This window comes from Enterobacter cloacae complex sp. IR5418 (assembly GCF_049238105.1).
Taxonomy (GTDB): domain Bacteria; phylum Pseudomonadota; class Gammaproteobacteria; order Enterobacterales; family Enterobacteriaceae; genus Enterobacter; species Enterobacter hormaechei.
In genome coordinates, this window is the sequence record NZ_JBMKHS010000004.1 from 114,011 (window position 1) to 218,665 (window position 104,655).

Below are 104,655 nucleotides of genomic sequence, written 5' to 3' on the forward strand. Positions count from 1 at the left end.
AAACCGAGTTTCTGCAACAGAATTGCCAGCAGCGGCGTGAGGTTTGCCTGCTTACGCGCGCCATTGTAGGTCGGGATCACAATCGGCATCGGCTTCGTGACGGGCGGGGTTAAACGCATCGTCTGCGCCTGCATGGCCTCGTAAAAACCACGCATCTCCGCCTCGCCTTCCCCTTTGATGCGCAGCGCAATCAGAATGCCGCCCATTTCCAGCTCCGGCACGTCGCCATTCAGCATATGCGTGTACAACGCACGGGCCGTCTCCTGGTCCAGATCCCGGGCATGGTTTTTCCCACGCCCTACCTCTTTGATAATTTTGCGGTAATCCACGACATTTCTCCTGACAGCATCATCTTGTTAACAATATAGCCCGATGAACACGCCCCCGATAGTGTTTTGTGATCAATATCAACCCGCTGTTTTCAGCTAAAAAAAATAAACTCAAGTACTTTTTGCATTATTTGTGATTGGGACAAAAGATTCGTGCTCGCCTTTTTTTTGATTAAATAAACATCTGAAAGTCATTAAAGGCCAACGGTGAAAACGTCAAGGCAACGTTTTTGCCAGAAACAAATCAGGATTTACTATGAACAAGGTTGCATTAGGGTTATTTATTGCCGCAACGGTGGGATGTTCTGCATCCGCATTTGCGGCAACCAACGGCGAAGGCCAGATCAATTTTACCGGCGAAATTATCGATTCTGCCTGTCAGGTCGTGAATGGATTAAGTAATCCATTAAACGTTGAGTTGGGTAAAGTGTCAAAAACGGTCTTTACGGGTGCCGGTTCGACCAGCACATTAACGAAGTTTAATATTGAGTTAACGAATTGCCCGGAAACGGTGACCTCCGCAGCGATTAACTTTGGCGGTACGCCGGATGTTAATAACAACACTGCGCTGGCAATCACGCCAGATACAGATGCTGCGACCGGTGTGGCCATCCAACTGGTTGACGCTTCCGGACAACCTGTCAGCCTGTATACGCCTTCGAAGGAATATCCGTTAACCTCCGGTACGGCGGTTAACGATCTGGAGTTCGGCGCGCGTTATATTCAGACCCAGGCAGCCATTACCGCAGGTCCTGCCAACTCGGTATCGACCTTCACCGTTATTTATAACTGATCTTATCAATCCCGGGATATTAATGCTTTTGCGGGCATTAATATCTCGTCTATTTATTGAGAAATCTTTATGCGCCACGGTTATTTACTAAGCACTCTTTTACTGGTAGCAGCCTCGGCACATGCGGGGGTCATTATTAATGGTACCCGTCTGGTCTATCAGGGAGATAAAAAGGAATCATCTCTTGGTCTTTCAAACCCAGATACGACGGATTATCTGGTACAGTCCTGGGTCGATTCTGGCAGTAAAAATCCGGCCAAAGCCCCGTTCCTGATCACTCCGCCGCTTTTCCGTCTGGATGCGAAAGAGGATAACGTCCTGCGCGTGGTGCGTACGGGTGGAAATTTACCGGAAGACAGGGAATCCCTGTACTGGTTGAATATTAAAGCGATCCCGTCTTCAAAGCACGTTGAAGGCATGAATACGCTGCAAATTGCCATTAATACCCGCATTAAATTGCTGTATCGCCCGTCTGCGGTAAAAGGCAAACCGGACGATGTGGCCGATCAACTTGAATGGCGTCGTGAAGGTAACGACTTAGTGGTGAATAACCCCACGCCTTTCTATATGAATTTCCAGACCGTCACGCTGAATGGTCAGAAAGTCACAAAAGCGACCTGGGCCGTACCAAAAACCGAAACGCATTTTGCTTTACCGGGCAACGTCGGAGGCTCGACCGTCGCGTATTCCATTATTACTGATTACGGCAGCGTCAGCCATACCTGGTCGAAGTCCGTTCATTAATAATATATCCCTGTCATAAGATGATCATGTACAGCCATAAAAAGCCGTTCACTTGCCGATTTTCGTCATTACTGGTCATTCTTTGTGGCCTGGTAATGGCGATCTTTGCGCAGCAGGTTTTGGCGGATGATTATTTTAACCCTGCCCTGCTGGATATTGATAATCCGCAGCAGGGCATGACCGACCTGTCTGTCTATGAAAAAGGACCGGGCCAGGCGCCGGGTAAATATCAGGTCGCGGTGTTTATCAATAACGCGAAAATTGATACCCGCGACGTTACCTTTTCATTAGTGAAAGATGCCGAGGGCACCAGCACGCTTCAGCCCTGCTTTAGCCTGGAAGATTTAAAAAGCCTCGGTATCAAAACCCAGAAATACCCGCAGCTGATGGCAAAAGGCCAGTGTGCCGATTTAAGCGCTATTCCTGCGGCTTCCGCGACCTTTCGCGTGCGCAATCAGCAGCTACTACTGAGCATTCCTCAATCGGCGCTGGGCCAGGTGCCTCGCGGTTACATCGACCCGAAAGAGTTTGACGAAGGGATCAACGCAGGCCTGCTTAACTACAGCGCAAATGCCAGCCAAAGCCATGCACGCCAGCAGGGGGAGCAGGATAACAGCAGCCAGTACGTCAACCTGCGTCCTGGTTTGAACATTGGAGCCTGGCGGGTACGTAACTATTCCACCTGGAATCGCAGCACTACGGGTAACGAGGAGGAGCACAAATTCACCTCCGTTTATACCTATGCGCAACGCGATATTGTGGCGATGAAAAGCGACCTCACCGTTGGCCAAAGCACCTCGCCTTCCGACGTTTTTGACAGCGTGCCCTACACCGGCATAGAGCTGAAATCCGATAACGACATGCTGCCGGACAGTCAGAAAGGCTATGCCCCCATTATTCGCGGCACCGCCCACAGCAACGCGCTGGTAATGGTCCGCCAGAACGGTTACGTCATTTATCAGAACACGGTTGCACCGGGCGCGTTCGAAATTAACGACCTCTACCCTACCGGCAGCAGCGGCGATCTCCAGGTCACGGTGAAAGAAACCGACGGCAGCGAAAGCCATTTCGTCGTGCCCTATGCCTCCGTGCCGGTGTTGCAGCGTGAAAAAAATCTGCGCTACAGCGTTACCGCCGGGCGGTATCGCGCTTATGACAAAGATGTTGAAAAGACGCCGTTTGCCCAAGGGAGCGCCATCTATGGTTTACCCTACGGCTTCACCGCGTATGGTGGCCTTCAGCAGAGTAGCCATTACCAGTCGCAGGCAATAGGTGCCGGGAAAAACATGGGCGATCTGGGAGCGTTCTCCATCGACGTGACCCGCGCCAAAGCCCTGCTGAAAAAACAGCAGGCGAGTACAGGGCAATCGTGGCGCGTACGCTACAGCAAAGATTTCGCCGGTTCGGGCACCAACTTTACGCTTGCGGGCTATCGCTATAACAGCAAGGGGTTTTACACCCTGGACGACACTATGGAGTCGTATACCCATTCCGACGACTGGTCTGCGCCCCAGCAGCGCCGCGCCCGTACCGAAGCAACTATCGACCAGACGCTGCCGGAAGGCTGGGGGTCCGTCACGCTGAGCATGGTGAAGGAAACCTACTGGAGCCAGAACCAGGACATGACGTCCATGAGCGTCAGCTACAACAACAGCTGGCACGGCGTAAGCTACAGCCTCAGCTACAGCATGAACAAAAACACCCAGGACAGCGATGAAGACGGTAATGAGGTCACGAACGACAACCAGTTCTCGCTGAGCGTTTCGGTACCGCTGGATCGCTGGATGCATAACACCTGGGCCACGTACAACCTGAACAACACCAAAGACGGCACCACCCAGAACATCGGCCTGAACGGTACGGCCCTGAAAGAAGACAACCTTAACTGGAATATTCAGGAAGGGCTAAGCACCACGGGGAGTGGTAATTCAACCAGCCTGAGCGCCGACTACAAATCGACCTATGGCGAAGTGAACGCAGGAGTCAGTCAGGATCAGCATCAGCAAACCCTGAACGTGGGTGTGCAGGGCGGCGTGATTGCCCATGCGAATGGCATCACGCTGAGCCAGCCGCTGGGTGAGACGATCGCGCTGGTGAAAGCCCCGGGAACGCACGGGACGCACATCGCGAACCAGACGGGCGTCGAAACTGACTTCCGCGGCTATACCGCCGTGCCGTACGTGACCGCCTATCGTCATAACACCATTGCGCTGGATACCGAAACGCTGCCGGACGACGCCGACGTCACCCACGCCGCGCAGATCGTGACCCCAACCCGCGGCGCCGTGGTACGCGCCAGCTTTAATACCCGCGTGGGCAATCGCGTACTGATGACGCTCACGCAAAACGGAAAACCGCTGCCCTTCGGCGCAACGGTTACCACGGACGATAAGGACAGCGAATTTATTGTCGGGAATGACGGCCAGACCTACCTCTTGGGTCTGCCACAGCAAGGGCATCTCAATGTCTCCTGGGGACAGGAGGCAAGCGAGCACTGCGTCGCTGACTATGCCCTCACGGATGAGAAAGCGAAATCCAGCATCATTAACGCTGCCGCGCAGTGTCACTGATTACCGAGCAGGCAAAACATTATGCAAATGATTAAACAGTGCTTTTTCTTACTGATCCTGGGGACCGCGGCGTTATTTATGCCGCATGCGAAGGCGACCTGCACGACGCCGGATCTCCCCAAAATGATCAACGTGGCATCCATTTCTGTCCCGACGACGCTGGCCGTTGGCGCAACCATCCCCGGTACAGAGCAGAGCGTTCACGTTGCCGGGCATTGCGATCAGAGTAACGACAGCGGTCTGGAAATCGTTTCCTGCTACTACGGCACCGGCTCGGAAATTCCCGGGCTCAGGGGCGTATACGATTCCGGCGTACCGGGCATTGGAGTCGCGCTGATGAACGATCAGGGTCAGCGTATCAGCGGCGCAGGCGGCATAGAGTGCGATTCCCGCGGCACCCCCGTTGGCTACGTCTCTACCGATGGTACCCAGTCTTTTAATTTTGAGGTCACGCTTGAACTGGTGAAAACAAGTGACACCGTGACATCCGGCACGCTGGTGCAGTCTCAGACCGAATTCGGCATTGGCGTTTTCGGCCATGAAGGGATTGGTAACCCTAACCACATCGCCTATTCAGGTAACGTCATTCTGCATCAGGTTACCTGCTCCGTTTCGCCGAAAAACCTCACCGTTAATTTGGGCGATTTTCCCGTCAGTGATTTTATGAGTGTGGGTTATCTCTCCAGCCCCGCTCAAAATTTTAATGTCAGCGTTAACTGCGATACAACCGTACAGCCTGAGTTAAAAATCACCAGTGCTAACGGGTATGAAACCGCATTTGATGGGGTGCTTAAGCTCACGAAGCAGACAGGGATGGCAACCGGCGTCGGGGTGAGAATGTTGTTTGATGACCATATTGCCACCTTTGACACCTACGTCACTACCCAACGACAGGCCGTGGCCAATGAAACGCTGGAAATCCCCTTTCAGGTTCGATACGAGCAGAGCGGTGATGTCGTGACGCCCGGCCCCGCCAACACCGTTGCAACCATTACTCTCGCCTATAAGTGACCAACATGAAAAAGACAATCGCATTGCTGGCGCTGGGCTTAATGACCCAGGCCCATGCAGAGGACATTCAGATCCAGATGACGGGAAATATTTACGCCAATACCTGCATCATCGACACCGCCAGCAGAAATTTGACGGTGGATCTGGGTCGGGCAGTTTTAAAGACGTGGGCGATACCGGCGAGTGGAAAGATTTCTCGCTGTCGGTATCACATTGTCCGGCGACGCTCGCGCTCGCCACCGCATTTTTCTACGGTCAGCCAGACAACACTCATCCGACAAAATTTGCCAATACCGGCACCGCAAAGGGGCTGGCGCTGGAGCTGGCAGATCGTCAGGACAAAATATTAATCGCCCCGCAGGCGGCATTTAACGCCGCCATTAATCCGAGTGACCATACCGCCACGTTTCCGTTGTCCGCACGCTATTACGCCACCGCCATGCCCGTCACGGCTGGCACCTTCAGCAGCGTTGTGCAGGTGACATTCACTTACCAGTAGGAGCGCGCCTCTTAGCATGGATGCTTTTTCGACGCCCGGCAGACCGTTTAGCCGGGCGTTTTTTTACCTCCGGCACGTCCGGCTGCTCAATCGGGAACACCGGCAGCGCATTCAGCAGCCGTTGACCATAGTTTTTGGTGAGCAGACGTTTATCGTAAATCACCACCTCGCCCCAGCAGCCGTGGCTACGAATCAGTCGTCCCACCTGCTGGATCAGGTTAAACGACGCCGCAGGCAGGCTTTGCACCTCAAACGGATAGCGGTTAAGGCTTTTCAGCCACTCGCCTTCGGTGATCACCACCGGGCTGTCGATGGGCGGGAAGGCGATTTTATGGATGTGCACCTGCGTCAGGTAGTCACCTTTCAGATCCAGACCTTCCGCAAAAGACTGTAACCCCACCAGCACGCTGCGTTCGCCGTTATCAATGCGCTTACGGTGGGTTTCCACCAGGCGGTAGCGCGGCTGATCGCCCTGTACCAGCAGGAGCAGTCGCAGATCGGTCACGTGCTCAAGAAAGCGCTGCATCGCGCGCCCGCTGGCAAACAGTACCAGCATGCCGGGGTATTTTTTGCTCTCGACCTGTTCGCGGAAGTAGGCCGCCATTTCCGCAATATGCTGCTCTTCGTTGTCGATAAGCGGCTCATAGTGCATGCGCGGAATGACCAGCTTGCCCTGTTCGCAGTGGTTAAACGGCGAGTCGAGGGCCACAAAACGGTCCCCCGCTTTCTCTTTCAGGCCGCTCATCTCCTGCAACCTTGAGAAGCTGTTCAGGGAACGCAGGGTCGCTGACGTCACCACCACGTGCGGCACGCTGCGCCAGATCAGCTTTTCCAGCTGATCGGCCACGCGGATGCCTACGCAGTGGAAGAACAGGTGTACCTGTCCGTCCCGCACTTCGCGGGTGGCCCACTTCGTTACCGGCGCACCGGACGCCTGCGCCATCGAGGCCAGCCGCCAGAGCTTGCTCTGCGCCTCAAACATGCCCAGCGCACGGTTCATTTGCAGCAGAATGCGGTGCAAACGCACCACGTCATGGCTACCGGTTTTCTCGCTGAGATCGTTCAAGAACATCTCCGCCAGCCCGCGCAGCTTTTCGAGGTGCTTCGCCAGCTGCTGGCAAATCTCCATCACCTCTTCCGGAAGCTCCCCCATCGCAAAGCGGTGTTCCGCTTCCTGGGTCGCGGGAAGATACAAATTCAGAATATTATTCAGCGAGGAGATAAGGCCGTACACCTCTTCGCAGTGCTCGCTCAACCGCTCCGGGACCGCCAGCGGCGGCGTGGTTTTCGGGCGGAACTGCTCCATGCAGGTTGCCACCAGCTTGCAGAACAGATCCAGTTGCAGGCGAAACCACGGGGCGGTAATTTCCGCGCTCATCTCCAGCGCATCCCGCGCCACGTCCGGCAGATGGTGGCCTTCATCGAGCACCAGCAGCAGGTTTTTTGGCTCCGGTAGCACCGCTTCGCTCTCCAGCGCGGCCATCACCAGCGCGTGGTTTGCCACCACCACTTCCGCCTCCTGAATTTCACGCCGGGCGACAAAGAACGGGCATTCGCGGTAGTAGTGACAGTTGCGGTTCAGGCAGCTCGCTTTATCGGTGCTGAGCCTGCGCCACAGGTCGTCGCCAATCGCCTGGCTGGTGTGATCCCGCAGGCCGTCCCACCTGTAGCCGTCGAGATCGGCCTTCAGCTTTGCGCACTGCTCCTGCTCCGCCTTGTTATTTGGCGTCAGTTCGTCATCCAGAAACGCGAGCAGATCCTGCTGCGAAGGTTCACTACTGCCCAGCGCCGCCAGATTGCGCGGGCAGACGTAGCGCCCGCGACCAAAGGCGGCGGTGAACCGCAGGTCGGGGATAATTTTGCGTAAAAGGGGTAAATCTTTACTGAAGATCTGATCCTGCAAGGCGACGTTCGCGGTGCTGACCACCAGCGTTTTGTCCTCCTCCCGCGCAATGGCAATGCCGGGAATGAGGTACGACAGGGTTTTCCCGACGCCGGTTGGGGCTTCAATCGCCAGATGTCGCCCGTCGTCCCCGGCGAGCGTTTTTGCCACGTCGGCAATCATCTGCCGCTGCGGCGCTCGGGGGATAAAATCGGGGATCTGCTGTTGTAGCGCCTTATACCATGCGCCAATTTGCGCCTTGAGCGCAGCGGTTAAAGCCATTGGAAAACCTGAAATACTGTATAAACAGCCACTATTGTGGCACTTTCTTTTCGCTGCCGCAAAAAGAAAAGCCCGGCTTTACGACCGGGCTTCCAGATTACTGCGGGTTAGCAGGTTTACGCGGGCGGCGTCGGCGCTGCCCTTCCCCTGCCGGCTTCCCTTCGCCGCTGCGCCATGGGTTTTCACCGGCCGGTTTGCTGTCGTTATTACGACGCGGCGGTTTGCCCGAAGATTTCGGCGCGCCGCCTTCGGCACGACGCGGCTGCTGGCCACGACCACCACCGCCCTGACCGCGACCGCCACCCTGACGACCGTTCTGAATCGGCTCGGCTTTGATCGACGGATCCACTTCATACCCCGGGGTTTCAATACGCGGGATCTCTTTCTTCAGCAGGCGTTCAATGTCGCGCAGCAGCTTGTGCTCGTCCACGCAGACCAGAGAGAGCGCTTCGCCGGTTGCCGCCGCACGACCGGTACGGCCGATACGGTGAACGTAGTCTTCCGGCACGTTTGGCAGCTCGTAGTTCACCACATGCGGCAGCTCTTCAATATCCAGACCACGGGCGGCGATGTCGGTCGCCACCAGCACACGGATGTCGCCGGATTTGAAGTCCGCCAGCGCACGGGTACGCGCGCCCTGGCTCTTGTTACCGTGAATGGCAGCGCTGCGGATGCCGTCTTTATTCAGCTGTTCCGCCAGGTGGTTCGCACCGTGCTTAGTGCGGGTAAAGACCAGCACCTGCTGCCAGTTGCCCTGGCCGATCATCTGGGAGAGCAGTTCCCGCTTGCGCTTCTTATCAACGAAGTGAACGTGCTGCGTCACCTGTTCGGAGGCGGTGTTGCGGCGCGCGACTTCCACCTCCAGCGGGTTATGCAGCAGCTTTTCCGCCAGCGCCTTGATCTCGTCGGAGAAGGTCGCGGAGAAGAGCAGGTTCTGACGACGCGCAGGCAGTTTAGCCAGCACGCGGCGAATGTCGTGAATAAAGCCCATGTCGAGCATGCGGTCGGCTTCGTCCAGCACCAGAATTTCGATGCTATCCAGCTTCACCGCGTTCTGGTGTTCGAGATCCAGCAGACGTCCCGGCGTTGCCACCAGCACGTCCACGCCGCCGCGCAGCTTCATCATCTGCGGGTTAATGCTGACCCCGCCGAAAACCACCAGCGAACGAATGTTGAGATAGCGGCTGTACTCACGCACGTTCTCGCCAATCTGGGCCGCCAGCTCGCGGGTTGGGGTGAGGATCAGCGCACGCACCGGGCGACGGCCTTTGGCGTGCGGCTGGTTTTTCACCAGCAGCTCTAACAGCGGCAGGGTAAAGCCCGCGGTCTTACCGGTACCGGTCTGCGCGCTTGCCATCAGGTCACGGCCCTGCAAAACAGCCGGAATAGCCTGCTGCTGGATAGGGGTTGGCTCAACGTAGCCCTGCTCTGCGATGGCGCGCAGAATTTCCGGGTTCAGACCAAGGGAATCAAAAGACATAAAAACTCCGAACCGCCCCGACCATCACAGGTGTAGTTTTCAGGGAGATATAACGAATAGAAGGACAAAAACCACAATGTCGCGAAGGTGCGGAGTGTAGCAGCTTTTGTGACGTGGCGCATAAAATATCCCCGGGGATGACTCGACGGATGGGCGAATCAGGCATAATCTTAATCAATCGATTGATTAATTTTTAATGCTGCCATGAATACAACCCCAACGACAACCAAAGGTGAACAGGCGAAAAGTCAGCTTATCGCCGCCGCGCTGGCGCAGTTTGGCGAGTATGGCCTGCATGCCACCACGCGGGATATTGCCGCTCAGGCGGGACAGAATATTGCGGCCATCACCTACTATTTTGGCTCAAAAGAGGATTTATACCTCGCCTGCGCCCAGTGGATCGCGGATTTTATCGGCACCAGCTTTCGTCCTCACGTTGAAGAGGCCAGCGGGCTGCTGAGCCAGCCGACGCCGGATCGTAACGCTATCAGGCAGCTTATTCTCAATGCCTGTCACAACATGATCCGCCTGCTGACGCACGACGATACGCTGAACCTGAGCAAGTTTATCTCCCGCGAGCAGCTCTCCCCCACAGCCGCTTATCAACTGGTACACGATCAGGTGATTGCCCCGATGCACAGCCATCTGACCCGACTGATCGCCGCCTATACCGGACGGGACGCCGGTGATACCGAGACCATTTTGCATACCCACGCCCTGCTGGGCGAAGTGCTCGCCTTCCGTCTGGGGCGTGAGACCATCCTGTTACGTACGGGCTGGACACAATTCGATGAGGATAAAGCCGCGCAAATTAGCCAGGTCATTACCTGTCACGTTGATCTGATCCTGCAAGGCTTAACGCAAAGGAGCCAGAAGTCATGAAAAAACCTGTCGCCATCATTCTGGTGGTTGTTGTCTTGCTTGCTGCGGGAATCGGCGGCTGGCTGTGGTATCAGAGCCAGCAGGATCGTGGCCTGACGCTGTACGGCAACGTGGATATCCGCACCGTGAATATGAGCTTCCGCGTCGGCGGGCGGCTGGCCTCGCTGAGCGTTGACGAAGGCGATACCATCAAAGCCGGGCAGACGCTGGGGATGCTGGACAAAGCCCCGTTTGAGAACGCGCTGATGCAGGCAAAAGCAGGCGTCTCCGTCGCGCAGGCGCAGTATGACCTGATGCTGGCGGGCTATCGTGATGAAGAGATCTCCCAGGCCGCCGCTGCCGTTAAGCAGGCAAAAGCCGCCTATGACTATGCGCAGAACTTCTATAACCGTCAGCAAGGCTTATGGAAAAGCCGCACTATTTCCGCCAACGATCTGGAAAACGCGCGCTCGTCCCGCGACCAGGCGCAGGCGACGCTGAAATCGGCCCAGGATAAGTTAAGCCAGTACCGCACCGGTAACCGCGCGCAGGACATTGCCCAGGCGAAGGCCAGCCTTGAGCAGGCGCAGGCGCAGTTAGCCCAGGCGGAGCTGGACCTGCACGACACCACGTTAATTGCGCCGTCTGACGGCACGCTGATGACCCGCGCCGTGGAGCCGGGCAGCATGCTCAGCGCGGGCAGCACCGTGTTAACGCTCTCCTTAACCCGTCCGGTGTGGGTGCGCGCTTACATTGATGAGCCGAATCTTGGCCAGATGCAGCCGGGCCGCGAACTGCTGCTTTATACCGACGGTCGCCCGGACACGCCGTATCACGGCAAAGTGGGCTTCGTCTCCCCTACCGCCGAGTTTACGCCAAAAACCGTTGAAACCCCGGACCTGCGTACCGACCTGATGTACCGCCTGCGCATCATCGTCACCGACGCGGACGACGCGCTGCGTCAGGGCATGCCTGTAACCGTGACCTTAAACGACGGGGAACGACATGAATGATGCGGTTATCCAGCTCACCAATCTGGTCAAACGCTTCCCGGGAATGGCTAAACCGGCGGTCGCGCCGCTGAACTGTACGATTCAGAAAGGCTATGTGACCGGGCTGGTGGGGCCGGACGGCGCGGGTAAAACCACGCTGATGCGCATGCTGGCGGGATTGCTGAAGCCGGATGAAGGCAGCGCCAGCGTGCTTGGCCTCGATCCGATCAAAGACGACGCGGCGCTTCACGGTATGCTCGGCTATATGCCGCAGAAGTTTGGTCTGTATGAAGATCTGACCGTGATGGAAAACCTCAATCTGTATGCGGATCTGCGCAGTGTCACCGGCGAAACCCGGCAGAAAACCTTTGAGCGTCTGCTGGCGTTTACCTCCCTCGGCCCGTTCACCGACCGGCTGGCGGGCAAACTCTCCGGCGGGATGAAGCAGAAGCTGGGGCTGGCCTGCACGCTGGTGGGCGAACCGAAGGTGCTGTTGCTGGATGAACCCGGCGTGGGCGTGGACCCTATTTCCCGCCGCGAACTGTGGCAGATGGTGCACGAGCTGGCGGGCGACGGGATGCTGATCCTCTGGAGTACCTCTTACCTGGATGAAGCAGAGCAGTGCCGCGACGTGCTGCTGATGAACGAAGGGGAACTGCTCTATCAGGGTGAACCCACCGAGCTGACGCAAACCATGGCCGGGCGCAGTTTCCTGCTGCACAGCCCGCAGGAGTCCAACCGCACGCTGCTGCAACGGGTGCTGAAGCTGCCCCAGGTGAGCGACGGGATGATTCAGGGCCGTTCGGTGCGCGTGATCCTCAAAAAAGAGGCCACCGCCGATGATATCCGGCGGGCGCAGGGTATGCCTGAACTCGACATGACAGAGACCACACCGCGCTTTGAAGATGCGTTTATCGATCTGCTGGGCGGGGCGGGAACCTCGGAGTCGCCGCTTGGCGCCATCCTGCACACGGTGGAAGGTACGCCGGGCGAAACGGTGATTGAAGCGAAATCGCTCACCAAAAAATTCGGCGATTTCGCCGCCACCGATAACGTCAATTTTGCCGTGAAGCGCGGCGAGATTTTTGGCCTGCTCGGGCCGAACGGTGCGGGGAAATCCACCACCTTTAAGATGATGTGTGGCCTGCTGGTCCCTACTTCCGGCAAAGCGCTGGTGCTGGACATGGATCTGAAGGTCAGCTCCGGCAAGGCGCGCCAGCACCTGGGCTATATGGCGCAGAAGTTTTCACTCTACGGCAACCTGACGGTCGAGCAAAATCTGCGATTTTTCTCCGGCGTCTACGGCCTGCGGGGACGGGCGCAGAACGAGAAGATTCGTCGCATGTGCGACGCCTTTGGCCTGACCGATATTGCCTCACACGCGACCGACGCCCTGCCGCTTGGCTTCAAACAGCGGCTGGCGCTGGCCTGCTCGCTGATGCACGAGCCGGATATCCTGTTTCTCGATGAACCCACCTCTGGCGTGGATCCCCTCACCCGCCGCGAATTCTGGCTGCATATCAACAGCATGGTGGAAAAAGGCGTGACCGTGATGGTGACCACCCACTTCATGGATGAGGCGGAGTACTGCGACCGCATCGGGCTGGTCTATCGCGGCAAGCTGATCGCCCACGGCACGCCGGATGACCTGAAAGCGCAGGCCGCCGACGACGCACAGCCAGACCCGACCATGGAGCAGGCGTTTATCACCCTCATCCACGACTGGGATAAGGAGAATGCCCATGCGCAGTAACGCCCTTTCCTGGCGCCGGGTGCGCGCCCTGTGCATCAAAGAGACGCGGCAGATCGTGCGTGACCCCAGCAGCTGGCTGATTGCGGTGGTGATCCCCCTGCTGCTGCTGTTTATTTTTGGCTACGGCATTAACCTCGACTCCAGCAAGCTGCGGGTCGGGATCTTGCTGGAGCAGCAGAGCGAAGAGGCGCTGGATTTCACCCACGCCATGACCGGCTCGCCCTACATCGACGCCACCATCAGCGACAACCGCCAGGAACTGATCCAGAAAATGCAGGCCGGGAAAATTCGCGGCCTGATCGTCATTCCTGTCGATTTCGCCGCCAACATGGCGCGACCGGGTGCCGATGCGCCGATCCAGGTGATCACCGACGGCAGCGAGCCGAATACCGCGAATTTTGTGCAGGGCTATGCGGAGGGGATCTGGCAGCTGTGGCAAATGCAGCGGGCGGAAGATCGGGGCGAAGAATTTAAACCGCTGATCGACGTGCAGACGCGCTACTGGTTTAACCCCGCCGCCATCAGCCAGCACTTTATTATCCCGGGGGCGGTGACGATTATCATGACGGTGATTGGCGCGATCCTCACCTCGCTGGTCATCGCCCGCGAATGGGAGCGCGGCACCATGGAGGCGCTGCTCTCCACCGAAGTGACGCGCGTCGAGCTTTTGCTCTGCAAGCTGATCCCCTACTACTTCCTCGGCATGCTGGCGATGCTGCTGTGTATGCTGGTCTCGGTATTTATTCTCGGCGTGCCGTACCGCGGTTCGCTGGTGGTGCTGTTCTTTATCACCAGCCTGTTTTTACTCAGCACGCTGGGGATGGGGCTGTTAATTTCCACCATCACCCGTAACCAGTTTAACGCCGCACAGGTGGCGCTTAACGCCGCCTTCCTGCCGTCGATTATGCTCTCCGGCTTTATCTTCCAGATAGACAGCATGCCAGCAGTGATCCGCGCCGTGACCTACATCATTCCGGCGCGCTACTTTGTGAGCACCCTGCAAAGCCTGTTCCTGGCGGGGAATATCCCCGTAGTGTTGATTATCAATACCCTGTTTTTGCTGGCGTCGGCGGTGATGTTTATCGGGCTGACGTGGATGAAAACGAAAAGAAGATTAGATTAGCCATCGGATTTTGTAGGTCGGGTAAGCGTAGCGCCACCCGACAGGAGGACGACGCGATGTTTCACCGTTTATGGACCTTGATCCGCAAAGAGCTGCAATCGCTGCTGCGTGAGCCGCAGACCCGCGCCATTCTGGTGTTGCCGGTCTTGCTCCAGGTTTTACTGTTTCCGTTTGCCGCCACGCTGGAGGTCACCAACGCCACCATCGCCATTTACAACGAAGACAACGGCAAGCATTCCGTCGAGCTGACCCAGCGTTTCGCCCGCGCCAAAGCCTTTACCCATGTCCTGCTGTTGCAAAGCCCGCAGGCCATCCAGCCCACCATCGACACGCAGAAAGCATTATTGCTGGTGCGCTTCCCGGCGGACTTCTCCCGTAACCTGGATACCTTCCAGACCGCACCGATGCAGCTGATCCTCGACGGGCGTAACTCTAACAGCGCCCAGATTGCGGCAAACTATCTGCAACAGGTGGTGAAGGATTACCAGCAGGAATTAATGACAGGCAAACCCAAACCCAACAACAGCGAGCTGGTGGTGCGCAACTGGTACAACCCGAATCTGGACTACAAGTGGTTTGTGGTGCCGTCGCTGATCGCCATGATCACCACCATTGGCGTGATGATCGTCACCTCGCTGTCCGTGGCGCGCGAACGTGAGCAAGGTACGCTGGATCAGCTGCTGATCTCGCCGCTCGCCACCTGGCAGATATTTGTCGGCAAGGCGGTGCCAGCGCTGATCGTCGCCACCTTCCAGGCCACCATCGTACTGGGCGTCGGAATTTGGGCGTACCAGATCCCGTTTGCCGGATCGCTGGCGCTGTTTTACTTCACGATGGTGATTTACGGCCTGTCGCTGGTTGGGTTTGGGCTGCTGATTTCCGCGCTCTGCTCAACGCAGCAGCAGGCGTTTATCGGGGTGTTTGTCTTTATGATGCCGGCGATTTTGCTTTCAGGGTACGTTTCGCCAGTGGAGAACATGCCGGTGTGGTTACAGAATTTGACGTGGATAAACCCGATTCGTCATTTCACGGATATCACCAAGCAAATCTATCTGAAGGATGCGAGTCTGGATATTGTGTGGGGAAGTTTGTGGCCGCTACTGGTCATCGCGGCCACAACGGGCTCAGTGGCCTATGCGATGTTTAGACGAAACATCGCGTAGTTTTTTCTCTTTGGTGAGCAACGACACCACCGCGGGTCCTGCGAGGATAGCCAGACCCGCGAGGGCCAGCAGCAGGTTGTTTTGCAGCACGCGTGACAACAGCCACAGGACGATCATTGCCGCACCAAAATACCAGGTGGTGGTGAGCTCTTCGAGCACATCACCCACTTCACGCCAGCGCGCGTCGTGGTGACGCTGTAAAAACAGCATCGACAGCACGGTCACGCCGTAAAGCACACATAACCCTAAGCCGACGCGCACCAGCGTGCCGCTCATCCAGCCCATCACCAGTACGGCCACGACCAGTAAATGCAACATAATCTGCCAGCAACTCAAACCGGTTGCGACACGAACGCGTTGTTGCCACTTCATGGCTTCTCTCCTGAAGGATTTTTCTCTGCTAGTTCAGACTACCGCACTTTACGGAAAATTCCGTAACGCCGCATCTTTTTGTGACGCCTACTACACTTTATTTTCATCGGGATAGTCACCCAGGAAGGTGTTTATGAGCAAAAAAACGCAGCATTTCTCGCTTAAGGTGCTGACGATAAACATTCATAAGGGCTTCACAGCATTTAACCGCCGCTTCATTTTACCGGAGCTGCGCGACGCGGTACGCACCGTCAGCGCCGATATTGTCTGCCTCCAGGAGGTCATGGGCGCACACGAGGTGCACCCGATGCATTTCGAAAACTGGCCCGACACGCCCCATTACGAGTTTCTGGCGGATACCATGTGGAGCGATTACGCCTACGGGCGCAATGCGGTCTACCCGGAGGGGCATCACGGTAACGCGGTACTGTCGCGTTTTCCTATCGAGCATTATGAGAACCGGGACGTCTCGGTTGGCGAAAGCGAAAAACGCGGGCTGTTATACTGCCGCATCACGCCCCCGGCGCTCGATTTTCCCATTCATGTCGGCTGTGTTCATCTTGGCCTGCGTGAAGCCCACCGTCAGGCCCAGCTACAGATGCTGGCAGACTGGACCAATGCGCTGCCGGAGGGCGAGCCCGTTGTCGTGGCCGGTGATTTCAATGACTGGCGACAGCGTGCCAACCATCCGCTAAAGGTACATGCGGGGCTGGAGGAGATTTTTACCCGCGCACGCGGTCGCCCCGCGCGGACGTTTCCGGTGCGCTTCCCCCTGCTGCGCCTTGACCGCATCTACGTAAAAAATGCCCACGCCAGCAGCCCGACGGCGCTGGCTTTACTCAACTGGCGACATCTCTCCGACCATGCCCCACTCAGCGCGGAGATCCACTTATGAAATGCACATGGCAGGAAGGTAACCGTATTACGCTGCTGGAAAATGGCGATAACTATTATCCGGCGGTTTTTGAGGCGATTAGCCACGCACAGCAGAAAGTTTTTCTGGAAACGTTTATCTGGTTTGAAGACGACGTGGGCAGGCAGTTGCACAGCGCACTGCTGCATGCCGCCCGTCGCGGGATAAAAATCGAGGTTCTGCTTGACGGATATGGCTCGCCGGATCTTAGCGATGATTTTGTGAATGAACTCACCGCCGCAGGGGTGGTGTTCCGCTATTACGATCCCGGCCCACGTCTGTTCGGCATGCGCACCAATCTGTTCCGTCGGATGCACCGCAAAATTGTGGTGGTGGATGAAAAGGTGGCCTTCGTTGGCGGCATCAACTACTCCGCCGAGCATATGTCGGATTACGGCCCTGAGGCTAAACAGGACTACGCGATCCGCATCGAAGGACCGGTAGTTCAGGACATCCAGCTGTTCGTGCTGGAAAATTTACCCGGCAAAGAGGCCGTTCGCCGCTGGTGGCGACGCCGTCATCGCCCGGAGGAGAACCGCAAGCCCGGCGAAGCGCAGGCGCTGTTTGTCTGGCGGGATAACGAGGAGCACCGAGATGATATTGAACGTCATTACCTGAAGATGCTGGCGAACGCGAAGCGCGAGGTGATTATCGCCAATGCCTATTTCTTCCCCGGCTACCGGATTTTGCACGCCATGCGCAACGCGGCCCGACGCGGCGTGACCGTGAAGCTCATCGTGCAGGGCGAGCCGGATATGCCGATTGTGAAGGTCGGCGCGCGTTTGCTCTATCGCTATCTGGTCAAAAGCGGCGTGCAGATCTATGAATATCGCCGCCGCCCGCTGCACGGCAAAGTGGCCGTGATGGATGACCACTGGGCGACCGTCGGCTCCAGTAACCTCGATCCGCTGAGCTTATCGCTCAACCTGGAAGCGAACCTGATCATCCACGATCGCCAGTTTAACCAGACCCTGCGCGATAACCTTCAGGGTCTTATCACCCGAGACTGCGTTCGGGTGGATGAATCTATGGTGCCAAAACGCAGCTGGTGGAACGTGGGCATCGGCGTGGTGGTGTTCCACTTCCTGCGCCACTTCCCGGCCATGGTGGGCTGGCTGCCCGCCCATACGCCGAAACTGGCGCTGGTGGATCCGCCTGTGCAACCCGAAATGGAAACCCAGGACCGCGTAGAGGCGGAAGATGGAGGGAAAACCTGATGTCGAAATCTCATCCTCGCTGGCGGCTGGCGAAAAAAATCCTGACCTGGCTGTTCTTCATCGCCGTCGCGGTCCTGCTAGTGGTGTATGCCCAAAAGGTGGACTGGGAAGAGGTGTGGAAAGTGATCCGCAACTACAACCGGACGGTCCTGCTGGGGGCCGTTGGGCTGGTGATTGTGAGCTACCTGATGTACGGCTGCTATGACCTGCTGGGGCGCGCCTACTGCGGGCATAAGCTTGCCAAACGGCAGGTTATGCTGGTCTCGTTCATCTGCTACGCCTTTAACCTGACGCTGAGCACCTGGGTGGGCGGGATTGGCATGCGCTATCGCCTGTATTCCCGCCTGGGCTTACCGGGCGGCACCATTACGCGCATTTTCTCGCTGAGTATCACCACCAACTGGCTGGGGTATATCTTGCTCGGCGGGGTGATTTTCACCATTGGCGTGGTACAGCTGCCTGCGCACTGGTATATCGATGAAGCTACCCTGCGCATTCTGGGCATCGTACTGCTGCTGATCATTGCCGCCTACCTGTGGGCCTGCGCCTTTGCCAAACGTCGCCATATGACCATTAAAGGCCAGAAGCTGGTGCTGCCGTCGTGGAAGTTTGCCGTCCTGCAAATGGTGGTTTCCAGCGCCAACTGGATGGCGATGGGGGCCATTATCTGGCTGTTGATTGGCGAAGATGTGAATTACTTCTTCGTGCTGGGCGTGCTGCTGGTAAGCAGTATTGCCGGGGTCATTGTGCATATTCCGGCGGGGATCGGCGTACTGGAAGCGGTGTTTATCGCGCTGCTTGCGGGGGAGCATGTTTCTCACGGGACGATTATCGCCGCCCTGCTCGCCTACCGCATGATCTATTACTTCCTGCCGCTGGCGCTGGCAACGGTCTGTTATCTGGTGCTGGAGAGTCGGGCGAAGAAGCTGCGGGCGAAGAACGAGAGAATGTTAGCGAAGTGAATAAGTCGGGTGGCGGCTTCGCCTTACCCGACCTACGGTTCGCCTTTCGTAGGCCGGGTAAGGCGAAGCCGCCACCCGGCAAAACAACCCTAGCGACGGTTGCCAAAAATCCGCAGCAGCATCAGGAACAGGTTGATGAAGTCCAGATAAAGCGTCAGCGCGCCCAGAATTGAGTATTTGCGCAGGTTTGAACTGTCGCGAACGTCAATTTGTTCACCGATATTTTTCAGCTTCTGGGTGTCGTAGGCGGTCAAGCCAACGAAGATCACCACCCCGATATAGGTCACTGCCCACATCAGCGCTTCACTCTTCAGCCACAGGTTTACCAGCGACGCCAGCACAATCCCGATCAGCCCCATAAACAGCATGCTGCCGAAACCGCTCAGGTCGCGTTTGGTGGTGTAACCGTACAGGCTCATCACACCGAACATCCCGCCGGTGACGACAAAGGTGCTGGCAATGGAGGAGTAGGTGTAGACGATGAAAATACTGGAGAGCGTCAGCCCGGTCAGCGCTGAATAGAGCATAAACAGCGTGGTCGCCATGCCCGCGCTGAGCTTGTGCACCAGCCCGGAGAGCACGAACACCAGCGCCAGTTGCGCAATAATCAGCCCAAAGAAGGTGATTTTGCTGGAGAAGATGAACATCATCAGTTCAGGCGTGTTTGCCGCATACCACGCGATAAACGCGGTAAGCAGCAGGCCGACCGTCATCCAGCCATACACCTGAGCCATGTAGGTTTGCAGCCCGCTACGGGTCTGCTGAACTATCGAATCGGAACGCGGAAATCGGTCCATGATTCACTCCTGATTAAGTAAACACACACGTTAAGACTAACACATCCACGTAAACCTGTTACCAGCGGCTGGCTGCCTGTTTATCGCTGTCCCGCGATTCCACCCAGCGCTCACCTTCCGGCGTCGCTTCACGCTTCCAGAACGGCGCTTTGGTTTTGAGGTAATCCATGATGAACTCCCCCGCCGCAAAAGCACTCCCGCGATGGGCGCTGGTGACGCCGACAAACACAATCTCTTCACCGGGCCACATTTCGCCGATGCGATGGATAACCGTAAGGCGCCCGAGCGGCCAGCGGCCTCGCGCCTCTTCGACAATGGCCGCCAGCGATTTCTCGGTCATCCCCGGATAGTGCTCCAGCGTCAGCGCTTTTACGCTGTCGCCGAGATTATGATTACGCACTTTCCCGGTAAACGTCACGACCGCGCCGTCTTCGTCGCGCCCGGCCAGCCACTCATATTCCGTGCCCACGTTAAAACGCTCATGGCCGACCAGAATTCGGGTTTCCGTCATCTTAACCCCCTGTGACCGGCGGGAAGAAGGCCACTTCGTCCCCTTCAGCCAGCGGGTGGTTCAGCTCCACCAGCGTCTGATTCACCGCGGCCAGCAGTTTGCTTTCGTCCAGCGCCAGCGCCCAGCGGTCGCCTTGCGCCGCCAGATGCGCACGCAGGGCGGCGACATTTTCAAAAGTGCCGTCCAGCGTCAGGCTGTCGGTATTGACCAGCTCGCGGACCTGGGCAAAAAAGAGCACCTTAATCATGGCTTTCCACCTTAAAATCGCCGGATTTGCCGCCGCTTTTTGCCAGCAGACGCACCGGGCCAATCACCATATCTTTCTGCACCGCTTTACACATATCGTAGATGGTCAGCGCCGCCACGGAGGCCGCCGTCAACGCCTCCATCTCCACGCCGGTTTTCCCGGTTAAGCGACACAGGGATTCAATACGCACGAGGTTATGCTCCGGCTGTGCCTGCAAATTCACCTCTACCTTGCTGAGCATCAGCGGATGGCAGAGCGGGATTAAATCCCAGGTACGTTTGGCGGCCTGAATTCCGGCGATGCGCGCGGTGGCAAAAACATCCCCCTTGTGATGGCTGCCGTCGATGATCATCGCCAGCGTTTCGGGCAGCATGGTGACGAACGCTTCCGCGCGCGCCTCGCGCACCGTTTCGGCCTTGGCGGAGACATCCACCATATGCGCTTCGCCAGCGGCGTTAATGTGGGTCAGTTGTGACATAGCTTATTTCTTTAAATGGGGATGGAAATTACACGGACGGGTACGGGCATCCAGCTGCGGGGCAATAATGTTTTCCCACGCGGTGCGGCAGGCTTTGGTCGACCCCGGCATGGCGAAAATCAGCGTCCTGTTCGCCACCCCCGCGACGGCACGGGACTGAAGCGTAGAGGTGCCAATCTCTTCAAACGAGAGCATACGGAACACTTCGCCGAAGCCTTCCACTTCGCGATCGAACAGCGGGATCAGCGCTTCTGGCGCCTGGTCGCCTGCGGTAAAGCCGGTGCCGCCGGTGATCAGCACCACCTGGACGTCATCGCTCGCAATCCACTGTGAGACCTGAGCGCGAATGGCGTAACGGTTCTCTTTGACGATCGCTTTATCAACGATCTGGTGTCCGGCTTCGTGTGCCGCCTCGCGCAGCCAGTGGCCGGAGGTATCATCCTCTTCACCACGACGATCGGAAACGGTAAGAATAGCAATGCGTGTCGGGATAAATTCCGCGCTTACCTGACTCATCTTCTGGTTCCTTCTAAAGCCTGATTACCCGCCGATATAGGACAGGTTCTGAGTAATGCCGGTGTTGCCCTGATGCAGGAAATGGGTCTGTTTTTTGTGCGTCAGGGCCTCGGAAATGCGGGCTTCAAGCGCCTCCTGCTGGGCGTCGTCTTCCAGCAAATCGCGCAGATCGACGCCGCCATCCCCGAACAGGCAGAGGTGCAGCTTGCCGACGGAGGAGACGCGCAGGCGGTTGCAGCTGGCACAGAAATCTTTCTCATAGGGCATGATAAGCCCAATCTCACCTTCATAATCCGGGTGACAAAAGACCTGTGCCGGGCCATCGCTGCGCTGGCGGATCTGGTGGATCCAGCCGCGTTTCAGCAGCTCGTCGCGCAAGACCATGCCGGAGATGTGATGCCGACGGAACAGCTCGCTGCCCTCCCCGGTCTCCATCAGCTCAATGAAACGCAGTTGAATGCGCCGCGGTTTGATCCACGCCAGGAAAGTGTCCAGCTGATGGTGGTTCACATCACGCATCAACACGGTATTGACTTTGACCTTGTCGAAACCGGCGGTGAATGCGGCATCGATGCCGTCCATCACCTGGCGGAACTTGTCCTGGCCGGTAATGGCGTGGAACTGACGGGCGTCCAGGCTATCGACGCTGACGTTGATCGCCGTCAGCCCCGCATCGCGCCAGTTCGCCACGTCACGCGCCATGCGGTAACCGTTGGTGGTCACCGCAATCTGGCGGATACGTTCGTTTTCACGCACGGCGGCAATGATGTCAGGGAAATCACGACGCAGGGAGGGTTCGCCCCCGGTCAGACGCACTTTTTCCGTACCGAGTTCCGAAAACGCGCGCGTGACGCGGCGTACTTCATCCACGGAGAGAAAGCCGTTATTAGTGACGCTGCCCGGCTTGTAGCCATCGGGCAGGCAGTAGGTGCAACGGAAGTTGCACACGTCGGTAATAGACAGACGTAAGTAGAAAAACTTACGCGCGAAAGCATCAGTAAGTTGTGAAGCCATGTACACCTTTCCAGATCGGGAGGCACAGTCATTTCTTTCTGTACCCTGGTGGCAAAACCGCCACGGCCAGGGCGCCATATCTCTCGACACAGGCGCCAGGGCTAGAGTGTATGTTTTCAGTGTTGAAAACAGGGTTATGGCGATAGTAGCGTGGAAATCACCACTTCGCCATTATCGCTTTTCGCTATATAAATTTATATATAGCGGCGTTATCGTGCATTTTCACTACAGAATACGCATAAACAGCGCTTTCGCATTGATATACGTCATTATGGAAGGTAAGAGGCATCGTCTTTTAGGAGTAGTTGCGTTACTGTGACGCAAGCTAAACAGGATAAGGAATAGGTATGCGCAATCGCACTTTTGCGGATCTGGACCGCGTGGTCGCTCTTGGCGGAGGACACGGTCTGGGACGGGTTATGTCGTCGTTATCGTCACTCGGCTCACGCCTGACGGGCATCGTGACAACAACGGACAACGGCGGCTCAACCGGGCGGATCCGACGTGCTGAAGGCGGGATCGCCTGGGGTGACATGCGCAACTGTCTCAACCAGCTCATCACAGAGCCAAGCGTGGCTTCCGCGATGTTTGAGTATCGTTTTGGCGGGAATGGCGAACTTTCAGGCCATAACCTCGGAAATCTGATGTTAAAGGCGCTGGATCACCTGAGCGTGCGCCCTCTGGAAGCGATAAATTTAATTCGTAACCTGCTGAAGGTGGATGCGTTGCTGATCCCGATGTCCGAACAGCCGGTGGATTTAATGGCGATCGATGCTGAAGATCACGAAGTCTACGGCGAAGTTAACATCGACCAGCTTCTGCTGCCGCCAAAAGAGCTGATGACCTATCCCAGCGTACCCGCAACGCGTGAGGCGGTAGAGGCGATTGGCGAGGCCGATCTGATCCTGATTGGGCCGGGGAGTTTTTATACCAGCCTGATGCCGATCCTGCTGGTGAAAGAGCTGGCGCAGGCGCTACGCAGAACGCCCGCGCCCATGGTCTATATCGGTAATTTAGGCCGCGAACTCAGTCCGGCGGCGGCAAGCCTGTCGCTGGCGGACAAGCTGGACCTGATGGAACAGTACGTTGGTAAGAAAATTATCGATGGTGTCGTGGTCGGGCCGAAAGTGGATGTGTCGGGGATTGGCGATCGCGTGGTAGTACAGGAGCCGCTGGAAGCCAGCGATATTAAATATCGCCACGATCGCCACCTGCTGCGCGAGGCGCTGGAAAAGGCGATTCAGGCGTTGGGTTAGGTTCGCTCTGTGCGGCCTGATGCCCTCACCCCAGCCCTCTCCCACGGGGCTGAGGAATCCCCACAAATTAATGCGAGCAGTGAACCATCCCCTCGCCCCTTTGGGGAGAGGGTTAGGGTGAGGGGCACATACGGCGGTAGTGGTCATTCCGTTCACGTTATGTTCCTTGCTACTCTGTAAGCATATGACCGGTGAACGTGCCAGGGCGGCTCAATCGCCACCGCCCTGGCTACCCGGGCTACCGGCGGTAAATCGCCGCTTCGCGGTGCCCTCAGCTTATTCCTTCAGGCTATCGGGTCGGGCATGAGCCTGCATCCATGCAGGCCACGCCCTCTCGGCGCATCCCTGCGCCTCGCCCCGGCCTTACGGAAACGCTTCGGCGATTTACAGCCGGACCAGGACGTAGCTGCAAGCCATCGTTCATTCTGAAAGTCGCTTTATTGCTTCAGCTTAAAAATTACTGGGGATCCCTCAGCCCACGGGGAGAGGGGGAATACACGCCGCTTTACCTATGATGCCGCAATAAACAGATCCCGCAACTGATGCAGCTGATCGCGGATTTGCGCGGCCTCTTCGAACTCCAGATTCTGCGCATGCTGCATCATTTGCCCTTCCAGCTCGTGGATCTTCTGCTGCAACGCTTTCGGCGTCAGCGCGACGGTATCCTCTTCCACCACTGAACGGGCCTTGCCGCGGCCTTTCGCTTTGGTCTTCGCAATGTTCTGGCCCAGCGCCAGGATATCCACCACCTTCTTGTTCAGCCCTTGCGGCGTAATGCCGTGCTCTTCGTTGTAGCGCTGCTGCTTCTCGCGACGACGTTCCGTTTCGCCAATCGCTTTGGCCATCGACGGGGTGATTTTATCCCCGTACAGAATCGCCTTGCCGTTGACGTTACGCGCGGCGCGGCCAATGGTCTGGATCAGCGAGCGCTCGGAACGCAGGAAGCCCTCTTTGTCCGCGTCCAGAATCGCCACCAGCGACACCTCCGGCATATCCAGACCTTCTCGCAGAAGGTTGATACCCACCAGCACGTCGAACTCGCCCAGACGCAAATCGCGGATAATCTCCATACGCTCCACGGTATCGATATCCGAGTGCAGATACCGCACCTTCTCGCCGTGTTCCTCCAGATACTCGGTTAAATCTTCCGCCATACGTTTGGTGAGCGTGGTGACCAGCACGCGTTCGTTGATGGCGGAACGGGCACGTATTTCCGAGAGCAGATCGTCCACCTGCGTCGCCACCGGACGCACCTCGATAATCGGATCCAGCAGCCCGGTTGGACGCACCACCTGGTCCACCACGTCATCACCGGATTTTTCCAGCTCGTAGTTGCCCGGCGTCGCCGAGACGTAAATGGTCTGCGGGGCAAGCGCCTCAAATTCTTCAAACTTCATCGGACGGTTGTCCAGCGCTGAAGGCAGTCGGAACCCGTACTCCACCAGCGTCTCTTTACGCGCGCGGTCACCGCGGTACATCCCGCCGATCTGGGGGATCGTAACGTGGGATTCGTCGATCACCAGCAGGCCGTCCGCCGGAAGGTAGTCAAACAGCGTCGGCGGCGCTTCGCCCGGCCCGCGCCCGGAGAGGTAGCGCGAGTAGTTTTCGATGCCGGAGCAGTAGCCCAGCTCGTTCATCATCTCCAGATCGAACTGGGTGCGCTGGCTCAGGCGTTGCTCTTCCAGCAGCTTATTGTTCGCCAGCAGCACCTTGCGGCGGTCCGCCAGCTCGATTTTGATCTCCTCCATCGCCTGCACGATACGCTCGCGCGGCGTCACGTAGTGCGTTTTCGGGTAGATGGTGAAGCGCTGGATGACAGACTCAACGTGACCGGTCAACGGATCGAACAGCGACAGGCGTTCAACCTCTTCGTCGAACAGCTCCACGCGCAGCGCCATGTCGTCCGATTCCGCGGGGAAGATATCAATCACCTCGCCGCGCACGCGGAAGGTGCCGCGCTGGAACGCCTGATCGTTACGGGTGTACTGCAACTCCGCCAGGCGGCGCAAAATCGCACGCTGATCGATGATCATCCCCTGCGTCAGGTGCAGCATCATCTTGAGATAGAGATCCGGATCGCCCAGACCGTAGATCGCCGACACCGAGGCCACCACCACCACATCGCGGCGCTCAAGCAGCGCCTTGGTCGCCGACAAACGCATCTGCTCAATGTGTTCGTTCACCGAGGCATCTTTTTCGATAAACGTGTCGGAGCTGGGGACGTAGGCTTCCGGCTGGTAGTAGTCGTAGTAGGAGACAAAATATTCCACCGCGTTTTCCGGGAAGAACTCTTTCATTTCGCCATACAGCTGCGCCGCCAGCGTTTTGTTTGGCGCGAGAACCATGGTCGGACGCTGGAGATCGGCAATGACGTTGGCAATGGTGAAGGTTTTGCCCGAACCGGTTACCCCCAGCAGGGTCTGGTGCGCCAGCCCGTCTTCCAGCCCCTCTTCCAGGCGACGAATAGCCTCGGGCTGATCCCCGGAAGGACGGAAAGCAGAATTCAATTTGAACGGTTTACTCATGGGCGACGACCTGATGACAGAATAAGCGGCAGGTGAGTAATTTTACTCGTTGTGGCCAGGATTGCCAGTAAAAAACACTGGATGAAAAACCAGTAGCGTGTCAGGATATTTAGCGTAGCACAGAGCGGATTAGTGCGTTCGCGAGCCAAATTTCGACTGTGACAAAATAAAACACCAGCCTCAGGGGGTTATCCCCAGAACTATTACTTTTTTAACATTTGTCAAGGGCGGTTATGAAAGTTTTATGGCAACGGGTCTCGCCGGGGTTGAGGGAATTGCTTTTATCTAATTCGTTAAAAAATAAAGACTATTTCATAAAGCCTCGTTTCGCATCAATTTGGGCGTAAGCCGCGTATTCTCTCGCTTATCGCGTGTTTTCTAACTCTAATGCACAAGGTTATCCACAGGAATAGTGGATAACTGCTTCCAGCCCGTACAGCATGCACTCCAGCAAATTCCCGGTTTTTCCCACGAAGCGGCAGTAAAAAATTTTTATCACGCTTTTTTGCCTGGAAAACGTTCATTTTTTCATAAGCGACTGGCGAGATCTTAATCACAATTCTGTCATTTCCCCTGCACCACGATCCAACATGCCCGGCACCGGGAGTGTGCAATTCGAACAAACGTTCACCTTTTGATAGTGAGTTATTCCTAAAAAAAGCCTTTTTTTAATCATTATGAAGTTCCTGGCAGGCGTTTTGCAGATATCAGTCTGTGCATCACCCCCATACATTTTTAAGGAGAGAAAGATGTTGAGTCTGCGTGCTGTAAATCAGTTTTACGGAAGCCAACATACGCTATGGAACGTGAATATCGATTTCCCGCAGGGCGTCTGCACGGGCATTGTTGGCCTGCCTGGTATGGGTAAATCCACGCTCATGAACTGCATTACCGGAAAAGTGCCTGTCGAGAGCGGCACCATCATCTGGCATGAGGCTGGCGCGCCGCCGCGTAATTTGCTCAGCCCTGCGTCAGAACGCCTTGCGCCGCCAACAATAGGCTATGTCCCGCAGGATCGGCGGATATTTTCCCAGCTGACCGTCGATGAAAATCTGCATATCGCCATGCGGGCGACGGGGGAACCCGACCCGACATCAAAAAATGAGGTGTACGCCCTGTTTCCGGAGCTTTATCCGCTGCGGCAGATCCGTGCCTCTGCGCTGTCCCCTGACGACCAGTATCAGCTGGCCCTCGCCAGCGCGCTGGTTAATCGCCCGCGCGTGTTAATTCTGGATGAACCCATGTATGGCGCAGGGCAAGGTTTCGCCCGCAGGCTGGGGCAACTGCTGGTGCGGTTAAATCGGGAGCTGGGTATGACGGTGCTGTTAGCGGAGCAACAGCTGTCGTTTATCCGCCGGGTAGCGGATCGTTTCTGCATGCTTTATCGCGGGCGTAACGTGGCACAGGGCCACGTTAACGAGCTGGATGACGATCTTATTGCGCACTGGATGGCGCGGGACATACGGCGCTGAGGTCAAGATAGCGCCCGGTTTGCGCGTGCTCTGCGCCGTCGGCAAGCCACGGGATCTCGCCGAGAAACGGCGCAGGCAGTACCCGCTTCAGCGTCGCCAGATATTCAGCATGACGTTTTCCCGGCGACACCACGTCATTGGCAATCCACCCTGCCAGACGCAACCCGGCCTGCTGCACGGCCTGAGCGGTCAGCATGGCGTGGTTGATACAGCCAAGCTTCACGCCGACCACCAGAATGACCGGAAGCTGCTCGGCCTGCACCCAGTCAGCAAATGTCTGCTCGTCCGACAGCGGGGTAAACCAGCCACCGGCCCCCTCCACCAGCACCCAGTCGGCCTGGGTTTCCAGGTCGCGTAACCCGGAAGAGAGAACCGTAAAATCAATCGGTCGATCTTCGTCGGCGCTGACGATGTGCGGTGAGGTGGGTTCAGCAAAGGTATAGGGATTTACCGCAGAGTAGGCCAGCGCAAGGCTGCTGTTACGCTGTAGCGTCAGCGCATCAGTATTGCGTAAGCCTTCCGGCGTCATCTCGCTGCCAGAGGCCACGGGCTTATACCCGGCCGTCGTTTTCCCCAGCAGACGCGCCGCCTGCAACAGCGCGGCGCTGGCAACCGTTTTACCGACTTCGGTGTCCGTGCCGGTAACAAAATAACGTTCAGTCACGTTCAATAATTCCATGAAAAAGGTGATAAGAGAGCGGGAACTGGCCCCGCTCCTGCGGCCACGCCAGCTCCAGACGCTGGAGTTGTCCGCGGGTAAGGGGTTTCTTCTCCCGCCCGGCGTGCAGGTGCGTAGCGCCTATGCCCTTAAGCGATCGCATGGCGCTTAACGCATCGCTAAATTCGAGGGTGACGGTCTGGACCACGCTGCGATAGCGCCAGCCGGTCAGCGCCTGAATGACCTGCTCGTGCGAGAGAAACCGGTTGGCATGCGGCTTTGCATCCACCGCTTTCCATGCCTGATTCAGCTCCGGCAAAGAACTTTCCAGCAGCGTGGTAAACGCTAACGTCCCGCCGGGCCGCGCCACGCGGTATAGCTCGCGTAGCGCCTGCGGCAGGCTGGCGCACCACTGCACCGCCAGATGGCTCCAGACAAGGTCAAACTGTGCATCCCCCAGCGGAATGGCTTCGATATCGGCCACCAGATAACGGTCTGCTGACTGCTGCTGGCGGGCTTCATCCAGCATCTGTGCGGATAAATCCAGCGCCGTGACGTGGCTTCCGGCTGCGCGCCAGTAGCGGCTATTGCCTCCCGGCCCGCAGCCGGCGTCCAGCACCTGTGGAAACCGTTGGTCGCCGAGCGCGGACAGCAACCCGCGTGCGCTCAGGCGTTGCAGCTCATCGTGCCGGGAATAGCTTTGCGCTGCCCGGCCAAACGCGGCGGCGACGGCCTGTTTATTGACAGGAGACATGCAGCGCCTCCAGAAGCGTATCGATATCCTGCGGCTCGTGCGCTGCCGTGAGCGTCAGACGCAAACGCGCAGTGCCTGGCGGCACGGTAGGCGGACGGATCGCCGTGACCCACTGCCCCCGTTCTCGTAGCGCCTGTGCCAGCGCCAGCGCCCGGGAGTTTTCACCCACAATCACGGGCTGAATGGCGCTGTGCGAATCGGTGAGCCGGAAAGAGAGTTCGTTTATCCCCCGGCGAAAACGCTGAATATGTTCAGCCAGACGCGCCCGGCGTTCAGCGCCGTCTTCGCCGCGGATCACCGCAAGCGACGCAGAGAGCGCCACGGCCTGCGCCGGGGGCATGCTGGTGCTGTAAATCAGGTGTCGGGCGAACTGCACCAGGTAATCGGCCACCGGCTCGCTGCACAACACTGCGGCGCCGCTGACGCCAAAGCCTTTGCCAAAGGTGACCACCAGCAGTTCCGGCCTGACGCGTTGCTGGTACGCGCTTCCACGCCCCTCCTCGCCGGTGACGCCAATGCCGTGGGCATCGTCGACCAGTAGCCAGGCATTCTGCTGTTTCGCGGTCTCGTGCAGCGCGGCAAGGGGTGCGCTGTCGCCGTCCATGCTGAAGACCCCTTCCGTTACCGCCAGCTGAAGTCCTGAACAGGGTTTACCCAGCAGGACATTCAACTGTGCGGCATCGTTATGGGCAAAACGCCGCAGCTGTGCCGGGCTGAGACTGGCCGCTTCAAGCAGGGAGGCATGGCTCAGGCGGTCCGCGACGATGCGGTCATCTTTGCCCATCAGGGCGGCAATCACCGCCTGATTCGCGGCAAAACCGGAAATAAACAGCAGCGCACGCGGGTAACCCAGCCAGTCGGCCAGTGCCTCTTCCAGCGCCTGATGCGCCGTGGTGTAACCGCTGACGTGCCCGGAGCCACCGCTGCCCACGCCGTAGCGATCCGCGCCCTGCTGCCAGGCACGAACGATCTGCGGGTGCTGGCTCAGGCCCAGATAATCGTTGCTGGAGAAATTACAGAAGCGCTGGCCTTCCCGGGTAAGAAAACGGCCCGCGCCGTTTTCCACTACCCTGCGTACCCGGAACGCCTCCGCCGCCCGCCGCTCGTCGAGCGCGGTATTGATACGTGCCTGCCAGGTCATACGGCTGCCGCGTTGTAAAACTGGTCAGTGTCGGCGTTGAAAATCTGCTGCTCCAGCTGCTGCTGTTGCTCGTTATCCCCCGCCAGCACCTCGGTCTGGTGCGGGTTCAGCCCCAGCTTGCGGAACAGCTGGACGTCTTTGTCCTCTTCCGGGTTTGACGTGGTCAGCAGTTTGCAGCCGTAGAAGATGGAGTTAGCCCCGGCCATGAAGCACATTGCCTGGGTCTGCTCACTCATCTGCTCGCGACCGGCAGAGAGACGAACGTACGAGGTTGGCATCATGATGCGCGCCACCGCGATGGTGCGGATAAAATCAAACGCATCCACGTCCTCGTTATCCGCCAGCGGCGTGCCTTTAACCTTCACCAGCATGTTGATGGGCACGCTTTCCGGCGGGGTCGGCAGGTTCGCCAGCTGTAACAGGAGACCCGCACGATCTTTTACCGTCTCGCCCAGTCCCACGATCCCGCCGGAGCAGACCTTGATCCCCGCATCACGCACTTTATCCAGCGTGTCCAGACGCTCCTGATAGGTGCGCGTGGTGATGATGTTGCCGTAAAACTCCGGCGAGGTATCGAGGTTGTGGTTGTAGTAATCCAGCCCCGCCGCCGAGAGGCGCTGCGCCTGCTCCTCGTTCAGCGTGCCCAGGGTCATGCAGGCTTCAAGCCCCATCTCCTTCACGCCCTTCACCATCTGCTCCAGATACGGCATGTCGCGGTCATGCGGATTTTTCCACGCCGCGCCCATGCAGAAGCGGGTCGAACCGGCATTTTTCGCCTTCCGTGCGGAGTCGAGCACCTGCTCCACTTCCATCAGGCGCTCGGATTCGAGACCGGTTTTGTAGCGCGCACTCTGCGGGCAATATTTGCAGTCTTCCGGGCAGGCCCCGGTTTTGATCGACAGCAGCGTGCTGACCTGAACATGGCGCGGATCGAAGTGCTGACGGTGCACCTGTTGCGCTTCAAACATCAGCTCCAGGAAAGGTTTGTTGAATAATTCAGTGACTTGCGACATCGTCCAGCGTGCGTGGTGAGCCATCGGGCTTCTCCAAAGGGTTTTGTTAATTGTCGGTTCGGTTTATACTTGTAAACCTAAAACTTTTCAAAATGGTTTACAAGTCGATTATGACCCAGGACGATCTCGCCTTCGACAAGCAGCATATCTGGCACCCTTACACCTCCACGACCCGCCCCCTTCCCGTCTATCCGGTAGCCTCTGCCCACGGCTGCGAGCTGCATCTCGCCAGCGGCGAGCGGCTTGTTGACGGGATGTCCTCCTGGTGGGCGGCGATCCATGGCTACAACCATCCGCGACTGAACGCGGCGATGAAGGCGCAGATTGACCAGATGTCACACGTGATGTTTGGCGGGATCACGCATCAGCCCGCGGTGGATTTATGCCGTCGCCTGGTGGCGATGACGCCTGAATCGCTGGAGTGCGTTTTCCTGGCCGATTCCGGCTCGGTGGCCGTGGAAGTGGCGATGAAAATGGCGTTGCAGTACTGGCATGCGAAGGGCGAAACGCGCCAGCGGTTCCTGACCTTCCGCAACGGCTACCACGGCGATACCTTCGGCGCGATGTCGGTGTGTGACCCGGACAACTCCATGCACAGCCTGTGGAAAGGTTATCTGCCGGAAAACCTGTTTGCGCCAGCCCCACAGAGCCGCTTCGATGGCGAATGGGACGAGATGGACATGGTGGGCTTCGCGCGGCTGATGGCGGCCCATCGCCACGAGATTGCCGCCGTTATTCTCGAACCGATTGTGCAGGGCGCGGGCGGAATGCGGATGTACCATCCCGAGTGGCTGAAGCGCATTCGGAAGATGTGCGACCGCGAAGGGATCCTGCTGATTGCCGATGAGATCGCCACCGGCTTTGGCCGCACCGGGAAATTGTTCGCCTGCGAGCATGCAGGGATCACGCCGGATATTCTGTGCCTGGGCAAAGCGCTCACCGGCGGCACCATGACGCTCTCCGCGACGCTTACCACCCGCCAGGTTGCCGACACCATCAGCGACGGCGACGCGGGCTGCTTTATGCACGGTCCGACGTTTATGGGCAACCCGCTGGCCTGCGCCGTGGCAAGCGAGAGCCTCGCCATTCTGGAGAGCGGCGAGTGGCAGACGCAGGTGGCGGCGATTGAGGCGCAGCTGAAGCAGCAGCTAAGCGCGGCGGCGGAGGCGGAATACGTCGCGGACGTCCGCGTGCTGGGCGCCATCGGCGTGATCGAGACAACGCACCCGGTGAACATGGCCGCGTTGCAGCGTTTCTTCGTTGACCAGGGCGTGTGGGTGCGACCTTTCGGTAAGCTGATTTACCTCATGCCGCCGTACAGCATTTCTGCGGATCAGCTCCGCAAGCTGACCGGAGCAGTGGTTAAAGCCGTTAACATTTCAGCGCATTTCACGATTTAACCCCATGCGTTACACTTTCTGAATGAGTGAGTAACGAGGGGAAATCGGATGAAAATCATCAGTAAAGATTTGCGCGATGGCGAAAAGCTGCCGGAACGTCACGTGTTTAACGGGATGGGCTATCAGGGGGATAATATCTCTCCCCATCTGGCGTGGGACGATGTCCCCGCGGGAACCAAAAGTTTTGTCGTGACCTGCTACGACCCGGATGCACCCACCGGCTCGGGCTGGTGGCACTGGGTGGTGGCAAACCTGCCCGCCGACACGCGCGTGCTCCCGCAGGGTTCCGGTTCCGATCTGGTTGCCCTGCCTGAAGGGGCGATTCAGACCCGCACTGACTTTGGCAAAGCGGGCTACGGCGGCGCGGCGCCGCCAAAAGGGGAAACGCACCGCTATATCTTCACGGTGCACGCGCTGGATGTGGACAAGATTGAGGTCGACGAAGGGGCGAGCGGCGCGATGGTAGGGTTTAACGTGCATTTCCATTCGCTGGGCAGCGCGTCGATTACGGCGATGTATTCGTAAAAAAAGCCGGGTGGCGGCTACGCCTTACCCGGCCTACATTTCGCACGCGTAGGCCCGGTAAGCGCAGCGCCACCGGGCAAAAAAAATCACAGCACCGGCGGCAACAGCCCCACCAGCCGCCCTTCTTCCAGAAGCTGTATCGCCATATCAATATCCGGCGCAAAGAAGCGGTCATCATCGTAGTGCGTGACGTGCTCGCGCAGCGTATGACGCGCCTGCTCCAGCAGCGGGCTGGATTTCAGCCCTTCGCGCAAATCAATACCCTGACACGCCGCCAGCCACTCCACCGCCAGTACGCCGCGGGTGTTGGAGGCCATCTCCCACAGTCGACGCCCGGCAGCCGGTGCCATCGAGACGTGATCTTCCTGGTTCGCGGAGGTGGGCAGGCTGTCCACGCTGTGCGGATGCGACAGCGCTTTGTTTTCGCTTGCCAGTGCCGCCGCGGTGACCTGAGCAATCATAAAGCCGGAGTTGACTCCGCCATTACGCACCAGGAACGGTGGCAGCTGGGACATATGTTTATCCATCATCAGCGCGATGCGACGCTCGGACAACGCGCCGATTTCGGCAATGGCCAGAGCGATATTATCCGCCGCCATTGCCACCGGCTCGGCGTGGAAGTTGCCGCCGGAGACCACCTCGTTTTCCTGGGCAAACACCAGCGGGTTATCGGACACCGCGTTGGCTTCCACCAGCAGCACCTCCGCCGCCTGACGCAGTTGCGTCAGGCATGCGCCCATCACCTGCGGCTGGCAGCGCAGAGAATACGGATCCTGCACCTTCTCGCAGTTGTGATGAGAATCAGCAATGTCGCTGGTGTCGGTAAGGACATGGCGGTACAAGGCGGCGGCATCAATCTGACCGCGCTGGCCGCGCACCTCATGGATGCGGGCGTCGAACGGACGACGCGAGCCGAGCACCGCCTCGGTAGTCAGCGCACCGCACACCACCGCGGAGGCGAACAAATCTTCCGCTTCAAACAGGCCACGCAGCGCAAAGGCCGTCGACGCCTGGGTGCCGTTGAGCAGCGCCAGCCCCTCTTTTGCCGCGAGGGTGATCGGGGCTAATCCGGCTTTTTTCAGTGCTTCCTTCGCAGGAAGCCACTCGCCCTGCCAGCGCGCCTGGCCTTCACCCAGCAGCAAAAGCGACATATGTGCCAGCGGCGCCAGATCGCCAGAGGCGCCGACAGATCCTTTCGCCGGGATCCACGGATAAACTTCCGCATTGACCAGCGCCATCAGCGCCTGGATCACGCTCAGACGAATGCCCGAGAAACCGCGCGCCAGGCTGTTGATTTTTAACACCATCATCAGACGGACAATCTCGTCGTCCAGCGGCTGGCCCACCCCCGCCGCGTGCGACAGCACCAGCGAACGCTGTAAGTTTTCCAGATCGTGCGTGGCAATGCGGGTCTGCGCCAGCAGGCCAAACCCGGTATTGATACCGTAGGCGGTGCGTCCCTCCGCCACAATCGCCTCCACGCAGGCTACGCTGTCGTTAATGGCACGGTGGGCGCTTTCATCAAGGGCGAGTGTCACCGGCTGACGCCAGACCTGACGCAGCTGTTTGAGCGTCAGCGAACCGGGAGTAAGTGTTAACGCGTTCATGCAGGCTTTCCTTGTGTGGCAGGGATCATCGGCAGGTTCAGGCCCTGCTCTTTGGCACAATCAATGGCAATCTCGTAACCCGCATCCGCGTGACGCATCACGCCGGTAGCCGGGTCGTTATGCAGCACGCGAGCAATACGTGCCGCCGCTTCGTCAGTACCGTCGCAGACGATGACCATCCCAGAATGCTGGGAGAAGCCCATCCCGACGCCGCCGCCGTGGTGCAGCGACACCCAGGTCGCGCCGCTGGCGGTGTTCAGCAGGGCATTCAGCAGCGGCCAGTCGGAGACTGCATCCGAGCCGTCGCGCATGGCTTCGGTTTCACGGTTCGGGCTGGCGACGGATCCAGAGTCGAGGTGGTCGCGGCCAATGACGATCGGCGCGGAGACTTCACCGCTGCGCACCATTTCGTTGAAGGCGAGGCCAAGTTTTTGCCGCCACTCCAGCCCGACCCAGCAGATACGTGCCGGAAGGCCCTGGAAATTAATGCGCTCGCGCGCCATGTCCAGCCAGCGGTGCAGATGCTCGTCGTCGGCGACAATTTCCTTCACTCTGGCGTCGGTTTTATAGATATCCTCCGGGTTGCCGGACAGGGCAACCCAGCGGAACGGCCCGATGCCGCGGCAGAACAGCGGGCGGATATAGGCAGGCACGAAGCCGGGGAAGTCAAAGGCGTTATTCACGCCCATCTCTTTCGCCATCTGACGGATGTTATTCCCGTAATCAAAGGTCGGAATGCCCATCTTGCTGAAGGCCAGCATCGCGGAGACGTGTTCCGCCATTGAACGCTTCGCCGCCAGCACCGTGCCTTCCGGGTCGGTTTCCGCCTTTTGCTGGTAGTCTTCCCACGTCCAGCCTTTTGGCAGATAGCCGTGGAGCGGATCGTGGGCGCTGGTCTGGTCGGTGACCAGATCCGGACGCACGCCGCGCGCCACCAGTTCCGGCAGAATATCTGCCGCGTTGCCGCACAGGGCAACCGACACGGCTTTGCCTTCAGCGGTGTACTTTTTGATGCGCGCCAGCGCGTCATCGAGGTTGTCAGCCTGTTCATCGACATAACGGGTACGCAGACGGAAATCGATGCGGCTCTGCTGGCACTCAATGTTCAGCGAACATGCGCCCGCCAGCGTCGCGGCCAGCGGCTGCGCGCCACCCATGCCGCCCAGTCCGGCGGTGAGCACCCAGCGACCTTTCAGTGAGCCGTTGTAGTGCTGGCGGCCTGCTTCCACGAAGGTTTCATAGGTGCCCTGCACAATCCCCTGACTGCCGATGTAGATCCAGCTTCCGGCGGTCATCTGGCCGTACATCGCCAGCCCTTTCGCATCCAGCTCGTTGAAGTGTTCCCACGTCGCCCAGTGCGGCACCAGGTTGGAGTTGGCAATCAGCACGCGGGGCGCATTTTTATGGGTTTTGAATACGCCGACCGGTTTGCCGGATTGCACCAGCAGCGTTTCGTCGTTTTCGAGATTCGTCAAAGACTCAACAATGGCGTCATAGCACGCCCAGTTGCGCGCGGCGCGGCCAATGCCGCCGTAGACCACCAGCTCGTGGGGATTTTCCGCTACCTCAGGATCAAGGTTGTTCATCAACATGCGCAGCGGTGCTTCGGTGAGCCAGCTTTTTGCAGTGAGCGTGGTGCCGCGCGCGGCGCGGACATCCTGCTTGCGGTATTTCTCTGACGACATTGTGTGTTCCTCATAAGGGACAGATGATGCATTAAGATATACTTGTATAGACAAGCACACACAAGGTCGGATTTAACAAAAAAGATACAATTTTGCTATATTGCGTTAGCGATCACGCTTATAAAATTTATGACATAAAGTGGCCCTGCAACCGGTAGCGGTTCCCCGGGAACAGCAGCTTCGCATGCGACACAATCTGCGAGGATGACCAGGTACGACGGCGGATCAGCAGGCAGGGATCGTGCTCTTTAATACGCAACAACTCACACTCCTGCGGCGTGGCGCGCACCGCCTCCACGATATGCTCCCCTTCCGTCAGCGGAGCGACGAGCGAGAGATACGCATGCGGCGTGGTTTGGGTGTAGTCCTGGCCCAGATAGTCCGGTATCCGCTCCGCGTTGACGCAGCGATCTTCAATCTGGACCGGAATGTCGTTCTCATAATGCACCATCACCGAATGGAAAATCCGGGTGCCCTCTTTCACGTTCAGCTCGATGGCCTGCTCGGCGCTGGCCTGCGTCTCTTCAAGCACCAGCACTTCGCAATGATGCTGATGCTTGCGGGCGGCAATCTCATCGGCAATGCTGCGGATTTCAAACAGCGCCGACTGTCCTTTTGGCTCCGCCACAAAGGTTCCGACCCCTTGCAGGCGCACCAGCAGCCCTTCATCGGTCAGCTCACGCAGTGCGCGATTGATGGTCATGCGGCTAAAGCCAAACTGCGCCACCAGCTCCGCTTCGGAGGGAATACGATCGTGCGGACGCCAGACGCCAGCGGCAATTTTTTCGCTGATCGCCTTTTTCACCTTCTCATAAAAAGGTGCGGGTGGGCTGGAGGGATGCTGCGGTGAGCGTGAAAACATGCTGACTCCTGTAATGTGTTTATGCCCACCAGTGAGCAATTTGCCAGGCCAGTCGGGCGGCAAGCTTCGCCCCCTGTCCGTCCCGATCGTAGTGCGGATTAAATTCCACCAGATCCGCCGCCTGTAGTTTACCGCTTCGGCAGATACGCTCAATCACCGGGAACAGATCCAGCGCCGGGATCCCCAACGCCGCAGGGGCAGACACGGCGGGCATTTCTGCGGCAGGCAGCACATCAAGGTCAACGGTGAGATAAACCCGGTCGGCCTGCGCAAGGACGTTATCCAGTGAGGATAGCGCATCCCGGCGAAAATCAAGATCTTCAACCAGCGTCACGTTCAGTCGCTCAGCTTCCTCCCACAGCGCCTGGGTATTCGCCGCACGGCTTACCCCCAGGCAGGCGTAGTGAAACGCCCGCGAATGAGACGCGCAGTAGTGCGCCAGCTGGCGGAACGGCGTGCCGGACGTCGCCCGTTCAGCCTTGCGTAAATCGAGGTGCGCATCCAGGTTGATCACCGCAATGCGCTCGTTCGGAAAGGCGTCCAGCACGCCGCGCCCGTGCGCCCAGGCGGTTTCATGTCCACCGCCGAAAACCAGAGTACGCATCCCGGATTGCTGGCACGCGGTTATGGCCTCGCTCAGCGCCTGCTGTGCCGCCTCCAGCGCGTGGCCTTCAACATAAACAGAACCCATATCCACGAGACGCTCATGCCCCTGATGGCTCGCCATATTCGCCAGCGCGCCGCGCAACACATCGGGCGCCTGTGCTGCACCGGGTCTGCCCTGATTACGCCTGACCCCTTCATCACATTCAAATCCCATCAGGGCGATGCCTGACGACGCAGGTGCAAAGTGTTCGCGCTGCTGTATGGTCTGGAAGAGACGTTTCGCGGTGCTGGACTCGGCGCTGTCGTCACGCCCCTGCCAGACCTGCGGGGAGACGGGATGCCACAATTTCATGCTACCTGCCCCCGAAAAACACGTTGATATAAAGGATTTCGCCCCGGCTCGTAAACCATCTCAACCGGATGATTCGCCTCCCAGACGACAAAATCAGCCACATAACCGGGCTTTAACTGCCCGTGCGTCGCGCCGCGTCCTAGCGCCTGCGCCGCATGCCGCGTCACGCCAGCCCAGGCCTCTTCCGGCGTGAGGCCAAACTGGACGCAGGCCATGTTCATCGCCAGATGCAGGCTGGCAAACGGACTCGTTCCCGGGTTGTAGTCAGTGGCCACCGCCATCGGCACACCCTGCTCTCTGAGCTGCGCCACCGGTGGACGCTGGCGCTCCTGAAGAAAATAGAACGCGCCGGGGAGCAGTACCGCCACCGTACCGCTTTGCGCCATGGCCTGAATACCTGCATCATCGAGATACTCAATATGATCGGCCGACAGCCCTTTATACTGGCTGACCAGCGCCGCGCCGCCCAGATTCGACAGCTGCTCTACATGCCCTTTTACCGGGATGCCGAGCGCGGTGGCGGCCCGGAACAGGCGCTCGGTTTGCGTCGGGGTAAAGCCAACGTTTTCACAAAACACGTCCACCGCTTCAAATAACTCTTTTTGCCACAGCGTGGGCATGATCTGCTCACAGACCAGCGCCAGATAGGCATCCGGATCCTGTCGGTACTCGGCAGGAACAGCGTGCGCGGCCAGCAGCGTCGGGCTGATATCAATCAGATTGTTCAGGCTGAGCTGGCGGGCCACCAGCAGCATTTTCTCTTCGGCTTCGGCATTCAGACCGTATCCCGATTTGATTTCAACGGTCGTTACGCCTTCACTCATCAGTCGCTGGAGTCGCTGCTGCGCCACCGCGAGGAGCGTTTCCGGCGAACTGTTGCGGGTGGCCGTGACCGTGGCGTTAATTCCGCCGCCCTGCGCGCTAATGGTCTGATACGACACCCCGTTAAGCCGTTGCTCCCATTCCGCTGCGCGATCGCCGCCGAACACCAGATGGGTGTGGCAATCGATAAGGCCAGGGGTAACCAGACGCCCGTCGAGATCGACACACTGGCGATGCCCGGCGGGGATTTCTGATTCAGGAATAACGGCCAGAATCGTCTGGCCGCGCACGACGAGAGCATGGTGTTCTTTCAGGCCATAGGGTTCCGGCTCACCTGTCGCCAGGGTTGCCAGTCGCGCATTTCGCCATATCACATCATCGGGATGAAGCTGCTGCATGTGCCTTCCACTTGTCATGGGTTGTATAGACATTTATTTTCATCTGTCGCCTGCTGTCAACCGCCTTGCGGGAAAATGTTATTTTTTTGTGATGACTTTCCCGTCGCCTCCGGGCAAAAATGCAACTTTTCCCCTTTTTATCTTCCCGTTTCGCTCAACTTAGTATAAAAAAGCAGGCTATTTCGTCTATCCAGATAAGACTTGCATACCCAGGAGCATTACCTTGACTATTTCCAGGATTTCCCGTCTGGCGTTGGCACTCGCCTTTGGCGTGACTTTATCCGCTTGCAGTTCAACACCACCGGATCAGCAACCTTCTGAGCAGGTTGCTCCGGGCACCGCTTCCCGTCCGATCCTGTCAGCGGATGAAGCGAAGAACTTCACCCGTGCGCACTACTTCTCGGCGATGGATCCTAATGCAGCTCCGTGGACGCCTTCTTCTATTAACCTGCCGAAACAGCCAGACTTCGTTGTCGGCCCGGCTGGGGCGCAGGGCGTCACGCACACCTCTATTCAGGCAGCCGTTGATGCCGCAATCACCAAACACAGCGCATCCCGCCAGTACATTGCCATCCTGCCGGGTGATTACGAAGGCACCGTTTATGTTCCGGCTGCACCGGGAAGCATTACGCTTTACGGCCTGGGCGAAAAAGCGGTCGACGTGAAAATTGGTCTGGCGATTGATTCAGAGATCGACACCACCACCTGGCGTCATCTGGTGAACCCGGCCGGTAAATACATGCCAGGGAAACCGGCGTGGTATATGTTTGATAACTGCCAGCGCAAACGTGCCGCCACCATTGGCGTGATGTGCTCGGCGGTATTCTGGTCGCAGAACAACGGTCTGCAATTGCAGAACCTGACCATTCAGAACACCCTGGGCGACAGCGTTGACGCCGGTAATCACCAGGCCGTGGCGCTGCGTAGCGATGGCGACAAGATACAGATTAACAACGTCAATATTCTGGGCCGCCAGAACACCTTCTTCGTGACCAACAGCGGCGTGCAGAACACCCTTCAGAACAACCGTCTGACGCGCACTCTGGTGACCAACAGCTACGTTGAAGGCGACGTGGATATGGTCTCCGGTCGCGGTGCGGTGGTGTTTGAGAACACCGACTTCCGCGTGGTGAATTCACGTACGCAGCAGGAAGGTTACGTCTTCGCGCCAGCGACCCAATCCAACCTGTTCTATGGTTTCCTGGCCGTGAATAGCCGCTTTACCGCAGCGGGCGATGGCGTGGCGCAACTCGGTCGCTCTCTGGACGTAGACTCCGCCACTAACGGCCAGGTCGTGATCCGCGACAGCGTGATTAACGAAGGCTTCAACATGGCGAAACCGTGGGCGGATGCGGCGATCTCAAAACGTCCATTCTCCGGCAACACCGGCACGGTGGATGATAAAGAGAACGTGCAGCGCAACCTGAACGACGCTAATTTCAACCGCATGTGGGAATACAACAACCGCGGACTGGGTAGCAAAGTGGTTGCTGAGCCGAAGCAGTAACGCGCATCTTGCCGGGTGGCGGCTGCGCCTTACCCGGCCTAGCCCATGCAGTAACCGCGCATAAAAAAACCTCGCATTTGCGAGGTTTTTTTTCGTTTACGGATCAGTGCGCGTTAATGACAACCCACATTGGCCCTTGTCCGACCGCATAGCGTCCTTTCTCTTCCAGTAGCCCCTGCACGCCCTTGATTTCATAGAGCGCGATATGGTGGGATTTCTGCCCCGCCGCAATCAGGTATTTGCCGCTGTGATCGACATTAAAGCCGCGCGGCTGGGTTTCTGTCGGCTGGAAGCCTTCAACTGCCAGAACGCTGCCATCCTCAGAGACGCTGAAAACGGTGATAAGGCTGGAGGTACGGTCACAGGCATACAGGTGGCGACCATCCGGCGTGATGTGAATATCTGCCGCCCAGCGTGTGTCGGAGAAATCAGCTGGCATCATGTCCAGCGTCTGTACGCACTCGATCTGCCCGTTAGGATCGTTCAGCTCCCACACGTCTACCGAACTGTTCAGCTCGTTCACGACATAGGCATACTGCTGATTCGGGTGGAAGACCATGTGGCGCGGGCCTGCGCCTTCCACGGTGGTGACTTCCGCCGGGCTTTGTGCGACCAGATGGCCGTCATCGCTCAGGGTAAACAGGCAGATGCGATCCTGCTTCAGCGCTGGCACCCACAGCGTACGGTTATCCGGCGAAATGTTGGCGGAGTGGCAACCTTCGAGCCCCTCTACCACGTCGACAGTTTCAACGGGAATACCGTCTTCCAGGCGCGTGACGCTCACGCAGCCTGCATTGTAGGAGCCGCTGAAGATAAAGTTGCCTTTATGGTCGGTAGAAATATGGGTTGGGCTGCCCGGCAGCGGGGCTTCTGCGGTATACGTCAGCGCGCCGTCATCCGGGGAGATGCGGTATGCCAGTACGCGGAATTCCGGGCGTACGCCGACATAAAGAAAACGTTTATCCGGGCTGACGACCATCGGCTGTACCTGGCCTGGCACATCAACAACCTGAACCAGCGTAAGCGAACCTTCTGTATTCAAACGCCAGACATGGATCTGCTGACTTTCAGGACTGGCGGTATAAACGGTTTGTTTCATGAATACTCCTGATTATTTTTAACGGTGAATGCTGAATTGTAGTTCGGGATTTTGCAGGGATCCGCTCTGGGTGTACCATCCCGACAGACCTTAAATTCAACATTAACCCGGAAGAAAAAATGACCTCGCGAGTGATTGCCCTGGATTTAGACGGAACACTGCTTACCCCTCAGAAAACCCTGCTCCCCTCTTCTCTTGAGGCCCTCAAACGAGCCCAGGAAGTGGGGTATCAACTCCTCATCGTAACGGGTCGACATCACGTAGCCATTCATCCTTTTTATCAGGCACTGGGCTTAGATACACCTGCAATTTGTTGTAATGGCACCTATTTGTATGATTATCAGGCAAAAAAGGTTTTAGCCTCCGATCCGCTTCCCGTCACGCAGGCGCTGCAATTGATTGATTTGCTGGATGAGCACGCGATTCACGGCCTGATGTATGTGGATAACGCCATGGTCTATGAGCGTCCTACCGGCCATGTGATCCGCACCAGCAACTGGGCACTGTCACTGCCGGAAGCGCAGCGTCCGGTGTTCACTCAGGTTTCCTCCCTGCGCCAGGCGGCGGAAGACGTCGAGGCGATCTGGAAGTTTGCCCTGACCGATGAAGACACCGCCAAACTGAATACCTTCGCAAAACATGTCGAGCATACGCTGGGTCTGGAATGTGAATGGTCCTGGCACGATCAGGTGGATATTGCCCGCAAAGGCAACAGCAAAGGCAAACGCCTGACCCAGTTCGTGGAATCGCAGGGCGGATCAATGCAGGACGTAATTGCCTTCGGTGATAACTATAACGACATCAGCATGCTGGAAGCGGCCGGAACGGGCGTGGCGATGGGCAATGCCGATGATGCGGTGAAAGCGCGCGCTGACGTGGTGATTGGCGATAACACCACCGACAGCATCGCGCAGTATATTTATACCCACCTGCTGTAATCAGGCGGTGATGGAAACGCTCTTGATTTGCGCGTAAAGCCACAGGCCAGGCTTGATGCCTAACTCATCCCTGGCCCACGGGCTGATGCGCGCCCACAGCGTTCTGCTGCCCACCTCCAGCTGCACTTCCACCTGGCCGTTATCATCAAAACACTGCGCCACTTTTGCGCGCAAAATATTGCGGATACTGGTTTGCAGCGGCGGTTGCAGCACCAGGGAGACGTCCGACGCCTGAATGCGGATCCGTAACGTCGACTGAATCGGCGTATCGATTTTATTCACCCACAAATGCTGATCGCCCAGCGCCAGCGCGGTCATCGCATAATGTGGATGGTGCTCCAGCACGCTCACCTTCAGAATGCTGCTCTGCTGCTCCTTTGGCAGCCACGGATGCATAACGCTGCTGCCCCACACCTCTTCCAGATTGCCGAATGCCTTCACCCTGCCCGCTTCCAGCACCAGCACTTTGTCGGCCAGATGTAAGATCTCATCCAGCGAATGGCTGACGTAGAGCATTGGCACGTTGATTTCCCGCGCCAGACGTTGCAGGTACGGCAGCAGCTCGCGCTTGCGCGGAATATCCAGCGAGGCCAGCGGCTCATCCAGCAGCAACAGCTCCGGCGCGGTTAACAGGGCGCGGCCAATTGCCACGCGCTGTTTTTCCCCCCCCGACAGCGACGACGGCAGACGATCCAGCAGCGGTTCGATGCCCAGCAGCGCCACCAGCTTATCAAACTGTCCGGCCATGCTTTTTGCCATGCCGTAGCGCAGATTTCCGCGCACGCTGTAGTGCGGAAACAGGCGCGCATCCTGAAACACATAGCCGATGCGGCGTTTTTCCGGTGACAGGCAGACCTTCTTCTCCGCGTCATTTAAGACGCGGTTATTTAACACAATACGGCCAGACTGGGGACGCGTCAGGCCGCTAATCGCATTAATCAGCGACGTTTTACCTGCCCCGGACACGCCAAAAATGGCGGTGATACCGCTGGCAGGCAGCGTTTCGTTCAGCGTCAGGGTGTGGTTGCCCAGGGTTTGCGTAAAATTGAGTTCCAGCATCACGGTTTCCCCATCCGTTCACGGCTGAGGCGCGCCAGCCACTCGGACACCAGCAGCGAGACCAGGGCGAGCACAATCGAAATAATACACAGCCGGGCCGCCGCACCTTCGCCGCCCGGCGTCTGAATCAGGGTATACATGGCCGACGGGATGGTCCGCGTCTCGCCGGGAATGTTCGACACAAAGGTGATAGTCGCACCAAACTCGCCCAGCGAGCGGGCGAAGGCTAACACCGTACCGACGATAATACCCGGTAGCGTGAGCGGCAGCGTGATGGTGAGAAAGACCCGCCAGCGGCCAGCGCCGAGCGTGCGGGCGGCCTGCTCTAGCCGGATATCCACCCCTTCCAGCGCCAGGCGGATAGCGCGCACCATCAGCGGGAAGGACATCACCGCCGCGGCCAGCACCGCACCACGCCAGCTGAAAGCAAAGGTCAGGCCGAACCAGTCATACAACCATTCGCCAATGAAACCGCGCCGCCCCATGGAGATCAGCAGCAGATATCCAACCACCACAGGCGGTAAGACGAGCGGAAGATGGAGAACACTGTCGAGCAGGGCTTTGCCTGGAAACTTCACGCGAACCAGTAACCAGGCAAAGAACACCCCGAAGGGCAAACTCAGCGCAACCGCCAGGGAAGAGACTTTCAGGCTCAGCAGCACGGCCTGCCATTCAGGTTCGGTCAATATCATTCGTGAGTCGTAAATCCGTAACGTTTAAAGATAGCGGACGCTTCCGGCCCCTTCAGGTAGTCAACGAAGGCCGTCACGGTCGCATTTTTATGTCCATCAACTATCGCAACAGGATATTCCACTTTCTTATGCGAGTCTTCCGGGAAGGTGCCTACCACCTTCACACCTTTACTGGCGACGGCATCGGAGCCGTAAACAATCCCGAGTGGGGCTTCGTTACGCTCCACCAGCGCCAGCGCGCCGCGCACATCTTCTGCGGGGGCCAGTTTCGGCGATAAGGTCTCCCATGCGCCCAGTTTTTGCAGCGCTTCTTTCGCATAAATCCCGGCAGGAACATGCTCCGGGTCGCCCACCGCCAGACGGCCGCCGTTGAGCAGACGGGTCCAGTCCGTCTGTTTGTTAATGGCGATGTCACCCTGCTTACCGTTTACGGGCGCGACCACCACCAGGCTATTTCCCAGCAGCGTTTCGCGGGTAGCCGTTTCAACAGACTTTTTCTCAACCGCATAATCCATCCATTTCTGATCGGCAGAGATGAACAGATCCGCAGGCGCCCCCGCTTCGATCTGGCGAGCCAGCGTAGACGAGGAGGCAAACGACGAGACGACCTCGACGTTTTTCTCTTTTTTGTATACCGCAGCAATATCCTGCATCGCGTTAGTCAGCGACGCCGCCGCAAAGACCGTGATTTTTCCTTCATCCGCCAGCGCGTGGCCGGTGAGAGAGAGCGTCAGCGTTGCCCCTGCAAAAAGGCGTACCCATGAACGTGCCATTTGAATCTCCTGTGCGTATCGTTATATACAAACAAATATAACGATATATCGCAGGCGTTCCTAGCGCTAAATCGTACCCATTAATGCGTAAACGCAAGGAACGTTGTAAAAGATATCGGCGGGAGAGGGATAAACTTGAGAGCAAAACGCCCGGGCTGGCCGGGCGTTTTGGAGGAAATCATTGCTGCTTTTTAGGCTGGTCTCGACGATGACCAATGTTCGAAAAGACGTTGAACACTTCACCCAGGCCGTAGATGGCACCGAGGATGATAGCCATCACTACTGGCACCATGATTACCGCGAATACCAGACTTTTCAACAACTCTAACATGGTTTTCTCCAGATCTTGTGAACGGCTTATTCTACCCTGAAAAGTAAGAAAAACATCCCCTTTTGTGCGGTGCGCTTTCCGCCCCCGGGCATTTGGGTCACAATAGCCTTTTTGCCAGGACACTGTTATGCAGGCCGAAATTCTCCTCACCCTACGACTTCAGCAGAAGCTTTTCGCCGATCCGCGGCGCATCGCCCTGTTAAAACAAATAGAACAAACTGGCTCGATTAGCCAGGGGGCCAAAAACGCCGGCATCAGCTATAAAAGCGCCTGGGATGCGATTAACGACATGAACACCCTGAGCGAACACACGCTGGTGGAGCGCGCCACCGGCGGGAAAGGCGGCGGCGGCGCCGTGTTGACGCGTTACGGGCAACGTCTGATCCAGCTCTACGATTTACTGGCGCAGATCCAGCAAAAAGCATTTGATGTGTTGAGCGATGACGACAATCTGCCGCTGGACAGCCTGCTGGGCGCCATCTCCCGTTTCTCCTTGCAGACCAGCGCCCGTAACCAGTGGTTTGGTACGGTGACCGGGCGTGACCATTCGCAGGTGCAGGAGCATATTGAGATCCTGCTCGCGGACGGCACGACGCGCCTGAAGGCCGCCATCACCGCACAAAGTGGTCAACGCCTTGGGCTGAACGAAGGTAAGGACGTGCTGGTATTACTCAAAGCCCCCTGGATCAGCATCACGCTTAATCCTGAGCAGGCCGCAGAAGCCGATAACCAGCTACGCGGACGTATCAGCCACGTCGAACGCGGTGCAGAACAGTGTGAAGTGCTGATGACCCTGCCGGATGGACAGCTGCTCTGCGCCACCGTGCCGGTGAACGACGCCACCGAATTAGAAGAAGGTGCTGTGGTGACCGCATATTTCAATGCAGACCGGGTAATTATCGCCACATTGTGCTAAGCGCATTGACAACCCTGCTAACAGTGAGTATCCCTGACATCTGTTGCTGCAAAAAATGGGATAACACATGCCATCATTGCATATTTCGCAAGGCACGTTTCGTCTTAGCGATACCCGTACCTTAACGCTGCCAGAGTTGACCCTGCGCGCCGGAGAAAGTTGGGCGTTTGTGGGCACGAACGGCAGCGGAAAATCGGCGCTGGCCCGCGCTCTGGCGGGTGAATTAACCCAGCTGAAGGGTGAACGCCGGTGCACCTTTACCCGGCTGACGCGCCTTTCCTTTGAACAGCTGCAAAAGCTGGTCAGCGATGAGTGGCAGCGTAACAATACCGATTTGCTCAGCCCCGGCGAAGAAGATACCGGCCGCACGACGGCGGAAATTATCCAGGATGAGATAAAAGATCCTGCCCGCTGCCAGCAGCTGGCGGAGCAATTTGGCATTACCGCCCTGCTTAACCGTCGCTTCAAATACCTCTCTACCGGCGAGACGCGCAAAACGCTGCTGTGCCAGGCGCTGATGAGCGAGCCGGAACTCCTGATCCTGGATGAACCCTTTGACGGGCTGGATGTGCAGTCCCGCGCGCAGCTGGCAGCATTGCTGGCGACGCTCAACCAGCAGGGATACACCCTTGTACTGGTCCTTAACCGCTTTGATGAGATCCCGGATTTCGTACACTATGCGGGCGTGCTGGCAGACTGTAGCCTGACCGAAACCGGCGAGAAAGCCGTGCTGCTGCGGCAGGCGCTGATTGCACAGCTGGCGCACAGTGAAAAACTGGACGGTATCGCCCTGCCGGAGCCGGATGCGCCTTCGGCACGCCACGGGCTGGATCCCGCTCAGCCGCGCATTGTGCTACGCGACGGGGTGGTTGCTTACGACGATCGCCCTATTCTTCATCACCTCAGCTGGAAGGTTAATCCTGGCGAGCACTGGCAGATCGTCGGCCCTAACGGGGCGGGTAAATCCACGCTGCTGAGCCTGATCACCGGCGATCACCCGCAGGGATACAGCAACGATCTGACCCTCTTTGGCCGTCGGCGCGGCAGCGGGGAAACCATCTGGGACATCAAAAAGCACATCGGCTATGTCAGCAGCAGCCTGCATCTGGACTACCGGGTGAGCACCTCGGTGCGAAACGTGATCCTCTCTGGCTTCTTTGACTCTATCGGTATTTATCAGGCGGTATCCGACAAGCAGCACAAGCTGGCGCAGCAGTGGCTGGATATTCTGGGCATGGATAATCGGATAGCCGATGCGCCATTCCACAGCCTGTCGTGGGGGCAGCAGCGGCTGGCACTGATCGTCCGCGCGCTGGTCAAACACCCTACGCTACTGATTCTGGACGAGCCGTTGCAGGGGCTGGATCCGCTTAACCGTCAGCTGATCCGCCGCTTTGTGGATATCCTGATTAGCGAAGGTGAAACCCAGCTGCTGTTTGTGTCCCACCATGCGGAGGATGCGCCATCCTGCATCACCCATCGGCTGGAATTTGTCCCGGACGGCGAGCATTACCGCTACCTGCTAAGCAAAATCGATTAACCTCTGGAGGGCGCTGCCCTCCGCTTTTCAGACAACCTGCAACAACACATCTCTATCTCTTTGATCTACAATGCACTCACTCTTTTAAAAAGCGGGTGTGAAAACCAGTGTAAACGATACCACTATTTTATCCCATGTCACACTTTTCGCGTCTCTGATATGCTATGGTTAATTCATACCATAAGCCTAATGGAGCGAAATATGCGAGTTCTGGTAACAGGTGGTAGCGGTTACATAGGAAGTCATACCTGTGTGCAACTGCTGCAAAGCGGCCACGATGTCGTCATTCTTGATAACCTGTGCAACAGTAAGCGCAGCGTGCTGCCGGTCATTGAACGCCTTTCGGGTAAACAGCCGACTTTCGTGGAAGGCGACATCCGCAATGAAGCGTTGATGACGGAAATCCTTCACGATCACGCGATTGAAACCGTTATCCACTTCGCCGGCCTGAAAGCGGTTGGCGAATCGGTGGCAAAACCGCTTGAGTACTATGACAACAACGTCAACGGTACCCTGCGCCTGATCTCCGCCATGCGTGCGGCGAACGTGAAAAACTTTATCTTCAGCTCCTCCGCCACCGTCTACGGCGATCAGCCAAAAATCCCTTACGTTGAAAGCTTCCCGACCGGTACGCCGCAAAGTCCGTACGGCAAAAGTAAGTTGATGGTGGAGCAGATCCTCACCGACCTGCAAAAAGCCCAGCCGGAGTGGAGCATCGCGCTGCTGCGCTACTTCAACCCGGTTGGCGCGCATCCGTCAGGGGATATGGGCGAAGATCCGCAGGGCATTCCTAATAACCTGATGCCCTATATCGCGCAGGTTGCCGTAGGGCGTCGCGAATCCCTGGCGATTTTTGGTAACGATTATCCCACCGAAGATGGCACCGGCGTACGCGATTACATTCACGTGATGGATCTGGCCGACGGCCACGTGGCGGCAATGCAGCAGCTGGCAGATAAACCGGGCGTGCATATTTACAACCTCGGCGCCGGGATCGGCAGTAGCGTACTGGATGTGGTGAATGCCTTCAGTAAAGCCTGCGGCAAGCCGGTGAATTATCACTTCGCGCCCCGCCGTGACGGCGACCTCCCGGCTTACTGGGCCGATGCCACCAAAGCGGATAAAGAGCTTAACTGGCGTGTCACCCGCACGCTTGATGAAATGGCACAGGATACCTGGCACTGGCAGTCACGCCATCCGCAGGGGTATCCGGACTAAGGATTTGTCATGACGAAATTCAATCCCGTCGATCACCCCCATCGTCGTTTTAACCCGCTCAGCGGGCAATGGATTTTGGTTTCACCGCATCGCGCCAAGCGCCCCTGGCAGGGGGCGCAAGAGACGCCTGCCAAACAGACGCTGCATCAGCACGATCCGGACTGCTTCCTCTGTCCAGGCAATACGCGCGTGACGGGCGATAAAAACCCCGATTACACAGGCACTTTCGTTTTTACTAACGACTTTGCCGCGCTGATGACCGATACGCCGGACGCGCCGGAAAGCCACGATCCGCTGATGCGCTGCGAAAGCGCCCGCGGTACCAGCCGCGTGATCTGCTTCTCTCCCGATCACAGCAAAACGCTGCCGGAGCTGAGCGTTGAGGCGTTGAAAGAGGTGGTTACTACCTGGCAAACGCAAACGGCGGAGCTGGGCCAGACCTACCCGTGGGTGCAGGTGTTTGAAAATAAAGGCGCGGCGATGGGGTGCTCAAACCCCCATCCGCACGGTCAGATTTGGGCGAACAGCTTCCTGCCAAATGAAGCCGAGCGTGAAGACCGACTGCAAAAAGCGTATTTCACCGAGAACGGTTCGCCGATGCTGGTGGATTACACCCAGCGTGAGCTGGCGGATGGCAGCCGTACCGTGGTGGAAACCGCGCACTGGCTTGCGGTAGTCCCTTACTGGGCGGCGTGGCCGTTTGAGACGCTGTTACTGCCTAAAGCCCATGTTCAGCGCATCGCGGACCTCAACGACGCCCAGCGTGACGACCTTGCGCTGGCGCTAAAAAAACTGACCAGCCGTTACGACAACCTCTTCCAGAGCTCTTTCCCCTACTCCATGGGCTGGCACGGCGCGCCGTTTAACGGCGAAGAGAATCAACACTGGCAGTTACATGCACACTTCTACCCGCCGCTGCTGCGTTCTGCGACGGTACGTAAATTCATGGTGGGCTATGAAATGCTGGCGGAAACCCAGCGTGACCTGACGGCGGAACAGGCGGCAGAACGTCTGCGTGCCGTTAGCGACGTCCATTATCGCGAATCAGGAGTCTAAAAAATGAGTCTGAAAGATAAAACACAATCCCTGTTTGCTGAGAAATTTGGCTACCCTGCCACCCATGTTATCCAGGCGCCAGGCCGCGTTAATCTGATCGGCGAGCACACCGACTATAACGACGGTTTTGTCCTGCCCTGTGCCATCGACTACCAGACGGTGATCAGCTGTGCGAAACGCGACGATCGTCACGTGCGGGTGATCGCTACGGATTACGACAACGAAATTGACGAATTTTCTCTCGATGCGCCGATCGTAACCCACGACAGCCAGCAGTGGTCGAACTATGTTCGCGGCGTGGTGAAGCACCTGCAAAAGCGTAACAAGAATTTCGGCGGGGCCGATCTGGTGATCAGCGGCAACGTGCCGCAGGGGGCGGGATTAAGCTCTTCTGCATCACTGGAAGTGGCGGTCGGCACCGTGTTCCAGCAGCTTTATCATCTGCCGCTGGACGGGGCGCAGATCGCCCTCAACGGTCAGGAAGCGGAAAACCAGTTCGTGGGCTGCAACTGCGGCATTATGGATCAGCTGATTTCCGCGCTGGGTAAGAAAGAACATGCTTTGCTGATTGACTGCCGCTCCCTCGGGACCAAAGCGGTTCCGCTGCCGAAAGGTGCGGCGGTGGTGATCATCAACAGTAACTTCAAACGCACCCTGGTGGGCAGCGAGTACAACACCCGCCGCGAACAGTGCGAAACCGGCGCGCGCTTCTTCCAGCAACCAGCCCTGCGTGATGTCTCACTTGATGAATTTAACAAGGTTGCTCACGAGCTGGATCCGGTTGTCACGAAGCGCGTGCGTCATATACTGACGGAAAATGCCCGTACCGTAGAAGCCGCCTCCGCGCTGGCAAAAGGTGATCTGAAACGGATGGGCGAGCTGATGGCAGAATCGCATGCCTCAATGCGTGACGATTTCGAAATCACCGTGCCGCAAATTGACACCCTGGTGGAAATTGTAAAAGCCACAATTGGCGACAAAGGCGGCGTACGTATGACCGGCGGTGGGTTTGGCGGGTGCGTCGTCGCCCTGGTGCCGGAAGAGCTGGTCCCTGCCATTCAGGACGCCGTGGCTAAACAGTACGAAGCCAAAACGGGCATCAAAGAAACTTTCTATGTCTGCAAAGCATCACAAGGAGCCGGACAGTGCTAAACGAAACACCTACACTCGCACCGGATGGTCTGCCGTATCGCCTGTTAACCCTGCGCAACAGCGCCGGGATGGTGGTTACGCTGATGGACTGGGGCGCAACGTTACTTTCTGCCCGCGTACCGATGCCTGACGGCAGCGTGCGCGAAACCTTGCTCGGCTGCGCATCGCCCGAGCAGTATATCGAGCAGACCGCGTTTCTGGGCGCATCCATCGGCCGCTACGCCAACCGCATCGCCAGAAGCCGGTTTACGCTGGACGGCGTAGAGTATTCCCTGCTTTCAAGCCAGGGTGAAAATCAGCTGCACGGCGGCCCGGAAGGATTTGATAAACGTCGCTGGAAGATTGTGCAGCAAAATGACGGTGAGGTCTGGTTCTCTCTGGACTCCCTCAACGGAGACCAGGGCTTCCCGGGCAATCTCACCGCAACCGCGCGCTTCACCCTGACTGAAGATAATCGCATCGCCATTGAGTACCGCGCCACGGTCGACAAGCCGTGCCCGGTCAACCTGACCAACCACGCCTATTTCAACCTTGACGGCAACCAGACCGATGTTCACAGCCACAAACTTCAGATCCTAGCGGACGCGTATCTGCCGGTCGATGAGATGGGTATCCCTTATCAGGGGCTGAAGCCAGTTAGCGGTAATAGCTTTGATTTCCGCCAGCCGAAAACCATCGCCCAGGATTTCCTCAATGATGACGATCAGCGTAAGGTGAAAGGCTACGACCACGCTTTCCTGTTGCAGGCGAAAGGCGATCTTTCTCAACCTGCCGCACAGGTCTGGTCGGCTGATGAGAAGTTACAGATGACGGTCTACACCACTGCCCCTGCCCTACAGTTCTACTCCGGTAACTTTCTGGAGGGGACAACGGCGCGTGAACATGACGCCTACAGCGCCTGGCAAGGACTGGCGCTGGAGAGCGAGTTCCTGCCGGACTCGCCTAACCATCCTGAATGGCCGCAGCCGGACTGCGTGCTACGTCCGGGTGAAGAGTACGTGAGCGTCACCGAGTATCATTTCATTCCGCGCGCTTAATGTCCGGCGGCGCTACGCATGTGCGGGCCTGCGAATGAAGGCCGGATAAGCGAAGCGCCATCCGGCAAAAAAGCCAGCCCTCCCGACGAGGGCTTTTTTCTGCTCCGCTTGCTGAAAATAGCGGCGATCGCAGACAAAATCATAACCCTTGATTCACATGCATCTTACACTCTCGAACTATTTTCGCTATGGTTAGGGTTAAGCGTTGCTGCTGGCACAGTCACGGCAATATAATGAGAATTGTTATCATTCAAAATGCTTGAGGAGTAAGAAATGGCTAATACTAAGCTTGTCCTGGTGCGCCACGGCGAAAGCCAGTGGAACAACGAAAACCGCTTCACCGGTTGGTATGACGTTGATCTGTCCGAGAAAGGCGTGAGCGAAGCAAAAGCGGCAGGTAAGCTGCTGAAAGAAGAAGGCTTCACCTTTGACTTTGCTTACACCTCTGTGCTGAAACGTGCCATCCATACCCTGTGGAACGTTCTGGACGAGCTGGATCAGGCCTGGCTGCCGGTTGAGAAATCCTGGAAACTGAACGAGCGTCACTACGGTGCGCTGCAAGGTCTGAACAAAGCGGAAACCGCAGAAAAATACGGTGACGAGCAGGTTAAGCAGTGGCGTCGTGGTTTTGCAGTCACGCCTCCAGAGCTGAGCAAAGATGACGAGCGCTACCCGGGTCACGATCCGCGTTACGCGAAGCTGACTGAGGCTGAACTGCCGCAGACCGAAAGCCTGGCGCTGACCATCGACCGCGTTGTGCCTTACTGGAACGAAACCATTCTGCCACGCCTGAAAAGCGGCGAGCGCGTCATTATCGCTGCTCACGGTAACTCCCTGCGTGCGCTGGTGAAATACCTGGACAACATGGGCGAAGATGAGATCCTCGAGCTGAACATCCCTACCGGCGTGCCGCTGGTGTACGAGTTCGACGAAAACTTCAAGCCAGTTAAACATTACTACCTGGGTAACGCCGACGAAATCGCTGCAAAAGCGGCGGCCGTGGCGAACCAGGGTAAAGCGAAGTAATATTCGCCAGACATAAAAAAAGCGTGGAGCAATCCACGCTTTTTTATTGCCCGCGACAAACTTAGCCGCGACGCGCTTTTACCGCATCCGCCAGCTGACGGAGGATCGCATCGGTATCGTCCCAGCCAATGCAGGCATCCGTCACGCTCTTACCGTAGACCAGCGGCTCGCTGCCCTCCAGGTTCTGGTTGCCTTCCACCAGATGGCTCTCAATCATTACCCCAATCACTGCGCGTTCACCGCTGGCGATTTGCTGACAAACATCTGCGCCGACTTCCATCTGCTTTTTGAACTGTTTGCTGGAATTCGCATGGCTGAAGTCGATCATCACCTGCGGCGGCAGACCTGCTTTTTCCAGCCCGGCCTTCACCTCTGCCACGTGTTTAGCGCTGTAGTTAGGCTCTTTACCGCCGCGCAGAATGATATGGCAATCGCCGTTACCGCTGGTGTTCACGATAGCCGAGTGGCCCCACTTGGTCACCGACAGGAAGCAGTGCGGCGCGCCAGCCGCATTGATGGCATCAATGGCGACCTTAATAGTGCCATCAGTGCCATTTTTGAAACCCACCGGGCATGACAGGCCAGACGCCAGCTCGCGGTGCACCTGAGATTCAGTCGTACGCGCGCCAATAGCGCCCCAGCTCATCAGGTCTGCCAGATACTGCGGGGTGATCATATCGAGGAATTCACCGGCAGCAGGCAGCCCGCTGTCGTTAATTTCCAGCAGCAGCTTACGCGCAATACGCAGGCCGTCGTTGATCTGGAAACTGTTGTCCATGTGCGGATCGTTGATCAGCCCTTTCCAGCCCACGGTGGTACGCGGTTTTTCGAAATAAACGCGCATCACGATTTCCAGTTCGTCTTTCAACTCCTCACGCAGGGCCAGCAGACGCGACGCATACTCTTTGGCCGCAGCAGGATCGTGAATGGAGCATGGGCCAATCACCACCAGAAGACGATCGTCGCTCCCTTTGAGGATCTTGTGGATCGCCTTGCGGGCATGAGACACCGTGTTGGCGGCATTTTCGGTGGCGGGGAATTTTTCAAGGAGCGCTACGGGAGGTAATAACTCATTGATCTCTTTAATGCGTAAATCGTCGTTCTGATAATTCATCTTCTTTCCGGCTCTGCCATATCTTTAGTAATGAAAGCAATGCTTTCAATCTAACTTGTCGGCCCCGAAGTGTAAACGGGCTTTTACACTTCACGCAGATAATTCCTGGAATTCAGCTAAAATACGCAACAAAATAGCGAAAAATGAGATCTGGCCTAAACTTTTTACTTGTAACGACTGAATTTAAATATTTCTACGCGATTCCATCCTGACATAACTCGGGAAACTGGGATCTTTCGCCACTGAACAAGATGCACTGTTGGAGAATGTTATCCAGCGTAACGATAAGAACAGGAGCACCATGATGAAAATGACGAAACTGACTACGCTTTTCCTGACGGCAACCCTTACCCTGGCAAGCGGTAGCGTACTGGCAGCCGATACCGGCTCTTCCGGCAGCAACGGCGACGCGAATGCCGCTGCCGAAGCGGGCCAAGTTGCGCCGGACGCAAAACAGAATATTGCGCCGAATAATGTTGATAACAACAATATCAACACGGGCAATACCAATACCGGCGGTACGAACACCGGCACGATGAATCATGACGGTATGAGCACTGACGAGGTTCATAAAAACTCAATGTGTAAAGACGGCAAATGCCCGGACCCGAATGACAAAGTGGGCAGCGATGCCGATACCAAAACAGACGGTACGACTCAGTAACCTTCTGTAAGGTAAAAGAGGGAGAGCGAATGCTCTCCTTTTTTATTTAAGCTCTTAAAAACGCTACACTAAAAATAATAATAAATCAGGAACGATACCATGGCGCACTCCCACTCCCATCCTCCCGCTGCTGGCGATGAAAATGCCAAACGGCTTCTGCTGGCCTTCGGCGTCACCGCCACCTTTATGATCATAGAAGTGATCGGCGGGCTGATATCCGGCTCTCTGGCGCTGCTGGCCGATGCCGGGCATATGCTGACTGACGCTGCCGCGCTCCTGTTTGCTCTGCTGGCCGTGCAGTTTGCCCGTCGCCCTCCCAATGCCCGCCACACCTTTGGCTGGCTCAGACTGACCACGCTTGCTGCCTTCGTGAATGCGATTGCACTGGTGGTGATTACTATTCTTATCGTCTGGGAGGCTTTTCAGCGCTTTCGGCATCCCCAACCGGTAGCCGGAACAACGATGATGGTCATCGCCGTTGCCGGGTTGGTCGCCAATATTCTGGCGTTCTGGATATTGCACCGCGGCAGCAGCGAAAAAAATCTGAACGTGCGGGCCGCGGCGCTTCATGTGCTGGGCGATCTGCTGGGTTCTGTGGGTGCCATCGTAGCGGCGCTGATTATTATGGGCACGGGCTGGACCCCTATCGACCCGATTCTTTCCGTGCTGGTATCGTGCCTGGTATTGCGCAGTGCCTGGCGGCTATTGAAAGAGAGTGTTAACGAGTTGCTGGAAGGCGCTCCCACGTCGCTGGATATTGGCGAGCTAAAACGCAATCTGTGTCGCTCCATTCCTGAAGTTCGTAACGTTCACCACGTTCACGTCTGGCTGGTGGGAGAGAAACCGCTTATGACGCTGCACGTTCAGGTTATCCCGCCCCACGATCACGATGCGTTGCTTGAGCGTATTCAGCACTTCCTTGAGCATCACTACGAAATTGCCCACGCCACCATTCAGATGGAGTATCAGCCGTGTAACGGGCCAGACTGTCACCTGAACGAGGCGCAGTCCGGCCATTCACATGCCCATCACCATTAACGGGAAAGCGCGCGAGAGCCACGCTCACGCGCGCTGTTAATCCACATACGGCTGCCGTTCAGGGCAATGAAGGTCAGCAGCATGTACTCCAGCGACATGGCATACACGCCCTGACGGGCAAAAATCACCACGCTTATCACGTTAATGACTACCCACAGCAGCCAGTTCTCCACGTATTTACGGGTCATCAGGATCATCGCGGCAATCGACAGCACCATCATGCTGGAATCCCAGAAGGGGAAGGCATCCGGCTGAAGTTCAGGCATCGTCACGTTTAATCCCAGACCCGACATCACCGAGACCGCCACGCGCGTCAGGAAGGCAAATACCGAATCAATAAAGACCGTCATAAAGCCAATAGCCACCACGCAGGCAGCGAACCAGGCGATGGCTTTTGGCAACGGTAGCCAGCGGATTTGTAGCTCCGCCTCCTGCTGACTGTTTTGCCGCGACCAGGCATACCAGCCATAGATATTGGCCGCGAAAAAGAACACCTGTAGAAGCAGGCTGGCGTAGAGCTGGATCTGGAAGAAGATAATCGCAAACAGCGTGACGTTAATCAGCCCGAACGCATAGTTGCTGATCTTCTCAAGGCTGGCCAGCCAGATACAGAGTAATCCGGCCAGCGTCCCTACCGCTTCAATCCACGACAGGTCATAGCCGCCCGCACCAATCGGGATATGAACCAGGATGTTCTGTGTGCTAAAAAAATCCATTTTTTCTCCGGGGCGTAATGAGTTAAGTACGTAGTGTAGCCGCAAAATCCAGCATACGGTTAAGCGGAATTAACGCGCCTTCACGCAGGGTGGCATCCACGTGGATTTCATGCGCTGCGCCACCGTTCTCCAGCCCCTCCGCAATCGCCTTGAGTCCATTCATCGCCATCCACGGGCAATGCGCGCAGCTGCGACAGGTCGCCCCTTCTCCGGCGGTCGGCGCTTCGAGCAATACTTTTTCCGGCACGGCCTGCTGCATCTTGTAGAAGATACCGCGGTCGGTCGCCACAATGAGCTGTTTGTGCGGCAGGGTTTTCGCGGCATGTATAAGCTGGCTGGTGGAGCCGACGGCATCCGCCATGTCGACGATGGACTGCGGGGATTCCGGGTGCACGAGAATGGCGGCGTCCGGGTATAACCCTTTCATGCGTGTCAGTGCCTGGGTCTTAAACTCGTCGTGAACGATACAGGCACCCTGCCAGCACAGCACATCCGCACCGGTCTGTTTTTGCACGTAATTTCCCAGATGGCGATCGGGCGCCCAGATGATTTTCTCCCCCAGGCTGTCCAGATGTTCAATCAACTCAACGGCGATACTGGACGTCACTACCCAGTCTGCCCGGGCCTTTACAGCAGCGGAGGTGTTGGCGTAGACCACAACGGTACGGTCGGGGTGGGCATCACAAAAGGCGGTGAACTCGTCAATCGGGCAACCGAGGTCGAGGGAACATTCAGCGTTCAGCGTCGGCATCAGAACCGTTTTTTCCGGGCTGAGGATTTTTGCCGTTTCCCCCATAAAACGAACGCCCGCGACCAGCAGCGTGGAGGCAGGATGTTTAGCACCGAAACGCGCCATCTCCAGGGAGTCTGAGATACAGCCGCCCGTCTCTTCCGCCAGTTGCTGAATTTCCGGGTCGGTGTAGTAATGCGCCACCATCACCGCATCACGCTCTTTAAGAAGGCGCTTGATTTTCTCACGATAAAACTGCTTCTCATCCCGGCTTAGCGGAGCAGGCTTCGGCGGGAAGGGATAGATTGCGGTTTCGGGATTAAACATCACACTCATTATGGCTTCTCGTTTTGCTGGCTTAACAATATTGCCTTTCTTTTGCATGAGATAACAAAAATGAGGCAATGGTGTTTTATATACTAAACAAGATAGCGAATCTGAGGGGAAATGTCATCGGGAATTGATGCTGGCGGCAATTGTCGGGTGGCGGCTTCGCCTTACCCGACCTACAAAGCACGGGCGAACGACAGATAGCAAAAAGGCGCCTTTAGGGCGCCTTTCTACATTGGTGGGTCGTGCAGGATGACTCGGCTTCGCCTCGCCCTTCGGGCCGTTGCTAAAGCAACGTTATCCTTCACGTTTAATATCTGAGTAAGACATTAAAATTGGTGGGTCGTGCAGGATTCGAACCTGCGACCAATTGATTAAAAGTCAACTGCTCTACCAACTGAGCTAACGACCCATTCGGGTGTTGCCTGAATTATCACTCGGAACCAATAAAATTGGTGGGTCGTGCAGGATGACTCGGCTTCGCCTCGCCCTTCGGGCCGTTGCTAAAGCAACGTTATCCTTCACGTTTAATATCTGAGTAAGACATTAAAATTGGTGGGTCGTGCAGGATTCGAACCTGCGACCAATTGATTAAAAGTCAACTGCTCTACCAACTGAGCTAACGACCCGAGTGGTGGGTGATGACGGGCTCGAACCGCCGACCCCCTCCGTGTAAAGGAGATGCTCTACCAACTGAGCTAATCACCCACTCTGTACTGCCGGAACTGCTTTAAGTGGTGGGTCGTGCAGGATTCGAACCTGCGACCAATTGATTAAAAGTCAACTGCTCTACCAACTGAGCTAACGACCCACTTTTGCGCTGCTTTCACGTTGTTTGATATCCCGTGGCAACGGCGGCATATATTACTGATTTAAGAATTCAGCGCAACAAAAATTTCGATGAAGATCACTTAACTGCTTAGGAATCATTCTGCACGACCAGAAATAACGCGATTTCTGGTCATGCGGTAATCAACCCATCGAACTCAAACGTTTTTGCGCTTGTTTAGCGCCGTCGGTACCCGGGAATTTCGCAACCACCTGCTGATAAACCGCTTTGGCTTTTGCAGTGTCGCCTTTGTCCTGCATGATCACGCCGACTTTATACATCGCATCAGGCGCTTTCGGTGATTTCGGGTAATTTTTCACCACAGAGGCAAAATAAAACGCCGCATCATCCTTTTTACCCTTGTTGTAATTCAACTGACCCAGCCAGTAGTTCGCATTTGGCTGGTAAGTGGAATCAGGGTACTTCTTAACGAAGTTCTGAAACGCAACGATAGCATCGTCCTGACGCGATTTGTCCTGCACCAGGGCAATGGCCGCGTTATAGTCCGTATTCGCGTCACCGCTCTGTACAGGCGCACCAGACGACGCGGAAGCATCTGCCGCAGGTGCAGGCGCTGCCGCACCGCTTTGATCGCCTGCCGCTGGCTGGGCTGCTGCTCCGCCGCTGTTCAGGCTATCCATCTGCAACAAGATTTGCTTCTGGCGCTCCACAACCTGATTAAGCTGATACTGACTCTCCTGGATCTGACCACGGAGAGAATCAATATCATTCTGGTTATCGGAAAGCTGCTGCTGGAGTTGAGTTAAAAGCTGGCTGTGAGCGTTAGAAATACGCTCGAGTTGAGTGACCCGGTCTTCTACCGAGCCTGAGCCGACACTACTGATTGGTGCCTGAGCAAAAGCGGCCCAGGGGGCCGCTATTCCAACCAGTAACGACAGACTCATCAGATGATGTCTGAAGTTACTGCTCATGCAATTCTCTTAGTAAACAAGTACGGCACGACGGTTTTTGGAGTAAGCCGCTTCGTCGTGACCCAGTACTGCTGGTTTTTCTTTACCGTAAGAAACGATGGAGATCTGGTCAGCAGAAACGCCTTTACCCTGGAGGTACATTTTAACAGCGTTTGCACGACGTTCACCCAGGGAGATGTTGTACTCCGGAGTACCACGTTCGTCCGCGTGACCTTCTACGGTGACTTTGTAAGACGGGTTGCTACGCAGGAAGTTTGCGTGCGCATCCAGCATCGCAGCGAAGTCAGAACGGATGTCGTATTTATCCAGATCGAAGTAAACGATGTTGTTCTGCTGTAACTGCTGCATCTGAAGACGCGCTTGCTCTTCAGAAGACATATTGCCATTGCCGTTAGCGTCCATACCGGTGCCGGCACCCATCATGCCTTCGCCGCTCTGGTCATTGCTTGCGTTCTTGTTAGAAGAACACGCTGCGATTGCCATAACAGGCAGAGCGATCATCAGCCCCTTCAGCACTTTGTTCAGTTGCATTTCTAAGATTCCTTTAGTAATCAATTAATTATTATTACAGATACGGCGACCAGGCAGGTGATTTTACCTGTCCATCAGTTGCCGGAAGACGCGCTTTGAAACGCCCATCTGTAGAAACCAGATTCAGCACGGATCCCATCCCCTGAGAAGAGCTGTAGATTACCATGGTGCCGTTAGGTGCCAGACTTGGCGTTTCATCCAGGAACGTTGACGACAGTATTTGTACGCCCCCCGTTACCAGATCTTGTTTGGCAATGTGCTGCTGACCACCCGCAGTGCTGACCATTACCATTGTTTTACCATCGGCACTGACGTCAGCATCCTGGTTCTGAGAACCTTCCCAGGTAATACGCTGCGCTGCTCCGCCGTTGATATTCACTTTATAAACTTGTGGACGACCTGCCTGGTCAGACGTAAAGGCCAGATTCTGGCTGTCCGGGAACCAGGTTGGCTCAGTGTTGTTGCTACGACCATCCGTGACCTGACGGATCTGACCAGAACCAATATCCATCACGTACAGGTTCAGGCTACCGGTTTTAGACAGGGCAAACGCCAGTTTAGTCCCATCCGGAGAGAACGCAGGTGCACCGTTGTGACGCGGGAATGACGCAACCTGACGCACAGCACCGTTAGAGAGCGTCTGGATAACCAGCGCGGAACGGCCGCTTTCGAAGGTTACGTACGCCAGCTTAGAGCCGTCCGGAGACCATGCCGGAGACATCAGCGGCTGCGGAGAACGGTGTACGGTAAACTGGTTGTAGCCATCGTAGTCAGAGACGCGCAGCTCATAAGGGAACTGGCCGCCGTTGGTCTGTACTACGTACGCGATACGGGTACGGAACGCACCTTTAATACCGGTCAGCTTCTCGAACACTTCGTCACTCGCAGTATGACCTGCGTAACGCAGCCACTGCTTGTTCACTTTATAGGTGTTTTGAGCCAGAACGGTACCCGGCGCCCCGCCGGTATCCACCAGCTGATAAGCGACGTTATAGCCACCGTCTGGTGCAGGGGTAACCTGTCCGACAACCACCGCGTCAATACCCAAAGCAGACCATGCGGCAGGCTGAACTTCCTGCGCAGTACCCGGCTGCTGTGGCAGACGAGAACGATCTAAGGGATTAAATTTACCGCTGTTACGCAGGTCAGCTGCGACAATGCCGCCAATATCTTCAGGCGCGGCACCTGGCCCTGCCCACTGGAACGGAACGACACCGATTGGACGCGCCGAGTCCACCCCTTGGGTGATCTCGATACGTACTTCTGCGTGCAGTACAGCTGCCCACAGCATTAAAAAACCAAATGCTACACGTAATGCCTGCTTCATCATATCTCCCTTATCTGGGTAACCTTACCCACGATAATTTAGCAGAATGTTAACAAACCCAAATAGACAAAACTACTTATCCTGTTTACGACAATAGACTGTTTTTCATACTTCCGTTAGAGGAGATGATTACAGCTTAAAGTCCAGTTTGGCATCTTTTATCTTTTCATAAACAGCCTCATTAGGCGGTTTAGGAATGTTCGCCGATCTTGCGGCGGCCAACGCTGCCTGACAAAGCGCAGGATCGCCCCCTTCAGACGTCACACTTTTTAACCTGCCATCTGGCGCAAGATTAATATGCAATACGCACTGCTTGCCCTGATACAGGCCTGCATCAAAGAGGCGGCTTTGAATCGCAACCTGGATCTGCTTAGCGTAAGCACTAATATCTGCACCAGTCGCCCCACCGTTGGCGCCGGAGGTACCGCTGTCTTTCGACGGCTGGCCACTGCCTTTCGCTCCACCGCCTGTTTTCGGTGCATTTTTACCGGAACTCAGGTCGCCAAGCAGGTCGTCAACACCGGCGGCAGCGGCGGCTTTTTCAGCAGCAGCCTTTTTCGCTGCGGCTTTTTCGGCAGCCGCTTTTTTATCGGCAGCGGCTTTCGCGGCGGCGGCTTTTTTATCTGCGGCGGCCTTCTCTGCGGCAGCGGCTTTTTCTGCCGCAGCTTTCTCAGCGGCGGCCGCTTTTTTGGCAGCATCGGCAGCCGCTTTCTTCTCTGCTTCCTGCGCAGCTTTTTTGGCGGCTTCCGCTTCGGCTTTCTTCTGCGCATCCGCTGCGGCTTTCTTCGCGGCTTCAGCTTCTGCTTTCTTCTGTGCATCAGCAGCGGCTTTCTTCGCGGCTTCGGCCTCTGCTTTCTTCTGTGCGTCAGCAGCCGCTTTCTTAGCCGCTTCTGCGGCTAATTTCGCCTGTGCATCTGCCTGCGCCTTCGCGTCTGCTGCGGCTTTGGCTGCCGCCTCTTCCGCCTGCTTCTGCTGTTCCTGCGCTTTTTTCGCTGCGGCTTCAGCCTGTTTCTGCTGCTCCGCCTGCTCTTTGGCGGCTTCCTGCGCCTGCAAACGCTCTTTCTCAAGCTGCTTCAGACGTTCCTGCTCGGCGGCCTGCTTTTCACGCAGCTCTTCCGCCTGCTGTTGCGCCTGTTTTTCACGCTGCTCTTCCGCACGTTTTGCGCTCGCCTGCTGTTGTTGCTGGCGATTATAGTTCTGCACTACCGCACCGGGATCCACCATGACGGCGTCGATGGACGAGCCTCCACCGCCTCCCGATGCATCAATGTGCTCATCGAACGAACTCCAGATCAGCGCTGCAAAAAGAATCACGTGCAGCACTGCGGAGACGATTATCGCTCGCTTAAGCTTGTCGTTCTGTTCGGTTGCCTTTGACACTATCGGTTCCCAAAAACTACGCAGATGATCAAATAGGCTGAGTCATTAAGCCAACTGACTTAACGCCCGCGCTATGTAGCAAGTTCAGCGCTTTGATAATTTCATCATATGGTACGTCTTTCGCACCACCGATTAAGAAGACCGTCTTCGGATTTGACTCCAGGCGTCGTTGCGCTTCAGCAATAACCTGCTCTGGCGGAAGCTGATCCATACGATCTTTCTCGACCACCACGCTATACTGCCCTACGCCGGAAACCTCAATGATGACCGGAGGATCGTCATTGGTGCTTACCGCCTGTGATTCTGTTGCATCCGGCAGATCAACTTCCACGCTCTGGGTGATGATGGGCGCTGTCGCCATAAAGATCAGCAGCAGCACCAGCAGCACGTCCAGTAACGGAACGATATTGATTTCGGACTTGAGCTCGCGACGACCTCGTCCACGCGATCTGGCCATGGTTTACCCCTTGTTGCTCTCGGTGCTGGTAAACGCCTGACGATGCAGAATCGCGGTGAACTCTTCCATAAAGTTGTCGTAGTTCAGTTCCAGTTTGTTCACGCGCTGGTTCAGACGGTTGTACGCCATTACCGCCGGAATTGCGGCGAACAGACCGATTGCGGTCGCGATCAGTGCTTCTGCGATACCCGGTGCAACCATCTGCAACGTTGCCTGCTTCACCGCGCCCAGCGCGATAAAGGCGTGCATAATCCCCCAAACCGTACCAAACAGGCCGATATACGGGCTGATGGAGCCAACGGTTCCGAGGAAAGGAATGTGCGTTTCAAGATTTTCCAGCTCGCGGTTCATGGAGATACGCATCGCACGCGACGCCCCTTCCACGACGGCTTCCGGCGCATGATTGTTTGCCCGGTGCAGACGAGCAAACTCTTTGAATCCGCTATAGAAAATTTGTTCGGAGCCGGTCAGGTTTTCACGGCGCCCCTGGCTCTCCTGATACAGACGAGAAAGCTCAATACCCGACCAGAACTTATCTTCAAAGGCTTCGGCTTCGCGGCCAGCGGCATTGAGGATACGCGTTCTCTGGATAATGATGGCCCAGGATGCGATTGAAAAACCAATCAAAATCAACATGATAAGTTTAACCAGAAGGCTTGCCTTCAGGAACAAATCAAGGATATTCATGTCAGTCACTGCTTAAACTCCGCGACAATAGACTTAGGAAGCGCACGAGGCTTCATTATGGTTGGATCAACACAAACAATCAGGACTTCAGCTGAGTTCAGTACCGTGTTCTCTGCATTGACTATCCGCTGCGTGAAAACCAGTGAAGTTCCGCGCATTGATGTAATTTCTGTTTGGACTTCGAGCATATCGTCGAGTCTGGCAGGCGCAAAATACTCAAGCGTCATCTTGCGTACCACGAAGGCAACTCGCTCAGCCAACAGCACCTGTTGACTAAAGTGATGATGGCGCAGCATCTCTGTGCGTGCCCGTTCATAAAAAGCAACGTAGCTGGCGTGGTAGACCACACCACCGGCATCGGTATCTTCGTAATAGACACGTACCGGCCATCGAAACAGCGTTGTATTCACTTTACATCCCGGTAATACAAGAAAATTGGAGCTTTCAAACTTTGCTACTATACGCGCGGGAATGCTGGTTTGGAATGGGGGAAAGTAAACGGAGAGTAAATTTTTATGGGCTCGGGTAAGCCCATAACGTTAACGGACATTTCTTATTCAGAAGAAGAAGAAAATCAAACCGGCGAGGAGAACCAGATCGGCAATCAGTGGGCAGAAGATGCCTTGCCAGTGAAGGGCTTTCGGACGAAAGCCGACACCGTGAATCACACCTGCGCACACCGCCCACATCATCAGGAAGCCGTGCCAGATCTCAAGCTCGCTGGTTTTTGCCGCGAAGCGCGACGGGTCCCAGAAGATACAGCCAGCCAGCAGTAATGCCATCACTAAAGAAAGCGCCCGCAAGGGGCGCTTATCCATTACCGCATACAGCGTTGCGATAATATTCATCAGTGTTTTTCTTCACCCGCTTTAGACGCTTCTACATGCTCAAGCGCCAGGGCAGTGATGACACCAAATGCACAGGCAAGAAGCGTCCCTAAAATCCATGCGAAATACCACATATTCAGCTCCTTACTTAGTACATAGAGTGGGTGTTGCTTTCGATATGTTCTTTAGTAATACGACCGAACATTTTCCAGTAACACCAGATTGTGTATGCCAGAACAATCGGAACGAACACGCAAGCAACATAGGTCATTAAGTTCAGCGTCATATGGCTGGACGTTGCATCCCACATGGTCAGGCTAGCGTTCATCATGGTGCTGGACGGCATCACGAATGGGAACATGGCAATACCCGCCGTCAGGATGATGCACGCCAGCGTCAGTGAGGAGAACACGAACGCCAGAGCGCCTTTCTCCAGACGAGACGTCAGCACGGTCAGCAGCGGCAGCAGCACACCCAGAGCCGGGATAGCCCACAGCGCAGGGGTATTATTGAAGTTCACCAGCCATGCACCGGCCTGACGCGCCACTTCTTTAGTCAGCGGGTTAGACGGCGCAGTATGGTTGATCGCGGAGGTCACCACGTATCCATCAATACCGTACACCACCCACACGCCTGCCAGAGCGAAGCAGACCAGAGTCACCAGCGCCGCCACCTGAGCGGTAGCACGGGAACGCAGGTGCAGTTCACCCACGGTACGCATCTGAAGATAAGTTGCGCCCTGCGTGATGATCATCGCCACGCTCACCACGCCCGCCAGCAGACCAAACGGATTCAGCAGCTGGAAGAAGTTACCGGTGTAGAACAGACGCATGTATTCGTCGACGTGGAACGGCACACCCTGCAACAGGTTACCGAACGCCACACCAATGACCAGCGGAGGAACGAAGCTACCGATGAAGATGCCCCAGTCCCACATGTTACGCCAGCGGGTGTCTTCAATCTTGGAACGGTAGTCAAAACCGACCGGACGGAAGAATAAAGAGGCCAGCACCAGAATCATCGCCACATAGAAGCCGGAGAACGCAGCCGCGTAAACCATCGGCCAGGCAGCGAACAGCGCGCCGCCTGCGGTGATCAGCCACACCTGGTTACCGTCCCAGTGCGGGGCGATGGAGTTAATCATGATTCGACGCTCGGTGTCATTACGACCGAGGAAACGGGTGAGCATGCCCACGCCCATGTCGAAACCATCGGTGACCGCAAAACCAATCAGCAGAACACCGATCAGCAGCCACCAGACAAAACGCAATACTTCATAATCGATCATTTGATGACTCCTGTCTTAGCGTGCCGGCTGAGTAGTCGCAGCAGACTGCTCGTAGTGGTAGCGACCGGTTTTCAGGCTGCTTGGGCCAAGGCGCGCGAACTTGAACATCAGGAACAGTTCAGCCACCAGGAACAGGGTGTACAGACCGCAAATCAGCAGCATGGAGAAGATCAGGTCACCTGCGGTCAGGGAGGAGTTCGCTACCGCCGTTGGCAGCACCTCACCGATCGCCCACGGCTGACGACCATATTCCGCAACAAACCAGCCGGACTCGATAGCAATCCATGGCAGTGGGATACCGTACAGCGCCGTGCGCAGCAGCCATTTTTTCTCACCGATACGGTTACGAATGACTGACCAGAACGAGGCGGCGATGATCAGCAGCATGATAATGCCGCAACCCACCATGATGCGGAACGCGAAGTACAGCGGCGCAACGCGTGGAATAGAGTCTTTGGTTGCCATCTGAATTTGCGCTTCCGTCGCGTCGGAGACGTTCGGGGTATAGCGTTTCAGCAGCAGACCGTAACCGAGGTCTTTCTTCACGTCGTTAAATTGATCGCGAACGGCCTGGTCGGTAGAGCCAGCGCGCAGCTGTTCCAGCAGTGAGTAGGCTTTCATCCCGTTACGGATACGCTCTTCATGCTGCACCATCAGATCTTTCAGGCCAGTCACCTGTTTGTCGACGGAGCGCGTGGCGATAATACCCAGAGCGTAAGGAATTTGAATGGCGAAGCGGTTTTCCTGTGCTTCCTGATCGGGCACACCGAACAGGGTAAACGCGGCTGGCGCTGGCTGGGTTTCCCATTCAGCTTCAATTGCGGCCAGTTTGGTTTTCTGCACGTCGCCCATTTCGTAACCGGATTCATCACCCAGAACAATAACAGACAGAATCGCGGCCATACCGAAGCTTGCTGCAATAGCGAAAGAACGCTTGGCGAACGCGAAGTCACGGCCGCGCAGCATATAGTAGGAGCTGATGCCCAGCACGAACATCGCGCCGCACACATAGCCAGACGCCACGGTGTGAACGAACTTAACCTGGGCAACCGGGTTCAGGACCAGCTCAGCGAAGCTGACCATCTCCATACGCATGGTTTCGAAGTTGAAATCAGACGCAATGGGGTTTTGCATCCAGCCGTTCGCCACCAGGATCCACAGTGCGGACAAGTTGGAGCCTAATGCCACCAGCCAGGTTACCGCCATATGCTGGACTTTACCCAGACGGTCCCAACCGAAGAAGAACAGACCTACAAAGGTGGATTCGAGGAAGAAGGCCATCAGACCTTCAATGGCCAGCGGCGCACCGAAAATATCCCCGACATAGTGGGAATAGTAAGACCAGTTGGTTCCGAACTGGAACTCCATGGTCAGACCGGTTGCCACGCCCAGCGCAAAGTTGATACCAAACAACTTGCCCCAGAACTTGGTCATATCTTTATAAATCTGTTTGCCGGAGAGGACGTAAACCGTTTCCATGATGGCCAGCAGGAACGCCATACCGAGCGTCAGCGGCACAAACAGGAAGTGGTACATCGCGGTCAAGGCAAACTGTAAGCGCGACAGTTCGACTACGTCTAACATTATGACTCCTTGCTCATCGCATGAAGACTCCGAGAGTGAACCCCGTTAGATAAGGATCCACACGCATGCCCCAATACAAAGTTATCTGCGTCCCTTCTTCGTTGCTTATTCTCAACAGGAGGAAAAAGCAATGATGAAAGGTTACAAATACGTTAAGAAAAAACCAAATTGATCCCGTAAATATAATACGCTGCAAAACCCTTACAATAAACAGGTTTTTATTCGAACAGATTTACGTTTTTCGACGGCGATCAATTTATAGCAAAATTACCACTTTTCGGCCATTTTGATCGGGAACAATTTAACGCCTTTTGGAGCCTTTTTCCAAGGATTAAACATTGATTTAAATCAAAATCAGCCAGAACTGTTAATGATGTTTCTTTGTGATGCGGATAGTAAAGGCCTTGTTAAGGATATGTATATTTAAAGGCATTGATGGTTATAAAAGCCAGAAGAAGATATAAATAGTTGTGATTTTTATTAACGCCCGTGAAAAAACACGTTTTGCAGGAAGACAAACCTATAATGTTAGCCGCTTCACAGTATTTTTCTTTTACTTTGCTACCAGCCCAAATGATTACATTTTATTCACTTTTATAACCTCAAAATTAACACCCTTTCGTGACTATTTGATGAAATAAAGGCCGCAGGTGATGCGGCCTTTATATTGTTATGAGGATGACCTTTCAATTTTTATGCTGAAGGTGCGTGACTGGCCTGGCCGGAATGGCCCCGTAATACCCGAGCCGTCCTCCCCCTGCGCGTTAACGGCCTCATTCATGTCCGTTTCGCAACACGCCAGAACAGCACGGTTCACCGACAGCGCCACATCGCAGGTGCGGGTCTCCGACGGGTTGTACAGACGCAGAATCATCTCATCACGATCTTCCGCCTTTTTCAGCGCACTGAGCACACATCCATTTGGCGTCAGCGTTAGCAGGCTGTAGCTACAGGGCGTGGTGAAAGAGGCACGATTAAGCTTCATCGCATCCCACGGAATTTTGTTATAGCAGTGCACCGGCGTTAACCACGACTTCGCCTGGTGCGCAACACCGGCACTGACGGCCGTACCAGTAAAACTGAACAGGCTAAAGCGACAGGTTAACTGGCCCCGCATCTGTGAATCAGGCACCGGCATTTTGATCCCGGACGGTCTGCCCGGACGCAGAAGTAAATCTTCCTTCCCAAGCAACCCCACGCCGCGAAGCAACGTCAGGGCAAAGGTTTTTTGACGCTCGCCAGTCACTTCAAATTCGCGTAACCCTTCGGTGAACAGCGCCAGCCCGTTACGCCGTTCCTGGAGCACAGCGTAGTTGAGCAGATTCCACACCGGCAGCGGCGCTTCCTTCCAGCCCTCCTCCTGCCAGTTCGCCATCGCGTCATCCTGAACAGGGCGCGTCAGCGAACCGAACTGGGTATCGGCTAACACCGCGTCCGTGGTGAACGGCGTCGGGATCAGCACCCGCACGCGGTGATCATCCGCGTGATTTCCCAGACGCGCCTCGACGTCGATACGTCGGCTGTTGTGGCTGAGCGTAACCGTGAGTTCTGCCTCAAGCGTTCCCGTCTGCTGGCGCGCCGAGCGCTCGGCGAGATCTGCCGGTACCGCCATACGATGGCGGATTATCGCCCTGCTCTGCCAGGCGTCGTGGATCACCTCAACCTCGTGCTCGCCCTGTGCAGAAGTGAGTCTCCACTCTTCCCGTGATGGCGAGTAGTCGTACTCATCGCCATCATCCGAACTCTCTTCAATTTCAAGTACCCGGTCATAGATAAGCCCGGATTCTTTATCACGCAGACGCAGGGTACCGTCGTCGTTTAAGGCGATCTCCCAGAACGCATTTTCCAGCAAAGCCTCCGGGGACTTCGCCGCGTCGAGAACCTTACCAGCCACATGTGGCTCAATATAGAGAGTGCGGTAACCCATTGATGGCAGAATTTGTTTGACCTGAATGTCAAACTCCATAAATGGATCGTAGTTGCCGTAATGCACAATCTGCCGGTCAATCAACCCGGGGTCGATCTCGCGTGCGCTGCGGAGGTAGTAAGGAATTTCATTCCCCTTATCGTCCAGCAGGCGGAACTGGCTGGCGCGCAGACGCAGCGTGGTGTTGATCACCTCCTCACGCGGCCAGGGCATCAGGTTAAACATCACCAGTTTGTCTTCATCGCTCTGCGGCATGTTGTCGACGATCTTGCGCATATAGAAGCACGTCAGGTTATCGGCCATGTCTTCCGCCAGCTCGAAGCGGGACATCACTTCGCGATGCACTTTGTCACTACAGCAGCAGCCGATACTGTCGTGGGCGTGATTCTTGAGGATCTCTTTCCACATTTTTTCCAGCAAGCCGTGGTGATACTCAAAGCCCAGCGTCCACGCAAGCGTGGCCAGCGGCTCAAGGACGTTGACGATTTTATTCTCTATCCGGGCGTGAGCGATTTTGATGTCCATCCGCGTGGAGCCGATCGTCCTGTGCACCCGCATATATTTACCGTCAATAAACTCCCCTTTCAGCGTCGCCAGTTCATCGCGGTGCGCGTCGATGTGGTCAAACACCTCCTCGAAGCGGCTCATCACAAACTGACGCTGCGGGTAGATTTCGCGGAGCTTATCCATCACCGTAAAAATGTTCTGCTGGAGCGGCATCTGGTCATGGCCGTTAGGCAGCAAAATTTCTTTCGTCACGGAGGCTTTTTCGAGCACCTCGAGCCAGGCGTCGAGCCGTTTCCGCAGCCCGGCTTCATCCTCCGGTAAGTACTTACCAATCGCGTAGCCCAGCGGCAGCACCTGCGCCGTGACTTCACTGCCGTCCTGGCTTTGCCAGAGAAACTCCGTTTTATCGGTACCGTGCCGCTCGGAACAGCCGCGCCAGAACATGGTGCGCGTGATGCCGAAACCGTTATAAATGTGCGGCAGCTGGGAGGACATGCCGAAAGAGTCTGGCAGATAGCCAATTTTCATCGGCTCGCCCAAGGCCAGACAGTCGCGAATGCCGTACATCAGATTTCGGACAATCGACTCGCCGGAGACGAGGGTGGTATCGGTCTGGGTATACCACGGTCCGATGATTAACTTCCCGGCCTCCACCAGCGCTTTCACGCGTGGTCTGTTTTCCGGCTTCACGGCAAAATAATCTTCCAGCACCGCCGTCTGGCCGTCGAGAACGTAGTATTTATACTCTGCGTCCTGCTCAAGACGGGTGAGGATCTCTTCCATATTGTTGACCAGAAGAATACGTGACGCTTCGGTGGTGAAGTACCACTCACGGTCCCAGTGCATATGTGGCGTGATATGAACGCGAGATACTGCTTTCATCTTCGTTTCCTGTCAGTGCGTGTTTAGGATGTTATGTCTTCAGTCACGTAGGTGCCGCGCTTCACGGCATGGCGTCGCCAGAGCAGTAAAATGAGCGTAGAAATGGCGGTGCCAACCAGCGCGGCGCCAAACCAGCCCGCAGCGGCCATCGCGCCGCCCAGCCCGGCATCATGCAGTAAGAAGAGAGAGAAAATGCCCGCGCCCGGGGTGGAAAGCCCAATTCCCATCGCCCCGACAATCGCTCCGGTCGCCATTGACCCCAGAACAAATGAGCCGATGACCCGCAACGGATCCTCGATAGCCATCGGGATTGCCCCTTCGGTAATACCCGCCAGCCCCAGCAGCCAGGTGGACTTGCCGGTCTCAATTTCGAACTGTTTAAACAGGTTCGGGGCCAGCATCGTTGCCGCCGTCACGGTAAAGGCCGACACCATTTTGACGGAGGCAAAAATCGCATAAGGCCCGTAGACACCGTTAGCCATCGCGCCCAGACAGAACGCGTAAGAAGCTTTATTGACCGGACCGCCCAGATCGAACGAGCACATAAAGCCGAGGATCGCCCCCAGCAGCAGCGCATTCGCGCCGGACAGACCATTAAGCCAGGCGGTGAGCGTGTTATTAAGCCAGGCCACCGGCTCGCCGATCACAAACAGCATCAGGCTGCCCGCGCCCAGCACGCCGATCACCGGATAGAGATAAAAGGTCAGGAAGCCGTTGAACCGGCTGCTCAGACGGACGTGATTTTTCACCCAGCGCATCAGGTAGCCCGCAATCAGCCCGCCGACGATAGCGCCCAGAAAACCGGAGCCGATCATATTGGCGGCAAGACCGGCCGCAAAGCCCGGCGTCAGCGCGGGTTTATCTGCCAGCGAGTAAGCGGTATAGGCCGCCAGAACAGGCACCATCAGAATACCGAGCATTCCGCCGCCCAGTTTGCGGTACATCCACAGCCACGAGTTTTCCTGATCGAACAGATGCTGCAAGCCGAGGATTTGCGCCAGCAGTACCGACACGGCCAGCACCGTGCCGCCAGCGACAATCAGTGGAACCGCAAAAGAGATACCGCTGAGAAGCGCCTGCTTGAGTTAGGTTTTAACGCACTTTTTCGCGTCAGGGTCGACATGCGCAGGACGCGCATCGGATACAGGCGGTAGCGCCAGCGCACGCTCAATGAGCGCTTCAGCATGGCGCAAGGGTTCCGCCACGGGCACCGTAATGGCGGGGATCCCCTGAAAACGCTCACGCTCTTTGATTGCCACTTCTGCGGCAAAAATGCACGCTTTTGCCTCCTGCAACTGCCGGGCGGTGATGCGCCCTTCAATGCCGTTCGCCCCCTGCTTTTCGACCACCACCCTGACGCCCAGCTTGCGCCCCGCTTTTTCCAGGTACTCCGCGGCCATGTAGGTATGGGCGATCCCGGCCGGACAGGCGGTAACACAGACAACGGTTGGTGCATCCTGAGAAAGCGTACTCGCCTGCGTCAGCGCATTCGTATCCAATGCCGCCAGAAGCGCCTGAGGGGTGGACGCAGCCTGCACGCGCGCGCGCAGTTCATCATCCGCCAACCGGGTGGTCAGCGTTGTCAAGAGTTGCATGTGCGTACTGCCTGCTTCCGCAGGAGGGATTGCCAGCAAAAAAATCAGCTCGACCGGCTCCGGGCCATCCACACCTTCCCACAACAGCGGCTCCTGCAAGGTTGCCACCGCAAAGGCCGCTTCTTTCACCGCTGAGCTTTTCCCGTGCGGCACGGCAAGCCCCTCGCCCAGCGCCGTCGGGCCCAGGCTTTCGCGGGCAAACACTTCATCAAGGAAAGACTGCGAGTCGGTAATTTTGCCAAGCGAGACCAGCCGCTCAGCCAGCGCGTGAATAGCGTCTTCACGGCTACTGAAATGTGCATTGAGGCACAGCGCATCAGGATGCGTTAACGCCGTCAGGTTAATCATCATTCTCACCCTATCAAAAAAAGCATGCAGCGAGTCTGGCAGAATAAACAATACATTTATGTGATCATTTTCACCGATATCGCATATTTGTATTTAATTTGTATTATTTACAACGCCCCCTGACGGTGCATAATTAGCGAGAATAGTATTAAGAAAACAATACAAAAACGGAATGACATGACCCGTAAACCGATGTACCGACAGATTGCAGATGCGTTGCGCCAGCACATTCAGGAGGGCGAACTCAAGCCCGGGGATGCGTTACCCACCGAATCCACCCTTCAGGAGGCGTACGGCGTCAGCCGCGTCACGGTGCGTCAGGCGCTTAAGCTGCTCACCGAGCAAAACATCATTGAGAGCATTCAGGGCAGCGGATCGTATGTGAAGGAGGAGCGGGTCAATTACGACATTTATCAGCTCACCAGCTTTTACGAAAAACTCGCGGACCGGAACGTTGAAACCCACAGCGATGTGCAGATTTTTGAAGTTGTGAAAGCGGATGCCCCCCTGGCGCAGACGCTGCTGCTGGCAACGGGCGAAAAAGTGTGGCATGTCAAACGCGTGCGCTTTATTAAGCAAAAACCGGTGACGCTGGAAGAGACATGGATGCCGCTGGCGCTCTTTCCTGACCTGACCTGGGAAGTGATGGAAAATTCCAAATATCACTACATTGAGCAGATCAAAAAAATGGTTATCGATCGCAGCGAACAGGAGATCGTCCCGGTCATGCCGGATGAAGACGTGATCGCCGCGCTGGGGATTGATCCCGCCAAACCGATCCTGGAAAAAATTTCGCGCGGCTTTCTCAAAGATGGCCGAGTTTTTGAATATAGCCGCAACAGTTTTAAAAGCGAAGATTACCGCTTCACGTTAATTGCGCGTCGTCATCACTAAAATTTATGGCCTGTATAACAACAGGGCATAATAATTAATAGGATGAAATATTTCTTTGTGTACCTTTTTGTAAGGGCCGACAAAAATAGTATTTACGAAACAAATAACATACAGTGAGCGCGCTCACGCTTATTATTCTGATTTTGACAAAGCCCACGCGTTTACCCCTTATCCACGCTGGCTTTCCGTTATTCATTCGCTAAAGCAATAAATTGCCACGCTTTTGTTTATAAGGCGAACGGTTCATACTACTCGCGGATATAATATCTCTTTTCCGATTTCATTATGCCTCATTCTCAGCGTGGTTTTTTACACAAAGGGATTCAGGATATGAAACTCAAGAAAATAGCTTTCCTCATGCTTACCCTGGCGGTATCCGGGCAGGTCTGCGCGACCCGCGTCGCCCCCGCTGCCTCTGCGTACACCCGTGAAAACAACGCGGCGATGTATCAGAAGCTTAATTTCAACGACAAGCGCGATATCGACGATGCAAAACGTGGATTTATCGCCACCATCGATCCTTTAATAATAAAAAAAGACAACGGCAAACCGGTTGTTAACCTTGAAAACTGGTCATTTTTAAAAGGTGAAGCACCCGATACCGTTAACCCTTCGCTCTGGCGCCATGCGCAGTTAAATAATATTAACGGTCTCTTTAAAGTGACCGACCGCGTATATCAAATACGCGGCATCGATATTTCAAACATGACTATCATAGAAGGCGATAGCGGATTAATTATCATCGACCCACTGGTTATTCCCGAGTCCGCGCGCGCCGGGCTGGAACTGTATTATCAGCATCGGCCTAAAAAACCGGTTGTCGCGGTGATTTATTCCCATAGCCACCTCGACCACTTTGGCGGCGTCAAAGGCGTGGTGTCAGAAACGGATGTGAAAAGCGGCAAAGTCAAAATATATGCGCCCGAAGGGTTTATGGAAGAAGCCGCCAGCGAAAACTTCCTGGCCGGTAACGCGATGAGTCGTCGCGCGCTTTATATGTACGCGATGATGGTCAAACCCAGCGCTGTAGGCCAGGTGGACGATGGGATCGGTAAAACTATCGCCACCAGCAAAAACACGCTCATCACCCCCACCAATATCATTAGCCAGCCCGAGCAGCGCGAAAACATTGACGGCGTTGAGGTGAATTTTATGCTCGCGCCGGGCGCAGAAGCGCCATCAGAAATGATGATGTGGTTCCCACAGTTCAAAGTGTTTGATGGCTCCGAGCTCTACAACGCCACGATGCATAACCTCTATACCCTGCGTGGTGCGAAAGCCCGCAGCGCCGTTAACTGGTGGAAAGCGCTGGATAAAGCGCTGATAAAATATGGCGATCAGGCGGAGATCGCGCTCAGCCAGCATCTGTGGCCCGTCTGGGATAATGCGCGGGTAAAAGATTACATCGCCTCTCAGCGCGACATGTACAAATACATCAACGATCAGTCGCTGAATCTCATCAATAAAGGCTACACCATGGATGAAGTGGCTGAAAAACTTACCCTGCCAGACAGCATCGGCAAACGGTGGTCTAACCGGGGCTATTACGGCTCGCTCAGCCATAACGCCAAAGCAATGTATATGTTTTACATGGGCTGGTATGACAGCAACCCCGCTAATTTGAACCCCCTTCCGGAGAAAGAGGCCGCCCCGAGATATGTTCGCCTGATGGGAGGCGAGGAAAAGGTGTATCAGCAGGCGAAACAGGCGGCGGACAGCGGGAATTACCGTTGGGCGGCACAGCTGCTGAATCATCTCATTTTCGCCAATCCTGATAACAAGCAGGCGAAAGATCTTCAGGCCGACATCTTTACGCAACTGGGTTATCAAAGCGAAAACGCCATCTGGCGCAATGAATATCTCAGCGGTGCGAAAGAACTTCGTGATGGCGTTCCTGTCCTGCCGGTCGCCAGTACGCTGGACAGCGATTTAACCGCCAGCATCGCGCCTGAAACCCTGCTTGATTATATGGGCGTGACGTTAAACGGTCCGAAAGCGGACGGCAAAACCCTTCGTTTTAACTGGACCGTGCCTGAGGGCGACACCTACGGCGTGGAGCTGAATAACAGCGTGATTATTTATCGCAAAGGGCAGCCATTTACCGATGCGGCATTTAGCCTCAAAGCCAATGTCGTCGATGTGGCGCGGCTGATAAGCCATAGCGCGCCCGTGGATAAAATCCTCAATGATGGCACGGTATCGATGAAGGGTAACCCGCAGAAACTGGACGAATTACTCGCCCTGCTGGATGTCTTCCCGCAAATGTTCAATATCGTCACCCCGTAAACGCTGACGGCTCCCGCCTTTAGCGGGCGGGAGCCGTGCGCAATAAAAATAACAGGAGGGCTTTATGCGAAGCTCTGAGCGTAACCTTTTGGTCGCCATTATTGTTTTGATAGTGGGGATGCTGCTCGTCCTATTGCCGGTCTATGTGCGCGCCGATAATGCCCGCGACTGGCAAAACCTGCCTAAAGATAAGAACCTGGTTTTTGGTTACTACAATAATATTCACACCAACACCTCCATTGACAGCGCCCTGCCCGTGGACGGCGCGAGCGTTGATGCAGATCTCTACCTGCTGCGCTATGCCCGCTCTTTTGATATTGACGGGCGGATATCCGCGATTCAGATCATTCAACCTTACGCCAGCGTGACGGCCTCGCTCGATAACGCCCGTTATTTCACCGGATCGTTGAGCCATGAAAATCTCGGGGATACGCAGGTTATTTTTGCCCATAACCTGTTTGGTGCCCCCGCGCTAAGCGAAGAGGAGTTTCGCCGCTGGCAGCCTGAAATGTTTCTCAGCGCCGCCATGTGGCTCACGTTACCAACCGGCGACTACGATAGCAGCAATACGATCAACATCGGTGCGAACCGCTGGTCCTTTAAGCCGGAACTGGCCTTTGGTGTGCCCATCGGCGCAAGCTGGCTGGAGCTGAACAGTTGGGTAAGTTTTTACACCGACAATAAAGACTATCAGCAAAATAGCCGCCTTGAGCAGCGTCCGCTCTACACGCTGGAAGGCCACTGGAGCTATACGCTCTCCCCCGCGCTGTGGCTGTCATTAGACGGAAGCTGGGCAAAAGGCGGTGAAACCCGCGTCGATGGGCAGTTACAGGACGATGAGCAGGAAAACGTGCTGCTGGGCGGTTCTGTCGGTTTTATGCTTACCCCGCACTTTGGCGGAATGGTCGCTTACACCGATACAGCCAAACATCGCGATGCCTCGCCAGACGTCACCACGTGGACCTTCAGGCTCCAGTATCTCTGGTAAGGAGACAACGCCGATGCGCTGTATAACAGTTATTCTCGCGCTGCTGGGCGCGTTGCCAGGGCTGTGCCTGGCGGAGGAGACGGATGCCGTAGAAAAAGCGACCAATCCGTTACATCTGTCCACGTCCATTGCGCTTCAGGACTATTACACCCCGCAGCTTTACGGTAGCGATCAGCACACCAACGATACTCTGCTACGCGCAACCGTGCCGATTGCCGCTAACGACTGGGTGCCTGTGCCGCAGATCCTGCGCATGACCGTCCCGCTCGCTACCCGCCCCCAGCCCGGCAGCGGCTACAGCACCGGGTTAGGTGATATCAATCTGTTCGATATTTTTCTGCTTAAACAGGAAGGGGTTAAAATCGGCGTCGGGCCACTAATCACGGCCTCTTCCGCCTCGGAAGACGAACTGGGAAGCGGTAAATGGCAGGCGGGGTTATCCGCTATCGCCATCAAATCCAGCCCCCGGTGGATGGCGGGCACGCTGGTGCAGTGGCAAAAAAGTTTTGCAGGCGATGGCGAACGTGATGACGTTGAAACAGGGACGTTTCAGCCCATCGTGGTCTATAAATTGCCAAAAGGCTGGTATTTACGCACTTCCGGCATCTGGACCTGGAATATGAAAAGTGACGATTATTCCATTCCACTCGGGTTTGGCGGCGGACGCGCCTGGCCGATGGGCGATAAAGTGATGAGCGCGTTTGTGGAGCCGCAATGGACCGTGGCGCATAAAGGGGACTATTTACCGGAGTTCACCCTTTTCGCCGGGGTCAGCGTGACGTTATAAAAAAAGGCCGCTTTACAGCGGCCAACCATGTCGAAACGGACATTTTTATACTTCAACGCTCCCCGTCCGGGGAGCAGAGAGGACTTACTTAATGATGGATTTCAGTGCTTCGCCGATATCCGCCAGGCTGCGAACGGTTTTCACGCCTGCGGCTTCCAGCGCTGCGAATTTCTCATCAGCCGTACCTTTACCGCCAGCGATAATCGCGCCCGCGTGACCCATACGCTTGCCTTTCGGCGCGGTCACACCCGCGATGTAACCGACAACCGGCTTGGTTACGTGATCTTTGATATAAGCCGCCGCTTCTTCTTCCGCGCTACCACCGATTTCACCGATCATCACGATCGCTTCAGTCTGTGGATCTTCCTGGAACAGCTTCAGGATGTCGATGAAGTTAGAGCCAGGGATCGGGTCACCGCCGATGCCCACGCAGGTGGACTGGCCGAAACCGTAATCGGTGGTCTGCTTAACCGCTTCATAGGTCAGGGTGCCGGAACGGGAAACGATACCCACTTTACCCGGCTTGTGAATGTGGCCCGGCATGATGCCGATTTTGCATTCGCCCGGGGTGATAACGCCTGGGCAGTTCGGGCCGATCATACGCACGCCAGCTTCGTCCAGCTTCACCTTCACGGTCAGCATATCCAGCGTCGGGATACCTTCGGTGATGGTGATGATCAGTTTGATGCCTGCGTCGATCGCTTCCAGAATGGAGTCTTTGCAGAACGGCGCCGGAACGTAGATCACGGTCGCGGTTGCGCCCGTTGCTTCTACCGCTTCACGCACGGTGTTGAACACCGGCAGGCCCAGGTGCGTGGTGCCGCCTTTACCTGGCGTTACGCCGCCAACCATCTGCGTGCCGTAGGCAATCGCCTGTTCAGAGTGGAAAGTCCCCTGGCTACCGGTGAAGCCCTGGCAGATAACCTTGGTATCTTTATTAATTAAAACTGACATTATTTCCCCTCCACTGCGGCAACAACCTGCTGAGCTGCATCCGTCAGACTTTTCGCTGCAATAATATTCAGGCCGCTGTCAGCCAGTTTTTTCGCGCCGAGTTCAGCGTTGTTCCCTTCCAGACGTACAACCACCGGAACGTTCACGCCCACTTCTTCTACCGCACCGATGATGCCGTCAGCAATCAGGTCGCAACGGACGATGCCGCCGAAGATGTTAACCAGTACCGCTTTAACATTGTCGTCAGAGAGGATGATTTTGAACGCTTCGGTTACGCGCTCTTTGGTTGCGCCACCGCCCACGTCGAGGAAGTTTGCTGGCTCACCGCCGTGCAGCTTAACGATGTCCATGGTACCCATTGCCAGGCCCGCACCGTTAACCATGCAGCCGATGTTGCCATCCAGCGCCACGTAGTTCAGCTCCCACTGTGCAGCCTGCGCTTCACGCGGATCTTCCTGAGACTGGTCGCGCATTTCGCGCAGATCCGGCTGGCGGAACAGCGCGTTGCCGTCAGCGCCCAGTTTGCCGTCGAGGCAGATCAGGTCGCCCTGGGTGGTGATCACCAGCGGGTTGATCTCGATCAGCGCCAGATCGCGCTCCAGGAAGATCGTTGCCAGACCCATGAAGATCTTGGTGAACTGCTGAACCAGTTTACCTTCCAGACCCAGTTTGAATGCCAGCTCGCGACCCTGGTAAGGCATTGGGCCTGCCAGCGGATCGATAGCCACTTTGTGGATCAGGTGCGGGGTCTCTTCCGCCACTTTTTCGATTTCCACGCCGCCTTCGGTAGACGCCATGAACACCACGCGACGGGAGCTACGGTCAACAACCGCGCCCAGGTACAGTTCTTTCGCGATGTCGGTCGCCGCTTCCACCAGGATCTGGTTAACCGGCTGGCCGTTCGCATCTGTCTGGTAGGTCACCAGACGCTTGCCGAGCCAATGTTCAGCAAACGCACGAATCTCTTCTTTGCTCTTAACAACCTTCACACCGCCCGCTTTACCACGGCCACCAGCGTGAACCTGACACTTAACTACCCACGGGCCGGAACCGATTTTAGATGCGGCTTCTTCTGCTTCACGCGGGGTAGTACAGGCATAACCCACCGGAGCCGGTAAGCCATACCGGGCAAACAGCTGTTTGGCCTGATATTCATGTAAGTTCATGTGTTCTATCCATCCTTCAGGTAATCGTTAGGTAGTGCTTTTGTAGGCCCGGCAAGCAACGCGCCGCCGGGCAAGACTGCAAAAACTAGACGTCCAGCAGCAGACGCGTTGGATCTTCCAGCAGCTCTTTAATGGCAACCAGGAAGCCCACGGACTCGCGGCCATCGATCAGGCGGTGATCGTAAGAGAGCGCCAGGTACATCATTGGCAGGATATCCACTTTACCGTCTACCGCCATCGGGCGATCTTTAATGGCATGCATACCCAGGATCGCGCTCTGCGGCGGGTTGATGATCGGGGTAGACATCAGCGAGCCGAATACGCCGCCGTTGGTAATGGTGAAGTTACCGCCGGTCAGGTCTTCTACGGTCAGCTTGCCGTCGCGGCCTTTCACGGCCAGCTCTTTGATTTTCTTCTCGATGTCAGCCATACCCAGGGTGTCCACGTCACGCAGAACCGGAGTCACCAGGCCACGTGGGGTAGAAACCGCCATGCTGACGTCGAAGTAGTTGTGGTAAACCACGTCATCGCCATCGATAGACGCGTTCACTTCCGGGTAGCGTTTCAGCGCTTCAACGACCGCTTTCACGTAGAAGGACATGAAGCCCAGACGGATACCGTGACGTTTTTCAAACGCGTCACCGTACTGCTTGCGCAGGTCCATGATTGGCTTCATGTTCACTTCGTTGAAGGTGGTCAGCATCGCGGTGGAGTTTTTCGCTTCCAGCAGACGCTCGGCCACGCGCTTACGCAGGCGGGTCATCGGCACGCGTTTTTCACTGCGTGCGCCCAGCGCTGGCTGTGCCGCTGGTGCTGCCGCAGGCGCTTTCGCTTCTGCTTTCGCCTCAGAAGGCGCTTTTGCCAGATGCTTGTCGATGTCTTCGCGCGTCAGACGGCCACCTACGCCGGTGCCTTTGATGGCTGCCGGGTCGAGGCTGTGCTCAGCCAGCAGGCGACGGATCGCCGGGCTGAGCGCGTCGTTGCTTTGCTCTTCCAGAGACGCCTGCTGGCGCTGGGCCGGGGTAGACGCTTTCTCTTCAGATTTGGCGCTGGACTCTTTGCCCGCGCTGTTGCCTTCACGCAGGCGACCCAGGATCTGGCGAGAGGTGACGGTTGTACCTTCATCTTCCAGGACTGCATCCAGAATGCCATCCGCTGAAGCCGGTACTTCCAGTACCACTTTGTCAGTTTCGATTTCTACCAGCACTTCGTCACGGGTTACCGCGTCGCCTGGTTTTTTGTGCCAGGTGGCGACGGTTGCATCTGCTACGGACTCAGGCAGGTCGGGAACAAGAATATCTACGCTACTCATTATGTATCCTTTAATTAATCGACGTTCAGCGCGTCATTGACCAGATCTTGTTGCTGCTTCTGGTGAACGGACATATACCCTACCGCCGGAGAGGCGGAGGCCGGGCGACCTGCATAACGCAGAGCAGACCCAAATGGAATCACTTCACGGAAATGATGCTGGCTGCAATACCAGGCGCCCTGGTTGAGCGGCTCTTCCTGGCACCAGACAAAATCATGAACGTGAGCGTACTGTTTCAGCACTTCCTGCATAGCCTGATGCGGGAACGGATAAAGCTGTTCGATACGCACGATGGCGACATCTTTCTGATCGTTCTTACGGCGCTGTTCCAGCAGGTCGTAATAAACCTTACCAGAACACATCACCACACGCTTAACGGCCTGCGGATCCAGCTCATCAATTTCTCCGATGGCTGGCAGGAAGGTGCCGTTTGCCAGCTCTTCCAGGCTGGAGACCGCCAGTGGATGACGCAGCAGGGATTTCGGCGACATCACCACCAGCGGACGACGCATACCGCGCAGCGCCTGACGACGCAGCATGTGGTAGACCTGAGCCGGGGTGGACGGTACGCAAACCTGCATGTTCTGCTCGGCGCAGAGTTGCAGATAACGTTCCAGACGCGCGGAGGAGTGCTCCGGCCCTTGTCCTTCGTAACCGTGCGGCAGCAGCATCACCAGGCCGCACATACGGCCCCACTTCTGCTCGCCGGAGGAGATGAACTGGTCGATAACAACCTGCGCACCGTTAGCAAAGTCACCGAACTGCGCTTCCCAGATGGTCAGGGTGCGCGGTTCTGCGGTGGCATAGCCGTATTCGAAGGCCAGCACCGCTTCTTCTGACAGCACGGAGTCCCAGACCTTGAACTGGCCCTGACCGTTATGCACGTGCTGAAGCGGAGTGTACGTTGAACCGTTAGACTGGTTGTGCACCACCGCGTGACGGTGGAAGAAGGTGCCACGACCCGCATCTTCACCGGACAGACGAACCGGAATGCCTTCGTCAACCAGCGTCGCGTAAGCCAGCGTTTCCGCGCCGCCCCAGTCGAACAGCTTCTCACCCGCCGCCATTGCCTGACGGTCGCCATAGATTTTGGCCACGCGGGACTGCATCTCGATCGCTTCCGGCACGGTGCTGATGCGTTTAGCCAGCTCCTGCAAACGCTTCATCTCTACCTTGTTCGGGTAGCTCTCGTCCCACTCGTGGTTGAGGTACGGCGACCAGGTAAAGGAGTGCATGTTCATTGGACGCAGCTCTTTCACCACGCATTCACCCGCGTCCAGCGCGTCGCGATAGAGGTTGACCATTTCGGTCGCATCTTCGAGCGTCGCCACTTTTTCGCTTTCCAGCTTGTCAGCGTAGATTTTACGCGGCGTCGGGTGTTTTTTGATTTTCTGGTACATCAGCGGCTGGGTTGCACTTGGCTCATCCGCTTCGTTGTGGCCGTGACGGCGGTAGCAGAAGAGGTCAATGAACACGTCGCGCTTGAAGGTGTTACGGAAGTCCAGCGCCAGACGGGTAACGAAAGCAACGGCTTCCGGGTCATCCGCGTTAACGTGGAAGATGGGTGCCTGAACCATTTTACCGATGTCGGTGCAGTACGGGGTGGAACGCGCATCCAGCGGGTTAGAGGTGGTGAAGCCCACCTGGTTGTTGATCACGATGCGAACGGTACCGCCCACTTCATAACCACGCGCTTTCGACATGTTCAGGGTTTCCTGAACCACGCCCTGCCCTGTGACCGCCGCATCACCGTGAATGGTGATTGGCAGCACTTTATTGCTGCTCGGCTCGTCCAGACGATCCAGACGCGCACGCACGGAACCGATAACTACCGGGCTGACGATTTCCAGGTGCGACGGGTTAAACGCCAGAGCCAGGTGAACCTGACCGCCCTCGGTTTCGATATCCGACGAGAAGCCCATGTGGTACTTCACGTCACCGGTGCCGAGATGCTCTTTATGTTTACCCGCAAATTCGTCGAACAGATCCTGCGGTTTTTTACCCAGTACGTTAACCAGCACGTTCAGACGACCACGGTGCGCCATGCCCAGCACCACTTCGCGCGTGCCGCTCTTACCGGCATGACGAATCAGCTCTTTCAGCATCGGGACTAGCGCATCGCCGCCCTCCAGTGAGAAGCGTTTTGCGCCCGGGAATTTCGCGCCCAGATAGCGCTCAAGGCCTTCCGCTGCGGTCAGTTCGCTGAGGAAACGTTTTTTCTCATCTGCTGAGAAATTCGCGTGGCCTGCCACGGATTCGATACGCTGCTGGATCCAGCGTTTCTCTTCGGTGGAGGTAATGTGCATATATTCCGCGCCGATGGAGCCGCAGTAGGTTTGCTTGAGCGCATCAATCAGATCGCCCAGCTTCATCGTGTCTTTGCCGATGGCAAAAGAACCTACGTTAAAGCTTTCCTGGAAATCGGCCTCGGTCAGATCGTGATAAGCCGGATCGAGATCCGCCACACGTTCCTGCTGCCACAGTCCCAGCGGATCGAGATTCGCATGCTGGTGACCACGGAAGCGATAAGCGTTGATAAGTTGCAGGACTTTAACCTGCTTCGCATTGGTGTCAGGGTCGGAAATCGCAGAAGAGTAACGTGAGGCATCCTTCGCCAGACGACGGAAATAATCACGTGTTTTTGAATGGAATTGATCCGGTTTGACCCCTGTACCAGGCAACTGCTGGAACATGGAACGCCAGTTTGCGTCCACTGAGTCAGGATCGGTTAAGAAGTCTTCATAGAGCTGTTCTATCCAGCTCTGGTTTGAACCAGAGAGGTAAGAAGAGTCCAGCCAGGCTTTCATTGCGCCGTTCTGCATCGTGATCCCTTAAGCATTTTTATGCTTACTTTCGCCGTAGAAACTACCACGCACACCACGTGTACGTGCCGGGGTTCACCTGCGAGCTCTTTTTCTTTTGGCCCGCGAAGGAACCTTTAGAAACTGTCTAAACTTCAGGGCAGTTTTTAAAGGTTTCTGCAATTTGCCCGGTGGCGCTACGCTTACCGGGCCTACTGTTACGTAGGCCGGATAAGCGCAGCGCCATCCGGCGTTGTTACTTACGCACTGCGCTGCAACAACATCGACTTAATATGGCCGATGGCGCGCGTCGGGTTCAGCCCCTTAGGACACACACTGACGCAGTTCATGATGCTATGGCAGCGGAATACGCTGAAAGCATCACTTAACCCTTCCAGACGATTCTCGGTTTCGGTATCGCGGCTGTCGATCAGGAAGCGATAGGCAGCCAGCAAACCCGCAGGGCCGATAAATTTATCCGGGTTCCACCAGAATGACGGGCATGACGTTGAACAGCATGCACAGAGAATACACTCGTACAACCCATCGAGTTTTTCACGCTGCTCAGGAGACTGTAAGTGCTCGCGAGCGGGTGGATTTTGCCCATTATTCAATAAGTAAGGCTTAATCTTCTCATATTGTGCATAGAATTGTCCCATGTCCACCACCAAATCACGCACGACCGGCAGGCCTGGCAGAGGACGGATCACAATTTTCTGGCCAGGACGCTGTAGCGCTGAAATCGGCGTGATACAGGCCAGGCCATTTTTGCCGTTCATGTTCACGCCGTCTGAGCCACATACCCCTTCACGGCAGGAGCGGCGGAACGACAGCGTAGGATCTTTTTCTTTCAGCTGGATTAAGGCATCCAGCAGCATCATGTCACGACCTTCTTCCGCTTCGAGGGCGTAATCCTGCATACGCGGAGCATCGTCTACATCCGGGTTATAACGATAAACTGAGAATTCGAGTTTCATTATCCTGTCTCCGCATTAGTAAGTACGAATCTTCGGCGGGAACGCCGGACGCAGTTTCGGTTCCATGTTAACGCTACGACGCGTCATGGTTTCCGACTCTGGCAGATACAGGGAATGGCACAGCCAGTTTTCGTCATCACGATCCGGGAAGTCGAAGCGGCTATGGGCGCCACGGCTTTCGGTACGGAAGTTTGCCGACATGGCGGTTGCAAACGCGGTTTCCATCAGGTTATCCAGCTCCAGACACTCAACGCGCTGAGTGTTGAACTCGCTGGAGGTGTCGTCCAGACGGGCATTCTTCAGACGCTCGCGGATCGCTTTCAGCTGCTCAAGCCCTTTGGCCATCGCGTCACCTTCACGGAATACCGAGAAGTTGTGCTGCATACACTCTTGCAGCGCTTTGCGAATTTCCACCGGATCTTCGCCGTTACGGTTGCCGTTCCAGCGGTTGAGGCGTTCCAGAGAGGCATCGATTTCATCGTCGGTCGCATCACGGAGCGCGCCCTGCTCGGCGATGGATTCCTGGAGATGCAGCCCCACCGCACGACCGAATACCACCAGGTCCAGCAGGGAGTTGCCGCCCAGACGGTTTGCGCCGTGAACGGATACGCAGGCAATTTCGCCGACCGCGAACAGGCCAGGAATCACCACGTCTTCACCCTGCTCGTTCACGGTCAGCGCCTGACCGGTCACTTTGGTCGGAATACCGCCCATCATGTAGTGACAGGTTGGGATAACCGGAATCGGCTCTTTTACCGGGTCGACGTGGGCGAAGGTGCGGGACAGTTCCAGAATGCCCGGCAGACGGGATTCCAGCACTTCTTTACCCAGATGGTCGAGTTTAAGCTTCGCGTGTGGACCCCAAGGGCCGTCACAGCCGCGGCCTTCACGGATTTCGATCATGATGGAACGCGCCACCACGTCACGACCCGCCAGGTCTTTCGCATTCGGGGCATAACGCTCCATGAAGCGTTCGCCGTGTTTGTTCAGCAGGTAACCACCTTCACCGCGGCAGCCTTCGGTGACCAGTACGCCCGCACCGGCGATACCGGTTGGGTGGAACTGCCACATCTCCATATCCTGCACCGGCACGCCCGCGCGGATCGCCATCCCAACGCCGTCACCGGTGTTGATGTGGGCGTTGGTGGTGGACTGATAGATACGGCCTGCGCCGCCGGTCGCCAGCACGGTTGCGCGGGCTTTGAAATAGACCACTTCACCGGTTTCGATGCACAGTGCGGTACACCCCACCACGGCGCCATCGGCGTTTTTCACCAGATCCAGCGCGTACCACTCGGAGAAGATGGTGGTGTGATTTTTCAGGTTCTGCTGATACAGCGTGTGCAGCAGCGCGTGGCCGGTACGGTCAGCCGCCGCCGCGGTACGTGCCGCCTGCTCGCCGCCGAAGTTCTTCGACTGGCCACCAAACGGACGCTGATAAATAGTGCCATTTTCCAGACGGGAGAACGGCAGACCCATGTGGTCCAGCTCCAGAATCGCTTCCGGGCCGGTTTTACACATATATTCGATGGCATCCTGGTCACCGATGTAATCGGAACCTTTTACCGTATCGTACATGTGCCATTCCCAGTTATCTTCATGGGAATTACCCAGCGCAACGGTGATACCGCCCTGCGCAGACACAGTGTGGGAACGGGTCGGGAAAACTTTAGAAAGCAGCGCACAGGTCTGGCCGCTCTGGGAAATTTGCAGTGCGGCACGCATACCTGCGCCACCCGCACCAATCACAACAGCATCAAATTCTCTGACTGGCAGTTTCATTACACACCCCACACCACAACAAATCCATAAATGACGTAAACCAGCAGAGCAACAACAATAATCAGTTGCAGCGGAAGGCGAATCGCCAGCGGTTTAACGTAATCGGTCAACACCTGCCACATGCCGATCCAGGCATGAATAAGGATGGAGAACAGCGCCAGCAGGGTGAACACTTTGGTGAAGGCCGATCCGAAGAAACCACTCCAGATTTCCCACGTCAGCGTCCCGCTGGTCGCGAAGAAACCGATCATATAGATGATGTACAGCGTGAGGACGATGGCGGTAGCGCGGACCAGAATGAAGTCATGTACGCCGTTGCGTCCTAATGCGGAGGCGTTGCTTACCATACGAGAACTCCTGCGAGAAGTGAAAGCACGACAGTGATCACAAATGAAATGTTAGCGGTACGTTTACCGGCCTCGAACGTCTCTTCCAGGTAGCCAAAGTCCATCAGCATGTGGCGAACGCCGCCAACAACGTGATAGGCCAGCGCGGTCAGAATGCCCCACATGATAAATTTCACGAAGAAGCTGTTCATAATGGCTGAGGCCTGGAGGAATCCTTCAGGGGATGAGAGGCTGGTTCCCAGTAACCACAGCAAGATACCAACCGCCACAAACGTAATCACACCAGAAACACGGTGCAGAATGGACGCTATTGCTGTTACAGGGAATCGGATCGTTTTGAGATCCAGATTGACAGGTCTTTGTTTTTTCACATTTCTTATCATGAATAACGCCCACATGCTGTTCTTATTGTTTCCTTCCTCCGGACTGCGATGCGGGTCAGACAGCGTTCCTTTTCTATAACTGCGCGTCATGCAAAACATTGCTTCCAAATGCTAAAACGACACGTTACAACGCTGGGTGGCTCGGGATTGCAGGGTGTTCCGGAGACCTGGCGGCAGTATAGGCCGTTCACAAAATCATTACAATTAACCTACATACAGTTTGTTGGGTTTTCTCTGGAACAGTGATCGGGGTCACGATAACAACATCTTTTTAATTTTTAATCATCTGATTTGACAAATGTTAAACAATATTGTTACAAACGTCATCAGAAAAGGCATATAATGCGCAAAAGTTATGAGGTCTCTCTTTCACCTGACAAATAGTTATGTAACAGTGTGATGGTATTGACCGAAGTTATCAGGACAGTTATTAGTGATATACAGGTTTGAATAATTCGGACTGCAAAAACGCTGATTTGCTGTTGTTTCACTGATATTTCATTCGTTTACCTGCAAGGCGCCATAGCTCTGTACCCTGGTTTCTCCTCGTGAGCTGAGCGGTAAGCCAAATAACAATCTGGTAACGGTGATTAACAGCTGAAGGCAAATCCGGTAAAAGCAGTCTTAAGCATAAGGCGCTAAGGAGACCGTAAATGGCTGATACAAAGGCAAAACTCACCCTAAATGGTGATGATGCTATTGAACTGGATGTGCTAAAAGGCACGCTCGGTCAGGATGTTATTGATATCCGTACGCTGGGTTCCAAAGGGGTATTCACCTTTGACCCTGGATTCACCTCCACCGCATCTTGCGAATCCAAAATCACCTACATTGACGGTGACGAAGGTATCCTGCTCCATCGCGGCTTCCCCATCGATCAGTTAGCCACCGAATCCAACTATCTGGAAGTGTGCTACATCCTGCTGAACGGCGAAAAACCGACGCAGGCGCAGTACGATGAATTCAAAACCACCGTGACCCGTCACACCATGATCCATGAGCAGATCACCCGTCTGTTCCATGCGTTCCGTCGTGACTCTCACCCGATGGCGGTCATGTGCGGGATTACCGGTGCGCTGGCGGCGTTCTACCACGATTCTCTGGACGTGAATAACCCACGTCACCGTGATATTGCGGCGTTCCGTCTGCTGTCCAAAATGCCTACCATGGCGGCGATGTGCTACAAATACTCCATCGGCCAGCCGTTTGTGTATCCACGCAACGACCTCTCCTACGCCGGTAACTTCCTGCGCATGATGTTCTCTACGCCGTGCGAAGAGTACGAAGTAAACCCTGTGCTGGAACGCGCCATGGACCGTATTCTGATCCTGCACGCTGACCACGAACAGAACGCCTCTACCTCTACCGTCCGTACCGCAGGCTCTTCCGGCGCGAACCCGTTCGCCTGTATCGCCGCGGGTATCGCCTCCCTGTGGGGACCGGCGCACGGTGGCGCGAACGAAGCGGCGCTGAAGATGCTGGAAGAGATCAGCTCCGTTGAGCACATTCCTGAGTTCGTGCGCCGCGCGAAAGACAAGAATGACTCCTTCCGTCTGATGGGCTTCGGTCACCGTGTTTACAAAAACTACGACCCGCGCGCGACCGTTATGCGTGAGACCTGTCACGAAGTGCTGAAAGAGCTGGGCACCAAAGATGATCTGCTGGAAGTGGCGATGGAGCTGGAACACATCGCGCTGAACGACCCGTACTTCATCGAGAAGAAACTCTACCCGAACGTCGATTTCTACTCTGGCATTATTCTGAAAGCGATGGGTATTCCGTCCTCCATGTTCACCGTGATCTTCGCCATGGCGCGTACCGTGGGCTGGATTGCCCACTGGAACGAAATGCACAGCGAAGGCATGAAAATCGCCCGTCCTCGTCAGCTGTATACCGGCTACGAGCAGCGTGATTTTAAGTCTGATATTAAGCGCTAATAAACGTTGGGTGCGGCCTGATGCCCTCACCCCGGCCCTCTCCCACGGGGAGAGGGTGAAAATATTAAAAACGGCAACTTTCGTTGCCGTTTTGCTTTTACATCTGGCACCCAGGACACCAGTAAAACGGTCTGGAAGAGATCGTCGCCTTCTCAATCACCCCACCGCACCGCTCGCACTTTTTACCCGCCCGATGAAACACCTTGAAGCGGAACAGCGCCCCGTGATGCTTGTTCTCATCCACCACGCCACGCGTGTTGTACGACAGCCGCGGAATAGCCAGTAACGCGTGCGACAGCGCCTCCAGCTGTTCATCGCTCAGCTGCGACGCTTTGTGCTGCGGTACCAGCCCCACTTCCCAGAGGATTTCCACCCGCAGGTAATTTCCCAGCCCCGCCAGAAATGCCTGATCGAGCAACAGCCCGGAAAACTGCCGGTTGCGGAATGCGGGGGATAACAGCCGGGCTTTCACCTCGCTCGCCGTCAGGCGCATGTCCAGCACGTCTGGCCCGACACGCTGTAAGAACGGATGCGTCAGCAGCTGCTCCGGCGTTAACATTTCGATATCAGAGGCGCTGTAGAGCAGGATCGCCTTATCCGCCGTTTGTAGTCTTACACGCAGAACGCGGGTCGTTTGCGGTTGCTCGTCCGCCTCCACCACCCGCCAGACGCCGTAAAGCTGATTGTGGCTATATAACGTCAGGTTATGGGAAAAGTGGGTGAGTAACGCTTTGCCGCGCGTTTCAATGTGGGTCACCGTCTGCCCCACCAGTTGTGATTCAAACGGTTTCAGTTGAGGAAAAGCAAACCAGACGTGAGTCAGCGGTTTGCCCTTTATCGCCGCCTCCAGGCTATCCGCCGCGCGGCGGATCTCCGGACCTTCTGGCATGTTATTGTCCTTTCATGATTATTCAGCGCTGACAAGAATGCCCTCGTCCGAGAACGCCGCCCGCAGGCGTCGCGCAAACTGGAGCGCATGCTCGCCGTCGCCGTGTAAACACACCGTATCGGCCTGAACGTTTGCGGACGTTCCATCCACGGCGGTGACACGTCCAGCGCGCACCATCTCCAGCGTTTGCGCCAGTGCTTTAGCTTCGTCGGTAATCAGCGCACCGGCCTGCGTACGCGGAACCAGGCTACCGTCCGGCAGGTATCCCCGATCGGCAAACACTTCCTGCCGCGTCGTCAGCCCCAGCCGTTCTCCGGCACGGATAAGCTCGCTGCCCGCCAGGCCCACCAGAATCAGTTGCGGATTACAGTCCCGCACCGCGCGGGCAATGGCGTCCGCCAGCGCCGGATCTTTCGCCGCCTGGTTATAGAGCATGCCGTGCGGCTTCACGTGGCGCATCACGCCGTTCTCAGCGCGCACTATCGCCTCCAGCGCGCCGATCTGGTAGAGCGTTTGCGCGTACACCGTCTCCGGCGGCAGATCCATCGCCGTGCGGCCAAAGTTCTCCCGGTCGGGAAAGCTGGGGTGAGCGCCAATCGCAACGCCGTTTTTCATGGCATTGCGCACGCTCTCCAGCATGGTCTGCGCATCGCCCGCGTGAAAGCCGCAGGCGATGTTGACCGAGGTGACCAGCGTCATCAGTGCCGCATCGGCGCTGCTGCCCTCCCCCAGATCGGCATTTAAATCAATCTTTACCATCGAGCCTCCACGCCAGCTGTTCGAGATAGCGCTGCTGATCCTGCCGCGCCTTCAGCGCCTCCTCCAGCGAACACTGCACAAAATGAATCGGCTGACCGAGAGGAATTTGCGCCAGATGGTAGCGATCCGCTTCGATAATGCAGGCAATACGCGGATATCCACCCGTCGTTTGCGCATCGTTCATCAGTACGATGGGCTGCCCGTTGCCCGGCACCTGAATCACGCCCGGCAGCAGACCGTGAGAAAGCAGCTCCCGGTCAGTCGTGCGGGTCAGCGGCTGCCCCTGAAGCCGGTAACCCATGCGGTTGCTCTGCGGGCTGATCTTCCACGGCGAGCGCCAGAAAGACTCTTTCGCGGCTTCATCAAACTCCTGGTATTCCGGCCCCGGTAAGGCGCGGATCACGTTCCCCCACAGCAGCTGTTTCACACCCTGCGTGGTGGTGAAATGCCGCGTTGAGGGTTTTATTCGCAGACGATCGCCGTCGCGCAGCAGCCGTCCTTCATGGCCGCCTATACCTGCTTTCTGGTCGGTGCTGGACGATCCCAACACCTCCGGCACATCGATGCCCCCCGCCACCGCAAGATAGCTACGCACGCCGTGGAGAGGACGCTTGAGCGTCAAACGCTGCCCGGCCTTCGCCCGCAGGCGCCAGCCGGTCCACACCGCTTTGCCGTCCAGCGTCGCATCACAGCCTGCACCGGTTAAGGCAAACCAGGTTTCCTCACCAAATTCAATCTCACACTGGCCCAGCGTAATTTCCAGCGCTGCCGTGCTGCCTGCATTGCCAACCAGCAGGTTGGCAATCTCCAGCGACGGACGGTCAAGCGCACCGCAGTAGCTCACGCCGGACTGACGCAGCCCAAAACGCCCGGCATCCTGTACCGAGGTGTAAAGCCCTGCGCGAATAAGCGTTAACATACCCCCTCCTTCTGCGGTATAAAGCGCAGGGTGTCCCCCGGACGCAGGAGTATCGGCGCGTCCTGGCCTGGTTCAAATAGCGGCGTGGAGGTGTGCCCGATCAGTTGCCAGCCTCCCGGTGAAGCGAGCGGATAAATTCCCGTTTGCTCGCCACCAATCGCTACCGTGCCCGCCGGTACGCTCAGGCGCGGTTCGGCGCGGCGCGGCGTATGCAGCTGGGGCGATAACCCGCCCAGATAGGGAAAGCCCGGCTGAAATCCCAAAAACCAGACAACATAGTTGACCGAGCTATGCAGCTCTACAACCTGCTTTTCCGTTAATCCACAGTGCCCGGCCACCACGCCAAGGTCGGGGCCTCCCCTGCCGCCATAGACAACGGGGATCTCAATCGCCCGCGATTCCGGCTCCAGCGCCTCGCTCTCCTCCCACCAGCGTTGCAGACGCTCAATAGCATCCAGCGCCCCCGTGTGCGGATCGCGTAGCACCACGGTGATATTATTCATGCCCGGAATAGCTTCAACCACGCCCGGCATTTCAGGCAGACGCTGTGCCAGCCGCCAGATACGCTTTTGCGTGGCAAGCGTCACCGGCGGCTCAAGCTCCAGAACCACTGCGGTTTCACCCAAAAGATAACAACGCGCTCGCTGCACTTAACTACCTCTCATCAGGCCGGATTAGGGATATCAATAAAGGTCACATCCAGATCGGTATTTTCCGTCAGCCACTCGCTGAGGGCGCGGATGCCGCCACGCTCGGTGGCGTGATGGCCTGCCGCGTAAAAATGCAGGCCTTGTTCACGGGCAGAGTGAACCGTCTGCTCGGAGACTTCGCCGGTAATGAAGGCGTCGACACCGAAACGCGCTGCGCTGTCAATAAAGCCCTGGCCACCACCGGTACACCATGCCACGCGCTTCACGGTATCCGGCCCGGTGTCGCCGCACCACAGCGGACGCCGCCCCAGGCGCGCTTCGATCCACGAGGCCAGCTCCAGCCCTGGTACTGGCATCGACAGTTCACCCCACGGCACCAGGGGTTCAATTTCGCCCATCACGGTAATCCCCAGCAGCTGCGCCAGCTGAACGTTATTCCCCAGTTCAGGATGCGCATCAAGCGGCAGGTGATACCCGTACAGGTTGATGTCATTCGCCAGCAGCGTTTTGAGGCGATTGCGCTTCATACCGCGGATAATCGGCGATTCGTTTTTCCAGAAGTAACCGTGATGGACGATCACCGCATCGGCTTCCTGGCGCACCGCCTCATCCAGCAGCGCCTGGCTTGCCGTCACGCCGGTGATGATTTTTTGCACCGTGTCGCGCCCCTCCACCTGCAAGCCATTCGGGCCGTAGTCGCTAAACGAGGCGGTGTTGAGTTTTTCGTTAATCAGGCGTTCCAGTTCACTGTTTTTCATCATCATTCTCTCAAACTTTTCGGGCGGCTTCGTACGCCGCCAGCGTGGCGACGCGCGCCTGTTTATGGTCAACAATGGGACGGGGATAGTTCAGGGTAACACGCTGTTTATCCGCCCATACCCAGGGTTCATGGATGGCTTTGGCGGGAACATCCTTAAGTTCAGGCACCCAGCGACGAATAAACTCGCCGTCGGCGTCAAATCGTTGTCCCTGCGTGGTCGGATTGAAGATCCGAAAATAGGGCGCCGCATCCGTTCCGGTGGAGGCCGCCCACTGCCAGCCGCCGTTATTCGCCGCCAGATCGCCATCGATCAGCTGAGAGATAAAATAACGCTCTCCGGTTCGCCAGTCGATAAGCAGATCCTTCACCAGGAAGCTGGCGGTAATCATACGAAGACGGTTATGCATCCACCCGGTTTCATTGAGTTGCCGCATAGCCGCATCAACAATCGGAAAACCGGTGAGCCCACGCTGCCATGCCTTAAGCAGCGTCTCATTCGACTGCCACTGTACCTGTTCGGTCCAGCGAATGAAGGGCCGATGTTTACACAAATCAGGATGATACGTCATCAGGTGGCGATAAAACTCACGCCAGATCAGTTCGTTCAGCCACACTGCGCCCGCTCCCCCGTCTAACGCATGAGGCTGTTCCGCCAGCAGCCGATGTAAACACTGGCGTGGAGAGAGCGCACCCAGCGCTAAACAGGCCGACAAGCGGCTGGTGCCTTCAACAGCGGGGAAATCCCGACGCGCCTCGTAATCCGCCGCCCCCTGTGTGCAGAACTGACGCAACCGGGCGATGGCCGCTTTCTCGCTGGCGGGGAATACCGTTTCATCGAACGACTGCTGGGGATAATTCAGCCTCATCGCTGGCAGATCCGTTATCGTTTCCCCTCTCACGGCCGGGGCGGTAACGCACTCTGGCAGCCCCTCTTTCAGCCGCTTGATAAAGGCATTTTTAAACGGGGTGAACACTTTATACATCTCGTGACTGCCGGTCATTACGCTACCCGGCGCGAGCATCACGCTGTCATCAAAGCCTTCACAGATCACCCCCGAAAGCGTTTTCTCCAGCAGGCGATCCCGCTGCTGCTCGTTAAATTCATACTGATAGTTGTAATAAAGATGCGTTACTGCGTGCTGCTGGCAGATTGCCTGCACCGTCTGGCGCTGCGCGGCAAAATCAGTCGCCTCTTTATAGATCAGTGGAATGCCTTTTTCGGCCAGGGAATGTTGCAGGTCATTCAGATATGCGCTGAGCAATGCCGCTTGCCGGGGCGCCATGTCATGCTGCTGCCACTGTTCAGGCGTGGCGATAAACAGGGCCAGCACATTCGCGTCTTTAGCGCGGCAGGCCGCCGCGAGGGCGAAGTTGTCGTGAATGCGTAAATCCGCGCGAAACCAAACCAGATGGGTGGGCATAAAACTCCAGGCGATTGTCCATTATGTCCGTAAGGGCATGCCGTAAAAGGAAAAAGGCACGCATTGAACTACTTTGCCATGAAGTGTAGACGGGATGAAATAAAAAAGGCCGCCCGAGGCGGCCTTAACGCTACTTGTCCTGCGCTATCGGGGTAAAGGCAATAAACACATCCGGTTTATCACTCTTTACAACGAGTACGCTGGCGACAATGAACGCAATGCATAAATAGCGTTTCACTATGCGGTCCCTGCTGCTAACCGCTCCACCTATCACCACGGGTGATAAATCGGTGGACACAAGCCCTGGTAGGTGGGCTGCTTTACGGCTATGGATACACCTTTCCCAGGACCGATGCCCATTTGCGAGATGGCGGAAAGGGACGTGGCATCATAATTAACACCAACGCCAAAAGTAAGTTATTTCAGTAAAATTAGGAATTTATAAAGGTGAAGTGGATTGCGAACTTTTTAAAGAAGGGTATGATAAAAATCCCGGGTAGGGGCTGCAAGATTACCCAACGGACCGCGAATCCCGAGGGACAAAAAAACCGCCACATTGCTGTAGGCGGTTTTTTTATGGCTACGACGTCGCGCCGTATCAGTAGAAATCGCAGGTGGCTTTCTCAGCCTGATCCATCCACACCGGCTTTTCGCTGGTTTTCGCCCAGACGCGGTGCAGGTAGCTGTAGAAACGTGCGCGATCTTTCCAGAACAGCATCACCGGCAGGGCCAGCACGCCAGCCACTACGGCGAAAGTGCGACGCATGAAAATGATATGAGCCGGAAACTCTTTATAAAGATTCATAATTTTCTCCCCTGTAGTTGGCCGGAAACCTTCTCCGGAAAATGTGAAATCTGTGACTTGGTTAAAATAATACCGTTTTGTTTGTAATTTTACTACTCATCCGACCACTTATTTTCATCCATTTCGTGAATATTTACATTCACGCCCGTAATTAAGTTACAAAAAAGTTAACAATTTACTTACCAATAGTTAAATTGTGGTCTTTCCCTTTTTTATACTTTTTTTACACCCACCCTTCTGATTTTTGCGAAATCTTTGCGCCATAAATCCTACCGTTTGTACAACAACAAACGTCACCCGGAGGTGGAGTGTGAGTGCAGGTCTGATTGCCGGCATCGTGCTGGTGTTCCTGTTATTGGGTTATCTGATTTATGCCCTGATTAATGCGGAGGCGTTCTGATGGCTGCTCAGGCGTTTTTGCTTATTGCCAGCTTTTTACTGGTGCTGTTTGTGCTCGCCAGGCCGCTGGGAACAGCGCTGGCGCGGCTGATCAACAACGTGCCATTGCCGGGCACGAGAAACATTGAAAACGTGCTCTGGCGCATTTCAGGTATCAGCGACCGGGAAATGAACTGGCGCCAGTACCTGATGGCAATCCTGCTTCTGAATATCGTGGGACTTATTGCCCTCTTTACGCTGCTGATGCTTCAGGGCAGTCTGCCGTTGAACCCGCAGCAGTTACCCGGTTTATCCTGGCATCTGGCGCTGAACACGGCGGTCAGCTTTGTCACCAACACCAACTGGCAGTCTTACGCAGGGGAAACCACGCTCAGCTACTTCAGCCAGATGGCTGGGTTAACCGTGCAAAACTTTCTTTCTGCGGCCAGCGGTATCGCGGTGATCTTCGCCCTGACGCGCGCGTTTGCCCGTCAAAATATCAGCACCCTCGGCAACGCCTGGGTTGACGTCACGCGCATCGTCCTTTGGATCCTGATGCCTGTTGCGCTGATTATTGCCCTGTTCTTTATTCAACAAGGCACCCTGCAAAACCTGCTGCCTTATACCCCTTACACCTCGCTTGAAGGCGCCAGAGAACTTCTGCCAATGGGGCCAGTGGCGTCGCAGGAAGCGATCAAGATGCTGGGTACCAACGGCGGCGGCTTCTTTAACGCCAACTCATCGCATCCGTTTGAAAACCCAACGGCATTAACCAATTTTGTGCAGATGCTGGTGATCTTCCTGATCCCCGCCGCGCTCTGCTTCGCCTTTGGCGATGTGGTTAACGATCGCCGTCAGGGACGCACGCTGCTGTGGGCAATGTCGTTGATCTTCGTGGTCTGCGTCGCACTGGTGATGTGGGCCGAATGGAACGGCAACAGCCACTTCATGCAGCTGGGCGCTAACAGCAATATTAACCTTGAAGGCAAAGAGAGCCGCTTCGGCATTCTTGCCAGCAGCCTCTATGCGGTGGTCACCACGGCAGCCTCCTGCGGGGCGGTGAACGCCATGCACGACTCTTTCACCGCGCTCGGCGGCATGATCCCCATGTGGCTGATGCAGACTGGCGAGGTGGTCTTCGGTGGGGTTGGCTCGGGGCTGTACGGGATGCTGTTGTTCGTTCTGCTCGCCGTATTTATCGCCGGGCTGATGATCGGCCGTACGCCGGAGTATCTCGGCAAAAAAATCGACGTCCGCGAAATGAAGCTAACCGCACTGGCGATCCTGGTTACCCCCGCCCTTGTGCTGCTCGGCACCGCGCTGGCGCTGATGACCGAAGCCGGTCGCAGCGGCATCTTTAACCCGGGCATTCACGGCTTTAGCGAAGTGCTTTACGCCGTTTCGTCTGCCGCTAACAACAACGGCAGCGCCTTTGCAGGGTTAAGCGCCAACTCACCGTTCTGGAACTGCCTGCTGGCATTTTGCATGTTCGTTGGGCGTTTCGGGGTGATTATTCCCGTCATGGCGATCGCTGGAGCACTGGTGAATAAGAAGATCCAGCCGACCACCACCGGTACGTTACCGACTCACGGCGCGCTGTTCGTCGGCCTGCTGATTGGCACCGTTCTGCTGATGGGTGCCCTGACCTTTATCCCCGCCCTCGCGCTAGGCCCGGTTGCGGAATACCTCTCTTTACGCTGATTTTGCGGAGAATTTGTCATGAGTCGTAAACAACTGGCCCTGCTCGAACCGACGTTAGTTCGTCAGGCCCTCATGGATGCGGTAAAAAAACTCAGCCCGCGCGTGCAGTGGCACAACCCGGTGATGTTTATTGTCTGGACTGGAAGTTTACTCACCACCGTACTGGCGATTGCCATGGGAACGGGACACCTTTCAGGGAATGCAACGTTTACTGCCGCCATCAGCCTGTGGCTGTGGTTTACCGTACTGTTCGCCAACTTCGCCGAAGCGCTGGCGGAAGGCCGGAGTAAGGCGCAGGCCAACAGCCTGAAAGGGGTGAAAAAGACCGCCTTCGCGCGCAAATTACGTGAACCTAAATATGGCGCGCAGATGGACCACGTGCCAGCGGATGAACTGCGTAAAGGCGACGTGATGCTGGTGGAAGCTGGCGACATCATCCCCTGCGACGGGGAAGTGATCGAGGGCGGCGCGTCGGTAGACGAAAGCGCCATTACCGGGGAATCCGCACCGGTGATCCGTGAGTCCGGCGGGGATTTCGCCTCTGTTACCGGCGGGACACGCATTCTTTCCGACTGGCTGGTGATCCAGTGCAGCGTCAACCCGGGTGAAACCTTCCTCGACCGGATGATCGCCATGGTGGAAGGCGCCCAGCGTCGTAAAACGCCGAACGAGATCGCCCTGACCATTCTGCTGGTGGCGCTCACCCTTGTCTTCCTGCTGGCCACGGCGACACTGTGGCCCTTCTCCGCCTACGGTGGTACAGCGGTCAGCATCACCGTACTGATCGCCCTGCTGGTCTGTCTGATCCCCACCACTATCGGTGGCCTGCTGTCCGCGATTGGCGTGGCGGGGATGAGCCGTATGCTGGGCGCGAACGTCATCGCCACCAGCGGACGCGCCGTAGAAGCCGCGGGTGACGTAGACGTGCTGCTGCTGGATAAAACCGGAACCATCACCCTGGGGAATCGTCAGGCCTCTGACTTTTTACCCGCTCCCGGCGTGGATGAAAAAACGCTGGCCGACGCGGCGCAACTTTCCTCTCTTGCCGATGAGACGCCGGAAGGCCGCAGCATCGTGATCCTGGCTAAGCAGCGCTTCAACCTGCGCCAGCGCGACGTACAAAGCCTGCACGCCACGTTTGTGCCCTTCACCGCGCAAACCCGCATGAGCGGGATCAACATTCAGGACCGGATGATCCGTAAAGGGTCCGTTGATGCCATTCGCCGTCATATTGAAGCCAATAACGGACACTTCCCTCCGGAAGTCGACCATCTGGTGGAAAGCGTGGCGCGTCAGGGGGCGACGCCCCTGGTGGTGGCGGAAGGTGCAAACGTTCTGGGGGTGATCGCCCTGAAGGATATCGTGAAAGGCGGTATTAAAGAGCGTTTCGCCCAGATGCGTAAGATGGGCATTAAAACGGTGATGATCACCGGGGATAACCGCCTCACCGCAGCCGCCATTGCCGCTGAAGCGGGCGTGGATGATTTCCTTTCCGAAGCGACGCCGGAAGCGAAGCTGGCTTTGATCCGTCAGTATCAGGCGGAAGGCCGTCTGGTGGCAATGACCGGTGACGGCACCAACGACGCCCCGGCACTGGCGCAGGCCGACGTGGCGGTGGCGATGAACTCCGGCACCCAGGCGGCAAAAGAGGCGGGCAACATGGTGGATCTCGACTCGAACCCGACCAAGCTGATTGAGGTGGTACACATCGGGAAGCAGATGCTAATGACGCGCGGCTCGCTAACCACGTTCAGTATCGCCAACGACGTGGCGAAGTATTTCGCCATTATCCCGGCGGCCTTCGCGGCCACTTACCCGCAGTTGAATGCTCTGAACGTGATGCACCTGCACTCTCCGGCCTCGGCCATTCTGAGCGCGGTGATCTTCAACGCCCTGATTATCGTCTTTCTTATTCCGCTGGCGCTGAAAGGGGTGAGCTATAAGCCGCTGACGGCGGCCGCCATGCTGCGCCGCAACCTGTGGATTTACGGCCTGGGCGGGCTGGTGGTGCCCTTTATCGGGATCAAGGTTATCGACGTGTTGTTAACGCTCTTCGGTCTGGTTTAAAAGGTGAAACGAATGACGATGTTACGTCCCGCTATACTGTTGTTTATTCTGCTGTCTCTGATTACCGGCGGGCTGTACCCGCTGATGACGACGGTGCTGGGCCAGTGGTGGTTTGAGGACCAGGCCAACGGGTCGCTGATCATCCAGAACGGTGAAAGCCGCGGCTCGCGTCTGATTGGGCAGAACTTTACGGACCCGCGCTACTTCCAGGGACGCCCTTCCGCCACTGCGGAAAGCCCGTATAATCCAATGGCCTCCGGCGGCAGCAATCTGGCAGGCAGCAATCCTGACCTGGACAAAGCCGTTGCTGAACGCGTTGCCGCCCTGCGCGCCGCGAATCCACAGGCCAGCCGGGAGGTGCCGGTTGAGCTGGTCACCGCCTCCGCAAGCGGGCTGGATTACAGCCTGACGCCAGATGCGGTGGTGTGGCAGATCCCGCGCGTGGCCGCCGCCCGCCAGCTGACCGCCGAACAGGTAAGCCAGCTGGTTGCAGAACATACGCAAAAGCCGCTGGTCAGCTTTATCGGCATGCCGGTAGTGAACATTGTTGAGCTGAATCTGGCGCTGGATGCGCTAAGGAAGAACTAAATGACCGACGAGCCCATGCGCCCGGATCCGGACAGGCTGCTTGAACAGACGGCTGAAGCCCATCGCGGCAAGCTGAAAATTTTCTTCGGCGCCTGCGCGGGCGTCGGGAAAACCTTCGCTATGCTGACGGAAGCCCAGCGGCTGCGGGCGCAGGGGCTTGATATTCTCATCGGCGTGGTGGAAACCCACGGTCGCAAAGAGACGGCGGCGCTGCTGAAGGGGCTGGCGACGCAGCCGCCCCAGCGGATCAGCCATCGCGGGCGGCTGGTCACGGAGTTCGACCTTGATGCCGCCCTCGCCCGCCGCCCCGCGCTGATCCTGATGGACGAACTGGCGCACAGCAACGCCCCTGGCTCACGCCATCCTAAGCGCTGGCAGGATGTTGAGGAGCTGCTTGAGGCAGGCATCGACGTCTTCACCACGGTGAATGTTCAGCATCTGGAAAGCCTGAACGACGTGGTGAGCGGCGTAACCGGTATTCAGGTACGGGAAACCGTCCCCGATCCGTTTTTTGATTCCGCCGATGAAGTGGTACTGGTTGACCTGCCGCCGGACGATCTTCGCCAGCGCCTGCACGAAGGCAAGGTGTATATTGCCGGCCAGGCCGAACGCGCCATCGAACATTTTTTCCGCAAAGGGAACCTGATTGCCCTGCGCGAGCTGGCCCTGCGCCGCACCGCCGATCGCGTTGATGACCAGATGCGCGCCTGGCGAGACCTACAGGGGCAGGAGCGCGTCTGGCACACGCGGGACGCCATTCTGTTATGCATTGGTCACGGCAGCGGCAATGAAAAACTGGTGCGTACCGCCGCCCGGCTTGCAGCGAAGTTTGGCAGCGTCTGGCACGCGGTCTACGTCGAAACGCCGCAGCTTCACAGCCTGCCGGAAAATCAACGTCGCGCCATTTTGAGCGCATTGCGGCTGGCGCAGGAGCTGGGCGCCGAAACCGCAACCCTGTCCGATCCGCAGGAAGATAAAGCTATTTTGCGCTACGCGCGTGAGCACAACCTGGGCAAGATTGTCATTGGGCGTCGCCAGCATCGCCGCTGGTTTAGCCGTGAATCGTTTGCCGACAGGCTGGCCCACCGCGCACCGGATCTTGATTTAGTCATCGTCGCGCTGGATGACAAGCCCGCCCCCCTGCCCACCCGTACGCCGGACGCACGTACCTTTGGCGATAAATGGCGCATTCAGATCCGGGGCTGCCTGGTGGCCGTGGTGCTTTGCGCCCTGATTACGGTGATTGCCAGCCAGTGGCTGATCGCCTTCGATGCCGCCAATCTGGTCATGATTTATCTGCTGGGTGTCGTTGTGGTCGCGCTCTTTTATGGCCGCTGGCCGTCGGTGCTGGCCACGGTGATCAACGTCATCAGCTTCGATCTGTTCTTTATTGCGCCGCGCGGGACGCTTGCTGTCTCGGACGTGCAATACATCCTGACCTTTGCCGTGATGCTTACCGTCGGGCTGGTGATCGGGAATCTGACGGCCGGTGTACGCTACCAGGCACGCATTGCCCGCTACCGCGAGCAGCGCACGCGCCATCTGTATGAAATGTCAAAATCGCTGGCGGTCGGCCGCACGCAGCGGGATATCGTGCAGACCAGCGAGCAGTTTATCCGCTCGACCTTTCATGCCAGTAACCTGATTTTGCTCCCCGACGAGCAGGGGCGCCTTCGCCCGCTGACCTCCGCTTCGGGCATGACGCCCTGGGATGAAGCGATTGCCCGCTGGAGTTTCGATAAGGGTTTACCTGCCGGTGCCGGAACCGACACCCTGCCCGGCGTGCCTTATCAGATCCTGCCGCTGCGCAGCGCGGATAAAAATCACGGGCTGGTCATCGTCGAGCCGTCTAACCTGCGTCAGCTGATGATCCCCGAGCAGCAGCGCCTGCTGGAAACCTTCACCCTGCTGGTCGCCAGCGCCCTTGAACGGCTGGCGCTCACCACGAGCGAAGAGCAGGCGCGTCTGGCAAGCGAGCGCGAAAGCGTCCGAAACTCGCTGCTGGCCGCGCTGTCACACGATTTGCGCACCCCGCTTACCGTGCTGTTTGGTCAGTCCGAAATTCTGACGCTGGATCTGGCGGCGGAAGGTTCAAAACATGCGATGCAGGCCAGCGAAATTCGCCAGCACGTGCTGAATACCACGCGCCTGGTGAATAACCTGCTGGATATGGCGCGCATTCAGTCCGGCGGATTTAACCTCAAAAAAGAGTGGCTCACCCTTGAGGAGGTTGTCGGCAGTGCGCTGAAGATGCTGGAGCCGGGTCTCGGCGGGCGCCATATTGAGCTGGACATGCCGGACCCCCTGACGTTAATCCATGTGGATGGCCCGCTGTTTGAACGCGTGCTGATTAACCTGCTGGAAAATGCCGCTAAATTCGCCGGGGCAAAGGCCCGTCTGGGGATTGCTGCCAGGGTGGATAACAGTGCGCTGCGGCTCGAGGTCTGGGATACCGGGCCGGGGATTCCGTCGGGTCAGGAGCGCGCCATATTCGAAAAATTCGCGCGTGGTAATAAGGAGTCCGCCATTCCGGGCGTTGGGCTGGGGCTGGCGATCTGCCAGGCGATTGTCGACGTGCATGGCGGCACCATTTCCGCAGAGAACCGCCCGGAAGGTGGCGCACGCTTTTGTGTTACACTTCCTCTTGAAACCCCGCCAGAACTTGATGAATTACCAGAGGATGTGTGATTAACGTTCTGATTGTTGAAGATGAGCTTGCTATCAGCCGATTTCTGCGTACCGCGCTGGAAGGCGACGGTTTGCGCGTTCATGAAGCCGGTACGCTTCAACGGGGGTTAATTGAAGCGGCCACCCGCAAGCCAGACCTGGTTATCCTGGATCTGGGACTCCCGGATGGCGACGGCATCGATTTTATTCGTGAGGTGCGTCAGTGGAGTCAGATGCCTGTTCTGGTGCTCTCTGCCCGGACTGAAGAGACGGATAAAATCGCCGCCCTGGATGCCGGAGCGGATGATTATCTGATCAAACCGTTTGGCATTGGCGAGTTACAGGCCCGGCTTCGTGTGGCGCTGCGTCGACACAGTGCCACGTCCCCTTCTGATCCGGTGTACGCCTTTGGCGATATCCGCGTCGATCTTGCCGCCCGCCGCATCGTGCGAGGGGAAGAGGAGATCCACCTCACGCCTATCGAATTTCGTCTGCTGGCCGTGCTGCTCAATAACCATGGCAAGGTGTTAACGCAGCGACAGCTGTTAAGCCAGGTCTGGGGGCCGAATGCGGTCGAGCATAGTCACTATTTACGCATTTATATGGGACACCTTCGTCAGAAACTGGAAGCCGATCCCGCGCGTCCTCGCCATTTATTAACAGAAACCGGTATCGGATATCGGTTTATGATCTGAATAAGTATTCATATTCATTTTAAATAAATAACCCCATCAGCCTGAATATGCCATGAAAATAACGAAGAGATTATTTTCATGGTGATATCCGCCCTTCCAAAACACAATTCAAACATCGAT

General features: G+C 56.5%; 93 protein-coding genes, 4 tRNA genes, 2 pseudogenes and 1 riboswitch (1 of these 100 running past the window's edge). Of the genes and pseudogenes, 39 read left to right on the top strand and 60 right to left on the bottom strand.

The features are described from left to right. Positions 1-329 carry the start of a DNA-binding protein YbiB gene (ybiB, locus tag ACOTX7_RS05190; protein WP_047354280.1) on the bottom strand. 634 nt of this gene lie to the left of the window's left edge, so the window shows 329 of its 963 coding nt (coding positions 1-329); the start codon lies at positions 327-329; its stop codon lies off the left edge, out of view. A 256-nt stretch (positions 330-585) separates the two neighbouring features. On the opposite strand from ybiB, the gene ACOTX7_RS05195 reads away from it, so the two are divergent. The 5 genes and pseudogenes from ACOTX7_RS05195 to ACOTX7_RS05215 all read left to right on the top strand — a co-directional run bounded on the left by ACOTX7_RS05195 (position 586) and on the right by ACOTX7_RS05215 (position 5,946). After that, positions 586-1,122, top strand: coding sequence for a fimbrial protein (locus tag ACOTX7_RS05195; protein ID WP_213826402.1), 537 nt, complete (start codon positions 586-588; stop codon positions 1,120-1,122). 69 nt (positions 1,123-1,191) lie between these two features. Continuing rightward, complete coding sequence (locus tag ACOTX7_RS05200) at positions 1,192-1,866, top strand: fimbrial biogenesis chaperone (protein ID WP_001215778.1); 675 nt, start codon at positions 1,192-1,194, stop codon at positions 1,864-1,866. A gap of 20 nt (positions 1,867-1,886) precedes the next feature. Further along, on the top strand, positions 1,887-4,436 hold the full coding sequence (locus ACOTX7_RS05205) for a fimbria/pilus outer membrane usher protein (protein WP_421626063.1): 2,550 nt from the start codon (positions 1,887-1,889) through the stop codon (positions 4,434-4,436). A 21-nt stretch (positions 4,437-4,457) separates the two neighbouring features. Continuing rightward, positions 4,458-5,447, top strand: coding sequence for a fimbrial protein (locus ACOTX7_RS05210; protein ID WP_221257122.1), 990 nt, complete (start codon positions 4,458-4,460; stop codon positions 5,445-5,447). Positions 5,448-5,452: 5 nt separating this feature from the next. Beyond that, positions 5,453-5,946: pseudogene (locus tag ACOTX7_RS05215) on the top strand (fimbrial protein). On the opposite strand, the gene dinG reads toward ACOTX7_RS05215, so the two are convergent. Together dinG and rhlE are read right to left on the bottom strand one after the other, a co-directional pair. Continuing rightward, positions 5,933-8,110: an ATP-dependent DNA helicase DinG gene (dinG, locus tag ACOTX7_RS05220; RefSeq protein ID WP_221257120.1), complete on the bottom strand. Its 2,178-nt coding sequence runs from the start codon at positions 8,108-8,110 to the stop codon at positions 5,933-5,935. The pseudogene ACOTX7_RS05215 and the gene dinG overlap by 14 nt on opposite strands. A gap of 97 nt (positions 8,111-8,207) precedes the next feature. Next, positions 8,208-9,590 carry an ATP-dependent RNA helicase RhlE gene (gene rhlE / locus ACOTX7_RS05225; RefSeq protein WP_006809516.1) on the bottom strand — a complete coding sequence of 461 codons (1,383 nt, stop codon included), beginning with the start codon at positions 9,588-9,590 and terminating at the stop codon, positions 8,208-8,210. A gap of 204 nt (positions 9,591-9,794) precedes the next feature. On the opposite strand from rhlE, the gene cecR reads away from it, so the two are divergent. From cecR to ACOTX7_RS05250, 5 genes are read left to right on the top strand one after another with little or no spacing between them, the layout of a single operon-like run. Beyond that, entirely contained in the window at positions 9,795-10,472 is a 678-nt protein-coding gene (gene cecR, locus ACOTX7_RS05230) for a transcriptional regulator CecR (protein WP_221257119.1), read from the top strand. Then, positions 10,469-11,464 (top strand): secretion protein HlyD, encoded by a 996-nt coding sequence (gene hlyD, locus ACOTX7_RS05235; RefSeq protein WP_221257118.1) that lies wholly within the window; start codon positions 10,469-10,471, stop codon positions 11,462-11,464. Before cecR ends, hlyD begins: the two co-directional genes overlap by 4 nt. Further along, positions 11,457-13,196, top strand: a complete 1,740-nt coding sequence (locus tag ACOTX7_RS05240) for an ATP-binding cassette domain-containing protein (protein ID WP_221257117.1) — start codon at positions 11,457-11,459, stop codon at positions 13,194-13,196. Before hlyD ends, ACOTX7_RS05240 begins: the two co-directional genes overlap by 8 nt. Next, a complete protein-coding gene (locus ACOTX7_RS05245; protein WP_047354274.1) occupies positions 13,186-14,319 on the top strand; it encodes an ABC transporter permease in 1,134 nt (377 codons plus the stop codon). The genes ACOTX7_RS05240 and ACOTX7_RS05245 overlap by 11 nt, the downstream gene beginning before the upstream one ends. A gap of 56 nt (positions 14,320-14,375) precedes the next feature. Beyond that, positions 14,376-15,482 (top strand): ABC transporter permease, encoded by a 1,107-nt coding sequence (locus ACOTX7_RS05250; protein WP_221257116.1) that lies wholly within the window; start codon positions 14,376-14,378, stop codon positions 15,480-15,482. Here ACOTX7_RS05250 and ACOTX7_RS05255 read toward each other — a convergent pair. Continuing rightward, positions 15,444-15,854: a YbhQ family protein gene (locus ACOTX7_RS05255; protein WP_006809522.1), complete on the bottom strand. Its 411-nt coding sequence runs from the start codon at positions 15,852-15,854 to the stop codon at positions 15,444-15,446. The two genes, ACOTX7_RS05250 and ACOTX7_RS05255, sit on opposite strands and share 39 nt — an antisense overlap. 133 nt (positions 15,855-15,987) lie before the next feature. On the opposite strand from ACOTX7_RS05255, the gene ACOTX7_RS05260 reads away from it, so the two are divergent. Genes ACOTX7_RS05260 through ACOTX7_RS05270 form a run of 3 tightly spaced genes read left to right on the top strand, consistent with a single transcriptional unit; the run spans position 15,988 to position 18,946 of the window. Next, positions 15,988-16,749, top strand: a complete 762-nt coding sequence (locus ACOTX7_RS05260; RefSeq protein ID WP_006809523.1) for an endonuclease/exonuclease/phosphatase family protein — start codon at positions 15,988-15,990, stop codon at positions 16,747-16,749. Continuing rightward, positions 16,746-17,984 (top strand): cardiolipin synthase ClsB, encoded by a 1,239-nt coding sequence (clsB, locus tag ACOTX7_RS05265; RefSeq protein WP_006809524.1) that lies wholly within the window; start codon positions 16,746-16,748, stop codon positions 17,982-17,984. The genes ACOTX7_RS05260 and clsB overlap by 4 nt, the downstream gene beginning before the upstream one ends. Next, the gene (locus ACOTX7_RS05270) at positions 17,984-18,946 is read left to right on the top strand and encodes a lysylphosphatidylglycerol synthase domain-containing protein (RefSeq protein WP_015571080.1); all 963 of its coding nucleotides are present in this window, start codon (positions 17,984-17,986) and stop codon (positions 18,944-18,946) included. The genes clsB and ACOTX7_RS05270 overlap by 1 nt, the downstream gene beginning before the upstream one ends. Before the next feature lie 89 nt (positions 18,947-19,035). Here ACOTX7_RS05270 and ACOTX7_RS05275 read toward each other — a convergent pair whose 3' ends face one another. From ACOTX7_RS05275 to moaA, 6 genes are all read right to left on the bottom strand, one after another. Continuing rightward, on the bottom strand, positions 19,036-19,743 hold the full coding sequence (locus ACOTX7_RS05275) for a Bax inhibitor-1/YccA family protein (RefSeq protein ID WP_047354271.1): 708 nt from the start codon (positions 19,741-19,743) through the stop codon (positions 19,036-19,038). Between the two features lie 58 nt (positions 19,744-19,801). Further along, entirely contained in the window at positions 19,802-20,254 is a 453-nt protein-coding gene (gene moaE, locus ACOTX7_RS05280) for a molybdopterin synthase catalytic subunit MoaE (protein ID WP_221257115.1), read from the bottom strand. Position 20,255: 1 nt separating this feature from the next. After that, positions 20,256-20,501, bottom strand: coding sequence for a molybdopterin synthase sulfur carrier subunit (moaD, locus tag ACOTX7_RS05285; RefSeq protein ID WP_221257114.1), 246 nt, complete (start codon positions 20,499-20,501; stop codon positions 20,256-20,258). Continuing rightward, positions 20,494-20,979 (bottom strand): cyclic pyranopterin monophosphate synthase MoaC, encoded by a 486-nt coding sequence (moaC, locus tag ACOTX7_RS05290; protein WP_421626064.1) that lies wholly within the window; start codon positions 20,977-20,979, stop codon positions 20,494-20,496. Before moaC ends, moaD begins: the two co-directional genes overlap by 8 nt. Before the next feature lie 3 nt (positions 20,980-20,982). Beyond that, a complete protein-coding gene (gene moaB / locus ACOTX7_RS05295; RefSeq protein ID WP_006809529.1) occupies positions 20,983-21,495 on the bottom strand; it encodes a molybdenum cofactor biosynthesis protein B in 513 nt (170 codons plus the stop codon). Positions 21,496-21,519: 24 nt separating this feature from the next. Then, complete coding sequence (moaA, locus tag ACOTX7_RS05300) at positions 21,520-22,509, bottom strand: GTP 3',8-cyclase MoaA (protein ID WP_213826421.1); 990 nt, start codon at positions 22,507-22,509, stop codon at positions 21,520-21,522. Continuing rightward, positions 22,497-22,630: riboswitch (molybdenum cofactor riboswitch) on the bottom strand. It overlaps the preceding gene by 13 nt. A 226-nt stretch (positions 22,631-22,856) precedes the next feature. Here moaA and yvcK point away from each other — a divergent pair. Continuing rightward, complete coding sequence (gene yvcK, locus ACOTX7_RS05305; protein ID WP_006809531.1) at positions 22,857-23,765, top strand: uridine diphosphate-N-acetylglucosamine-binding protein YvcK; 909 nt, start codon at positions 22,857-22,859, stop codon at positions 23,763-23,765. A gap of 509 nt (positions 23,766-24,274) precedes the next feature. Here the strand turns inward: yvcK and uvrB are convergent. Further along, entirely contained in the window at positions 24,275-26,290 is a 2,016-nt protein-coding gene (gene uvrB, locus ACOTX7_RS05310; protein ID WP_003858519.1) for an excinuclease ABC subunit UvrB, read from the bottom strand. A gap of 749 nt (positions 26,291-27,039) precedes the next feature. Here uvrB and ACOTX7_RS05315 point away from each other — a divergent pair. Next, on the top strand, positions 27,040-27,762 hold the full coding sequence (locus ACOTX7_RS05315; protein ID WP_221257113.1) for an ABC transporter ATP-binding protein: 723 nt from the start codon (positions 27,040-27,042) through the stop codon (positions 27,760-27,762). Here ACOTX7_RS05315 and bioD read toward each other — a convergent pair. From bioD to bioB, 4 genes are read right to left on the bottom strand one after another with little or no spacing between them, the layout of a single operon-like run. Further along, positions 27,725-28,426, bottom strand: a complete 702-nt coding sequence (gene bioD / locus ACOTX7_RS05320; RefSeq protein ID WP_221257112.1) for a dethiobiotin synthase — start codon at positions 28,424-28,426, stop codon at positions 27,725-27,727. The two genes, ACOTX7_RS05315 and bioD, sit on opposite strands and share 38 nt — an antisense overlap. Further along, on the bottom strand, positions 28,419-29,174 hold the full coding sequence (gene bioC / locus ACOTX7_RS05325) for a malonyl-ACP O-methyltransferase BioC (protein WP_221257111.1): 756 nt from the start codon (positions 29,172-29,174) through the stop codon (positions 28,419-28,421). The genes bioD and bioC overlap by 8 nt, the downstream gene beginning before the upstream one ends. Continuing rightward, positions 29,158-30,315: an 8-amino-7-oxononanoate synthase gene (gene bioF, locus ACOTX7_RS05330; RefSeq protein ID WP_221257110.1), complete on the bottom strand. Its 1,158-nt coding sequence runs from the start codon at positions 30,313-30,315 to the stop codon at positions 29,158-29,160. The genes bioC and bioF overlap by 17 nt, the downstream gene beginning before the upstream one ends. Then, on the bottom strand, positions 30,312-31,352 hold the full coding sequence (bioB, locus tag ACOTX7_RS05335; RefSeq protein WP_221257109.1) for a biotin synthase BioB: 1,041 nt from the start codon (positions 31,350-31,352) through the stop codon (positions 30,312-30,314). The genes bioF and bioB overlap by 4 nt, the downstream gene beginning before the upstream one ends. 68 nt (positions 31,353-31,420) lie before the next feature. Here bioB and bioA point away from each other — a divergent pair, with 68 nt between their 5' ends. After that, the gene (gene bioA / locus ACOTX7_RS05340; protein ID WP_065242046.1) at positions 31,421-32,728 is read left to right on the top strand and encodes an adenosylmethionine--8-amino-7-oxononanoate transaminase; all 1,308 of its coding nucleotides are present in this window, start codon (positions 31,421-31,423) and stop codon (positions 32,726-32,728) included. Between the two features lie 48 nt (positions 32,729-32,776). Continuing rightward, entirely contained in the window at positions 32,777-33,253 is a 477-nt protein-coding gene (locus tag ACOTX7_RS05345) for a kinase inhibitor (protein ID WP_006809538.1), read from the top strand. A gap of 86 nt (positions 33,254-33,339) precedes the next feature. On the opposite strand, the gene hutH is transcribed toward ACOTX7_RS05345, so the two are convergent. The 5 genes from hutH to hutI all read right to left on the bottom strand — a co-directional run bounded on the left by hutH (position 33,340) and on the right by hutI (position 39,585). Next, a complete protein-coding gene (gene hutH, locus ACOTX7_RS05350) occupies positions 33,340-34,860 on the bottom strand; it encodes a histidine ammonia-lyase (RefSeq protein WP_221257108.1) in 1,521 nt (506 codons plus the stop codon). Next, positions 34,857-36,545: a urocanate hydratase gene (gene hutU / locus ACOTX7_RS05355; RefSeq protein ID WP_221257107.1), complete on the bottom strand. Its 1,689-nt coding sequence runs from the start codon at positions 36,543-36,545 to the stop codon at positions 34,857-34,859. The genes hutH and hutU overlap by 4 nt, the downstream gene beginning before the upstream one ends. A 127-nt stretch (positions 36,546-36,672) precedes the next feature. After that, on the bottom strand, positions 36,673-37,407 hold the full coding sequence (locus tag ACOTX7_RS05360) for a histidine utilization repressor (protein ID WP_047354259.1): 735 nt from the start codon (positions 37,405-37,407) through the stop codon (positions 36,673-36,675). 19 nt (positions 37,408-37,426) lie between these two features. After that, positions 37,427-38,365 carry a formimidoylglutamase gene (gene hutG, locus ACOTX7_RS05365; protein WP_221257105.1) on the bottom strand — a complete coding sequence of 313 codons (939 nt, stop codon included), beginning with the start codon at positions 38,363-38,365 and terminating at the stop codon, positions 37,427-37,429. Beyond that, on the bottom strand, positions 38,362-39,585 hold the full coding sequence (hutI, locus tag ACOTX7_RS05370) for an imidazolonepropionase (RefSeq protein ID WP_221257104.1): 1,224 nt from the start codon (positions 39,583-39,585) through the stop codon (positions 38,362-38,364). Before hutI ends, hutG begins: the two co-directional genes overlap by 4 nt. 223 nt (positions 39,586-39,808) lie before the next feature. Here hutI and ACOTX7_RS05375 point away from each other — a divergent pair, with 223 nt between their 5' ends. Further along, positions 39,809-41,092 carry a putative acyl-CoA thioester hydrolase gene (locus ACOTX7_RS05375; RefSeq protein ID WP_221257103.1) on the top strand — a complete coding sequence of 428 codons (1,284 nt, stop codon included), beginning with the start codon at positions 39,809-39,811 and terminating at the stop codon, positions 41,090-41,092. 103 nt (positions 41,093-41,195) lie between these two features. Here the strand turns inward: ACOTX7_RS05375 and pgl are convergent, their stop codons facing one another. Then, complete coding sequence (gene pgl / locus ACOTX7_RS05380) at positions 41,196-42,191, bottom strand: 6-phosphogluconolactonase (protein WP_023305719.1); 996 nt, start codon at positions 42,189-42,191, stop codon at positions 41,196-41,198. 119 nt (positions 42,192-42,310) lie between these two features. Between pgl and ACOTX7_RS05385 the strand changes: the two genes are divergently transcribed. Next, positions 42,311-43,129 (top strand): pyridoxal phosphatase, encoded by an 819-nt coding sequence (locus ACOTX7_RS05385; RefSeq protein ID WP_221257102.1) that lies wholly within the window; start codon positions 42,311-42,313, stop codon positions 43,127-43,129. On the opposite strand, the gene modC is transcribed toward ACOTX7_RS05385, so the two are convergent. From modC to ACOTX7_RS05405, 4 genes are all read right to left on the bottom strand, one after another. Continuing rightward, positions 43,130-44,188: a molybdenum ABC transporter ATP-binding protein ModC gene (gene modC / locus ACOTX7_RS05390; protein ID WP_006809547.1), complete on the bottom strand. Its 1,059-nt coding sequence runs from the start codon at positions 44,186-44,188 to the stop codon at positions 43,130-43,132. It abuts the gene before it with no gap. Next, entirely contained in the window at positions 44,188-44,880 is a 693-nt protein-coding gene (gene modB / locus ACOTX7_RS05395) for a molybdate ABC transporter permease subunit (RefSeq protein ID WP_006809548.1), read from the bottom strand. The genes modC and modB overlap by 1 nt, the downstream gene beginning before the upstream one ends. Further along, a complete protein-coding gene (modA, locus tag ACOTX7_RS05400; protein WP_006809549.1) occupies positions 44,877-45,653 on the bottom strand; it encodes a molybdate ABC transporter substrate-binding protein in 777 nt (258 codons plus the stop codon). Before modA ends, modB begins: the two co-directional genes overlap by 4 nt. A gap of 178 nt (positions 45,654-45,831) precedes the next feature. After that, complete coding sequence (locus ACOTX7_RS05405) at positions 45,832-45,984, bottom strand: AcrZ family multidrug efflux pump-associated protein (RefSeq protein ID WP_003858549.1); 153 nt, start codon at positions 45,982-45,984, stop codon at positions 45,832-45,834. A gap of 127 nt (positions 45,985-46,111) precedes the next feature. Here ACOTX7_RS05405 and modE point away from each other — a divergent pair, with 127 nt between their 5' ends. From modE to gpmA, 7 genes are all read left to right on the top strand, one after another. Then, a complete protein-coding gene (gene modE, locus ACOTX7_RS05410) occupies positions 46,112-46,900 on the top strand; it encodes a molybdenum-dependent transcriptional regulator (protein WP_221257101.1) in 789 nt (262 codons plus the stop codon). 67 nt (positions 46,901-46,967) lie between these two features. Beyond that, complete coding sequence (gene modF, locus ACOTX7_RS05415; protein ID WP_221257100.1) at positions 46,968-48,440, top strand: molybdate ABC transporter ATP-binding protein ModF; 1,473 nt, start codon at positions 46,968-46,970, stop codon at positions 48,438-48,440. 201 nt (positions 48,441-48,641) lie between these two features. Further along, entirely contained in the window at positions 48,642-49,658 is a 1,017-nt protein-coding gene (gene galE / locus ACOTX7_RS05420) for a UDP-glucose 4-epimerase GalE (RefSeq protein ID WP_032673576.1), read from the top strand. Positions 49,659-49,667: 9 nt separating this feature from the next. Continuing rightward, positions 49,668-50,714 (top strand): galactose-1-phosphate uridylyltransferase, encoded by a 1,047-nt coding sequence (galT, locus tag ACOTX7_RS05425; protein WP_221257099.1) that lies wholly within the window; start codon positions 49,668-49,670, stop codon positions 50,712-50,714. 3 nt (positions 50,715-50,717) lie between these two features. Further along, complete coding sequence (galK, locus tag ACOTX7_RS05430; protein ID WP_221257098.1) at positions 50,718-51,866, top strand: galactokinase; 1,149 nt, start codon at positions 50,718-50,720, stop codon at positions 51,864-51,866. Continuing rightward, positions 51,860-52,903, top strand: a complete 1,044-nt coding sequence (gene galM / locus ACOTX7_RS05435; protein ID WP_221257097.1) for a galactose-1-epimerase — start codon at positions 51,860-51,862, stop codon at positions 52,901-52,903. Before galK ends, galM begins: the two co-directional genes overlap by 7 nt. A 273-nt stretch (positions 52,904-53,176) precedes the next feature. Next, on the top strand, positions 53,177-53,929 hold the full coding sequence (gene gpmA, locus ACOTX7_RS05440; RefSeq protein ID WP_006809557.1) for a 2,3-diphosphoglycerate-dependent phosphoglycerate mutase: 753 nt from the start codon (positions 53,177-53,179) through the stop codon (positions 53,927-53,929). A 61-nt stretch (positions 53,930-53,990) separates the two neighbouring features. Here gpmA and aroG read toward each other — a convergent pair whose 3' ends face one another. Next, on the bottom strand, positions 53,991-55,043 hold the full coding sequence (gene aroG / locus ACOTX7_RS05445; RefSeq protein WP_006809558.1) for a 3-deoxy-7-phosphoheptulonate synthase AroG: 1,053 nt from the start codon (positions 55,041-55,043) through the stop codon (positions 53,991-53,993). Positions 55,044-55,347: 304 nt separating this feature from the next. On the opposite strand from aroG, the gene ACOTX7_RS05450 reads away from it, so the two are divergent. Both ACOTX7_RS05450 and zitB read left to right on the top strand, forming a co-directional pair. Then, positions 55,348-55,707: a protein YbgS gene (locus ACOTX7_RS05450; protein ID WP_032673578.1), complete on the top strand. Its 360-nt coding sequence runs from the start codon at positions 55,348-55,350 to the stop codon at positions 55,705-55,707. Between the two features lie 99 nt (positions 55,708-55,806). After that, on the top strand, positions 55,807-56,745 hold the full coding sequence (zitB, locus tag ACOTX7_RS05455; protein ID WP_047354249.1) for a CDF family zinc transporter ZitB: 939 nt from the start codon (positions 55,807-55,809) through the stop codon (positions 56,743-56,745). Here zitB and pnuC read toward each other — a convergent pair. From pnuC to mngA, 19 genes and pseudogenes are all read right to left on the bottom strand, one after another. Further along, positions 56,742-57,461, bottom strand: coding sequence for a nicotinamide riboside transporter PnuC (gene pnuC / locus ACOTX7_RS05460; RefSeq protein ID WP_221257095.1), 720 nt, complete (start codon positions 57,459-57,461; stop codon positions 56,742-56,744). The genes zitB and pnuC overlap by 4 nt on opposite strands. Positions 57,462-57,483: 22 nt before the next feature. Further along, positions 57,484-58,527: a quinolinate synthase NadA gene (gene nadA / locus ACOTX7_RS05465; RefSeq protein ID WP_221257094.1), complete on the bottom strand. Its 1,044-nt coding sequence runs from the start codon at positions 58,525-58,527 to the stop codon at positions 57,484-57,486. 330 nt (positions 58,528-58,857) lie between these two features. After that, positions 58,858-58,933 (bottom strand) — tRNA-Lys (locus ACOTX7_RS05470). Between the two features lie 141 nt (positions 58,934-59,074). Then, positions 59,075-59,150 (bottom strand) — tRNA-Lys (locus tag ACOTX7_RS05475). Between the two features lie 3 nt (positions 59,151-59,153). Further along, positions 59,154-59,229: transfer RNA gene (locus ACOTX7_RS05480), tRNA-Val, on the bottom strand. A gap of 27 nt (positions 59,230-59,256) precedes the next feature. After that, positions 59,257-59,332, bottom strand: a tRNA-Lys gene (locus ACOTX7_RS05485). Between the two features lie 161 nt (positions 59,333-59,493). Further along, complete coding sequence (cpoB, locus tag ACOTX7_RS05490) at positions 59,494-60,282, bottom strand: cell division protein CpoB (protein ID WP_006809563.1); 789 nt, start codon at positions 60,280-60,282, stop codon at positions 59,494-59,496. A gap of 9 nt (positions 60,283-60,291) precedes the next feature. Continuing rightward, complete coding sequence (gene pal / locus ACOTX7_RS05495; protein WP_003858578.1) at positions 60,292-60,813, bottom strand: peptidoglycan-associated lipoprotein Pal; 522 nt, start codon at positions 60,811-60,813, stop codon at positions 60,292-60,294. A gap of 34 nt (positions 60,814-60,847) precedes the next feature. Further along, the gene (tolB, locus tag ACOTX7_RS05500) at positions 60,848-62,140 is read right to left on the bottom strand and encodes a Tol-Pal system beta propeller repeat protein TolB (protein ID WP_205921350.1); all 1,293 of its coding nucleotides are present in this window, start codon (positions 62,138-62,140) and stop codon (positions 60,848-60,850) included. Between the two features lie 129 nt (positions 62,141-62,269). Next, the gene (gene tolA, locus ACOTX7_RS05505) at positions 62,270-63,520 is read right to left on the bottom strand and encodes a cell envelope integrity protein TolA (RefSeq protein WP_032673582.1); all 1,251 of its coding nucleotides are present in this window, start codon (positions 63,518-63,520) and stop codon (positions 62,270-62,272) included. A gap of 28 nt (positions 63,521-63,548) precedes the next feature. Then, complete coding sequence (gene tolR / locus ACOTX7_RS05510) at positions 63,549-63,977, bottom strand: colicin uptake protein TolR (RefSeq protein WP_003858589.1); 429 nt, start codon at positions 63,975-63,977, stop codon at positions 63,549-63,551. A 3-nt stretch (positions 63,978-63,980) separates the two neighbouring features. Then, complete coding sequence (tolQ, locus tag ACOTX7_RS05515) at positions 63,981-64,673, bottom strand: Tol-Pal system protein TolQ (RefSeq protein ID WP_008501101.1); 693 nt, start codon at positions 64,671-64,673, stop codon at positions 63,981-63,983. After that, complete coding sequence (gene ybgC, locus ACOTX7_RS05520) at positions 64,670-65,074, bottom strand: tol-pal system-associated acyl-CoA thioesterase (RefSeq protein WP_003858593.1); 405 nt, start codon at positions 65,072-65,074, stop codon at positions 64,670-64,672. The genes tolQ and ybgC overlap by 4 nt, the downstream gene beginning before the upstream one ends. A 147-nt stretch (positions 65,075-65,221) precedes the next feature. Continuing rightward, complete coding sequence (ybgE, locus tag ACOTX7_RS05525; protein WP_006809569.1) at positions 65,222-65,512, bottom strand: cyd operon protein YbgE; 291 nt, start codon at positions 65,510-65,512, stop codon at positions 65,222-65,224. Beyond that, positions 65,512-65,625, bottom strand: a complete 114-nt coding sequence (gene cydX, locus ACOTX7_RS05530) for a cytochrome bd-I oxidase subunit CydX (RefSeq protein ID WP_006177208.1) — start codon at positions 65,623-65,625, stop codon at positions 65,512-65,514. Before cydX ends, ybgE begins: the two co-directional genes overlap by 1 nt. Positions 65,626-65,639: 14 nt before the next feature. Continuing rightward, complete coding sequence (cydB, locus tag ACOTX7_RS05535) at positions 65,640-66,779, bottom strand: cytochrome d ubiquinol oxidase subunit II (RefSeq protein ID WP_006809570.1); 1,140 nt, start codon at positions 66,777-66,779, stop codon at positions 65,640-65,642. 15 nt (positions 66,780-66,794) lie between these two features. After that, entirely contained in the window at positions 66,795-68,363 is a 1,569-nt protein-coding gene (cydA, locus tag ACOTX7_RS05540) for a cytochrome ubiquinol oxidase subunit I (protein ID WP_006809571.1), read from the bottom strand. Positions 68,364-69,033: 670 nt separating this feature from the next. Then, positions 69,034-71,679, bottom strand: a complete 2,646-nt coding sequence (mngB, locus tag ACOTX7_RS05545) for a mannosylglycerate hydrolase (protein ID WP_221813072.1) — start codon at positions 71,677-71,679, stop codon at positions 69,034-69,036. A gap of 23 nt (positions 71,680-71,702) precedes the next feature. Continuing rightward, positions 71,703-73,619, bottom strand: a pseudogene (mngA, locus tag ACOTX7_RS05550) (PTS 2-O-a-mannosyl-D-glycerate transporter subunit IIABC). 180 nt (positions 73,620-73,799) lie between these two features. Here mngA and ACOTX7_RS05555 point away from each other — a divergent pair. The 4 genes from ACOTX7_RS05555 to ACOTX7_RS05570 all read left to right on the top strand — a co-directional run bounded on the left by ACOTX7_RS05555 (position 73,800) and on the right by ACOTX7_RS05570 (position 78,577). Further along, complete coding sequence (locus ACOTX7_RS05555; protein ID WP_000197182.1) at positions 73,800-74,516, top strand: GntR family transcriptional regulator; 717 nt, start codon at positions 73,800-73,802, stop codon at positions 74,514-74,516. Between the two features lie 330 nt (positions 74,517-74,846). Continuing rightward, a complete protein-coding gene (locus ACOTX7_RS05560; RefSeq protein ID WP_260630789.1) occupies positions 74,847-76,802 on the top strand; it encodes an alkyl/aryl-sulfatase in 1,956 nt (651 codons plus the stop codon). Between the two features lie 64 nt (positions 76,803-76,866). Beyond that, entirely contained in the window at positions 76,867-77,790 is a 924-nt protein-coding gene (locus ACOTX7_RS05565; RefSeq protein WP_047354241.1) for a transporter, read from the top strand. Between the two features lie 13 nt (positions 77,791-77,803). Then, a complete protein-coding gene (locus ACOTX7_RS05570; RefSeq protein WP_221813069.1) occupies positions 77,804-78,577 on the top strand; it encodes a hypothetical protein in 774 nt (257 codons plus the stop codon). 84 nt (positions 78,578-78,661) lie between these two features. On the opposite strand, the gene sucD is transcribed toward ACOTX7_RS05570, so the two are convergent. The 8 genes from sucD to sdhC form a co-directional block, all read right to left on the bottom strand. Continuing rightward, a complete protein-coding gene (gene sucD, locus ACOTX7_RS05575; protein ID WP_006809578.1) occupies positions 78,662-79,531 on the bottom strand; it encodes a succinate--CoA ligase subunit alpha in 870 nt (289 codons plus the stop codon). Continuing rightward, complete coding sequence (gene sucC / locus ACOTX7_RS05580; protein ID WP_006809579.1) at positions 79,531-80,697, bottom strand: ADP-forming succinate--CoA ligase subunit beta; 1,167 nt, start codon at positions 80,695-80,697, stop codon at positions 79,531-79,533. The genes sucD and sucC overlap by 1 nt, the downstream gene beginning before the upstream one ends. Before the next feature lie 85 nt (positions 80,698-80,782). Then, positions 80,783-82,009 (bottom strand): 2-oxoglutarate dehydrogenase complex dihydrolipoyllysine-residue succinyltransferase, encoded by a 1,227-nt coding sequence (gene odhB / locus ACOTX7_RS05585; RefSeq protein WP_221257093.1) that lies wholly within the window; start codon positions 82,007-82,009, stop codon positions 80,783-80,785. Between the two features lie 14 nt (positions 82,010-82,023). Continuing rightward, positions 82,024-84,831, bottom strand: a complete 2,808-nt coding sequence (gene sucA, locus ACOTX7_RS05590) for a 2-oxoglutarate dehydrogenase E1 component (protein ID WP_006809581.1) — start codon at positions 84,829-84,831, stop codon at positions 82,024-82,026. A 239-nt stretch (positions 84,832-85,070) separates the two neighbouring features. Continuing rightward, positions 85,071-85,787 (bottom strand): succinate dehydrogenase iron-sulfur subunit, encoded by a 717-nt coding sequence (locus ACOTX7_RS05595; RefSeq protein WP_221257092.1) that lies wholly within the window; start codon positions 85,785-85,787, stop codon positions 85,071-85,073. Positions 85,788-85,802: 15 nt separating this feature from the next. Beyond that, on the bottom strand, positions 85,803-87,569 hold the full coding sequence (sdhA, locus tag ACOTX7_RS05600; RefSeq protein WP_003858619.1) for a succinate dehydrogenase flavoprotein subunit: 1,767 nt from the start codon (positions 87,567-87,569) through the stop codon (positions 85,803-85,805). Beyond that, positions 87,569-87,916, bottom strand: a complete 348-nt coding sequence (sdhD, locus tag ACOTX7_RS05605) for a succinate dehydrogenase membrane anchor subunit (protein WP_003858621.1) — start codon at positions 87,914-87,916, stop codon at positions 87,569-87,571. Before sdhD ends, sdhA begins: the two co-directional genes overlap by 1 nt. After that, on the bottom strand, positions 87,910-88,314 hold the full coding sequence (gene sdhC / locus ACOTX7_RS05610) for a succinate dehydrogenase cytochrome b556 subunit (RefSeq protein WP_026080740.1): 405 nt from the start codon (positions 88,312-88,314) through the stop codon (positions 87,910-87,912). The genes sdhD and sdhC overlap by 7 nt, the downstream gene beginning before the upstream one ends. A 638-nt stretch (positions 88,315-88,952) precedes the next feature. Between sdhC and ACOTX7_RS05615 the strand changes: the two genes are divergently transcribed. Next, positions 88,953-90,236 carry a citrate synthase gene (locus ACOTX7_RS05615; protein ID WP_006809584.1) on the top strand — a complete coding sequence of 428 codons (1,284 nt, stop codon included), beginning with the start codon at positions 88,953-88,955 and terminating at the stop codon, positions 90,234-90,236. A 97-nt stretch (positions 90,237-90,333) separates the two neighbouring features. Here ACOTX7_RS05615 and nei read toward each other — a convergent pair whose 3' ends face one another. The 7 genes from nei to ACOTX7_RS05650 form a co-directional block, all read right to left on the bottom strand. Beyond that, positions 90,334-91,125, bottom strand: coding sequence for an endonuclease VIII (gene nei / locus ACOTX7_RS05620; protein WP_221257091.1), 792 nt, complete (start codon positions 91,123-91,125; stop codon positions 90,334-90,336). 18 nt (positions 91,126-91,143) lie between these two features. Further along, positions 91,144-91,884: a 5-oxoprolinase subunit PxpA gene (pxpA, locus tag ACOTX7_RS05625; protein ID WP_221257090.1), complete on the bottom strand. Its 741-nt coding sequence runs from the start codon at positions 91,882-91,884 to the stop codon at positions 91,144-91,146. Then, entirely contained in the window at positions 91,871-92,803 is a 933-nt protein-coding gene (gene pxpC / locus ACOTX7_RS05630) for a 5-oxoprolinase subunit PxpC (protein ID WP_213826463.1), read from the bottom strand. Before pxpC ends, pxpA begins: the two co-directional genes overlap by 14 nt. Then, positions 92,797-93,453 (bottom strand): 5-oxoprolinase subunit PxpB, encoded by a 657-nt coding sequence (gene pxpB, locus ACOTX7_RS05635; protein WP_205924224.1) that lies wholly within the window; start codon positions 93,451-93,453, stop codon positions 92,797-92,799. The genes pxpC and pxpB overlap by 7 nt, the downstream gene beginning before the upstream one ends. A gap of 14 nt (positions 93,454-93,467) precedes the next feature. After that, positions 93,468-94,211 (bottom strand): type 2 GTP cyclohydrolase I, encoded by a 744-nt coding sequence (locus tag ACOTX7_RS05640; protein WP_032673753.1) that lies wholly within the window; start codon positions 94,209-94,211, stop codon positions 93,468-93,470. A gap of 10 nt (positions 94,212-94,221) precedes the next feature. Then, entirely contained in the window at positions 94,222-95,634 is a 1,413-nt protein-coding gene (phrB, locus tag ACOTX7_RS05645; protein WP_221257089.1) for a deoxyribodipyrimidine photo-lyase, read from the bottom strand. Between the two features lie 598 nt (positions 95,635-96,232). Further along, complete coding sequence (locus tag ACOTX7_RS05650) at positions 96,233-96,439, bottom strand: YbfA family protein (RefSeq protein WP_221257088.1); 207 nt, start codon at positions 96,437-96,439, stop codon at positions 96,233-96,235. Between the two features lie 310 nt (positions 96,440-96,749). On the opposite strand from ACOTX7_RS05650, the gene kdpF reads away from it, so the two are divergent. Genes kdpF through kdpE form a run of 6 tightly spaced genes read left to right on the top strand, consistent with a single transcriptional unit; the run spans position 96,750 to position 104,535 of the window. Next, positions 96,750-96,839, top strand: a complete 90-nt coding sequence (gene kdpF, locus ACOTX7_RS05655) for a K(+)-transporting ATPase subunit F (protein WP_003858638.1) — start codon at positions 96,750-96,752, stop codon at positions 96,837-96,839. Continuing rightward, positions 96,839-98,518 carry a potassium-transporting ATPase subunit KdpA gene (gene kdpA / locus ACOTX7_RS05660; RefSeq protein WP_221257087.1) on the top strand — a complete coding sequence of 560 codons (1,680 nt, stop codon included), beginning with the start codon at positions 96,839-96,841 and terminating at the stop codon, positions 98,516-98,518. The genes kdpF and kdpA overlap by 1 nt, the downstream gene beginning before the upstream one ends. Positions 98,519-98,536: 18 nt before the next feature. Continuing rightward, positions 98,537-100,585, top strand: a complete 2,049-nt coding sequence (kdpB, locus tag ACOTX7_RS05665; protein WP_221257086.1) for a potassium-transporting ATPase subunit KdpB — start codon at positions 98,537-98,539, stop codon at positions 100,583-100,585. A 12-nt stretch (positions 100,586-100,597) separates the two neighbouring features. After that, positions 100,598-101,173: a potassium-transporting ATPase subunit KdpC gene (kdpC, locus tag ACOTX7_RS05670; protein WP_213826474.1), complete on the top strand. Its 576-nt coding sequence runs from the start codon at positions 100,598-100,600 to the stop codon at positions 101,171-101,173. Further along, positions 101,174-103,861, top strand: coding sequence for a two-component system sensor histidine kinase KdpD (kdpD, locus tag ACOTX7_RS05675; protein WP_221257085.1), 2,688 nt, complete (start codon positions 101,174-101,176; stop codon positions 103,859-103,861). Continuing rightward, complete coding sequence (kdpE, locus tag ACOTX7_RS05680) at positions 103,858-104,535, top strand: two-component system response regulator KdpE (RefSeq protein WP_006809597.1); 678 nt, start codon at positions 103,858-103,860, stop codon at positions 104,533-104,535. Before kdpD ends, kdpE begins: the two co-directional genes overlap by 4 nt. The last annotated feature ends 120 nt before the right edge of the window (positions 104,536-104,655 follow it).

Bases quoted from the DNA above. Each gene is read 5' to 3' on its own strand.
- ACOTX7_RS05195 (WP_213826402.1), top strand. From the start codon at position 586: ATGAACAAGGTTGCATTAGGGTTATTTATTGCCGCAACGGTGGGATGT.
- ACOTX7_RS05200 (WP_001215778.1), top strand. From the start codon at position 1,192: ATGCGCCACGGTTATTTACTAAGCACTCTTTTACTGGTAGCAGCCTCG.
- ACOTX7_RS05205 (WP_421626063.1), top strand. From the start codon at position 1,887: ATGATCATGTACAGCCATAAAAAGCCGTTCACTTGCCGATTTTCGTCA.
- ACOTX7_RS05210 (WP_221257122.1), top strand. From the start codon at position 4,458: ATGCAAATGATTAAACAGTGCTTTTTCTTACTGATCCTGGGGACCGCG.
- dinG (WP_221257120.1), bottom strand. From the start codon at position 8,110: ATGGCTTTAACCGCTGCGCTCAAGGCGCAAATTGGCGCATGGTATAAG.
- rhlE (WP_006809516.1), bottom strand. From the start codon at position 9,590: ATGTCTTTTGATTCCCTTGGTCTGAACCCGGAAATTCTGCGCGCCATC.
- cecR (WP_221257119.1), top strand. From the start codon at position 9,795: ATGAATACAACCCCAACGACAACCAAAGGTGAACAGGCGAAAAGTCAG.
- hlyD (WP_221257118.1), top strand. From the start codon at position 10,469: ATGAAAAAACCTGTCGCCATCATTCTGGTGGTTGTTGTCTTGCTTGCT.
- ACOTX7_RS05240 (WP_221257117.1), top strand. From the start codon at position 11,457: ATGAATGATGCGGTTATCCAGCTCACCAATCTGGTCAAACGCTTCCCG.
- ACOTX7_RS05245 (WP_047354274.1), top strand. From the start codon at position 13,186: ATGCGCAGTAACGCCCTTTCCTGGCGCCGGGTGCGCGCCCTGTGCATC.
- ACOTX7_RS05250 (WP_221257116.1), top strand. From the start codon at position 14,376: ATGTTTCACCGTTTATGGACCTTGATCCGCAAAGAGCTGCAATCGCTG.
- ACOTX7_RS05255 (WP_006809522.1), bottom strand. From the start codon at position 15,854: ATGAAGTGGCAACAACGCGTTCGTGTCGCAACCGGTTTGAGTTGCTGG.
- ACOTX7_RS05260 (WP_006809523.1), top strand. From the start codon at position 15,988: ATGAGCAAAAAAACGCAGCATTTCTCGCTTAAGGTGCTGACGATAAAC.
- clsB (WP_006809524.1), top strand. From the start codon at position 16,746: ATGAAATGCACATGGCAGGAAGGTAACCGTATTACGCTGCTGGAAAAT.
- ACOTX7_RS05270 (WP_015571080.1), top strand. From the start codon at position 17,984: ATGTCGAAATCTCATCCTCGCTGGCGGCTGGCGAAAAAAATCCTGACC.
- ACOTX7_RS05275 (WP_047354271.1), bottom strand. From the start codon at position 19,743: ATGGACCGATTTCCGCGTTCCGATTCGATAGTTCAGCAGACCCGTAGC.
- moaE (WP_221257115.1), bottom strand. From the start codon at position 20,254: ATGACGGAAACCCGAATTCTGGTCGGCCATGAGCGTTTTAACGTGGGC.
- moaD (WP_221257114.1), bottom strand. From the start codon at position 20,501: ATGATTAAGGTGCTCTTTTTTGCCCAGGTCCGCGAGCTGGTCAATACC.
- moaC (WP_421626064.1), bottom strand. From the start codon at position 20,979: ATGTCACAACTGACCCACATTAACGCCGCTGGCGAAGCGCATATGGTG.
- moaB (WP_006809529.1), bottom strand. From the start codon at position 21,495: ATGAGTCAGGTAAGCGCGGAATTTATCCCGACACGCATTGCTATTCTT.
- moaA (WP_213826421.1), bottom strand. From the start codon at position 22,509: ATGGCTTCACAACTTACTGATGCTTTCGCGCGTAAGTTTTTCTACTTA.
- yvcK (WP_006809531.1), top strand. From the start codon at position 22,857: ATGCGCAATCGCACTTTTGCGGATCTGGACCGCGTGGTCGCTCTTGGC.
- uvrB (WP_003858519.1), bottom strand. From the start codon at position 26,290: ATGAGTAAACCGTTCAAATTGAATTCTGCTTTCCGTCCTTCCGGGGAT.
- ACOTX7_RS05315 (WP_221257113.1), top strand. From the start codon at position 27,040: ATGTTGAGTCTGCGTGCTGTAAATCAGTTTTACGGAAGCCAACATACG.
- bioC (WP_221257111.1), bottom strand. From the start codon at position 29,174: ATGTCTCCTGTCAATAAACAGGCCGTCGCCGCCGCGTTTGGCCGGGCA.
- bioF (WP_221257110.1), bottom strand. From the start codon at position 30,315: ATGACCTGGCAGGCACGTATCAATACCGCGCTCGACGAGCGGCGGGCG.
- bioB (WP_221257109.1), bottom strand. From the start codon at position 31,352: ATGGCTCACCACGCACGCTGGACGATGTCGCAAGTCACTGAATTATTC.
- bioA (WP_065242046.1), top strand. From the start codon at position 31,421: ATGGTTTACAAGTCGATTATGACCCAGGACGATCTCGCCTTCGACAAG.
- ACOTX7_RS05345 (WP_006809538.1), top strand. From the start codon at position 32,777: ATGAAAATCATCAGTAAAGATTTGCGCGATGGCGAAAAGCTGCCGGAA.
- hutH (WP_221257108.1), bottom strand. From the start codon at position 34,860: ATGAACGCGTTAACACTTACTCCCGGTTCGCTGACGCTCAAACAGCTG.
- hutU (WP_221257107.1), bottom strand. From the start codon at position 36,545: ATGTCGTCAGAGAAATACCGCAAGCAGGATGTCCGCGCCGCGCGCGGC.
- ACOTX7_RS05360 (WP_047354259.1), bottom strand. From the start codon at position 37,407: ATGTTTTCACGCTCACCGCAGCATCCCTCCAGCCCACCCGCACCTTTT.
- hutG (WP_221257105.1), bottom strand. From the start codon at position 38,365: ATGAAATTGTGGCATCCCGTCTCCCCGCAGGTCTGGCAGGGGCGTGAC.
- hutI (WP_221257104.1), bottom strand. From the start codon at position 39,585: ATGCAGCAGCTTCATCCCGATGATGTGATATGGCGAAATGCGCGACTG.
- pgl (WP_023305719.1), bottom strand. From the start codon at position 42,191: ATGAAACAAACCGTTTATACCGCCAGTCCTGAAAGTCAGCAGATCCAT.
- ACOTX7_RS05385 (WP_221257102.1), top strand. From the start codon at position 42,311: ATGACCTCGCGAGTGATTGCCCTGGATTTAGACGGAACACTGCTTACC.
- modC (WP_006809547.1), bottom strand. From the start codon at position 44,188: ATGCTGGAACTCAATTTTACGCAAACCCTGGGCAACCACACCCTGACG.
- modB (WP_006809548.1), bottom strand. From the start codon at position 44,880: ATGATATTGACCGAACCTGAATGGCAGGCCGTGCTGCTGAGCCTGAAA.
- modA (WP_006809549.1), bottom strand. From the start codon at position 45,653: ATGGCACGTTCATGGGTACGCCTTTTTGCAGGGGCAACGCTGACGCTC.
- ACOTX7_RS05405 (WP_003858549.1), bottom strand. From the start codon at position 45,984: ATGTTAGAGTTGTTGAAAAGTCTGGTATTCGCGGTAATCATGGTGCCA.
- modE (WP_221257101.1), top strand. From the start codon at position 46,112: ATGCAGGCCGAAATTCTCCTCACCCTACGACTTCAGCAGAAGCTTTTC.
- modF (WP_221257100.1), top strand. From the start codon at position 46,968: ATGCCATCATTGCATATTTCGCAAGGCACGTTTCGTCTTAGCGATACC.
- galE (WP_032673576.1), top strand. From the start codon at position 48,642: ATGCGAGTTCTGGTAACAGGTGGTAGCGGTTACATAGGAAGTCATACC.
- galT (WP_221257099.1), top strand. From the start codon at position 49,668: ATGACGAAATTCAATCCCGTCGATCACCCCCATCGTCGTTTTAACCCG.
- galK (WP_221257098.1), top strand. From the start codon at position 50,718: ATGAGTCTGAAAGATAAAACACAATCCCTGTTTGCTGAGAAATTTGGC.
- gpmA (WP_006809557.1), top strand. From the start codon at position 53,177: ATGGCTAATACTAAGCTTGTCCTGGTGCGCCACGGCGAAAGCCAGTGG.
- aroG (WP_006809558.1), bottom strand. From the start codon at position 55,043: ATGAATTATCAGAACGACGATTTACGCATTAAAGAGATCAATGAGTTA.
- ACOTX7_RS05450 (WP_032673578.1), top strand. From the start codon at position 55,348: ATGAAAATGACGAAACTGACTACGCTTTTCCTGACGGCAACCCTTACC.
- zitB (WP_047354249.1), top strand. From the start codon at position 55,807: ATGGCGCACTCCCACTCCCATCCTCCCGCTGCTGGCGATGAAAATGCC.
- pnuC (WP_221257095.1), bottom strand. From the start codon at position 57,461: ATGGATTTTTTTAGCACACAGAACATCCTGGTTCATATCCCGATTGGT.
- nadA (WP_221257094.1), bottom strand. From the start codon at position 58,527: ATGAGTGTGATGTTTAATCCCGAAACCGCAATCTATCCCTTCCCGCCG.
- cpoB (WP_006809563.1), bottom strand. From the start codon at position 60,282: ATGAGCAGTAACTTCAGACATCATCTGATGAGTCTGTCGTTACTGGTT.
- pal (WP_003858578.1), bottom strand. From the start codon at position 60,813: ATGCAACTGAACAAAGTGCTGAAGGGGCTGATGATCGCTCTGCCTGTT.
- tolB (WP_205921350.1), bottom strand. From the start codon at position 62,140: ATGAAGCAGGCATTACGTGTAGCATTTGGTTTTTTAATGCTGTGGGCA.
- tolR (WP_003858589.1), bottom strand. From the start codon at position 63,977: ATGGCCAGATCGCGTGGACGAGGTCGTCGCGAGCTCAAGTCCGAAATC.
- ybgE (WP_006809569.1), bottom strand. From the start codon at position 65,512: ATGAATATTATCGCAACGCTGTATGCGGTAATGGATAAGCGCCCCTTG.
- cydX (WP_006177208.1), bottom strand. From the start codon at position 65,625: ATGTGGTATTTCGCATGGATTTTAGGGACGCTTCTTGCCTGTGCATTT.
- cydB (WP_006809570.1), bottom strand. From the start codon at position 66,779: ATGATCGATTATGAAGTATTGCGTTTTGTCTGGTGGCTGCTGATCGGT.
- cydA (WP_006809571.1), bottom strand. From the start codon at position 68,363: ATGTTAGACGTAGTCGAACTGTCGCGCTTACAGTTTGCCTTGACCGCG.
- mngB (WP_221813072.1), bottom strand. From the start codon at position 71,679: ATGAAAGCAGTATCTCGCGTTCATATCACGCCACATATGCACTGGGAC.
- ACOTX7_RS05555 (WP_000197182.1), top strand. From the start codon at position 73,800: ATGACCCGTAAACCGATGTACCGACAGATTGCAGATGCGTTGCGCCAG.
- ACOTX7_RS05560 (WP_260630789.1), top strand. From the start codon at position 74,847: ATGAAACTCAAGAAAATAGCTTTCCTCATGCTTACCCTGGCGGTATCC.
- ACOTX7_RS05565 (WP_047354241.1), top strand. From the start codon at position 76,867: ATGCGAAGCTCTGAGCGTAACCTTTTGGTCGCCATTATTGTTTTGATA.
- ACOTX7_RS05570 (WP_221813069.1), top strand. From the start codon at position 77,804: ATGCGCTGTATAACAGTTATTCTCGCGCTGCTGGGCGCGTTGCCAGGG.
- sucD (WP_006809578.1), bottom strand. From the start codon at position 79,531: ATGTCAGTTTTAATTAATAAAGATACCAAGGTTATCTGCCAGGGCTTC.
- sucC (WP_006809579.1), bottom strand. From the start codon at position 80,697: ATGAACTTACATGAATATCAGGCCAAACAGCTGTTTGCCCGGTATGGC.
- odhB (WP_221257093.1), bottom strand. From the start codon at position 82,009: ATGAGTAGCGTAGATATTCTTGTTCCCGACCTGCCTGAGTCCGTAGCA.
- sucA (WP_006809581.1), bottom strand. From the start codon at position 84,831: ATGCAGAACGGCGCAATGAAAGCCTGGCTGGACTCTTCTTACCTCTCT.
- ACOTX7_RS05595 (WP_221257092.1), bottom strand. From the start codon at position 85,787: ATGAAACTCGAATTCTCAGTTTATCGTTATAACCCGGATGTAGACGAT.
- sdhA (WP_003858619.1), bottom strand. From the start codon at position 87,569: ATGAAACTGCCAGTCAGAGAATTTGATGCTGTTGTGATTGGTGCGGGT.
- sdhD (WP_003858621.1), bottom strand. From the start codon at position 87,916: ATGGTAAGCAACGCCTCCGCATTAGGACGCAACGGCGTACATGACTTC.
- sdhC (WP_026080740.1), bottom strand. From the start codon at position 88,314: ATGTGGGCGTTATTCATGATAAGAAATGTGAAAAAACAAAGACCTGTC.
- ACOTX7_RS05615 (WP_006809584.1), top strand. From the start codon at position 88,953: ATGGCTGATACAAAGGCAAAACTCACCCTAAATGGTGATGATGCTATT.
- nei (WP_221257091.1), bottom strand. From the start codon at position 91,125: ATGCCAGAAGGTCCGGAGATCCGCCGCGCGGCGGATAGCCTGGAGGCG.
- pxpA (WP_221257090.1), bottom strand. From the start codon at position 91,884: ATGGTAAAGATTGATTTAAATGCCGATCTGGGGGAGGGCAGCAGCGCC.
- pxpC (WP_213826463.1), bottom strand. From the start codon at position 92,803: ATGTTAACGCTTATTCGCGCAGGGCTTTACACCTCGGTACAGGATGCC.
- ACOTX7_RS05640 (WP_032673753.1), bottom strand. From the start codon at position 94,211: ATGAAAAACAGTGAACTGGAACGCCTGATTAACGAAAAACTCAACACC.
- phrB (WP_221257089.1), bottom strand. From the start codon at position 95,634: ATGCCCACCCATCTGGTTTGGTTTCGCGCGGATTTACGCATTCACGAC.
- ACOTX7_RS05650 (WP_221257088.1), bottom strand. From the start codon at position 96,439: ATGAATCTTTATAAAGAGTTTCCGGCTCATATCATTTTCATGCGTCGC.
- kdpA (WP_221257087.1), top strand. From the start codon at position 96,839: ATGGCTGCTCAGGCGTTTTTGCTTATTGCCAGCTTTTTACTGGTGCTG.
- kdpB (WP_221257086.1), top strand. From the start codon at position 98,537: ATGAGTCGTAAACAACTGGCCCTGCTCGAACCGACGTTAGTTCGTCAG.
- kdpC (WP_213826474.1), top strand. From the start codon at position 100,598: ATGACGATGTTACGTCCCGCTATACTGTTGTTTATTCTGCTGTCTCTG.
- kdpD (WP_221257085.1), top strand. From the start codon at position 101,174: ATGACCGACGAGCCCATGCGCCCGGATCCGGACAGGCTGCTTGAACAG.